Source organism: Zobellella sp. An-6 (assembly GCF_052487945.1).
Genome location: NZ_CP199259.1, coordinates 3,897,501 through 4,009,216 on the forward strand (window position 1 = coordinate 3,897,501; position 111,716 = coordinate 4,009,216).

Genomic DNA, 111,716 nt, shown 5'->3' on the forward strand with positions numbered 1-111,716 from the left:
GGCCCAGCAGCAGGGCGATCAGCGGCAGTATCACCACCGCCAGGCTGGCGAGACTGGCCAGGGTGGATTCGATACTAGTGAAACCGACCAGGCCCGAGGCCACGCCGCCGAAATAGGCCAGGCCAACCGCCAGTCCCCACAGCATAAGGGCAATGGCCAGCACCCAGCGGTTGCGGATGCCGTCCAGCCATTCCTTACGGGCAATAATCAGTAATACGGCCATCGGCGGCTCCGTAACAAATATGTTGGTACAACTCGGGCAGGTTGGGCTGCTGCCAGTGGAAGTCCCGCAAACCGGGCAGGCTGCAGATGGTTTGTGCCAGCAGTTTCTTCTGCTCCGGCTGGCCCTGCAGCGCCAGCTGCCCCGGCTCGGACTGGCACACCAAGGCCCGGCAAGACTCCGGCAGTTGTTGCTCCAGGTTGTCACCGTAGAGGGTGAGAGTGACCGGCAGCCGGGATTTGGCGCGCAGCTCAGCCAGGTTGCCGGAGGCCAGCAGCCGCCCTTGTCCCATCACGGCGATGCGATCCAGATAGGGCTCCACTCCCGCCAACACATGGGAACAGAGGATGATGGCGCAGCCCTGCCGACGCAACTCGTCGATTTGTTCGTAAAAATCCCGGGTTGCCAAGGGATCCAGCCCCACGGTCGGCTCATCCAGCAGCAGCACCCTGGGCTGGCCCAGCATGGCCTGGGCCAGCCCCAGCCGCTGGCGCATCCCCTTGGAGTAAGTCTTGACCCGGCGCCCGGCCGCCTCGGCAAGCCCCAACCGTTCGAGCAGCGTCATGCCCTGTTTCGGTGCCATGCCCTTGAGCCGCGCCAGGTAATCGATGACTTCGGCGCCGGTCAGCTGGTCATAGAAGCTGACATTTTCCTGCAAAAAACCAATATGCCGGCGCTGCTTACGAAAGGTGTCCCGGGCAGGATCCTGGCCCATCACCCGCACCTCCCCCTCATCGGGCCGCAGCAACCCCAGGATCAGCTTGATGCTGGTGGTCTTGCCGGCACCATTATGGCCGAGTAGCCCCAGCACCTCGCCGGATGACACCGCCAGCGATACCTGCCGCAGCGCTTTTTTGTCGGCAAACTGCTTACTGACTTGCCGTAAGCGGATAATGCTCATCGCTCCTCCTGTTATTCATCCCCTCGGGCAGCGCCATCAGCGGAAATGAATCCCGCACCCCCGGTCCTTTGAATACCGGAAACTGCTGTTGAACCCAGCGTAACAGGCTGACCACAGGGGCATTCATCAGCCAGCGGGCCGCCGGGTATTGCCACAGCACCCGGTCCATACCGTCATTCGGCTCGTGGGCAATATCACCCAGGCCGTCCTGATTCAGATCCCAGCCCTGGTAGTCGCTCCAGTAATTGCCGCGGCCATCCAGGGACCATTCCTGGGGCCGGTTAGAGACGTAGCGCACCTGGGTGCGGTTGCCGACCAGGGCATTGTCAAAAATGTTGTTCTGCTCGGAGCCGGCAGTCATGTGCAGCCCCAGATCACTATGGCCCAGCCAGTTGCCGCTGATTTCGTTGCCCACCGCATGGTAGGCGAACAGTGCCTTGCCTTCCGCTCCTCTCGGGTTGAGCAAGCGACTGTTAGCCTTTGCGCCGCTCACCCGATTGCCGCGGATAAGAGAATAAGTGATGTAATTCATCAGGATGCCGTAGTTTTCATCCTGCTCGGAGATATTGCCGATCACCGTCAGCTGCCGCGACTGCATCAGGGCATAGCCGGTGCGGGTCCGGTGGGTATGGTTGCCGCTGACCTCGTTATGGTTGGAGTACATATAGTGGATGCCGTAACGCAGCTCACTCAGCCGATTGCCGATCAGCCGGTTGCGGTTGCTGTAGTCGATATAGATGCCATCCCGGGTATGGCGGATCTGATTTCGACTGATCTCGCTGTCGCTGACGTTGAACAGATGAATGCCGTTGCCTCTGTCCTGGGAGCGCAGGTCGGCATCGCCGGTAATGTCGTTGTCGCGCAGTCTTAGGTGGCTGGCCCGATCGGCCCAGATACCGAAACCCGGCCCGTGCAGGCGCAGATGGGCGACTTCGGCACCATCGGCCTTTTCGCTGATAAAAACCCCCGCGTCCAGCGAGCCCAGGTCCTTGCCCCAGTTGCGGATTTCAAGATGGTAAACATGGATGCCGGGGGCATCCAGATAGAGGCCATGGCCATGGCCGCCGGCGTCGATCACCGCTCCCGGCTCCCCCCGCAGGATCAGGGGCCGCTCGATGCGCAACGTCGGGTAAATGCCGGAAGCCAGCACCACGGTTTCTCCCGCCGGCACCCCGGCCAATCCGGCCACGGAGGCCGGCGTCAGCCGGACCTCCGCCGCCAGTGGCCAGGCGAACAACAGCAGCAACAGCCATAGCCTGTTCATGCGACTCCTTATGCTGGTTCGACGAACATGCGGCCGACCATCTCCATATGCAGGGCATGGCAGAACCAATTGCAGTAATACCAGTGCACCCCGGGCTTGTCGGCAATGAAGGTGATGGAAGAGGTCTGTTGCGGACTGATCTCCATGCTGACCCCGTGGTTGACCATGCAGAAACCGTGGCTCACGTCCTCGATCATGTCCAGGTTGGTCACCACCACGGTCACCTCGTCGCCCTGCTTGACGGTGAATTCCTGAATGCCGTAGGTCGGCGCCACCGAGGTCATGTATACCCGCACCTTGTTGCCGTCGCGGATCACCTTGTTGTCCCGCTCAAGAGTCACACCGTCCTTGGCCGCCATGGCCACGGTATCGGCGAAGAACGCATCGTCACGCTGCCAGATCTTCTTGGGATTGAGCATGTTGCGCTTGATCAGGATACAGTCGTGGGGCTCGGCAAAGGTAGGGCCGTCGTGCACCAGCTTCATCTCCTCGCCGGAGATATCGATCAACTGATCGTTTTCCGCATGTAGTGGACCCACCGGCAGGAAGCGGTCCTTGGAGAACTTGCACAGTACCACCAGCCACTTGCCGTCCGCATCCCGGGCCTCGGTGTGGGAGGCATGGTTGTGACCGGGCTGATACTGTACATCCAGCTTCTGGCGGATATAGTTGACGTCTTCGCCGTTGTAGGCCTTCACTGCGTCCGCCAGGTTCCATTTCACCACCTGGCTGTCGATAAACAGGGTGGTATAGGCGTTGCCACGGCCGTCGAAGGTGGTGTGCAGCGGTCCCAGCCCCAGCTCGGGCTCGGCGGCGATCACCGCCCGGGGATCCTCGAATTTGTCCTCGAACAGATCGTCCAACTTGGCTATCTCGATCATCGACACGGTCGGCGACAGCTTGCCGTTGGCGATGAAGTACTTGCCGTCGGGTGAGGTGTTGAGGCCGTGGGGGTTTTTCGGCACCGGCACGTAGCGGGTCAGTTCGGAGCCCTTGCGGCCGTCCAGCACCGGCACCTTGGCATCGCCCAGGGTGGTGAAGTTGCCCGCCTTGATCGCCGCCTCGATACGGGGAATGTTGAACACCGTCACCCAGTCCCGTTCGTTGCGCATCATGCCGCCCAGATCGGTGGCGCCTTCCGAGTTGTAACAGGTGGAGGCAGCATATTTGCCGGTGTAACAGGCGTCGCAGTTGTCCAGGTTACCGTCGACAATGACCTGGAAGGCCACCTCCATGGTCTCGGCATCCACCGCGTTGAACATGGTGAATTTCTCGGCCGCATCCAGGTTTTTCAGGTTACTGCCGTCGTTCGGGTGGGGAATGATGAATTCGGCGTTGCAGAACACGTACTTGGTGTGGGGCACTTTTTGCAGGCGCAGCCCATGGATGGCCTGCACGTTGGGGACAGTGACCATCTTGTCGCATTTCATGATATCGAGGCGGATACGGGCTACCCGGCTGTTGGCCTTGTCGTTGATGAACAGGTACTTGCCGTCATATTTTCCATCCGTCATGGAGATATGGGGGTGATGGCAGTCACCGTTCAGGTACTTGCTGCTTTCGCCAAAGACCCGCTTGCTTTCGTTGGTCAGGCCCCAGCCGGTAGCCGAATCCACGTTGAACACCGGGATACGCATCAGCTCGCGCATGGAAGGCACGCCCAGTACCCGCACCTCGCCCTGATGACCGCCGCTCCAGAAACCGTAGTATTCGTCCAGCTCGCCGGGCGCTACATGTGCATTCTGCGCCGCCGCCGCGGCCAAGGCCGGTGACGACGCCAGGCTCAGGCCGCCGCCGGCCGCCGCCGTGGCCAGCAGGGCGGAAGATCCCCCCAGAAACAGGCGCCGGCTCAGTTTGACATGCTCGCTCAGCGCTTCATGTTGGTTATGCTTGCTCATTAGACTCTCCTTGTAGTCCTGTGGTATCCACGTTGGTGATCTTGATGCGAGCCGCTTCCCGCTCCAGCTCGCGCTGGCGGCGTTTCTTGGCCTTCATCACCAGGGGAGGACACTTGCGTTGGTTGTAGTAGGTGATCTGGCAGTCCAGGCAGTGGTGACACTCGTTGGCGTTGATACGCCCGTCCGGATGGATGGCCTGCACCTCGCACTCCTTGGCGCAAAGCTGACAGGGAGTGCCGCATTCCTGCCGACGCTTGAGCCAGTCGAACAGGCGCAGCCGGGCCGGTACGGCGAGTGCTGCACCCAGGGGGCAGATGTAGCGGCAGTAGGCCTTGCGCACGAACAGGGACAACACTACCCAGCCTAGGGCATAGGCTACATAGCCCCACTCGCGCATAAAGCGCAGCGTCATGGCAGTCTTGAACGGTTCCACTTCCGCCGCCTGCTCAGCCAGGGCCAGGGACTGCAACGACAGTCCGAACAGACCCAACAAAATCAGATACTTCAGTGCCCACATCCGCTCGTGAATGGCGAAAGGCACGGTGTACTGCCTGATCTTAAGCTTGCGGGCCGCCTCGTTGACCAGCTCCTGCAGGGCACCAAAAGGACAGAGCCAGCCGCAAAAAATCCCCCTGCCCCACAGCAACAGGGTCAGGGCCACGAAGCTCCACAGGATAAACATCATGGGATCGAGCAGGAAAGACGACCATTGGAAGCCGGTAAAAAGGGCGTGCAGGAAGGTGAACACATTCACCACCGACAGCTGGGCCAGGCTGTACCAGCCGATGAAGAAGAGCGTATAGCAGAGATAACCGATGCGGAGACGGTGCAGCAGGGTCGGATGCTGCACCAGCCAGTCCTGCAGGAACAGGATGATCACCAGCACGACCAGGCCCGCCCCCAGCACGGCAATCTGCACCGCCTTGTGCTGCCAGACGCTGACCCACAATGGCGCCTCGTCTTCTTCCCAGCCTGCTTGCGCGGTTTCCATCGGGAGCGGCAGATTCAGGTAGGCATCGGGCAGCTGGTAATCGGCGTAAAAACTGGCGAACTCGCTGTCCAGCGCCCCTATCTGGCGGCGCACCATCAGCTCGAATTGCCAGGGCCGGGTCAGGTCCAGGCTGTTCCCCCGGGCGATGAAAATGGCCAGCTCGCCGAATTCGGGCGTATCTTCGGCCAGCAGATCCGAGGGCGCCAGACGCTGGTAGTCCATGTCCCGGAAAGCGATCTCCTCTGCATCCTGCCACAATCGGATACGATCGAAGATGCCGCCGCGCACGAAGCCGTTGCCGCGGAAGCTGTAGTCGCTGTTGGCCACCACCAGCACCGGCTGATCGCCGGGCGCCAGGCTCGCCATCAGACGATCATACTGTTGCTGCCCCAGCAGGTTGATGCCGGCGTCCGCCATGCCCAGGGGTGCGAAATAAAGCTCCATGAACGCCTGCTTCGGATCGGCTGGCGGTGTACGCGAAGCCGCACGGGTACCGGCAAAGGCCTGCTCCACTTCCCCCTGAGTCAGGCGCAGCGAGCGGATCAACTGGCGTTCGTTCAGCATGGCCCAGCCGCGCGGCTGCCACTGGTTGTTCAGGGTGGCGGCGGCGTCCGCCGATTCGGAGGCGGTCGGCTCCTCGCCCTCGGCCAGGGCCGTCCGCGCCGCGCGCAGCGCCCGCATGATGGTCTGGTTGATCACCATGACGGTCACAGTGGCGCCGGTGACGCCATCCACCGAATGAATATCATCGCGCCGGGACAGGCCGACCTGTACCCGCTCACGGGCATCGATGCCCCGGTACTGGTCGACGAATTCGGTTAGCTTGATCTCGGGAATGCCGATCAGCAGTATCGGCTCGTGGTGCTCGACCACCAGACTGTGCTCCAGACGGCCGCTGCTGTCCATCGCCAGCAGTAGTTCCACCGGCTTGCCGGAATAGGCGGGGATATCGGCGAATTGCCGGGTCAGGAAGGCGTAGCGTGACTGCTGGTCGGCAGTGGAAATGTGCCAGCCGGCGAAGGGCTGGCCGATGGCGCTGATCTCGGCATCGGGATACCAGGCGGCCAGTTGCTGTGCGGGATCGGGGCCTTCGGCGGCCTGCACCAGGCCGGCGGCAAGGCACAACAGGAAAACCAGGCTCCGTAGTACTGACATGGGGTTGCCTATAACTTACATTTCAATTGCAAAATAATGATGCAAAAGGGCGTGTTCGTGCTTGATCCAGATCAGGTACAGTAGAGAGGTATAGCGGAGAAAGGGGATTCGGGCGGAAGTGAATGGAAAAGAAAAAGCCGGGCGAACCCGGCTTTTGGTTTTTTATTCTTCAGAAGCTGCTGCTTCTGTGGCCTCGACATCGCGACCTACCAGCTCGATATAAGCCATAGGGGCGTTGTCACCGGCGCGGAAACCGCACTTCAGGATACGGGTGTAGCCACCCGGGCGCTCCTGGTAGCGGGGTCCCAGTTCGTTGAACAGTTTGCCGACCACTTCGCTGTCGCGAGTACGGGCAAATGCCAGGCGACGGTTAGCAACGCTGTCGCTCTTGGCCAGTGTGATCAGAGGTTCAACCACACGACGCAGCTCTTTAGCCTTGGGCAGAGTCGTCTTGATAACTTCATGACGAACCAAGGAGCTGGCCATGTTACGGAACATCGCCTGACGATGGCTGCTGTTCCGGTTCAGTTGACGACCACTCTTACGATGGCGCATGACCTAATCCTTCCTAACTAAATCTGTAAAACCCGTGATCCGGTTTATTCATCAGCGATGCTGGCAGGCGGCCAGTTCTCCAGGCGCATGCCCAGAGACAAACCACGAGACGCCAACACGTCTTTAATCTCGGTGAGAGATTTTTTACCCAGGTTGGGAGTCTTGAGCAGCTCCACCTCGGTACGCTGTACCAGATCACCAATGTAATGGATCGCTTCTGCCTTCAGACAGTTCGCAGAGCGAACGGTCAGTTCCAGATCGTCGACAGGACGCAGCAGGATAGGATCGAACTCAGGCTTGTCTTCTTTCTCTTCCGGTTCGCTCACGTCACGCAGATCGACGAAGGCTTCCAGCTGCTCGGCCATGATGGTGGCCGCACGACGGATAGCTTCTTCCGGATCCAGGGTGCCGTTGGTCTCCATGTCGATAACCAGCTTGTCCAGATCGGTACGCTGTTCAACACGGGCCGCCTCAACATTGTAGGCGATACGAACCACGGGGCTGTAAGCCGCATCCAGCAGCAGGCGACCGATGGGACGCTCGTCGTCTTCGGTGTGGGCACGGGCGGCGGCGGGAATATAGCCGCGGCCGCGCTGCACCTTCAGACGCATGCTGATTTCGGCCTCGTCCCCTGTCAGATGACAGATAACGTGGTCTGGGTTAACGATCTCAACGTCATCACCATGGGTGATGTCGCCTGCAGTTACGGGACCTGCACCAGTTTTGGTCAGAGACAGGGTAACTTCGTCCTTGCCTTCCAGCTTGACAGCAACCTCTTTCAGGTTGAGCAGGATCTCCAGGATATCTTCCTGGACACCTTCCTTGCTGCTGTACTCATGCAACACACCGTCGAGTTCAACTTCGGTGATGGCACAGCCCGGCATGGAAGAAAGCAGAATACGACGCAGCGCATTACCCAAGGTATGACCAAAGCCACGCTCCAGCGGCTCGAGAGTCACTTTGGCATGAGTCGGGCTGATCTGTTCGATATCAACCAGACGCGGCTTAAGAAAATCTGTTACAGAACCCTGCATTGTGTCCTCTCTTAGAAGCTAGCTTTACTTGGAGTAAAGCTCGACGATCAGCTGTTCGTTAATCTCGGCAGACAGGTCGCTACGCTCAGGCAGACGCTTGTAAACGCCTTGCATGTTGGTAGCGTCGACTTCTACCCAGGTCGGCTTTTCACGTTGACCGGAAACCTCAAGAGCGGCTTTGATCCGGGCTTGTTTCTTAGCCTTCTCACGAATGCTGACTACGTCCTCGGGAGAAACTTGGAAGGAAGGAATGTTCACAACCTTACCGTTCACCAGGATGGCCTTGTGGCTAACCAGCTGACGGGACTCGGCGCGGGTAGCACCAAAACCCATACGGTAAACAACGTTGTCCAGACGACCTTCCAGCAGCTGCAGCAGGTTCTCACCAGTGTTGCCTTTCAGGCGGGCAGCTTCTTTATAGTAGTTGCGGAATTGCTTTTCCAGCACGCCGTAGATACGACGGACTTTCTGCTTTTCACGCAGCTGTACACCGTAGTCGGACAGGCGCGGCTTGCGGGCGCCATGTTGACCGGGTGCGGTATCAATTTTACATTTTGAATCGATCGCGCGAACGCCTGACTTCAGGAAGAGGTCAGTGCCCTCACGACGGCTCAGCTTGAGCTTGGGACCCAGATATCTTGCCATGTTCTTTCTCCAACTATCCTACAAGAAGGGTTATACGCGACGCTTCTTGGGAGGACGACAACCGTTGTGCGGGATGGGAGTCACATCGGTGATGTTGGTGATGCGGAAACCTGCCGCATTCAACGCACGGATGGATGACTCACGGCCCGGACCCGGACCTTTCACCATTACTTCCAGGTTCTTAACACCGTATTCCTTGGCAATCTCACCGGCGCGCTCGGCAGCTACCTGGGCCGCGAACGGGGTGGACTTACGGGAACCACGGAAACCTGAACCGCCGGCGGTTGCCCAAGACAGAGCATTACCCTGACGATCGGTAATAGTTACTATGGTGTTGTTGAAAGATGCATGAACGTGGGCAATGCCATCGCTCACCTGCTTTTTGATGCGCTTACGTGCACTACGAGCCGGAGTTTTAGCCATGATCTACCTTCCCGTTATTTCTTGATCGGTTTACGAGGACCTTTACGCGTACGAGCGTTGGTCTTGGTGCGCTGACCGCGAACGGGTAGGCTGCGACGATGACGCAGACCTCGGTAACAACCCAGGTCCATCAGACGCTTGATGTTCATGGAGATTTCGCGACGCAGGTCACCTTCCACGGTGAACTTCGCGACTTGCTCACGCAGAGATTCTACCTGAGCTTCATCCAATTCTTTGATTTTCACATCCTCAGCGATACCGGCTGCAGCACAAATGGCTTTAGAGCGGGTACGGCCGACGCCATAAATAGCAGTCAAAGCGATGACGGCATGTTTATGGTCAGGAATGTTAATGCCAGCGATACGGGCCACTATGCACTCCTACAAAATAACAAATAATAAGCCATTACAAAGCCCGTCTAGGATACGTAATGACTACACATACACCCAACAAAGGTGGCTGGCTACTTTAGCCAGCCTGCCTTTACTTTTCAAGTTAAACCGTAACTTTTTTAGCCTTGGCGCTGTTTGTGCTTAGGGTCTGAATTGCAGATCACCCGCACCACACCGTGGCGCTTGATGATCTTGCAGTTACGGCAGATTGCCTTAACGGAAGCACGGACTTTCATTGCTTAACTCCGTAAATAACCGAACCTTAACGGTTGTAGCCTTTCAGGTTCGCTTTTCTCAGGACATCGCCATACTGATGGGACATCATGTGGGTTTGCACCTGTGCCATGAAATCCATGATGACGACCACAATAATCAACAGCGAGGTACCACCAAAGTAGAACTGGACGTTCCAGGCTGTCATCAAAAACTGTGGAACCAAACAGACAAAGGTGATGTACAGGGCCCCGACCAGGGTCAGGCGAGTCATCACTTTGTCGATATAGCGCGCTGTCTGCTCACCCGGACGGATACCCGGGATGAAAGCACCACTCTTCTTCAGGTTATCCGCCGTTTCGCGCGGATTAAACACCAGCGCGGTGTAGAAGAAACAGAAGAAGATGATGGCAGCGGCATACAGCATTACATACAACGGTTGACCAGGTTGCAGCGTGAGCGACAGCTCCTGCAGCATGTTGGCGAACCATCCCTGCCCCTGACCGAACCAAGAAGCCACGGTACCCGGGAACAGGATGATGCTGGATGCAAAAATTGCCGGAATAACCCCCGCCATGTTCACTTTCAAGGGCAGGTGTGTACTCTGTGCCGCGAACACCTGGCGACCCTGTTGACGCTTGGCATAGTTCACCACAATGCGGCGCTGGCCACGTTCAACAAAGACCACGAAATAGGTTACCGCGAACACAATCACGGCCAGCAGCAACAGCAACAGAATGTGCAATTCCCCCTGACGCGCCTGCTCTGCCGTGGCACCGATGGCCGATGGCAGACCGGCAACAATACCCACGAAGATAATCAACGAGATACCATTGCCAATGCCTCGTTCGGTAATCTGCTCACCCAACCACATCAAAAACATGGTGCCGGTGACCAGACTCACCACCGCCGTGAAATAGAAACCGAAGCCCGGGTTGACCACGAGCCCTGGCATCATGTTCGGCAGACCGGTGGCGATACCGATGGCCTGGATGGTGCCCAGAACCAGCGTGCCATAACGGGTGTACTGACTGATCTTGCGACGACCGGATTCACCTTCCTTCTTGAGTTCAGCCAAGGGTTGGTAAACCACTGTCAGCAGCTGGATGATAATGGATGCCGAAATGTACGGCATTATCCCCAGCGCCAGTATGGACGCTCGTTCCAGGGCGCCACCACTGAACATGTTGAACATTTCAATGATGGTGCCCTGTTGTTGCTGGAACAAGTCGGCAAGTACGGCGGCGTCAATCCCAGGAATAGGCACATAGGAGCCGGCACGGAACACGATGATCGCGATCAGAACGAAAAGCAGACGGCTTTTCAGTTCACTCAGCCCGCCCTGTGCATTTTTAGCATCTAATCCTGGTTTTTTGGCCATAGTACTTATTATTCCTCGATTTTTCCGCCGGCGGCTTCGATGGCAGCACGGGCACCCTTGGTGACGCCCAGACCAACCACAGTCACTTGACGGTCAATAGTGCCAGACAGAACCACTTTGGCAAACTGGATGTTCTTGGTGATCACGCCAGCTTGCTTGAGGGTGTTCAGATCCACCACTTCGCCTTCAACTTTCGCCAGTTCGCTCAGGCGCACTTCGGCACTGACCAGGCCTTTGCGCGAAGTAAAACCAAACTTCGGCAGACGCTGTTTCAGCGGCATCTGACCGCCTTCGAAACCGTTACGAACCTTACCACCGGAACGGGACTTCTGACCCTTGTGGCCGCGGCCACCGGTTTTACCCAGGCCAGAACCGATACCACGACCCACGCGCTTGGCGGAAGGCTTGGAGCCGGCGGCAGGAGACAGAGTATTCAAACGCATGCGATTACTCCTCAACCTTAACCATGTAGTAAACCTGGTTGATCATACCGCGTACGCAAGCTGTGTCTTCCAGCTCGACGGTGTGACCAATGCGACGCAGACCCAGGCCACGCAGCGTTGCCTTGTGCTTAGGCAGACGGCCGATGGAGCTACGAGTCTGAGTTACTTTTACAGTCTTGTTAGCCATGGCGCATTACCCCAGTATTTCGTCAACGCGCAGACCACGCTTGGCAGCGACTTGCTCGGGTGACTTCATATGAGTCAGAGCGTCGATGGTAGCGCGAACTACGTTGTTCGGGTTGGTGGAACCGTAGGTCTTGGCCAGTACGTTGTGTACGCCGGCCACTTCCAGCACGGCGCGCATGGCACCACCGGCGATGATACCGGTACCTTCGGAAGCGGGCTGCATAAATACGTTGGAACCGGAGTGACGACCCTTCACCGGATGGAACAGGGTGCCGTTGTTCAGCTCAACTTTACGCATGTTACGACGAGCCTGTTCCATCGCCTTTTGAATGGCGGCAGGAACTTCACGGGCTTTACCGTAACCAAAACCAATACGACCGTTACCGTCACCTACCACCGTCAATGCGGTGAAGGAGAAGATACGACCACCCTTAACTACTTTTGATACACGGTTAACTGCAATCAGCTTTTCTTGCAGTTCACCGGCTTGAGCTTCGATTTTTGCCATTTTCGACTCCACCCTTAGAACTGAAGACCAGCTTCACGAGCAGCGGCAGCCAGAGCGGCGACGCGACCGTGATATTGGAAACCGGAACGGTCAAAAGCGACGATGGTCACGCCTTTTTCAAGTGCGCGCTCAGCGATGGCTTTACCGACGACTGCGGCGGCCTCAACATTACCGGTATATTTCACTTGTTCGCGAATTGACTTCTCCACGGTAGAGGCGGAAGCCAGTACGGCTGAACTGTTCGGTGCAATAACCTGTGCATAGATGTGGCGCGGAGTACGGTGAACCACCAGGCGAGTCGCACCCAGTTCCAGCATCTTTTTGCGTGCTTTAGTAGCACGACGGATACGAGCTGCTTTTTTGTCCATAGTGTTACCTTACTTCTTCTTGGCCTCTTTACTGCGAACCTGCTCGCCAAAGTAGCGAACACCTTTGCCCTTGTAGGGCTCGGGCTTGCGGTACGCACGAATATCGGCAGCAACCTGACCGATCAGCTGTTTGTCGGCAGACTTGAGAACGATCTCGGTCTGGGAAGGACATTCAGCGGTCACGCCGTCAGGCAGTGCATGCTCAACCGGGTGAGAGAAACCCAGAGACAGGGCAACGGCGTTGCCTTTCATCTGGGCGCGATAACCTACACCAACCAGCTGCAGCTTGCGTTCGAAGCCTTGGGTAACACCCACAACCATGTTGTTGACCAGAGCACGGGCGGTACCGGCCTGGGCGTTGGCACCGGCGGCATTGCCACGGGGTGCGAACTTCAACAGATTGTCTTCCTGGCTGATTTCAACAGCAGCATTGATGGTACGATTCAGAGTACCCTTGCCACCCTTGACGGTGATTTCCTGACCGTTCAACGTCACTTCTACGCCGGCAGGAATTTCGATAGGTGCCTTAGCAACGCGAGACATATCCTACTCCTTAAGCAACGTAGCAGATGATCTCACCACCCATACCGGCTTTACGCGCGGCACGGTCGGTCATCACACCCTTAGACGTGGAAACGATGGCAACACCCATACCTGCCATGACTTTCGGCAGCTCGTCACGCTTCTTGTAGATGCGCAGACCAGGGCGGCTGACGCGCTGGATCATTTCAACCACCGGCTGGCCCTGGAAGTACTTCAGGGTCACTTCCAGCTCGGCTTTGGTTTCACCAACGACATTAAAGTCAGCAATGTAACCTTCTTCTTTCAGGACTTTGGCGATAGCCACTTTGACCTTGGAAGAAGGCATGGTGACAGCAACTTTGTTGGCTGCCTGACCGTTGCGGATGCGGGTCAGCATATCCGCGATCGGATCTTGCATGCTCATTGTGTATTACTCCCGTGTTCGCTTACCAAGAAGCCTTCTTCAGGCCCGGAATTTCACCCTTCATCATCAGTTCGCGCACCTTGATGCGGCTCAGACCGAACTTCCGCAGGAAACCGTGCGGACGACCGGTGATGTTGCAGCGGTTACGCTGACGAGAGGGACTTGCGTCACGGGGCAGTTGCTGCAGTTTCAGCACCGCTTCCCAACGCGCTTCGTCAGAAGTTTTCACGTCAGAAATGATGTCTTTCAGTGCTTGACGCTTGGCTGCGTACTTGTCAGCCAGCTTTGCGCGCTTGACTTCGCGAGCTTTCATTGATTGTTTTGCCATAACCCTACACCTTACTTACGGAATGGGAAGTCAAAGGCAGCCAGCAGAGCACGACCTTCTTCGTCTGACTGGGCAGTGGTAGTGATGGTGATGTCCAGACCACGCACACGATCTACCTTGTCATAATCGATTTCAGGGAAAATGATTTGCTCGCGTACACCCATGGAGTAGTTACCACGGCCATCGAACGATTTCGGGTTCAGGCCACGGAAGTCACGGATCCGGGGGATAGAGATGCAAATCAAACGCTCCAGGAACTCCCACATGCGCTCGCCGCGCAGAGTTACTTTACAACCAATGGGGTAGCCTTCACGGATCTTGAAGCCAGCAACGGATTTACGAGCTTTGGTGATCAACGGCTTTTGACCGGAAATGGCCGCCAGATCGGCAGCGGCATTGTCCAGGATCTTTTTATCAGCCAGGGCTTCACCCACACCCATGTTCAGGGTGATTTTCTCAATCCGAGGGACTTGCATGATAGTCTTGTACCCGAACTGGCTAGTCAGTTCTTTTACTACATTTTCGTTGTAGTAATCATGCAGTTTCGCCATCGTATAAACTCCAATTACTTCACAAGTTCGCCGGTGGATTTGAAGAAACGGACTTTCTTGCCGTCTTCAATCCGGAAACCAACGCGATCAGCCTTGCCGGAGGCAGGGTTGAACAGCGCAACGTTAGACACGTCGATCGGTGCTTCCAGGTCGACGATACCGCCAGCCTGACCCAGTTGGGGCACGGGCTTCTGGTGTTTCTTGACCAGGTTGATACCTGCGACGATAACCTTACCTTCTTGAGTCAGGACCTTGGTGACGGTGCCACGCTTGCCCTTATCTTTGCCGGTAAGAATGATGACTTCGTCATCGCGACGGATTTTTGCTGCCATCGTTTGACTCCTTACAGTACTTCAGGTGCCAGTGAAACAATCTTCATGAACTTCTCAGAGCGAAGTTCACGAGTCACCGGTCCAAAAATACGAGTACCGATCGGCTGGTGATTGTTGTTCAAAATCACGGCCGCATTACGGTCGAAACGGATGACAGAGCCGTCCGGACGACGAACGCCTTTACGAGTGCGTACGACCACCGCGTTCATTACATCACCTTTTTTAACCTTACCGCGCGGAATCGCTTCCTTGACGGTAACTTTGATGATGTCGCCGATGCCGGCGTAACGGCGGTGCGAACCACCCAGGACCTTAATACACATTACGCTGCGCGCACCGGAATTGTCGGCCACGTCCAGCATACTTTGCATTTGGATCATGTTAGTGCTCCGCTAAAGTGACTACTTTAAAACCCTTTTCGGGATGTTGGCTGCCAAAGAAGGCGCGGCATTATATCACCATGAATCCGGAAAAGGTAGGGTAAAAAACAAACGGCCCATCGCTGGGCCGTTTGCGGGGTAAGTATACCAGAGATCGTCAGGCTTTCACCGGACGCTCAATGATTTTTACCAGGGTCCAAGACTTGGTCTTGGAGATCGGACGACACTCGCGGATGGTCACGACGTCGCCGGTCTTGCACTCGTTGTTCTCGTCATGAACGTGCAGCTTGGTAGTGCGCTTGATGTACTTCCCGTAGATCGGGTGCTTCACGAAGCGGTTGATAGCCACAGTGATGGACTTGTCCATCTTGTCGCTCACTACACGGCCCTGCAGAGTACGAATGTTTTGTTCGCTCATCTTAGGCACCTGCCTTTTGGTTCAGAACAGTCTTCACACGCGCGATGTCGCGACGTACCTTTTTGAGGTTGTGGGTCTGAGCCAGCTGACCGGTGCTTGCTTGCATGCGCAGGTTGAACTGCTCGCGCAGCAGGCCCAGCAGCTCCTGGTTCAGTTCTTCAACACTCTTTTCACGCAGATCTTGTGCTTTCATCACATCACCGTCCGAGTTACGAAAGTGGTCCTAACGGGCAGCTTGGCAGCCGCCAGTGCAAAGGCTTCGCGAGCCAGTGACTCAGGTACACCGTCCATCTCGTACAGGACACGACCCGGCTGGATCTGGGCAACCCAGTACTCCACGTTACCCTTACCTTTACCCATACGTACTTCGAGGGGCTTTTCGGTGATGGGCTTGTCCGGGAAAATACGGATCCAGATCTTGCCTTGACGTTTGACGTGACGAGTCATCGCACGACGGGCTGCTTCGATCTGACGAGCAGTGATACGTCCACGAGTAGTCGCCTTCAGACCAAAGGAACCAAAGGAAATCTGGTTGCCTGAGGTCGCCACACCGCGGTTACGGCCTTTGTGGACTTTACGGAATTTCGTACGTTTTGGTTGCAACATGTCCGAGTCTCCTTACTTACCGCGGCCTTTGCGCTTGGGCTTGGCCGGGGCTTGCGGCTCCTGGGCAACGGCCTGCAGGCCGCCCAGTACCTCACCCTTGAAGATCCAAACCTTTACGCCGATGATGCCGTAAGTGGTAGATGCTTCAGAAGTTGCGTAGTCGATGTCGGCACGCAGGGTGTGCAGAGGCACACGACCTTCACGGTACCATTCGGTACGCGCGATTTCAGCGCCGCCCAGACGACCGCTCACTTCCACCTTGATGCCTTTGGCGCCGATGCGCATGGCGTTTTGAACGGCGCGCTTCATGGCACGACGGAACATCACGCGGCGCTCCAGCTGGGAGGCGATAGAATCGGCTACCAGCTGACCATCCAGCTCAGGCTTACGCACTTCGGAAATGTTGATCTGAGCAGGCACACCAGCCAGGGTGGCTACGTGCTTGCGCAGTTTTTCCACGTCTTCGCCTTTCTTGCCGATCACGACGCCGGGACGAGCGGTGTGAATGGTCACACGGATGCTCTTCGCCGGACGCTCGATCACGATCCGAGAAACGGAGGCGTTTTTCAGTTCCTTGTTCAGGTACTGACGTACTTGAAAATCGCTGTGCAGGTTGTCAGCGAAGTCCTTGGTATTCGCAAACCAGGTCGAGTTAAAAGGCTTGGTGATCCCTAAGCGAATACCATTCGGGTGTACTTTCTGGCCCATTGCTTATCTCCTAGCCTCTTAGCGGTCGGACACAACCACAGTGATGTGGCTGGTACGCTTCATGATACGGTCCGCGCGGCCCTTGGCACGAGGACGAATACGCTTCATGGTGGGACCTTCGTCAACGAAGATCTTGGCCACTTTCAGCTCATCGATATCCGCACCTTCATTGTGCTCGGCATTGGCAATGGCAGATTCCAGAACTTTCTTCACCAGAACGGCAGCCTTTTTCGGGCTGAAAGCCAGGACATTCAGTGCCTTGTCTACGGACAGACCGCGAACTTGATCGGCTACCAGGCGCGCCTTCTGGGCAGAAGTACGAGCAAAGCGGTGTTTAGCTATAGCTTCCATCTGTTACCCCTTAACGCTTCTTGGCCTTCTTATCGGCGGCATGGCCACGATAAGTACGAGTCGGTGCAAATTCACCCAGCTTGTGACCGATCATTTCATCGGAAACGTAGACAGGTACGTGCTGACGACCATTATGGACAGCGATGGTCAAACCGATCATGTTCGGAATGATCATTGAACGACGGGACCAAGTTTTGATTGGCTTTTTATCCCCGCTTTCCACCGCTTTCTCTACCTTCTTCAGCAAGTGCAGGTCGATAAACGGACCTTTCTTGAGAGAACGTGGCATGGTGATACCTCTAAAAAACTATTACTTGTTACGGTGACGTACCACGAACTTGTCGGTACGCTTGTTTTTACGGGTCTTGGCGCCCTTGGTCGGTTTACCCCAAGGAGTAACCGGGTGACGGCCACCAGAGGTACGACCTTCACCACCACCGTGCGGGTGGTCTACCGGGTTCATCGCCACACCACGTACGGTCGGGCGAACACCACGCCAGCGCTGAGCACCGGCTTTACCCAATTGACGCAGCATGTGCTCGGCGTTGCCCACTTCACCCAGGGTGGCGCGGCACTCGGCCAGCACTTTACGTACTTCGCCGGAACGCAGACGCAGGGTGACGTAGTTACCTTCACGCGCCAGGATCTGGGCGTAGGTACCGGCGGAGCGAGCGATCTGCGCGCCTTTGCCAGGCTTCATCTCGATGGCGTGCACGGTGCTACCCACGGGGATGTTGCGCATCGGCAGGCAGTTACCGGCCTTGATCGGGGCAGCATCGCCGGACAGCAGCTGGTCGCCGGCCTGAACGCCTTTCGGGGCCAGGATGTAGCGACGCTCGCCGTCTGCGTACAGCACCAGGGCGATGTTGGCGGAGCGGTTCGGATCATATTCCAGACGCTCTACCTTGGCCGGGATACCGTCTTTGTTGCGCTTGAAGTCAACGATACGGTAGTGCTGCTTGTGACCACCACCGATGTGACGGGTGGTGATGCGGCCAGCGTTGTTACGACCACCGGTCTTGGACTTTTTGTCCAGCAGCGGGGCGAACGGCTTGCCTTTGTACAGATCCGGGTTGGTGATCTTGACCACATGACGGCGACCCGGAGAAGTAGGCTTACATTTTACGATTGCCATTACTGATTACTCCTCTCTTACTCGGCACCGCCGATGAAGTCGATGTCCTGACCTTCTTTCAGGGTCACGTAGGCTTTTTTCCAGTCGGAACGTTGGCCCATGCGGTTGCCGGTACGCTTGGTTTTACCCTTGACCAGCAGAGTGCGGACATCTTTGACTTCAACTTCGAACAGCTTCTCGACCGCGGCTTTTACTTCAGCCTTGGTAGCGTCCTTGGCGACCTTGAACACGATAGTGTTGGTCTTTTCGGCCACCATGGTGCTTTTTTCAGAGATATGCGGCGCCTTCAGAACTTTCAGAATACGCTCTTCACGGATCATGCCAGCATCTCCTCGATTTGCTTAACTGCGTCGGCAGTTACCAGTACCTTGTCGAACGCGATCAGAGAAACGGGGTCGATACCGGCCACGTCGCGCACGTCAACCTTGTACAGGTTGCGGGCGGCCAGGAACAGGTTCTCGTCCACTTCGGCAGTCACGATCAGAACGTCGTTCAGATCCCACTGCTTCAGCTTGGCAACCAGTTCTTTGGTTTTCGGGGCTTCAACACCGAACTTCTCAACCACGATCAGACGCTCTTGACGTACCAGCTCGGAGAGGATGCTCTTGATGGCACCACGGTACATCTTCTTGTTGACCTTCTGGCTGTGATCCTGCGGCTTGGCCGCGAAGGTCACACCACCGGAACGCCAAATCGGAGAGCGGATGGTACCGGCACGGGCCCGACCGGTGCCCTTTTGGCGCCACGGTTTTTTACCGCCGCCAGACACTTCGGAACGGGTCTTCTGAGCACGAGTACCTTGACGAGCGCCGGCTGCGTAGGCCACAACAACCTGGTGCACCAGCGCTTCGTTGAACTCACGCCCGAAGGTAGTTTCGGAAACTTCAAGAGCGCCTTGCGCGTCTTTCATTACCAATTCCATTACTATCTCCTCAGACGTTACGCTTTAACGGCAGGTTTAACGATGACGTTGCCGTTAGTCGCACCCGGGACTGCACCTTTGATGAGCAGCAGGTTGCGATCAACATCAACGCGGACCACTTCCAGGTTCTGAGTGGTTACCCGCTCATTACCCAGGTGACCGGCCATTTTCTTGCCTTTGAACACGCGGCCCGGAGTCTGGTTCTGACCGATAGAACCCGGAGCACGGTGAGACAAGGAGTTACCGTGGGTCATGTCCTGAGTGCGGAAGTTCCAGCGCTTAACGGCGCCAGCGAAACCCTTACCTTTGGAAGTACCGGTAACGTCTACTTTCTTGACATCGGTGAAGATGTCGACTTTCAGCTCGGCACCGACTTCGATGCTCTCGCCTTCGCCTGAACCCAGGCGGAATTCCCACAGACCGCGGCCCGCGTCAACACCGGCTTTGGCGAAGTGACCCGCCTCCGGCTTGGTGATGCGGTTAGCTTTCTTGGTGCCAGTGGTCACCTGAATGGCAGCATAGCCATCCTTTTCCAGTGTTTTCACCTGGGTAACACGGTTGGCATCTACTTCGATAACGGTGACCGGGATGGACACGCCGTCTTCGGTGAAGACACGGGTCATACCCAGCTTACGACCTACTAGACCGATTGCCATTGATAAAACCTCTTTCCGTTATTAGCCCAGGCTGATCTGGACGTCTACGCCAGCAGCCAGATCCAGTCGCATCAGAGCATCGACGGTTTTGTCAGTCGGCTCAACGATATCAACCAGACGCTTGTGAGTGCGAATTTCATACTGATCACGTGCATCTTTGTTCACGTGTGGAGAAATCAGTACGGTATAACGCTCTTTGCGCGTCGGCAGCGGGATAGGACCACGAACCTGGGCGCCAGTGCGCTTGGCAGTTTCTACGATCTCCGCGGTAGACTGGTCGATCAGGCGGTGATCGAACGCCTTCAGGCGGATACGAATTCTTTGGTTCTGCATTACCAGAGCTCCAATTGGGTAAAGAACATAAAATCAGCACCGCCTGCCCTTCCGTTCGAAAGAGGGGGTGTGATTTAACAACGGTGCCCACCATATCGGGGGCCTGTAAAGAGCCAGGAGCTACCTGACGTGAGCCTTATCGGCTCGCCTGGTAATAAACCAAGCGAGCGGCATTATACGGATCTGGCCGGCGGTTGCAAGCCGGCCGCGGACTTTTTAAGCAACTTTCGCCTTGCCGATCAGGCCGGATTTGCCCTTCAGCATGATCTCCAGCGCCACCTCATCGCAGGCGTGCTGGCGGGGGCAGAGATCGCAGTCCTTCATCACCTTCTCGGGCAGCAGGGTCTTGCTGGTGGTGGAAAAGCCAAGCTTCATAAAGAACTCCGGCACCCGGGTCAGCACGATGACCCGGTCGATGGCCATGTCCTCGGCTTTCTTGAGGATTTTTTCCACCAGCGCCCTGCCCTGGCCCTGGCCCTGGAAGCCGGGCTCCACGCCCAGGGAGCGGATCTCCGCCAGGCCGGTGTCGTACACATAGAGGGAGGCACAGCCGCTGATCTGGCCCTGGGTCTCGGCCACGGCGAACTCACCCACCGCCTGCACCAGCTCCTTGCGGGTACGGGGCAGGTTCTCGCCGATATTGGCCCAGTAGTTGACCATGCGCTCGATGGCGTCCAGATCGGTGAGGCGGGCGCTGCGCACATGGATACCGGAGGTATCACGCTGCGTCAGCCGGCGCTCGGCGCTGGTGAGGGCGAACTCCACCTGGGCCGGCGCGGCGCCGCCCAGGGCGCAGCGGCTGGCCAGGCTGGACTCCAGCGACAGCCGGGGATAGACGTCCTCCTCGATCACCGGGCTGAACTGCTTGAAGTCCTCCAGTGGCAGCTCTTCCATCGGCAGCTTCTTGCCGATGGCGTGCACCACTATGGCGCCGACGATATGGTGCGCCTCGCGGAAGGGAATGCCCTTGGACACCAGGTAGTCGGCCATCTCGGTGGCGTTGGAATAGCCGCCCTGGGCCGCTTCCCGGGTTTTCTCCTCGTTGACTTTGATGTCGTGCAGCACCATCTCGGCCATTTCCAGGCAGTCGTACCAGGTATCCAGGGCGTCGAACAGCCCTTCCTTGTCTTCCTGCATGTCCTTGTTGTAGGCCAAGGGCAGCGCCTTCAGGGTCATCATCATGCCCGCGTAGGCACCGAACACCCGCCCGCTCTTGCCGCGGATCAGCTCCAGGGCATCCGGGTTCTTCTTCTGGGGCATCAGCGAGGAGCCGGAGGTGACCCGGTCGGACAGCTCGAGGAAGCCGGACTCGCCGGAGTTGTAGAAAATCAGGTCCTCGGCGAAGCGCGACAGGTGCATCATGGAGTTGCAGGCGCAGTTCATCAGCTCCAGCACGTGATCCCGGTCGGACACCGAGTCCAGGCTGTTGCGGGTGGGCGAGGAGAAGCCGAGGGAGTGAGCCAGCTCGTGCCGGTCGATGGGGAAGCCGGTGCCGGCCAGGGCGCCGGAGCCCAGGGGGCAGGTGTCCATGCGCTTGTAAGCGTCCTGCAGCCGGGTGTAGTCCCGCTCCAGCATCTCCACGTAGGCCAGGCACCAGTGGGCAAAAGTGACCGGCTGGGCCCGCTGCAAATGGGTGTAGCCGGGCAGCACTGTGCCCTGCTGCTGGCGGGCCACCGCCACCAGTTGCTTTTGCATGGCATCCAGCTTGGTCAGCAGCGGCGGCACCTGCTGTTTGCACCACAGCTTGAGATCGGTGGCCACCTGGTCGTTGCGGCTACGGCCGGTGTGCAGCTTCTTGCCCAGGTCGCCGACCGCGGTGATCAGATGGCCTTCCACCCAGGAATGGATGTCTTCCGCGTCGGAGTGCAGGATCTGGTTGGGGTCCTCCATCACCTTGAGCTTGAGATCGTTGAGCGCCAGTTCAATCTTCTGCTGCTCCTCGTTGGTCAGCACCCCGGTCTTGGCCAGGGCCCGGGACCAGGCGATGGAGCCGACGATATCCTGCTCCGCCAGACGATAATCGAAACGCAAAGAATCATTGAACTGCTTGAACTTGGCATCTGCCGCCTGGCTGAAACGCCCACCCCAAAGTGCCATAACCTTTTTACTCCTTGACGACATTACTGAATTCGGTCCTGTGACGGTTGCACAGGTGATAGACCGGCGGGCCAAATCGGCTCGGCCCGGGCTGCATATGCAGAGTGCGGCCATTATATAAACACAGGGGGCGTTATGCCCCCTTTATCTTTTGCTGCCAGATATCCTGGCCACAAGCGGTAAACCGCTCGCCTGTCTCTTGGTCAGCAATCTTCGTTGACTGTTGATCGAAGCAGTTGTCGACCAAAGGGCTCTCCTCCCTATCGCTCCGCTGCCGCCTGCTGGCACTACCATCAGACGGCGTCGGGGCTGGAAAGAGGCAACTGGGATTGCCTCCGCCGACCGTCACATGCCAGGGATGGCATGTGTCGAGCGACACAGGGATGTGCTTGAAGCGTGTCGGCGGAGGTAGCCCAGTTGCCTCTTTATCTACGGTTACAGTCAAGCACCGGATCAGTGACCAAAGCGCCGGACTGTCGACCCGCCGCTCTCTATTTAAAAGGGGGCCTCAGCCCCCTTTGTCATCTTTTGTTTATTTCTGCTGGTTTTTCAGCGCCTTGATCCGGCTGGCCAGGGAGTACAGGCGGATAAAGCCTTCGGCATGGCTCTGATCGTACACCTCGTCCTCGCCGAAGGTGGCGAACTCTTCGGAGTACAGGCTGTTGGGCGAGCGCTTCTTGATGGCGGTAACCTGGCCCTTGTACATCTTCAGCACCACTTCACCGGACACGTCCTCGGCGATGGCTTCGGCAGAGGCCAGCAGCGCCTTGCACAGCGGAGTGAACCAGCGGCCGTCGTACACCAGGTGGGAGAACTCGGCACCCACCTTTTCGCGCCAGGCGCGGGTCGGCTTGTCCAGCACCAGCTCCTCGACGGCGCGCAGGGCGGCCATCATCACGGTGCCGCCGGGGGTTTCGTAGCAGCCGCGGGACTTCATGCCCACCAGGCGGTTCTCGACGATGTCGACCCGGCCCACGCCGTGTTTGGCGGCACGCTCGTTCAGGGTCACCAGCACCTGGTAGGGGCTCATGGCCTGGCCGTCGACGGCAACCACGCGGCCTTTTTCCACGGTCAGGGACACGGTCTCGGCCTTGTCCGGGGCCTGCTCGGGGGACACGGTCCAGGTCCATGCCTGCTCGGAGGGCTCGTTCCAGGTGCTCTCCAGCTCGCCACCCTCGGTGGAGATGTGCCAGGCGTTGGCGTCGCGGGAGTAGATCTTGGTGGCGCTGGCGGTGGTGGGGATCTTGCGCTCGGCCAGGTAGGCCAGCAGCTCTTCACGGCTGCGCATGGTCCAGATCCGCCAGGGGGCGATAATGGCCAGTTGGGGCGCCAGGGCGGCCACGGCGCCTTCAAAACGCACCTGGTCGTTGCCCTTGCCGGTACAGCCGTGGGAGATGGCATCGGCACCTTCGGCCAGGGCCACTTCCACCATCGCCTTGGCGATCACCGGGCGGGCCATGGAGGTGCCCAGCAGGTAGGTGCCTTCGTAGATGGCACCGGTGGTCAGGGTCGGGTAGACGTAGTCGTTGACGAATTCGTCTTTCAGGTCCGCGACGATGCACTTGGAGGCACCGGAGGCGATCGCTTTCTGCTCGACGCCTTCCAGGTCTTCGGCGCCCTGGCCCACATCGGCCACGAAGGCCACCACTTCACAGCCTTCGTAGTTCTCTTTCAGCCACGGAATGATGGCCGAAGTGTCCAGACCGCCGGAATAGGCCAGCACGATTTTTTTGAATTGGCTCATTAATGAATATCCCTGTTAATCAGTGTCAGCAGCACGGCATTCTGGACGTGCATGCGATTTTCAGCTTGGTCGAGGATCAGGGAGGCGGGGCCGTCCATCACCTCGGAAGTTATTTCCCACTCCCTGTGGGCGGGCTGGCAATGCAGCACCTGTTTGGCTCCGGTTTTGTCGAGCAGGGCCTGGTTGACCTGATACGGCATGAAGATCTCCTTCACCTGCTCCAGGGGGGTATTATCGCCCATGGAGACCCAGGTGTCCGTATAGATCACGTCCGCGCCCTCGATATCGTCGAGGCTGTCGGTCACCCGAATTTTGGCACCGCTGACCGCGGCCAGGGCCTCGGCCTCCTTCAGGATCTGGGCATCCACGTTGTGCCCGCGCGGGCACACGGCGGTGACGGTGGTGCCCAGGATGGCGCCGGTCAGCAACAGAGAGTTGGTGACGTTGTTGCCATCGCCCACATAGGCCAGGTGCACCTGGCTCAGGTCATCGTAATGCTCGGCGATGGTCATGTAGTCGGCCAGCGCCTGGCAGGGATGATACAGGTTGCACAGGGAGTTGATCACCGGCACGGTAGCATATTTTGTCATTTCCACCAGAGTCTGGTGGTCGAATACCCGGGCGACGATGGCATCGCACCAGCGCGACAGGTTGGCGGCGAAGTCCTGCACCGTTTCCCGCTTGCCCATGGCGCCGTTCTGGCTGTCCAGGTAGACCGCATGGCCACCCAGCTTGTTGATGCCGATGTCGAAGGTGACCCGGGTGCGCAGGGAGGGTTTTTCGAACAGGGTGACCACGCTCTTGCCCTTGAGGGCCTCGGCGTATTTGGCCGGATGGGCCTTGATCTCCATCGCCAAGGCAAGGAGCTGTTCGATCTGCTCCTTGCTATAGTCCGTCATACTCAATAAATGCTGCATAAGGCCTCCTTTAGTGGGAAATCCGGGTACCGTACTCGGATTCGCCCGCCAGCAGCGACAGCAGTTGCTCGGGGTAGCGCCAGCTGCCCACGGCCACCGGCTTGCCCAGGGTCTTGGTGGCCTTGAGTGCCGCCTTCACCTTGACCGCCATGCCGTCCTTGATGATGTCCTTTTCCATCAGCTCATTGGCGTCGGCCTCGGTCAGGTGGGCAATGCGCTGGCCCTTGCCGTCGAGGATGCCGCTCACGTCCGACAGCATCACCAGATCCGCGTCCAGGATCTCGGCGATGGCGGTGGCGGCCTGGTCCGCGTTCACGTTCATCAGCCTGCCGTCGAAGGTGATGCCGATGGAGCTGACGATGGGCAGGAAGCCGCCGGCCAGCAGGCTGTGCACCAGGGTGGCGTCACCGCCCTCGATCTGGCCGACGGCGCCCAGCTCGGGATCCAGCTGGCTGACCCGGCACAGGCCGCCGTCGGCCAGGCAAAGGCCGACCGAGGGGATCTCGTGGGCGATGGCCTGGGCCAGCAGCAGCTTGTTGGCGGTGCCGGCCAGGGCCCCGGCGATCACCGGGATCTGCTCGAAGGGGGTCACCCGCAGGCCGTTCTTCTTGGTGGACGTCAGGCCCATGGCCTTGAGCTGGTTGTCCACCAGCACGCCGCCGCCGTGCACCAGCAGCAGGGGCCGGCTCACCTCGTCCAGAAAGGTTTTCAGGGTGGTGAACAGGGCCGCCAGGGCCTTGTCGCTTTCCAGCAGGGTGCCGCCCAACTTGATCACCAGCGGTTGTTGATTTGCCATCTCTCGTTACTCCTTGATCAGACCCGCCACCGGCGAGAATCCCTGATGAATATTAATACACTGGATGGCCTGGCTGGCCGCTCCTTTCAGCAAATTGTCGATGGCCGACACCACGATCAGCTGGTTGCCGTCCCGCCCCCAGTGCAGATCGCAGAAGGGAGTGCCGGCCACGTCGTTGATCTGGGGCCACTGGCCGGCCAGGCGCACTATCTTCTGGCCGTCGTAGGCCTGGTGGTAGGCGGCGGCGATCTGCTCGTCGCTCACGCCGTCCTGCAACTGGACATAGACGGTGGCCAGGATGCCGCGGATAAAGTTGCCCAGGTGCGGCTGGAATACCACCTGCTTGCCCAGATGATGGCTGATCTCCGGCTGGTGACGGTGGTTGAACACCCCGTACGGCTTGAGGCTGACCTCACAGAAGCTGTTATTCATGCTGGCCTTGCGTCCGGCCCCGCTGACGCCGGACACGGCGCTGATGATGGGCCGGGTGCCCTCGGCGACAAGCCCCGCCTGCTGCAGCGGCTTGAGCGCGCTGAGCGAGGCGGTGGGGTAGCAACCGGGCACCGCTATCAGTTGGGCCGCCTTGATCGCCTCCTGGTTCCACTCCGCCAGACCGTAGGCGGCCTTGGCCAGCCAATCGCCGTACTGGTGGTGGAAGCCGTAAAACCGGTCGTAGAAGCCTTCACCGGGCACCCGGAAGGCGCCGGAGAGGTCAAATACAGGAAGGCCCTTGGCCAGGAAGCCGGGCGCCAGGTCGTGGCTGACCTCATGGGCGGTGGCCAGCAGCACCAGATCCGCCTCGGTGTGGATGCGACTGATGGCCTCGTCATCCAGGGGCAGCAGCGGCAGGTCGATGACACCGCGCCAGCGCGGATGCAGGCTGGTGAAGGGCTTGTGGGCATCCTGGCTGCCGCCGGAGACATAGAGTCCGGCCAGGGTCAGGTGAGGGTGGCCATGGATCAGACCGGCCAGTTCGGCTCCGGTATAACCGCTGGCACCAATGATTGCAGCTTTTAACATGGTCGCGTCCGTAAATATCGATTCAGCTTGGTATAGATATGCAGGCCTCAGCCTAGCGCGTTTTCGGGCCCTGTGTCACCCTAGAGAAAAAGTTCAGGCAGGCTGTCGTCGTCGCTGCAGTGAGGAGGGGAAATGCATGGCCATCTGTTACGCTGTGTACCCGGAAAATGACAAGTTCGCAGCCTAGCAATAAAAACATATTTATGCAATTGTGTTGAATTTAAATTAGATAAATTCCCGACGGAGATCCCATGAAATCGCTCAATTTGCTGGACCTGTACCGCAGTATCATCGCCCTGCCCTCCATCAGCAGCACGGATCCCAGCTGGGATCAGAGCAACGAGCAGGTGATTCGTCTGCTGGCGGACTGGTTCAGCCAGCTCGGCTTCGAGGTGGAAGTGACCCAGGTGCCCGACCTGCCCGGCAAGTTCAACCTGCTGGCCACCAAGGGGGAAGGCGACGGCGGCCTGCTGCTGGCCGGCCACACCGATACGGTGCCCTTCGACCCGGGCCGCTGGAACAAAGACCCCTTCAAGGTCACCGAGGAAGGCAACCGCCTCTACGGCCTGGGCACCATCGACATGAAGGGATTCTTTGCCTTTATAGTGGAAGCGCTCAAGGACCTGGATCTGAACAAACTCGACAAACCCATCCGCATCCTCGCCACCGCCGACGAGGAAACCACCATGGCCGGCGCCCGGGCCATCGCCAGCGCCATGGCCATCAAGCCCGACTACGCAGTGATCGGCGAGCCCACCGGCCTGGTGCCGGTGATGATGCACAAGGGCCATATGTCGGAAGCCATCCGTATCACCGGCAGGAGCGGCCACAGCTCGGATCCGGCCAACGGCCTCAACGCCATGGAGATCATGCACCAGGTGATGGGCCGCCTGCTCGACCTGCAGCGCCAGCTCAGGGAAAATTATGCCAATACCCACTTCAAGGTGCCCCAGCCCACCCTCAACCTGGGCCATATCCACGGCGGTGACAGCCCCAACCGAATCTGTGCCTGCTGCGAGCTGCACTTCGACATGAGGCCCATCCCCGGGGTCGGCCCCGACGAACTGATGGGGCTGCTGCACCATGCCCTGGAACCCATCAAGGAACAGTACCCCGGCGCGGTGGAGGTGAGCCACCTGCACGAGCCCATCCCCGCCTACGGCACCGATCCGGAGGCCGAACTGGTGAAGGCCGCCGCCGAGATCACCGGCCACCCGGCGGAAGCGGTGAACTACTGCACCGAAGCGCCCTTTATCCAGCAACTGGGCTGCCAGACCATAGTGCTGGGCCCCGGCCATATCGCCCAGGCCCACCAGCCCGACGAATACCTGGATCTGTCCTTCGTCACGCCCACCGTCCAGGTACTGCAACATTTAGTCGGACGCTTCTGTTTAAGTAAATAAATTACATAATTTATGGCCAATACCGAAGTGGGATTGACCGGAACCGGGAAAAATGGCTAGATAAGTGGCAGAAGCGTCATAATTTTGTAATAAATTAACAAAGAGGCAGATATGGATAATCATGCAGCACTCAGGGCCAACGTCGGTCTGCTGGGGCAGTTGTTGGGCGATACCATCAAGGCTCACCACGGCCAGGCCTTCCTCGACAAGATCGAGACCATCCGCCAGTTGGCCAAGTCGGCCCGGCAAGGCAACCAGGACGATCAGCAGCAGTTGCTGAGCACCCTGAAGAACCTGAGTGACGATGAGCTGCTGCCGGTGGCCCGCGCCTTCAACCAGTTTCTGAACCTGGCCAACGTGGCCGAGCAGTTCCATACCATTTCCCGGGAGTACCAGCGCAGCGCCGGCCCCAGCCCGATGCACCAGGTGTTCGAGCGGCTCAAGGGCGCCGACATCGACGACAACCGCATCAAGGAGGCGGTGGCCGCCCTGGACATCGAGCTGGTGCTCACCGCCCACCCCACCGAAGTGACCCGCCGTACCTTTATCCACAAGCACGTGCAGCTCAACGACTGCCTGGCCGCCCTGGAGCTGGACCTGCCCGAGCGGGAAAAAGCGGAGATCCTGACCCGGGTTGAACAGCTGATCGCCCAGGCCTGGCACAGCAACGAGATCCGCTCCCTGCGCCCCACCCCGGTGGACGAAGCCAAGTGGGGATTCGCGGTGATCGAGAACAGCCTCTGGCCCGCCCTGCCCCGCTTCATCCGCCAGCTTGACCAGCAACTGCATGACCATCTGGGCGTGCGCCTGCCGCTGGATGCCGCACCGGTGCGCTTCGCCTCCTGGATGGGTGGCGATCGGGACGGCAACCCCTTCGTCACCGCCAAGGTCACCCGGGAAGTGCTGCTGCTCGGCCGCTGGATGGCCAGCTCCCTGTTCCTCAACGACATCCAGGAGCTGGTGTCCGAGCTGTCCATGTCGGAAGCCAACCGCGAACTCTACATCCTGAGCGGCGAGAGCGACGAACCCTACCGGGCGGTGCTGCGCCGGCTGCGGGAAGATCTGCGCGAAACCCTGATGCACCTCAACGCCAGGGTACAGGGCCAGAAGACCGACGCCCGGGATCTGATCACCAGTACCGAGCAGCTGCGTGAACCCCTGGAGCTGTGCTACCGCTCCCTGCACGAGTGCGGCCTGGGGCTGATTGCCGACGGCCTGTTGCTGGACGTGATCCGCAAGGTCGCCTGCTTCGGCATCCACCTGCTCAAGCTCGACGTCCGCCAGGACGGCGATCGTCACACCCAGGCCCTGGCCGAGATCACCCGCTACCTGGGCCTGGGCGACTACGCCGAATGGAGCGAATCCGACAAGCAGGCCTTCCTGCTCAACGAACTCAATTCCCGCCGGCCGCTGCTGCCGCGTCAGTGGCAGCCCTCGGACGACACCAAGGAGGTGCTGGACACCTGCAGGGTCATCGCCGAACACCCCCGCGATGCCTTCGGCATCTACATCATCTCCATGGCCGGCGCCCCCTCCGACGTGCTGGCGGTGCAACTGCTGCTGAAGGAAGCCGGCGTCGACTTCCCGCTGCCGGTGGCGCCGCTGTTCGAAACCCTGGACGACCTCAACCGGGGTGCCGAGGTGATCGAGCAGCTGTACGCTTTGCCCTGGTACCGCGGTTACCTGCAGGGCCACCAGTACGTGATGATCGGTTACTCCGACTCGGCCAAGGACGCGGGCATGCTGGCCGCCGGCTGGGCCCAGTACAGCGCCATGGAGCAACTGGTGAACCTGAGCGCGAAAGAGCAGGTCAAGCTGACCCTGTTCCACGGCCGGGGCGGCAGCCTGGGCCGGGGCGGCGGTCCCGCCCGCCAGGCGATCCTGGCGCAGCCCCCCGGCTCCACCCTGGGCGGCCTGCGGGTCACCGAACAGGGCGAGATGATCCGCTTCAAGTTCGGCCTGCCCCAGGTGGCCATCGACAGCCTGGCGCTCTACGCCAGCGCCGTGCTCGAGGCCAACCTGCTGCCACCGCCGGAACCCGAACCCCAGTGGCGCGAGCTGATGGACACCATGGCCCGGGTGTCCTGCGATCATTACCGCTCGCTGATCCGCGGCGAGCCCGACTTCGTGCCCTATTTCCGCGCCGCCACCCCCGAGCTGGAGCTGGGCAAGCTGCCGCTGGGCTCGCGTCCGGCCAAGCGCAAGCCCAACGGCGGGGTGGAAAGCCTGCGCGCCATCCCCTGGATCTTCGCCTGGACCCAGAACCGGCTGATGCTGCCCGCCTGGCTGGGTGCCCACAAGGGGCTGGAGCGGGCCATCGCGGACGGCCACGAAAGCACCCTGGTGGCGATGAACAAACGCTGGCCCTTCTTCCGCGCCCGTCTGGACATGCTGGAGATGGTGTTCCTCAAGGCCGACCTGGGCCTGGCCGCCTACTACGACAGCGTGCTGGTGCCGGAAGCGCTCAAGCCCCTGGGCACGCGCCTGCGGGAAGAGCTGAAGGCGAGCATGGCTCTCATCCTGCAACTGAAGGAAGAGGCCGAACTGCTCTCCGACCAGCCCTGGATCAAGGAGTCCATCAAGCTGCGCAACCCCTACACGGATCCGCTCAACGTGCTGCAGGCCGAGCTGCTCAAGCGCTCCCGCCAGCAGGGCGAAATCCACCCGGTGCTGGACCAGGCGCTGATGGTCACCATCGCCGGCATCGCCGCCGGCATGCGCAATACCGGCTAATATAAAAGGGTAAGAGGGCGCAGCCCTTGAGCTGACACTTGTCAACCGAGCCCGGTCGTCGCAGACTGGGCTTTTTTTATGCACGGAAATCACGCTCATGACCCCCGCCATCCTGTTTCTGGAAAAACAGAAGGCCGCCTTCAGCCTGCATCAGTACGACTGCACCGCCCAGGACGACTTCGGCGCCCATGCCGCCGAACAGCTGCGGGTGCCCCCGGGCCAGGTGTTCAAGACCCTGCTCACCGAAGGCGAACAGGGCGCCGTGGTGGCCCTGGTACCCTCCTCCGGCAAGGTCAACCTCAAACGGCTGGCCAAGGCCGCCGGGGTGAAAAAGCTCGACATGATGCCGCCGGCCAAGGCGGAACGGCTCACCGGCTACAAGGTGGGCGGCATCAGCCCCTTCGCCCAGAAGAAACGACTGACCACGGTGCTGGACGCCTCGGCGGCGGACTACCCCTATGTGCTGGTGTCCGGCGGCAAGCGCGGCCTGTCGGTGGGCCTGGCCGCCGACGCCATCGCCACCCTGTTGCAGGCCCGGATGGCGGACATCGCCGAGCACGACTGAATCCGCCGCCGCGCTTGCCAGCGCCGAGGACAAATGATACAAGATTGTTAATTTTTGTTTCCGCGATCAGGGATCGATAACGTCTCCATGTTGAGAAATGCCAGAGGCCACTTCCTGGCCTTCTACTTCAAGCCGTTTTATTTGTCGGAGTGGTTCGACGAATAAGGCTTGCCCGCCTGGCATTCCGCAGCGTCCTGCTGCGCCTTTTCTTACATTCGGAGATCTATCATGCAAGCATCTGTTATTGCAGGCGCCGTCGTCGCCTCCTTGTTGTCCGCCCAGGTCGCCGCCAAGGAGTGGACGCACATCCGCTTCGGGGTGGAAGGCGCCTACCCGCCCTTTTCCTACACCCAGCCCGACGGCACCGTCGCCGGTTTCGACGTGGAGCTGGCCCATGCCATCTGCTCGCAGCTCAACGCCAGCTGCGAGCTGGTGGCCCAGGACTGGGACGGCATTATCCCGGCCCTGCTGGCCCGCAAGTACGACGCCATCATCGCCGCCATGTCCATCACCGCCGAACGGGAACGCAGCGTCAGCTTTACCGACAAGTACGCCAAGATCCCCAACCGCTTCGTGGTGGCCAAGGACGCCGCCCTGGATCTCAGCCCCGACGGCATGAAGGGCAAGCGCATCGGGGTCCAGCGGGCCTCCACCAACGACAAGTTCCTGTCCGACAGCTATGGCAGCGGCGTCACCATAGTGCGCTACGGCAGCGCCGACGAAGCCTACCTGGATCTGCGGGCCGGGCGGCTGGACGCGGTGCTGAACGACGCCTCCGCCACCCAGCAAGGTCTGCTCGACAAGGAGGGAGGAGATCGGTTCGAGTTCCGCGGCCCGGAGTTCACCGACGAGAAATGGTTCGGCCGGGGCATGGGCATCGCCGTGCGCAAGCAGGACAACGAGCTGCGCGAGCAACTCAACGGTGCCCTCCGGGCCCTGCGCGACAACGGCACCTACCAGCGGATCAACGCCAAGTATTTCGAGTACAGCATTTATGGCGACTAACCAACCCCAGGGGAGCCCGGCTCCCCTTACCCTGATCGACAACGCCCGCGTCTTCACCCCCGTCCCCGGCGAGCACAGCGCCCTGCTGCTGGCCGGCGGCCAGATCGTCTGGATGGGACGGGACGCGGGCGACATCCGCCTGCCCTGCCCGGTCGAACGGTTGGACGCCGCCGGCCGCTGGCTGATCCCCGGGCTGGTGGATCCCCTGGCCCATATCATCGGTGGTGGTGGCGAGGGCGGCTTCGGCTTTCGCACCCCCGAGCTGTATGCAGACGAAGCCATCCGTGCCGGGGTTACCACCCTGGTGGCGGCGCTGGGTACCGACAGCATCACCCGCAACCTGCCCCAATTGCTGGGCAAGGTGCGGGAGTTGCAGGCGGCCGGGCTGTCGGCCTATATGTACACCGGCTCCTACCACCTGCCCGCCAAGACCCTGAGCGGCTCGGTGGAACAGGATCTGATGCTGCTCCCGGACATCATCGGTGTGGGCGAAATCGCCATCAGCGATCACCGCTCCTCCATGCCCAGCCATCAGGCGCTGGCGGAAACCGTGGCCCAGGCCAGGGTGGGCGGCCTGCTGGCGGGCAAGCAGGGAGTGGCCCTGTTCCACCTGGGCGACGGCCGGGAAGGGTTGACGCCCCTGCGCCGGCTGGTCGAGCAGACCGACCTGCCCCGGCGCCAGCTCTACCCCACCCACTGCAACCGCAGCCGACCGTTGCTGCAGGAGGCCATCGCCTGGGGCCGGGACGGCGGCTACATCGACTTCACCGCCTCCACCCTGCCCCAGTTGCTGGACGACGGGGAACTGGACGCGGCAGAGGCACTGGCCCTCTGCCTGCGCCGGGGCGTGGCGCCGGATCGCATCAGCTTCAGCTCCGATGCCAACGCCAGCCTGCCCCGCTTCGATGCAGAAGGCCGCCTGCTCGGCCTGGAGGCCGGCCGCATCGACAGCATCTGGCAACAGGCGGTACTGGCCATGACCCGAGAGGGCTTATCGCCCGAGCAGGTGCTGCCGGTGGTGACCCGCAATCCCGCCGACATCCTCGGGCTGGGCCGCAAGGGCCGGCTGGCGGTGGGCCTGGACGCGGATCTGCTGCTGGTCGATCCCGACACCCTGAACATCACCGCCACCTTTGCCATGGGCCGCCGGCTGTGGCACAGGCCGGACCCGGATTGACGCAGAAGCCGGCTTGAATGGCTCCGCCATCGCCAAGCTGGGCTATGCTGTCAGGACATTGTCACCACAATGAGGAACAGAGCATGGGAATCCTGAGCTGGATTATCTTCGGCCTGATCGCCGGTTTCCTGGCCAAGTGGGTCATGCCCGGGCGGGACGGCGGCGGTATGATCATGACCATCATACTGGGCATCGCCGGCGCCTTCGTCGGCGGCTGGGTCGGCACCCAACTGGGCTTCGGCTCGGTCACCGGCTTCAACCTGGGCAGTCTCTTTACCGCCGTGATAGGAGCCCTTATCCTGCTGTTCGCCTATCGGCTGATCAAGAAACCCTAGAAGGAGGACCCATGTCTGCCACCCCCAAGGTCGGCGTCATCGCCGTGGTCTGGCGCCGGCAGCAGGTGCTGCTGGTCAAGCGCAAATACCCGCCCCACGCCGGCCACTGGGGCTTTCCCGGCGGCAAGCTGGAATGGGGCGAGACCATGGCCGCGGGTGCGGCGCGGGAACTGCGGGAAGAAACCGGGGTGGTGGCCGAAATGGAGGCGCCCTTCGCCTGCTTCGACGTGCTGGCCGAGGAAGCCGGCCGGCTCGCCCACCACTATGTGATGGTGGCGGTGCGCGGCCACTACCAGAGCGGCACGCCCGTCGCCGCCGACGACGCCCTGGCGGTGGATTGGTTCAGCCCGGACGCCCTGCCCTCGCCCCTGTGCCCGGATCTGGAGGAGATTGTCGAGCGCTCCGCGCCAGCCTGATCGCGGCCGCCGGATTATTGCCCCTCTGGCAGCCGGGCGCCCGCGCAGGGCAATCGCACCGCTGCTATCCTAAGAGATACCCAAGGGTCCATGGAGGCTGTTGTATGTCCGGGTTGTCAATTCTAGAGGGTGAGTGGGTCGTGGTGTGCGACGGCGCCAAGGCGCTGGTGCTGCAGAATGACGGCGATGCCAGATCGCCCAACCTCAAGACCATAGAGGTGTTCGAGCAGAAGGCCCAGCCGACGCGCGAACTCGGCACCGATGCCCCCGGCCGCAGCCATGCCGCGGGCCATGTCCGCACCACCTTCGCGCAGACCGACTGGCACGATCAGGCCGAGCAGGAATTCCTGACCCGTCTCGTCCGGCACCTGGACGACGCCCTCGGCGCCGACAAGACCCGGTCGGTGATCATGGTCGCCCCCCCGCGCGCCCTCGGCATGCTGCGTCCGGCCTATTCGGCGGCGCTGAAAGAGGCGATCCGGGCCGAGCTGGACAAGGACCTGGTCAAGATGCCGGTACACGAAATCGAAAAGCTGCTCCTGCGCCACTGAGCCTGTCCATATCCGAGGCCAGGCCAGAAGCACAAAAAATCCGATGACGAGGCGTCATCGGATTTTTTCTTTCAACGAGGGGGGTATCAGGCGATGCGGCCCAGGCAGGCGGCACCGGACCCTGCGCTCCCCTCAGCACTCGCCCAGCCGCTTACATCACGGCGTTGAGCACCAGCACGCCGACCAGGCCGGTGGCCCAGGCCAGGGTGGTGGGGATGGACCAGACGATGATCTGCTGCTTCACGTCCTTGATGCCCATCATCCGGTTGACCACCCAGAACAGGCTGTCGTTGAAGTAGCCGAAGAACAGGGAGCCCATGGTCGCCGCCTGGGCCGCCACCAGCATGTTCACGCCGGGGATATTGACCAGGATGGGCGCCGAGATGGAGGCCGCGGTCACCATGGCCACGGTGCCCGAGCCCTGGATCAGCCGCACCAGGGTGGAGACGATAAAGGGGATCAGCACCGGCGGCATCGGCAGGCCGGCGATCTGCTCGCCCAGCATGGTGCCGGCGCCGGATTCGCGCAGCACGGCGCCCAGGGCGCCACCGGCACCGGTCACCAGCAGTATGATACCGGCGCTCTGCAGGCCCTCTTCCAGGTGTTCCATGGTGTCGTGCTTGTTCATCTTGGGCACCAGGGTATACACCGCCAGCAACACCGAGATGGACAGGGCGATCACCGGGTGGCCCAGGTAGGTGAACAGCTGCACCACCGGGTTCTCGCTCAGGCCGTTCCAGCCGTCGATCTTGGCCAGGGTGCCGAACAGGGTGTTGACGAAGATCAGCAGGATCGGCGCCAGTATCGGCAGCAGCGACAGGAACAGGCTGGGCAGTTCCTTGCCGGCCTTGGAGGCCAGGTACTGATTGTAGGTTTCCTCCAGCTCGGGGCTGTCCTGCACCACGGGGGCGTGGAAGTCGGGGAACTTCTTGCCCAGCCACTGGGCGTAGAGCACGATGACTACCACGCAGGGCAGCGCCAGCACCAGGCCGGTGAGCAGCATGGCGCCCACGTCCACGCCGAACAGGCCGGCCACGCCCAGCGGGCCCGGGGTGGGTGGCACCGTGTGGTGGGTCACCACCAGGCCGCCGGCCAGGGCCACGCCCACTGTCAGCAGGTTGCGCTTGCCCTTCTGCGCCAGCGCCTTGGCGATGGGGTAAAGGATCACGAAGGCGGAGTCCACGAAGATGGGAATGGACACGATGTAGCCGGTGATGGCCATGGCCCACTCCTCCTTCTTCTTGCCCAGCCACTTGATAAAGCTGTAGGCGATCTGCTCGGCGGCGCCGGACACTTCCAGGATGCGGCCCATCATCACGCCGAGGCCGATGACGATACCGATGCTGCCGAGGGTGCCGCCGAAACCCTTGGTGATCACGCCCACGATGTCACCGGCGGCCATGCCGCCCAGGGCGCCGGCGATGCTGGCCGCCGCCAGCATGGCGATCAGCGCGTGTACCCGGGTCTTCACCACCAGGAAAATCAGTACCAGCACGGCGACGGCCAGGCCGATCACCGGGGCCATTGAGCTTGCTTCAGTCATTGCTTGGTTCCTTCCATATCATCGGCAATAAAACGACGGATCACGCTGTCGAAGTCGGCGTCCTGCACAAAGCCCAAGTCCCGGGCACGGGTGATGTTGAAGCGGCCGGGCCAGCTGGCCACGATGCGCGACACCGCCTCGTCTTCTTCATAACGGATGCGGGCGCACACCTGGTCGCCGGCCACCCGGCGCAGGGCGTCGATCATCTGCTGCACGGTGACGGTGATGCCCGGCAGGTTGACGGTGCGGCTGGCGCCGAAGGCCCCGGCGGGCACCTGGGCGGCGCGCACGAAGTTGTCCACCACGGTGGCCGGGGACGACAGCCACATGGGCAGGCTCAGGGCCACCGGACAGACGGTGGAATCGCCCTGCAGCGGCTCGCGGATGATGCCGCTGGCGAAGGACGAGGCCGCCTGGTTGGGCTTGCCCGGGCGCACGCTGATGGTGGGCAGGCGCAGCACCCGGCCGTCGACGAAGCCCTTGCGGGCGTAGTCGTTGACCATCAGCTCGCCCACCGCCTTTTCCATGCCGTAGGAAGACTGGGGGCAGACCGCGGTGTGGTCCTGGATCAGCTCCGGCAGTTCGCCGCCGAACACCGCCAGCGAGCTGGAGAACACGAAACGGCAGCCGGGCGCCTGGTGCCGGGCCGCCTCCAGCAGGTAGCGGGTGGCGTCGATGTTGACCCGCACGCCCAGGTCGAAATCGGCCTCGGCATGGCTGCTGACGATGGCCGCCAGGTGGTAGATCAGGCCGGTGTCCGGCGTCACCAGCGCCTGCACCGCGGCCTGGTCGCCCAGATCCGCCTGCACGCAGCGCACCCGCTCGTCCGCCAGCGGCGAGGTGGGGACGATGACGTCCGCCAGGGTCAGGCGGTCGAAGGCGATCTGCTGCTGTTGCAGCAAGGCCCTGGCCAGGCGCTGGCCGAGGAAGCCCGCACCACCGGTAATGATGATATTCATTTGATTCTCCTCGGTGCCCGAGGGCACCCGATAAGCTACAGAGGTTGGTTTGTAATAATCGTTTTCATGCCGAGCCTTGCCGCGCCACCAGCCGGACCTGCAGGCCCAGGCCGCGCAGCTGTTCCGCCGTCTCTTCCGCCAGGCCGCCGTCGCTGATGATGTCGGTCAGCGCCTGCAGTGGGCAGATGCGGAACATGCCGTACTTGCCGTATTTGCTGCTGTCGCTCACCAGGATCCGCCGCCGCGCCACCTTCAGCAGCGCCTGCTTGACCATCACCTTGTTCTCGGTGGGGGTCGACATGCCCCGCTCCAGATCCCAGGAGCTGGAGCTGATAAAGGCCAGGTCCAGGTTCAGGCTGGCGAGCAGGGCCGCCGCCGCCTGGCCCACGCAGGAGCGGTTGCGCACGTCCACCAGGCCGCCGGTGTGGAACAGGGTGAGCTGGGGGTACTGCATCAGGTAATGGGCGATGGTGAAGTCGTTGGTCACCACCGTCAGGTTGGCCTTGCGGGCGATGCCCCTGGCCACCTCGAAGGTGGTGGTGCCCGCGTCCAGGTAGATCACCTGGCCGTCCTCCACCAGCTCCGCCGCCGCCAGGCCGATGGCGACCTTGCTGTTATGGTGGATGCTGGCCTTTTCGCTGTAGGCCAGCTCCTGCTTGACCGCGTCGTTGAGTCTGACCCCACCGCTCACCGACACCACCTTGCCCTCGGCCTCCAGCTGCTGGATGTCGCGGCGCACCGTCATGTGGGATACGCCCAGCTCCTGGGCCAGCTCGTTGATCGGCACTATGTTGCGCTCGTGCACATAGCGGTAGATGTAGTCACGGCGCTCGGCGGGGATCATGGCTTACTCCTTGTCCGCCCAGGGGGCGAACCAGTCCAGGCCGGCTTCGGTGTTGCCACGCGGGCGGTATTCGCAGCCCAGGAAGCCGTCGTAGCCCTTGGCGTCCAGGTAGTCGAACAGCCAGGGGTAGTTGACCTCACCCTGATCCGGCTCGTGGCGCTCGGGCACCGAGGCTATCTGGATATGGCTGAACTTGCCCCACAGCCGGTCGATGGTGCGGGTGAGATCCCCTTCCATGATCTGGCAGTGGTAGAGATCGAGCTGGATCCTGACGTTGGGCCGGTCGATCGCTTCCAGCAGCGCCTCGGCCTGCACCTGGGTAGAGAGGAAGTAGCCGGGCATGTCGCGGCTGTTGATGGGTTCAATCAGCACCATGATCCCCTTTTGGGCCGCCTGGTCCGCCGCGTAGCGGATATTGGCCACATAGGTGGCCTGCTGCTGCTCGCGGCTCAGCCCGGGCTGGCACAGGCCGGCCATGGCGTGCAGCTGGGTGCAGCCCAGCTCCTCGGCGTAGGCCAGGGCGGTGGCCACGCCGGCGCGGAATTCCGCTTCCCGGCCGGGCAGCGAGGCCAGGCCGCGCTCGCCCGCCTCCCAGTCGCCGGGGGGCATGTTGAACAGCGCCTGGGTCAGGCCCCGGGCCTTGAGTTCGGCGGCGATGGCGTCCTTGTCCTCGGCGTAGGGGAACAGGTATTCCACCGCGCGGAAGCCGGCGGCGCGGGCGGCCTGGAAACGCGCCATAAAGGGCACTTCGGTAAACATCATCGACAGGTTGGCTGCAAATCGGGCCATGTTCCGCTCCTTACATCTTGCCTTTGAATACCTGCTCCAGCTCCGCCACCTGATCGTCGGTCAGGGTGCGCATGGGGCCGTTGCGCAGGATGAAATACAGCCGGGCGGTCTCTTCCAGCTCCTCGGCGTTGAACATCGCCTCGCGCAGGCTCTTGCCGCTGATCACCGGACCGTGATTGGCCAGCAGCACGGCGCCATGCCCGGCGGCCAGCTTGCCCAGCTCCTCGGCGATGCGCGGGCTGCCGGGGCGGAAATAGGGGATCAGCGGCAGCTTGCCCACCCGCATCACGTAATAGGGGGTGATGGGCGGCAGGCAGTTGGCCGGATCCAGCCCGTCCACGCAGGACAGGGCGGTCAGGTAGGGCGAGTGCAGGTGCACTATGCCGCCGGCCTGGGGCCGCTGCTGGTACATGGCGATGTGCATCAGCACTTCCTTGGAGGGCTTGTCGCCGTCCAGGTGGTTGCCGTCCAGGTCCACCTTGCTCAGGCGGTCCGGATCCAGGTCGCCGAAGCTGGTGTTGGTGGGGGTGGCCAGCAGGTTGCCGTCGGGCAGCACCAGACTGAGGTTGCCCGCCCCGCCGCTGCTGTAGCCGCGCTCGAACATGGATTTGGCGATCTTCACCATTTCCAGGCGCAGGGAAAATTCAGTCATGGAAAAACTCCTGGGCGTTGCTGAAGAAGTGCTCGTCGCCGAAGTTGCCCGATTTGAGCGCCAGCGACAGCGGCTTGTCGAGGGCCCGCACCCAGGGCACGCCCGGGGCGATCTGCGGACCGATATGGAAGCCGGTCACCGCCAGCGCCTGGGTGACGATGCCGGAGGTCTCGCCGCCGGCCACGATAAACTTGCCGAAACCCTCACCGGCCAGGCGGGCGGCCACGGCGGCGAACACCCCTTCCACCGCCTCGCTGGCCCGGGCCGCGCCGTACTGGGCCTGGATGCGGGCAAGCTCGGCCGCGGGCTGGGTGGCGTACAGCATGGGCGCCGGGGCGCTGTCCTGGGCCGCGACCCAGTCGGCCAGCTCGGCGGCGTAGGCGGCGGGTGCCTCGATGCAGCGGGCCACCTCCACCAGCCGGTGCGGCGCCTTCTGTTGGTAGGCCGCCACCTGGGCGTTGGTCATCTGGGAGCAGGAGCCGGACAGCACCACGGCGCGGCCGCCGGCCACCGGAGCACCCAGCTCCCGGGCCAGGGCGGCGCCCTGGCCGCCGGTGGCAACGCGGGCCAGGCCCGCGCCCAGGCCGGAGCCGCCGGTGACCAGTTTCAGCTCGCTCACCGCCTCGCCCAGCACCGGCAGATCGGCCATGGTCAGGGTATCCAGCACCGCGTAGTTCACACCGGCCGCCTTCAGCTCCTCGAGCCGGGCACGGACCGCCGCCGGGCCGGCCAGCACGGCGTGATAGTCCACCAGCCCCACCTGGCCCCGGGCCTGGGCGGCCATCAGCCGCCGCAGGTTGGCATCCCGCATGGGGGTCACCGGGTGATCCTTCATGCCGGACTCGTCGAGCGGCACCCCGTTCACGAACAGGTTGCCGTGGCAGACGGTGCGGCCGTTCACCGGCAGCGCCGGGCAGATCACGGTAAAGGTCTCGCCCAACGCCGCCAGCAGGGCGTCGGTCACCGGGCCGATATTGCCCTCGGCGGTGGAATCGAAGGTGGAGCAGTACTTGAAGAAGAAGCGGTCGCAACCCAGCTCTTTCAGCCGCGCCAGCGCCGCCAGGGAGTCGGCCACCGCCTGCTCCACCGCGCAGGAGCGGCTCTTCAGGGAGATGACCACGGCGTCCACGTCCGCCGGCACCTCGGCGGGGCCGTGGCCGATCAGCTGGGTCACGCGCCAGCCGTTTTCCACCATGAAGCCGGCGATATCGGTGGCGCCGGTAAAGTCGTCGGCGATAACACCCAGACGTTGCGTCATTTACTTGCCCTCCGGCAGACGGATGCCCTTGAAGGTTTTGACCACGGCGGCGTCGTCTTCACGGCCGTAGCCCTCGTTGCTGGCGGCCAGGAACATCTGGTGGGCGGCGGAGGCCAGCGGCAGCGGGAATTTCATCTGGTGGGCGGTGTCCAGCACTATGCCCAGATCCTTGACGAAGATGTCGACGCTGGAGCGAGGCGTATAGTCCCCGTCCAGGATGTGCGGCACCCGGTTCTCGAACATCCAGGAGTTGCCGGCGCTGTGGGTGACCACCTCGAACATCAGCTCCAGCGGGATCTCCGCCTTGGCAGCCATGGCCATGGCCTCGGCGGCGGCGGCGATGTGCACCCCGGCCAGCAGCTGGTGGATGGTCTTGACGGTGCTGCCCTGGCCGATGTCGGGCCCGACCACATAGAGTTTTTCGGCCACGGCGTCGAACAGCCCACGGGCCTGCTCGAACAGCTCGGGCTTGCCCGAGGCCATCACCGACAGCCGGCCGTCGGCGGCCTTGACGGCGCCGCCGGAGATGGGCGCGTCTATCATTTCCAGGCCCAGCTCGGCCAGGCGCCGGTGGATGGACTGGGTCTGGGTGGCGGCCAGGGTGCTGCACACGATCACCAGGCTGCCCGGGCGCAGCGCCTGGGCCAGGCCCTGCTCGCCGAACAGCACCGCCTCCACCTGGGCACCGTTCACCACCACCAGCACCAGGGCGTCGAGCCGGTCCGCATAGGGCAGCGCCGAGGGGCCGGTGCCGGCGGCGCCGGCCTCGGCCAGACGAGCGCAGGCCTCGGGGTTCAGGTCAAAACCATAGGTATCGAAGCCGGCGCGGATCAGGGACTGGGCCATGCCCATACCCATGGAGCCGAGGCCGACCAGGCCAATACGGGAAAGTGCGCTCATCTGTGTTACTCCCAAACTGTGAACTACTGTGATGAATACATTATCGATCACACTTAATCACAGTTAATGTCGGGATCTCACAAAACAGGCAAGCCCTAAAAAACATCAACTAATTGATATAAAAGATATTAATGGCACCCAACCCATAACAATTATTCACAAACAGATGTGAAAAATAATGTGAATTCGCTCTCACAACCCCCCTACCGGAACCGGGAAATCCTGTTCAACCCATTGAAAACACAAGATAACCTGGTGTTGTGAAAAGGTTGTTCAGGCCCCGCCCCGCAGCACAGCATCAAATTTTCAAATGTAATCCTAATGTTAATAATATTTTATCGATGCGCTGTTCCCCCTTAGGCTGGTTTCGAACAAGGAGGCCAGACCCTGACCGCCCCGAAACATACCGTCACCCAGAGGGACACAGACATGACAGTTGAAAAAACAGAAATCGATACGCTGGTGGTAGGCGCCGGTCAGGCCGGCGTGGCCATGAGCGAACACCTGACCAAACTCGGGGTGCCCCACCTGGTGCTGGAGCGCAACCGCATCGCCGAACGCTGGCGCACCGAGCGCTGGGACTCTCTGGTCGCCAACGGCCCGGCCTGGCACGATCGCTTTCCGGGCCTGGAGTTCGACGATCTCGACCCCGACGCCTTCGCTCCCAAGGAGCGCATCGCCGCCTACTTCGAGGCCTATGCCAGAAAGTTCAACGCCCCCATCCGCACCGGCGTGGCGGTGAAGAGCGTAACCCGCAATACCGACCGGCCGGGGTTCACCATTGAAACCTCAGAGGGCGTGATCCTGGCCAACCGCGTGGTGGCGGCCACTGGACCCTTCCAGCACCCGGCCATTCCGCCCATCGCCCCCCAGGGCGAGGCGCTGCACCAGATCCATTCTTCCGCCTATCGCAACCCGGACCAGCTGCCCGCCGGCGCCGTGCTCGTGGTGGGTGCCGGCTCCTCGGGAGTGCAGATCGCCGATGAGCTGCAGCGCGCCGGCAAGCAGGTCTACCTCTCGGTAGGTCCCCACGACCGGCCGCCCCGCGCCTACCGCAACCGGGACTTCTGCTGGTGGCTGGGCGTACTGGGCGAGTGGGACGCCGAAGCCATGAAGCCGGGCACCGAGCACGTCACCATAGCGGTGAGCGGCGCCCGGGGCGGCCACACCGTCGATTTCCGCAAGCTGGCCGCACAGGGCATCAACCTGGTAGGCCGCACCGGCACCTTTGCCAACGGAAAGGTCACCTTCGAGCAGGATCTGGCGGAAAACATTCGCAACGGCGACGCCAACTACCTGGCCCTGCTGGACGCGGCCGACGCCTACATCGCCCGCAACGGCCTGGCTCTGCCGGCCGAGCCCCAGGCCCGGAAACTGCTGCCGGATCCCGAGTGCATGACCAACCCGACCCTGGAGCTGGACCTGGTCGAGGCCGGTATCACCTCCATCATCTGGGCTACCGGCTTCTCGGTGGATTACGGCTGGCTCCGGGTCGACGCCTTCGACAACAACGGCAAACCCCGGCACAAGCGCGGCGTGTCGAGCGAACCCGGAGTCTATTTCGTGGGGCTGCCCTGGCTGTCCCGCCGTGGCTCCACCTTTATCTGGGGGGTGTGGCACGACGCCAAGCACATCGCCGACCACATCGCCACTCAGCGCAAGTATGCCGCCTACAAGGACGCCGACCAGCGTGACGCCGACAAGGTCAAGGACATTCGCGCTGCCAAAAAGGAAAGCATCGCCTGAAACTAACCCATTAACCCGGACCGGCACTGTGCCGGTCCCTGTTCGCTTACTCAATCAGTATTAACCGGAGCAACCCCATGCCTACTCACACTCGCATACGCATGTTCAACACCAAGGAAACCTACCCCAACCAGAGCTTGGACAACGACCTGTGCCAGGCAGTACGGGCGGGCAACACCGTCTATGTGCGCGGCCAGGTCGGCACCGACTTCGAAGGCAGGCTGGTCGGGCTGGGCGATCCCCGGGCCCAGGCGGAGCAGGCGATGAAGAACGTCAAGCAACTGCTGGAAGAAGCCGGCAGCGACATGAGCCATATCGTCAAGACCACCACCTACATCACGGATCCGCGCTTTCGCGAGCCGGTCTACCGGGAGGTGGGCAAGTGGCTGAAGGGCGTCTACCCCATCTCCACCGGCCTGGTGGTGGCGGGCCTGGCCCAGGCCGAATGGCTGATGGAAATCGATGTCATCGCCGTCATTCCCGACGAACAGGCATAAGGAGGACACCATGACCTTTTCCGTCGCCGGGCTCTGCCCCGACACCGGCATGATGGGCTGCGCCATCAGCTCCTCCAGCATCGCCGTGGCCAGCCGCTGCGCCTTCGTGCACAGCGGCGTGGGCGTGGCCCTGAGCCAGAATGTCACCAATCCGGTGCTGGGCCCCCTGGCACTGGAGCTGTTGCAGGAGGGAGTGGCGGTGGAGCAGATCCCCGCCGTGCTGGCCAAGGCCGACCCCCACCTTCAATGGCGCCAGCTCGGCGTGCTGGACCGCCAGGGCAACGGCGTCACCTTCAGCGGCGACCGGGCCCTGGGCCTGAATGCCACCGCCCGGGGCCGGCACTGCCTGGCCATGGGCAACCTGCTGGCCAACACCCGGGTGCCCCAGGCCATGGTGGACGCCTTCGAACTGAGCCGGGGCCACCTGGCTGAACGGCTGCTGCTGGCGCTGGAAGCCGGGCTGGAGGCCGGCGGCGAGCTGGGGCCAGTACATTCCGCCGGCCTGCTGATGAGCGCCGAGCCCAGCTGGCCGGTGGTGGATCTGCGGGTCGACTGGCATATCGCCCCCCTCCACGAACTGCGCCTGCTCTGGCGGCAATACCAGCCCCAGATGCAGGCCTACATCACCCGCGCCCAGGATCCGGCCAAGGCCGACTCCTTCGGCGTACCGGGGGATGAATAAGGGGTTGGCTGCTGCCCGCTAAGGGAGAACCGGCACCGCCCCGCCAATACGGGTGCCCATGCGGGCCCCGATTTACTTGAAAATGGATGTAATGGAGATGCAGATAATGGATTTGTTCAAGTCTTTCTCAACCCTCGCCAAAGCCGTTCCCCTCGCTTGTCTGGCCTTCGGTGCCCAAGCGGAAACTTGGAAGTACGCCATCGAAGTGTCCCAGGGAGATATTCAGGATCTCTATGCCCAGGAGTTCAAGAAACGCATCGAAGCCAAGACCGACGGGGAAGTGAAGGTCAATATCTTCTACGGCGGCACCCTGGGTACTTCGGCCGACGCCACCGAACTGGTGGCCGACGGCGCCCTGCAATTTGCCAATATCTCCCTCGGCCACCTGGGTTCCTTCGTGCCGGAAATACAGCTGTTTTCCATCCCCTTCATCCTGTCGGAGAACAACGAGGTCAACAAACAGCTGATGACCGACTCCACAACCGTCTATCAGGGCATGGAAAAAGGCTTCGCCAAGACCGGGCTGCGCCTGATGAGCATCTACTCCGAAGGCGAGGATGCCTGGGCCGCCAACCGTGCCGTGCGTACTCCGGAAGATCTGAACAACTTCAAGATGCGTATTCTGGTGTCCCCGCTGCAGGTAGAGGCATTCAAGGATCTGGGCTCCAGCCCTACCCCCCTGCCTTTCGGTGAAGTCTACGGCGCCCTGCAGCTGAAGATGATAGACGGGGTCGGCCAGCCCATCTCCTCGGTCTACCAGAGCAACTTCTTCGAGGTGACCGACTACCTGATCTCGGCCCGCCATCAGCTGTTCACCAGCGCCATCATCACCGGCGATGACTGGTTCGACGGTCTGCCGACCGAGCGCCAGCAGCTGATCCGCGACACCATGACGGAAGTCACCCACTACATGATGGACGAGGTACCCAGGCTGGAGCAGGAGTTCCTGGCCAAGATACTGCAGGAAAAGCCGGCCATGACCTATATCAGCCTTAACGAAGCCCAGCGTGACGCCTTCCGAGCCAGGGCCGATCAAACCCGGCAGAAGTTCGTACAGATGGTAGGTAGCCATGGGCAACAGGTGCTGGACGGCTTTCTCGCCGAGCGCGATCGCCTGGAGCAGCAACTGAACTGAGGTTTGGCCTTCTCTCCGCCGTCGCCCGGCAAAGGGCGGCGGCACCTACCGAGGATACCCCCCATGACACCTATGTTACACCGCGGACTGATCCTGGCCGACCGCTGGATCCACCGGCTGGAAGTGACCTGTCTGGCCGGTGGCATACTGCTGATGGCACTGAACACCATCATCAACGTATTCGGCCGCTACCTCTTTGCCCACAGCCTGTATTTTGCCGAAGAACTGAACCAGATCCTGATGGTGGTGATCACCTTCATGGGGTTGGGTTACGTCACCCGCCAGGGCCGCCATATCCGCATGTCCGCCCTCTACGACGTGCTGCCCGATCGCTACAAGAAAGGGCTGATGCTGCTGATTACCCTGAGCACTGCCCTCACCCTGTTCCTGCTCAGCTACTACGCCTATGCCTATATTGCTCAGATGGCCCGGCGCGGCATGATCACGGCCGCCCTGCAGATCCCCCTGTACTGGACCCTGCTGGTGGTGCCGCTCGGCTTCTTCATCGCCGGACTGCAATACAGCCTGGCCTTTATCCGCAACCTGCAAAGCCGCGACATTTTCCTGTCGTTCCATGCCTTGGACATCTACGACGAATCGCAACCCAAGGAGTCGCTCTGACGCGGCCGCCCACAGAAGGAAAAAACCATGACCACGGTAATGCTGAGTACCATGATAGTGCTGCTGTTGCTGGGCTTTCCCATGATGATGCCGCTGCTCATCGCCACCCTGGCGGCCTTTTTCCTGTTTTTCGAGATGCTCAATCCCACCATCATCATCCAGCAGATGGTGGGCGGGGTGAAACCCTCGGCGCTGGTCGCCGTGCCGATGTTCATTCTCTCGGCCGACATTATCACTCGCGGCCATTCCTCGGATCGCCTGCTCGACCTGGTGATGCGCTTCGTCGGCCACCTGCGTGGCGGCCTGGCAGTCACGGTAGCGACCACCTGTACCCTGTTCGGTGCGGTTTCCGGCTCCACCCAGGCGACAGTGGTGGCGGTGGGTGGCCCCATGCGGCCACGCATGCTCAAGGCCGGTTATAGCGATACCTTTACCATGGCATTGGCCATCAACGCCTCCGACATTGCCTTCCTGATCCCGCCCAGCATCGGCATGATCATCTACGGTGTGCTCACCGGCACCTCCATTTCCGAGCTGTTCATCGCCGGCATAGGGCCGGGGCTGCTGATCCTGGCGATGTTTTCCGGTTATGCGGTGTTCTACGCCTGGCGTCACCGCATACCGGTAGAACCCAGATCCAGCTGGCATGAACGCTGGCGGGCCATCCGCCGGGCGATCTGGCCCGCCGGCTTCCCGTTGATCATCGTCGGCGGCATCTACGGCGGCGTGTTCAGCCCCAGCGAGGCCGCCGCCATCTGTGTGCTCTACGCCATCCTGCTCGAGGTGGTTATCTTCCGGTCCATCAGGCTGAAGGAGCTGCCCGGCATCGCCCTGTCCACCGGCCTGGTCACCGCCGTGGTCTTCATCCTGATCGGGGCCGGAGCCGCTTTTTCCTGGGCCCTGTCCTACGCTGAGGTGCCCCAGACCATCATCAACGGCCTCAACCTGGCCGACGCCGAGCCCATGACGGTGTTGCTTTGCATCGCCGTCGCTTTCTTTATCGGCTGCATGTTCGTCGATCCCATAGTGGTGATGCTGATCCTGATCCCCATCTTCCTCCCCCTGATCCGCTCCTCCGGGCTCGATCCGGTACTGGTCGGCACCATGATTACCCTGCAGGTAGCCATCGGATCGGCCACGCCCCCCTTCGGCTGCGACATTTTCACCGCCATCGCCATTTTCCGGCGACCCTATATGGAGGTGATACGGGGTACTCCCCCCTTCATATTCATGCTGTTGCTGACCGCCGTGCTCTTGGCCCTGTTTCCGCAGATAGCCCTGTTCCTGCGTGATTTACTGGTCTCGTCCCGATAAGGAGAATGACATGAATACGCCCCATTCCTCCCCCTTCCGCCACCTGCTGGTAGCGGTGGACGGCTCACAGGCCGCTCTCCAGGCCCTGGATACCGCCGCCGAGTTGGCCCACGCTTTCCACAGCCGGCTTAGCCTGGTCAGCGTCTACCGACATTTTTCCTACACCAACCGGCGCTATACCCAGCTCAGGGTCGGCCCCATCGAGGCCGCCAGTCCGGTGGAGCTGAGCCTGAAGTCCCTGGCCGAGGAAGCTCTCCTGCAGGCCCAGACAAGCCTTACACAACGAGGCCTGAGAGCGGACTGCCATCTTCGCCGGGGAACGCCGGCTACCGTCATCCTCGAGCTGGCGGACCAGTTGTCGGTGGACGCCATCGTCCTGGGCAGCCATGCCGAGGGTGATCGCCTGTTCGGCAGCCTGGCCGACCGGGTCAGTGCCCAGGCTCACTGCAGCTGCATCAGGGTGCGCGGAGTCGGCTCAGGCACCTGAATAGCTTTTATTTATCCAAGGCACAGTATAAAAATACTTTTAATATACAAGGCCATTACATAATCTTCACCAAAGAGAAACAATCCGGCCTGCGGCAGGCAGCCCGGAGTGACCCGTGTTTATCAGGAGATCCCATGGCCAGCGCCCTTACCCTCGAGATTCTGCAGCGACTGATCGGCTTCGACACCACCAGCGCCAATTCCAACCTGGCGCTGCTGGAGTATGTGCGCGCTTACCTGAACGGTTACGGGGTGGCCAGCACCCTGGTGCATGACGAGGCCGGGCAGAAGGCCAACCTCTACGCCACCATAGGGCCGGCGGACCAGGCCGGCGTCATGCTTTCGGGCCATACCGACACGGTGCCGGTCACCGGCCAGCAGTGGCGCCATGATCCCTATCGGCTGACCCTGGAGGAGGGCCGCTGCTACGGCCGGGGCACCGCCGACATGAAGGGCTTTCTCGCCCTGGTGCTGGCCGCCGTGCCCGAGATGGTAAAGCAGCCCCTGCACACCCCCATCCACCTCGCCTTTTCCTACGACGAGGAGATCGGCTGCGTGGGGGTGCGCCGGCTGATCGACACCCTGGCCGGGCTGCCGCTCAAGCCGGCCCTGTGCATCATCGGCGAGCCCACCCAGATGAAGGTGGTCACCGCCCACAAGGGCAAGCTCGCCGCCCGGGTCGACGTCCGCGGCAAGGAATGCCATTCCGGCCTGGCGCCGTTCGGGGTCAACGCCATCAACTACGCCGCCCGCCTGATCCAGTGGCTGGAGCGCCTAGCCATCCAGAAGCGCAACCAGGGCCCCTTCGAGGAAAGTTACGAGATCCCCTACAGCACGGTACATACCGGTACTGTGGCAGGGGGCACCGCCCTCAACATAGTGCCCAACCACTGCCAGTTCCTGTTCGAGATCCGCAATATCGCCGCCGAGGATCCCCGCCGCCTGCTGGCGGAGTTCCGGGATTATGCCGACACCCTGACGGCGGAGATGCGCCGCACCGATCCGCACTGTGCCATCGACGTCGAGATCACCACCGAATACCCGGGGCTCAGCACCGCCAACAACGCCGAGGTGGTGGCCTTCGTCCAGCGCCTGGCCGGCACCGAGGGCACCCATACCATCGGCTTCGGCACCGAAGGGGGCCTGTTCAGCCGGGTGCTGGGAGTACCCACCCTGGTATGCGGCCCCGGCAGCATGGAGCAGGGCCACAAACCCGACGAGTTCATCGAGATCAGCCAGCTCGAGCAGGGCGAGCGCTTTATCGCCCGCCTGCTGGCACAACTGAGGGCGCCCGCCGGGCGTCCAGCTTAACCAGCGCAACCCGAAGGTTCCCGGCAAGCGGCGGCAGGAGCTAGCCGCCCGCCCCGGGAGCCGGCCATAGCAACGTTTAGGAGTGAATGGAATATGTCCGACAATGTCACCTACGCCGCGGCGCCCACCGCCGGCAACAGCAAGGCGAACACCGGCTTCGGCCGGGTACTGGGGCTCGGCTCCCTGCTGGCGGTCGCCATCGGCCTGGTGGTGTCCCAGGGGGTCATGGTGCTGATGCTGCAGGGCGCCGGCATCGCCGGCCTGGGCTTTATCATCCCCCTGGCCATCGGCTATGTGCTGGCCCTGACCTACGTCTATTCCTTTTCCGAGCTGTCGCTGATGATCCCTCGCGCCGGCAGCCTCAGCAGCTACACCGAGGTCGCCATCGGCCAGTTTCCGGCCATACTGGCGGTGTTCTCCGGCTACATAGTGGTGGCCATGTTCGCCCTGTCCGCCGAACTGCTGCTGCTCGACTTTATCATCGACAAGATCTACCCCGGCGTCTTTCCGCCCATGAGCGTGGGCATCGGCCTGCTCGCCGTCTTCACCGGCCTCAACCTGATGGGCATCGATCTGTTCGCCAAGCTGCAGTCGGTACTGGCCTTCGTCATGGTGCTGGCGCTGCTGGCGCTCGGCCTGTCCGCCATCGGTGGCGTGGCCAATCCCCATCCAGCGGGCATCGATCTCACCGCCGACTGGAACCCGCTGGGCGCCGGTGCCATCACCCTGGTCGCCCTGGCCATCTGGGGCTATGTGGGCGCCGAGTTCGTCTGTCCCCTGGTGGAGGAGTCCAAGGCTCCCGAGCGCAACATCCCCCGGGCCATGATCATCGGCGTCACCGTGATCTTCATCACCATCGCCATCTACTGCCTGGGTGCCCTCTTCTATATACCGGCGGATCAACTGGCCGCCTCGCCCCTGCCCCATTACGACTTCGCCAAGGCGGTGTTCGGCGAGGCCGGCCTGACCTTCCTGGCCATCGCCGCCATCACCGCCACCTGCAGCACGGTGAATACCTCCCTGGCGGCGATTCCGCGCATGCTCTACGGCATGGCCCAGAACGGCCAGGCCTTCCCCCAGTTCAAGCACCTGACCAGGGGCACCCGGACGCCCTGGGTGGCGGTGCTGTTCGTGGCGGCGGTCACAGGCCTGCCCATGCTGATCATGGGCGACGATCCGGACGCCATCGGCCTGCTGCTGATTTCCGCCGCCATCGCCTGGCTGCTGGCCTATATCATCACCCATGTCAACGTCATCGCCCTGCGCCGCCGCTACCCGGAGATGAAGCGGCCCTTCAGGACCCCCTTCTACCCCCTGCCCCAGATCATCGGCATCGGCGGCATGCTCTATGCGGTGTACTACGCCTCGCCCGCCCCCGAACTGAGCGGGCAGATCTTCGGCGCCGCCGGCGCGGTGCTGGGCATCGTCTCGGTGATAGGAGTGCTCTGGGTCAAGCTGGTGATGAAGAAGAAGCTGTTCGAGCCCGAACCCATCGAAAAGGTGCTGGATGCCAAGTAGGCGGGCGCGCCAGGATGAAGGCAGTCTGACAAACCTTCAGAGTTGACCAGACAGGCAACACCTATGCCAAAGCAGGCGGACAAAGGGAGCGGCTCCGCCGACCGTCACATGCCAGGGATGGCATGTGCGAACCTACATGGATGTACTTGCGGCGTGTCGGCGGAGTTGGCCCTTTGGCTGACCTATGCGGTCATGACAACGACCTTGTCATCAAACTGAAACGGCGACCTCGGTCGCCGTTTTTATCAGCGGAAGATAAAGCAGCCGGCACTCGGTATCAGTCCAGTCGTCCCGGGCCCATTTGAGGGCCGAAACTCACTGATTTGTCCCGAAAAGTGCCGAAGGGAACCTCTTTTGGGACTCTTTCCACTCCATCCCCCTTGCATAGTTTTTTCAAATACAAATAGTGAAAAAATAATATTTTAACAATGATTAAATGATCCGTAATCTCAAGGTTAGCGGTTTGTTAAGCCTTTGAGTCGAAGTGGCTCAGGGAGCGAGACGACAGGCCGGTGATGGTATTCAAGTACGAGCAAAGGAGCGATGTCGAAAATGTCCAAACCAACCAACATCAGCATGCAGGAAGTGTGGCAGCAGGACAGGGATCACTACATCCATCCCTGGACCGACTTCTCCACCTTCAAGGAAACCGGCTCCATGGTGCTGGCCGGCAGCGATAACGTGCACGTGTTCGACGGCGACGGCAACCGCTATCTGGACGGCATCGGCGGACTCTGGTGCGTCAACATCGGCTACGGCCGGGAAGAGATGGCCGAGGCCATCGCCGAGCAGGTACGGCAGATGCCCTACTATTCCTGCTTCGGCCACCACACCACTGTGCCCGCCGCCCGGCTGGCCGCCAAGCTGGCGGAGCTGGCCCCGGGCAACCTCAACCACGTGTTCTATGGCTGCGGCGGCTCCGTCGCCAACGACACCGCGGTGCGCATCATCCACTTCTACTTCAACCAGCTGGGCAAGAAGAGCAAGAAGAAGATCATCTCCCGCATCGACGGCTACCACGGCAGCACCTATATGGCGATGTCGATCACCGGGGTCAAGTTCGACCATATCGGCTTCGATATCGAGGAGCAGCTGGTGCACCATATCTCCTGCCCCAACCCCTATCGCCGCCCGGCCAGCCAGAGCCTGGAGGACTTCTGCAACGAGAAGGTGCAGGAGCTGGAAGACAAGATCCTGGAGCTGGGCCCGGACAATGTCGCCGCCTTCTTCGCCGAGCCCATCATGGGTGCCGGCGGGGTCATAGTGGCGCCCGAGGGCTACCACCGGAAGATCCTGGCCGTGTGCCGCAAATACGGCGTGCTCTACGTGTCCGACGAGGTGGTCACCGCCTTCGGTCGCCTGGGCCACATGTTCGCCTCCGAGGCCGAGTTCGGCATAGTGCCGGACATCATCACCTGCGCCAAGGGCCTGACCTCCGGTTACCTGCCTCTGGGGGCCACCATCCTCTCGGACGAGATCTACGAGGTGATAAGCAAACCCCAGGCGGACGGAGCCATCTTCACCCACGGCTTCACCTACTCGGGACACCCGGTCAGTTGTGCCGCCGGTCTGAAGAACATCGAGATCATGGAGCGGGAACAACTGTGCGCCCAGGTGCGCGACATGGGCGCCTATTTCGAAACCCAGTTGAAGACCCTGCTCGACCTGCCCATCGTCGGCGACGTACGCGGCCGCAAGTTCATGATGTGCATCGAAAACGTGGCCGACAAGGAGACCAAGGCCCTGATCGATCCCCAGGCCCGGGTCGGCAACCGCATCGCCGCCCACTGCCAGGCCCGCGGCCTGATAGTGCGCCCCCTGGCCCACATGAACGTGCTGTCGCCGCCCCTCACCCTGGCCAAGGAGCATATCGACTTCATGATCGCCACCCTGCGGGAGAGCATCGAAGTCACCGTCCAGGAACTGAAGGCGGAAGGCTTTCTGTAAGCCTACACAGGTTGATTGACAGCAGTTTGAACCCTTGATGGATTTGACCTTCAGGTCAAATCCATCTCAACTTCACGGAGCTGAATCATGTTGAGAGATACCGGGCTAGTTTACAGTGAAAAATATTTTTGGTACGACAGCCTCAACCAGGCATTTCCTCCTTTTTATATCGAGCCGGGCGCCAATCCAGACCGACCGGATATCAAAAGGCGCTTTTACAATCTTCTTTCCGCCTTGGGCGTTCTCGAGAAACTTACCACTATCAAACCACGCATGGCCACGACAGAAGAAATTCTGCGTGTGCATTCCCCGGCATATTTTGAAATCCTGAGCAGTCAGCGCAACTCACCAGCTGGCGTCGCCGGCCCCGGTGCAGTCTTTGCCGGAAATAGTTTCGACATCGCCCTGCTCTCTTCAGGCGGTGTCATAACCGCAGTAGATCAGGTAATGAACAAGTCCGTAGACAACGCCTTTGCCTTGGTCCGTCCGCCCGGTCATCACGCCGAAACCGACAGGGGAGCCGGTTTCTGTGTACTCAACAACGCCGCTCTGGCAGCCCGACACGCTCAGAGTTATCCCAATATAGAGCGGGTTGCCATTGTTGACTGGGACGTGCACCACGGCAATGGCGCCCAGCAAATCTTCTGGCGGGATCCAAGCGTGTTCACCCTGTCCATTCATCAGGATTATTACTTTCTGGAAGAGAATACCGGTACCATGGACTACCGGGGAGAAGGCAAAGGCAAGGGCTACAACCTCAATATTCCGTTACCGCCTGGCTCCGGCAATGCCGTATACCTAAACGTGCTCAATCGAGTAGTAATACCGGCGCTGGAAGCCTTCAGACCCGATTTCATCATTGTAGCCTGTGGGCTGGATGCTGGCTGCTATGACCCCCTTGGTCGCATGGCTGTCACTCCCAGCGGTTTCAGGACCATGAGTACGGCGATGGCGCAGTGCGCAGACCGACTGTGTGAAGGCCGCCTAGTGATGTGTCAGGAGGGCGGTTATGACCTAGCCTCCACTCCCTACATGGGGCTGAGCGTGCTGGAAGGCCTGTGTGGAGCCCAATACATAAGCGAAAATCCCTTCGAGGTGTTTGGCAGTACACTGGGCTACACCAATATTGTATTGCCCCATCAGGAAGAGGTCATTAAAAGGGCACAGCAACTAGCAGCAGAAATAAGACTATGAAAAGCATGGGCTGGGAGAATTGGCCTATCAAATGGTGAACATTTAATGAACGTTCGCCAACTCAATTTACGTTAAACATCAGGAACAAAAACAACTTATTACTTAGGCAACACGATAGTGGCTCTCAACACGATTCATTAAAAGCTTACACATTACATCAATACCGACAAGGACATGACTCAACAGGTACTTATTTTTTCACATCGAAGATAAAATATCGATATCATGAAACAAAGGAGTAGTTGAAAATGATAAAAGGGAATTATCTAGACAAGAAAATATTGGCCCCTTTTTCGGCCATTTATGGCGTTGGTCTCGCGCCTCTGCTGATATTACCATTTATCTTCACTTCCGTGATGAGCGAATTCGGAGTTGGTGAGTCCAAGGCCGGTAGCCTTATCACCTATTACATCACTACCATGTGCCTGTCTTCACTGGCTCTCGCACCAATAATCGGGCGAGCCCCCCGCCGCACTCTGGCCCTTGCTGGTACCCTTATCGCCATTGCCGGCAGCATCGCCGTAATGCTTGCCGACGGCTACGGACAGGGTGTTGCTTCCTTTGTGTTCGCCGGTATAGGCAGTGGCATTGCCCTGTCCTGCGGCAACGCCGTAGTGGCCGGCTACAGGGATCCAGATGACAGCATTAATAAAATAGTGTTGCTCGGTACTATTCTGATGGTGCTTCTGCTCAGTCTGGTACCGTCCGCCATCAGTTACTGGTCGCTGGCTGGCGCCATGGGTGTACTAGTGGTGGTGCATGCTCTGCTGATCCCCCTGATCCTGATGCTGCCCCAGCATCCTGAGCAGCATATGCAGCAAGAAGCCGAGGGCAACCGCTGCTCTGTGCTGTTCAAGCCGGTCTCCCTAGCCATTCTCGCCATGGTCTGCTTCTACTTTGTGCGTGACACCATGGTATGGGTATTCGCCGAACATATCGGTACCACACGCATCGGTATGGCTCCTGAGTCTCTCGGCTTTCTGTTCGGAATTCACGGCGCCACCTCCCTGCTAGGTCCCATAATTCTGCTGTGGGCCGGTAAATACCTGAGCCGAGGCACCCTACTGGTACTGGGCATAGTCACCACCGGTGTGATCACATACTCGGTGACGCAGACCGAGAGCTATCCGGCTTACACCATCATCGTCGTGCTCTGGTCAACTGCCCATTTCTTCACCTATAGCTGCATGATGGCGCTGGCCAGCGTGGCCGATACCAAGGGCCGCATCGCCGCTGCTGCTGGCTCAGCCGTGATGGCCGGCACCGCCGTGGCACCGACACTAGCAGGCTATGCTTTCGATCTGGGGGGCTACCCAACCCTAGGCTATTTCGTCACTGCCGCAGTCGCTCTGACCCTAATTTCATCCCTGTATGCCATTTACGCCACACGGGCAGCCAAACCTTCTAGGCTGGAAGCAACAATACCGCAATCCGAAGAACAGATACAAAAATCGTAAAAATAAACATAAAAAGGCTTACTCTCTCACTTGTCCACTCTGTTGTGTTTCAGCGGGGGTATACTCCCGCTTTTTTCTATTTCCGTCTCATCGAAGGTGGAAAGTCATCAATTCCATTGCATTATTTTTTCAAATCCAGATATATTTTTAGCACAGTCTAAATAATGGTTCGGGAAGGGCGCTTGCCGAGCCGTTTCCCTTTGCAGGAAGCAAGCCTATGCGTTTTACCCTCAAGCAACTGCGCTACTTCGTGGTGGCCGGCGAACACAGCAGCGTCACCCGGGCGGCGGAGGAGCTGCACGTCTCGCAGCCCTCCATTTCCTCCGCCATCCTGCACCTGGAGAGCGTCACCGGGCTGCAGCTGTTCGTGCGCCACCATGCCCAGGGGCTGTCGCTCACTCCCTCGGGCCGGCAGTTTATCGTCAAGGCCAAGCAGTTGCTGGGCCAGGCCGACGGCCTGGCCCACTACGCCAGCACCCTGGGGCAGGATGTGGCCGGCTCCCTGCGCATCGTCGGTTTTCCCACCTTCACCCCCATACTGGTGCCCGGTCTGGTCCGCCGTTTCAACGACATGTACCCGGCGGTGAATGTGCAGTGCGATGAAAAGCACCAGAAGGACATCATCCAGGGCCTGCACGACGGCCGCTACGAACTGGCCCTGACCTACGACCTGCAGATCCCCGCGGACATCGAGTTCGAGCCGCTGATGGAATTCCCGCCCTACGCGGTGATGAGCCAGGATCATCCCCTGGCGGAGCGCGGCGAGCTGGCGCTGGCGGAGCTGGCCGGGCACCCCATGGTGCTGCTCGACTGGCCCATGAGCCGGGAGTATTTCTTCTCCCTGTTCCTCAGCCAGGGGCTGGAGCCCGACTTCGCCTACCAGGCCAGGTCGATGGACATGGTACGTGGCCTGGTGGCCAACGGCTTCGGTTACTCCCTGTTCAACGTGCCCCTGGTCAACAACCTGGCGCTCGACGGCAAGCGCCTCGCCCACGTGCCGCTGACCGACAACCTGCGCCCCCTGCGCATGGGGGTGGCCCGGCTGGCCCAGTTCCGGCTGACACCGGCGGCGGAGGCCTTTATCGAGCAGTTGGGCAAACAGGCCCAGCAGCTGTCGAGCACCGTCTTCACCGACAGCCGCTTCTATCGCAGCCTGAAATGATCAGCATAGGTAAATCAAATCCAAAACAAAAAATTAAAATATTTTACAGATACAGGCTCGCTTCATAGGCTGGCAAGACAAGGCAGCCGCTGACTGGAGCGGATTCCGCCCTGGGATCGATACTGACAGGACGAGGAAACCCCGAGCAGGGGTGAATGGAGAGAAGGATGACTGTACGAGACAAAGCCTACTGGCAGCACAAGTGCGAACAACTCACCCTGGAAACCCGGGCCTTTATCGACGGCGGCTTTGCCGACGCCGCCAGCGGGGCAAGCTATGCCATGGTCAATCCGGCCACCGGCAGGCTGCTGGGGCAGGTGGCGGCCTGTGACGAGGCGGACGTCGACCGGGCCGTGGCCGCCGCCCGGCGCAGCTTCGACGCCGGAGCCTGGTCCCGGGCCGCGCCCCGGGAGCGCAAGGCGGTGCTGCTGAAGCTGGCCGCCCTGATCCGGGAACATGCGGAAGAGCTGGCCCTGCTGGAGTGCCTGAACGTGGGCAAGCCGATACAGGATGCGCTCAACATCGACATTCCCGGCTCGGCCGCCTGCTTCGAGTGGTACGCCGAGGCGGTGGACAAGCTCTACGGCGAGGTCGCCCCCACCGACGGCCACAGCGTCGCCACCATCACCCGCGAACCCATAGGGGTGGTGGCCGCCGTGGTGCCCTGGAACTTTCCCCTCGACATCGCCGCCTGGAAGCTGGCCCCGGCGCTGATCTGCGGCAACTCGGTAGTGCTCAAGCCCGCCGAGCAGTCGCCGCTCACCGCCCTGCGCCTGGCCGGGCTGGCGCGGGAAGCAGGCCTGCCCGACGGCGTGCTCAACGTGGTCACCGGCCTGGGCCAGGTGGTGGGCAAGGCCCTGGGCTTACACAACGACGTTGACTGCCTCGCCTTTACCGGCTCGACCCGGGTGGGCAAGCTGTTTATGGGCTACTCCGCCGAGTCCAACATGAAGCCGGTCTGGCCTGAGACCGGCGGCAAGAGTCCCAATATCATCTTTGCCGACTGCGATCTGGACGAGGCGGTGGCCCACGCCGCCCAGGGCATTTTCTTCAACCAGGGCGAAGTCTGCTCCGCCAACTCCCGCATCCTGGTGGACAACCGCATCAAGGCCCAGTTCGTGGAGCAGTTCCTAGCCCGGGCCCGCGCCCTCAAGGTGGGGGCCCCCCTGGATCCGGACACCCGGGTAGGGGCACTGATCGATCTGGCCCATGCCGGCCGGGTACGCCAATGCATCCGCCAGGCCCGGGAGGACGGCGCCGAGCTGCTGACCGGCGGCGAAGGCGCAGCGGAGACCGCCTATGTGCCGCCCACCGTGTTCGACAAGGTGGATCCGGAGGCGGCGCTGGCCCGGGACGAGGTGTTCGGCCCGGTGGCGGCCCTGTTCGGCTTCGACAGCGAGGAAGAGGCCATCGCCCTGGCCAACGACTCCATCTACGGCCTGGCGGCCTCGGTGTGGACCAACGATCTGAACCGGGCCCACCGGGTGGCGCGCCGGCTGCGGGCCGGCACCGTCTCGGTGAACACCATGGACGCCCTGGACTTCAGCACCCCCTTCGGCGGCTACAAGCAGTCGGGCTTCGGCCGGGATCTCTCCCTGCACGCCCTGGACAAGTTCACCCAGCTCAAGACCACCTGGATAAAGCTGCGCTAAGCGCGGCGTTCCTGCTCGGCAAGTTGCTGGTCAACCTTCGTATTACTCTGTAGTCACCCCCGCAAAGGGGGGAGTCCGGTGCAATCTTCCATGGATCTCCGCTTTCGCGGAGATGACCACAATTAAAAATGCGGAGGAAGGTCTTCATCAAGTTGAAGAGGCTCCCTTGCGGGAGCCTCCTTGGTTTACAGGGTGGCCAGCAGCAGCCACAGATCCGCCTGCATGGCGGCGGCAGTCACTTCCCGGCCGGCGCCGGGGCCCTGGATCACCAGGGGATTCTGGCGGTAGTGCTGGGTCTCGATGGCGAACACATTGTCGCCGGGCCGCAGGTGGGCGAAGGCGTGCTCACCGGATACCACTTCCAACCCCACGCTGGCCTCGCCGCTCTGGGCATCGAAGCGGGCCACGTGGCGCAGCACCCCGCCCTCTTCCCGGGCCTGGGCCAGGGCCTCGGCCAGGGGCTGGTCCAGTTCGTCCAGCCGGTCGATCACGCTGTCCTTGTCCAGCGTCGCCAAGGACTCGGGCACCAGGTTGCTGACCCTGACCCTGGCCGGATCCAGATCGAAGCCAGCCTCCCGCGCCAGTATCACCAGCTTGCGCTTCACGTCCTGGCCGTTCAGATCCTCCCGGGGATCCGGCTCGGTCAGGCCCTGCTGCCAGGCCTGCAGCACCAGCTCGGAAAAGGGCTGGCTGCCGTCGAAGTGCTGGAACAACCAGCTCAGGGTGCCGGAGAAAAGACCGCTGATGGCGCGGATCTGCTCGCCCGAGTGGCGCAGCTGGTGGATGGCGGTCTGCACCGGCAGGCCGGCGCCGACGGTGGCGTTGCTGAGAAACTGCACCCTGTGCTCGGCCAGGCCCTGCTTGAGCCGCAGGTAGAACGCCTGCTCCGCCGCTCCGCCGTGCTTGTTGGCGGCGATCAGGTGCACATGGCGCTGTACCAGCGCCGGATAATGCTGCACCAGCGCCTCGGAGGCGGTGAAGTCCAGGGCCACCAGGCTGTCGAAGCCGTGCTCCTCCAGATCTTCCAGCCAGTCGGGCCAGACGATGGATCTGGGCTGGAAGTCGTGCAGCACCTGCTCCACTTCCAGCCCCTGGCTGGCCAGCATGCCGCCGCGGGAGTCGAAGGCACCGTAGAGGCTGAGCTGCACGTTCAGCTCCTGCTCCAGCCGCGCCTTCTGCTCCCGGTACAGCCTGAGCCAGGCCTGGCCGATGTTGCCCCGGCCGAACAACACCAGGCCGACCCGCCTGGGCCGGCTGAACAGGCTCTGGTGCAGGCGCAGCAGCAGCGGATCCAGCACCACCCTGCGCACCACCCCCACCAGGCTCAGGCCGTTGCCGGCGGGCTGGATGAACTCCAGCGGCTGCTCGTTGAGGGCGTGGTAGAAATGCAGGCACTGCTCGGCCTGGGCGGTGACTCCCTTGCCCACCAGGGCCACCAGGGAGAAACCTTCCCGCAGCTGCAGCCCCTCGAAGCCGCCGGCGGGCTGGTGATCCCTGAGCAGGGAGAAGGCCTGCTCGGCCTGCTCCCGGGTATAGGCAATCTGCCACAGCTGGCGCTCGGGCCGGCGCTTGCAGGCCAGGGGCGCCAGTTCCCGCCGGGTCAGCCAGTCGGTGAGGGCGTCCACCGTTTCCTGGTAGCGGGCGGGAATGGTCATCTCCAGCAGCACGGCATCGTCCACCGCGGTGACGATGCGCGCGCCCTGGGCCCGCTGCGGCTGACGCAGTATGCGGGTATGGCCGTCGTCCGGGTGGTAGCTGCAGCGCAGCATCAGCTGCTGGCGGCTGGCGGCCACCGGGCCCAGGGTGCGGCTGTGCAGCACCGGCGAACCCAGCCGGGCCAGCTCGGCGGCTTCCGGCAGAGACAGCCGGGTCAGCAGTCGCGCCTCCTTCACCCGCCGCGGATCGGCGCTGAACACCCCAGGCACGTCGCTCCAGATGGTGGCGTGGCTGCTGTCGGCCAGGGACGCCAGCAGGGTGGCGCTGAAGTCGGAGCCGTTGCGCCCCAGCAGCCGGGTACGCCCCTCGGCGTCGGCGGCGATGAAGCCGGTCACCACCAGGATCCGGTCCTGGTGCTCGGCCAGGATGGCGCCCAGTCGGCGGCGGGATTCGGCTTCGTCCACCTGCACCGGCGAGCCGGACACCAGCAGGAAACGGCGGGCATCCAGGCTGGCCGCCGGCAGGCCCTGGCCGGCGAGCAGCCGGGCCAGCAGGCGGGAGGACCAGACCTCGCCGAACGACTGGATCAGGCTGCGCTGGTCATCCCCCAGGCGTTGGCTTTCCAGCACGGCGGCGATGGTCTGGATGTCGTCGTCCAGGGCCGCCAGCAGGGGCGCCGCGCCGGCCTCGTCCAGGGTGGTCTCGATCAGGTTGCGCTGAAAGCCGTGCAGGCCTTCCAGCGCCTCGGGCGCCGCGCTGTCACCGCTGGTGAACAGGCTGAGCAGCTCGATCAGTCGGTTGGTGGTCTTGCCCGGCGCCGACACCACGATGAGGGCGTCGGGCTGGGCCAGGTTGTGGATGATGCCGGCCACCCGGTGAAAACAGGCGGCGTCGGCCAGGCTGCTGCCGCCAAACTTGTGGACCGGGCGCCGCTGGCCGCCGGTGTCATTCTGGAGCATGGTCATTTACTTGGTTAACGCCTTGAATGCATTGTCTAAATCGTGAATGAGGTCGCGCACGTCCTCGATCCCCACCGACACCCGCAGCAGCTGGTTGCTGATGCCGGCGGCGGCGCGGGCTTCCTCGGTCATGGCCGCGTGGGTCATGGTCGCCGGGTGGGCGATCAGACTCTCCACCCCGCCCAGAGACTCGGCCAGGGAGAACAGCTGCAGCTGCTGCAGGAAGGCCTTCATGCCCGCCTCGTCCACGTCCAGCTCGAAGCTGAGCATGGCGCCGAAGCCGGACTGCTGGCGGGCGGCGACCTCGTGGCCGGGGTTGCCGGGCAGGCTGGGGTGATACACCGCCTTCACCTCGGGCCGGCCCTGCAGGTAGGCCACCAGGGCCGCGGCGTTCTCGCAGTGCTGGCGCATGCGCACGCCCAGGGTGCGCAGGCCGCGCAGGGTCAGGTAGCTGTCGAAGGGGGAGCCGGTCAGCCCCAGGCAGTTGGCCCACCAGCGCAGCTCCTCGGCCAGTTGGCCATCGGCGGCCACCACGGCCCCGCCCAGCACATCGGAATGGCCGTTGATGTACTTGGTGGTGGAGTGCACCACCAGATCCGCGCCCAGCGTCAGCGGCTGCTGCAGCGCCGGCGACAGGAAGGTGTTGTCCACCACCGAGAGGGCGCCGATGTCTTTCGCCGCGGCACAGAGGGCGGCGATGTCCACCACCCGCAGCAGCGGGTTGGACGGGGTTTCAATCCACAGTATCTTCGGCTTTTTGGCCAGGGCCTCGGCCAGGGCGGCGGAATCGTTCTGATCCACGTATTCCACCCGGAAGTTGCCCTTCCGCGCCAGGGCGTTGAACAGCCGGTGGCTGCCGCCGTAGCAGTCGTGGGGTGCCAGCAGCAGGTCGCCGGCCTGCAGCTGGGAGGTGATGATCAGGTTGATGGCGCCCATGCCGGTGGAGGTGACCGCCGCCCCCGCGCCGCCTTCCAGCTTGGTCAGGGCCTCGATCAGGGTCTGCCGGGTCGGGTTGCCGGAACGGGTGTAGTCGAACTGGCGCGGCTGGTTATAATCGGCAAACGAATAAGTGCTGGTGAGGTAGACCGGCGGTACCACGGCACCATGCTGGGTATCGGTGTCGATGCCGGTACGAACGGCGTAAGTCTGGGTCTGGTAGTCGGGCATGTCCTCTCCTTTGCACGCTGGCAGCCTGATGATCCGGAATTTCCAAGACGCGCACAGTAACCCAGCCGGAAAAAGCCGTCAAGCCTTCCGGACGTCCATAAGGCTTTGTGGTTGGATTGCCAATAAAAAATGTAGGGGTTACAATCCGTTCGGATTTTTAACCTCTTTTACGGGTGAATGATGAAGACTGAATGGAACGGCGACTATATCAGCCCTTACGCCGAGCACGGCAAGAAAAATGAACAGGTCAAGAAGATCACCGTTTCCATCCCGCTCAAGGTGCTGAAGATCCTCACCGACGAGCGCACCCGTCGCCAGGTCAACAACCTGCGCCACGCCACCAACAGCGAGCTGCTGTGCGAAGCCTTCCTGCACGCCTATACCGGCCAGCCCCTGCCCCAGGACGATGACCTGCGCAAGGACGTGCCCGACCAGATCCCCGCCCGGGCCCGGGAAATCATGGCCGAGCTGGGTATCGAAATCGAAGATTACGCCGTCGACGACGAATGAGCAGGCAGCGGCATCACCCCCTGCCGCCCGCCACCAGTATCTGCCTCCAGGGCAGCCCCTCGTCCCCCAGGGTGATGAAGTTGGGGTTGATCAGGCTGTCGCGCAGGTTATAGCTGAGCCGGTCCAGGTTCAGATCCAGGATCCTTCCCCCCGCCTCTTCCACTATGCACTGGGTCGCGCCCGTATCCCACTCGCCGGTGGGGCCGATGCGGATGTAGAGATCGGCCGCCCCTTCCGCCACCAGGCAGGACTTGAGCGAGCTCGAGCCCAGGGGCACCAGCCGGTAGTCGAGGCTGGTGCTCAGCCGGGAACGCACCCATTCCACGTCCTGCCGGCGGCTGATGGCGATGCACAGGCCGGTGAGCGGCGCCTGCCGGTCGTGATGGCGGGCGCGGATGCGCACCGTGTTGCCATCCGCCTCCTTGAAGGCACCATGTTGGTGCACCGCGTAGTACATCAGATCCTGCACCGGGGCATAGACCACCCCCAGCACCGGCCGGCCCTGTTCGACCAGCGCGATCATGGTGGAAAAGTCGCCGCTGCCGGCGATGAATTCCTGGGTGCCGTCAAGCGGATCCACCAGCCAGTAACGCGACCAGTCGCGGCGCTCGGCCAGCGGAATATCGCCCCCTTCCTCCGACAATACCGGAATGTCGGCCAGCCGGCGCAGGGCCTGGTCGAGGTAGGCATGCGCCGCCAGATCGGCGCTGGTGACCGGGCTGTCGTCCTCTTTGTGCTCAGCCTGGTAATGGCCGCTGTCGTACAGCGTCAGTATGCGGCGGCCCGCCTCACGGGCCGCCGCCTTGACGCCTGGCAACAAGGCAGTGATATCCATGGTTACTCCTCTTTATTGAGCCAGTCCTGCAGCAGGAACAGGCCGCAGATGCTGCGTGCCTCGCTGAAGTCGGGCCGGGCCATCAGTTCGCCCAGCCGGGCCAGCGGCCAGGGCACCACTTCCAGCGGCTCCGGCTCATCCCCCTCGCGCTGTTCGGGATACAAATCCCGTGCCAATAAGATATCCATGCGACTGCCAAAATAACCGGGCGCCAGGGTCACCTGCTTGAGGTGGCTCAGTTGCCGCGCCCCGTAGCCGATCTCCTCCATCAGTTCGCGGTTGCCCGCCTCCATGGCGTCTTCCCCCGGATCGATCAACCCCTTGGGAAAACCCAGCTCATAGCTGTGGGTGCCGGCGGAATACTCGCGGATCAACAACAGGGTCTCATCATCCAGCAGCGGCACCAGCATGACGGCGCCGCGACCGCTGCCGCGCATGCGCTCATAGACCCGCTCCACGCCGTTGCTGAACTTCAGATGGACCGATTCCACCTTGAACAGGCGGCTCTCCGCCACCAGTTCCGTATGCAGTATCTCTGGTTTCTGTTTGTCGTCCGCCATGCCTGTTCCGTCGTTATGTTCACCCACTATTCAGAGGTTATCGCAACTGGGGATAAACGTCTGCCCACAAGTTGCGGTAACCATGCTTTTGCCGCCCCTTTCTACTCCGGCGGTCGGGGCATCTGGTATAATCCGGCTTCGGTTTTCATGTGAGCGAGTGCAATGAACGGAGAAAAACTGTCCGTCCGGCTGGACAAGTGGTTGTGGGCCGCCCGCTTCTACAAGACCCGCAGCCTGGCCCGTGAGATGATCGATGGCGGCAAGGTGCACTACAACGGCCAGCGCACCAAGCCCAGCAAGGTGGTGGAAGTGGGCGCCGTTATCCGCCTGCGCCAGGGCCATGACGAGAAGGAAGTGGTGGTACTGGAGCTGTCCGAGCACCGGAGCAAGGCGGAGATCGCCCAGCGGTTGTACCGGGAAACCCCGGAAAGCCTCCGCCAGCGGGAACGAAACGCCGAGGCCCGCAAGCTCAACACCCAGTTCGCACCCAGCCCCGAGCGCCGGCCGGACAAGAAGGAAAGGCGCACCCTGCTTAAAATCAAACAAGGCGACTGAGCCAGCATACAGGATCCCTTATGACCAAGACCGATCAACTCCACCGTTATCTGTTCGACCACCACCAGGTGCGCGGCGAACTGGTGCAGCTGCAGCAGAGCTACCGCCAGATCCTGGCCGCCCAGGCCTACCCGGCCCCGGTGCAGCGCCTGCTGGGCGAACTGCTCACCGCCACCAGCCTGCTCACCGCCACCCTCAAGTTCGAAGGCCACATCACGGTGCAGCTGCAGGGCGACGGCCCGGTATCGCTTGCGGTGATCAACGGCGACCACCGGCAGCAGCTGCGCGGCGTGGCCCGCTGGGAAGGCCGGGTGCCCGACAGCGACCAGCTTGCCGACCTGGTCGGCAAGGGCTACCTGGCCATCACCATCACCCCCGACGAGGGCGAACGCTACCAGGGCATAGTGGAGCTGAGCGCCGACTCCCTCAGCAAGAGCCTGGAAAACTACTTCGCCCAGTCGGAGCAGCTGGCCACCCGCATCTGGCTGTTCACCGACCCCCGTGCCGGCCAGCAGCTCGCCGCCGGCCTGTTGCTGCAGGCCCTGCCCGCCGGCGACGCCGGACAGGAGAACGACTTCGCCCATCTCGAAACCCTCACCGACACCATCAAGGCGGAGGAGCTGCTGCACCTGGACGCCCACGAGGTGCTGTACCGGCTGTACAACCAGGAGGCGGTGCGGGTGTTCGATCCCCAGGACGTCAGCTTCCAGTGCACCTGCTCCCGGGAAAAATGCGAGCAGGCCTTGCTGCAGGTAGGCCGGGATGAAGCCTACGATATTGTGAAAGAACACGGCAAAATTGAAATGCACTGCGACTACTGCGGCCAGCACTATCGCTTCGATGGCGCTGATTTACAGACATTATTTAATAACCCGCCGACATTGCATTAACATTTCAAGATGGCAAAAAGGGGCATTTCGCCCCTTTTCGCTTAATTCGCCGCGCAAAATTGCAAATTTTGAAGCTGATCCCCTAAACTCCGCTTAATAACTGATATTCTCTTGTTCCAAAACAACACTAATAACAATGACTATCCAACCCCTCTGTACCCAGGAGATAACAATGACGTCCAAGGCGCAACAATTAGGCCTTTCCCAATACGGTATTACCGACGTAACCGAGATCCTTTACAACCCTTCCTACGACCAGTTGTTTGAAGAAGAAACCCGTGCAGATTTAGAAGGCTACGAAAAGGGCGTGGTTACCAATCTGGGCGCCGTTGCGGTGGACACCGGCATCTTTACCGGCCGCTCTCCGAAAGACAAATACATAGTGCGTGACGACGTCACCCGCGGCACCGTGTGGTGGGCCGATCAGGGCAAGAACGACAACAAGCCCATGAGCCCCGAAACCTGGGAGCAGCTCAAGGGCCTGGTCACCCGCCAGCTGTCCGGCAAACGGTTGTTCGTGGTGGACACCTTCTGCGGCGCCAACCCGGACACCCGCCTGTCCGTGCGCTTCGTCACCGAGGTGGCCTGGCAGGCCCACTTCGTGAAGAACATGTTCATCCGCCCCAGCGAGGAAGAGCTGCAAGGCTTCGAGCCCGACTTCGTGGTGATGAACGGCGCCAAGTGCACCAACCCCGACTGGCAAGCGCAGGGTCTGAACAGCGAAAACTTCGTGGCCTTCAACCTGACCGAGCGCATGCAGCTGATCGGCGGCACCTGGTACGGCGGCGAAATGAAGAAAGGCATGTTCTCCATGATGAACTACCTGCTGCCGCTCAAGGGCATCGCCTCCATGCACTGCTCCGCCAACGTGGGTCAGGACGGCGACGTGGCGATCTTCTTCGGCCTCTCCGGCACCGGCAAGACCACCCTGTCCACCGACCCCAACCGCCAGCTGATCGGTGACGACGAGCACGGCTGGGACGACGACGGCGTGTTCAACTTCGAGGGCGGCTGCTACGCCAAGACCATCAACCTGAGCCAGGAAAACGAGCCCGAGATCTACGCCGCCATCCGCCGCGACGCCCTGCTCGAGAACGTGACCGTGCTGGCCGACAACAGCGTCGATTTCAACGATGGCAGCAAAACCGAGAACACCCGGGTTTCCTACCCCATCCACCACATCGACAACATCGTCAAGCCGGTGTCCAAGGCCGGCCACGCCAAGAAGGTGATCTTCCTGACCGCCGACGCCTTCGGCGTGCTGCCGCCGGTGAGCAAGCTGACCCGTGACCAGGCCCAGTACCACTTCCTGTCCGGCTTCACCGCCAAGCTGGCCGGCACCGAGCGCGGCATCACCGAGCCCACCCCCACCTTCTCCAGCTGCTTCGGCGCGGCCTTCCTGAGCCTGCACCCGACCCAGTACGCCGAGGTGCTGGCCAAGCGCATGGACGCGGTGGGTGCCGAGGCCTACCTGGTGAACACCGGCTGGAACGGCACCGGCAAGCGGATCTCCATCAAGGCGACCCGTGCCATCATCAACGCCATCCTCGACGGCTCCATCGAGAACGCCGACTTCGTGACCCTGCCCTACTTCAACGTGGCCATCCCCACCGAGCTGCAGGGCGTGGAAGACGTCTCCATCCTGGATCCGCGCAACACCTACGCCGAGCCGGCCCACTGGGACGCCAAGGCCCTGGATCTGGCCCAGCGCTTCGTCAACAACTTCGAGAAGTTCACCGACACCGCCGAGGGCAAGGCCCTGGTGGCCGCCGGCCCGCAGCTGTAAGCGGAACCACGCGGCAAGTCATCAAGCCCCGGCCAGCGCCGGGGCTTCACGCTGCGGACAAAGCTGCGAATTTCTCTGTGGTCACTCCCGCGAAGGCGGGAGTCCAGTGCCGTATGTCGTGGATCTCCGCCTTCGCGGAGATGACGATGATGAAATGGCAGTGATAAAGGGAAAGCCCCGTCGACATAGCGGGTAATGAATTTTGTCACTCAAACTGAAGCCCCGGCCTGCGCCGGGGCTTTTTTGTGGCCGCACAAACGCAAAAAGAGCGCTCGGGGCGCTCTTTTAATGCCGGCATCGGCCGTGTCTTTGCTTCCGCTACACCCGGTGCTGGTGGCGCCGGTCCACACTACCCGCCCGATAAGGCCTGGTGTGCTCGGTGGGGCTGGCCGGGGGGATAAGCCCGGTTCGCGGCAGGGTCCGAGGGTGTCGGTCCGCCTGTCCCAGAAGATGGAACCATAGTAGCGCCAAAGCCGGGGTGAGTGGTTGCAAAGATAAAGTCATTTCCGCCCCTTAACGCAATAACTCTCCCCACCTATAATCCATTAAGAACAGTTATTGCCATAAGGACAGATTCTTGAGCAACCTCATCCAACTCGACCGCACCGACAGGCGCATCCTGGAGCTGATGCAGCGCCATGGCCGCATCAGCAACCTGGAGCTGGCCGAGCGGGTCGGCCTGTCGCCCTCGCCCTGCTCGCGCCGGGTCAAGGCACTGGAAGAAGCCGGCCTTATCCTCGATCACGTGACCCGGCTCAACGCCGCCAAACTGGGGCTGACCCTGCAGGCCTATATCCACATCTCCCTGGACCGGCACACCCCGGAGCGGTTCGAGGCCTTCGACGCGGCCATACTGGGCTTTCCCGAGGTGCTGGAGTGCGATCTGATCACCGGCACCGAGGCCGATTACCAGCTCAAGGTGATAGTGCGCGACATGGAGCACTACCAGCAGTTTTTGCTGGGCAAGCTGACCCGGCTGGAGGGAGTAACCGGGGTGCGCTCCAGCTTTGTGCTGCGGCGGATCAAGCAGGACACCGCCCTGCCCCTGGAGCACCTGGGCTGAACCGGAGGAGCACACCATGATGAGCTGCGATCAGCATGACTACCTCGAAATCGCCTGCCTGTACCGCTACCGGGTCCGGCTGACCCTGGCCTCGGGCGAGCGGCTGACGGGCATCGCCCTCGACACCCGCCGCGATGCACAGCGACAGGAGTGCCTGCTGCTGGGCACCGACGGGGCCGAGCAACTGGTGCGGCTGGCGGAACTGACCCGCATGGAGGCGCTTACCGACAACCCCCACTTCCGGTCGGTCGATTTCGACTGAAGGGCTCAGCCCCTGGCCGCCCCCTGCATGCGCAGCCGACCGCAGTCGTAATAGAGCAGGCCGTGCTGGCGGGCCATGGGCGCCAGCCGGCGGGCCATCTGCCGGCCCAGGCGCTGGCCGTTGCGGCTGGTGTAGTCGGCGTCGAACTGCATCGCCGGCGGCGCCGGCAGTTCCCTGGGCAGGGCGCGGGCCAGCGGCGGCGAGAGCACCTTGCACACCAGCTCGCTCACCACCCGGTTCACCGCCGAGCCCACACCGTAGCCCTGCCACTCCGGAAGCAGGTAGAGGCTGTTGAGGGTCATTTCCAGTGCCGGGGCCGGCCGCTCTTCGGGGATATCGGCGACGAAGGTCAGCACCCAGTTGCCCACCATCCGCGGTTGCTCGTGCTGGTGTTCCAGCAGCGCCACGTTGCAGCGATAGCGCATGCCGTAGTCGTGTATCTGCGGCGCCGCATCGGCGCGCTGGGGCCGGCTTTCGCCCCAGTACAGGGGCCGGGGGGCATAAATGTCCCGATGTTCGTCCAGCGCCCGGCGGCGAAAGTGCTCGAACAGCGGCCGGTGGCCGGGGTGATGCCAGTCCATCAGGTCGAGGGAGAGCCGGTCCAGCCATTCGGGCTGCAACCAGGGGTAGGCGGCGAACTCGTCGCGCAGCCGGGTATAGTCCAGCAGGTGATTGAGGGTCCAGTGTCCGCGCTTGAGATGGCTGGCTTCGCGCATGAAGTGCTTGCGGATCTGTTTGAACAGGGGATAACTGCGGGTGGCCACCCGCCGGCGTTCGGGGCAGACGGACATCAGGTAAACCACCCCTTTTCGCTGTATTCACCGGTACCGACGCACAGCAGCGGCCGGGCCGCCAGGCTGGGTCCGCCCTCGCGGGCGCAGTGGAGAGACTGCATGGGCTTTGCTTCCTTTTTCGACACAAAGCGAGCCATTGTAAGGCGGCGGCCGCGGATGTAAAGCCGCGGCGCGCGCCCGGCCGCCTCAGCCCCGGCTGACCTCAAAGCTGCCCACCAGCTGCTGCAGGCCGAAGGCGGTGCCCTTCACCTGTTCGGTGCTGCGCTGCAGCTCGCCGAAGGACGCATTCATTTCCTCGGTGAGCCCGGCGATCAGCGCCGTGGCCTGGCGGTTCTGCTCGCGGGTCTCGGCCATGTCCCGGATGGCGGTGAACATCTGCTCCACCTTCTGCTGCAGCCGCTGCTCCGCCTCGCCGCCCTGGTCCACCAGGCGCAGGCCCTGATCCACCTCGGCCACGCCGTTTTCCATCATGGCCACCGCCGCCCGGGTTTCCCCCTGCATACCTTCCACCTTGTGGCGGATGTCCTCCGCCGCCACCGCGGTGCGGGCCGCCAGGGCGCGCACCTCGTCGGCCACCACCGAAAAGCCCCGGCCGAACTCCCCGGCCCGGGCCGCTTCGATGGCGGCGTTGAGCGCCAGCAGCTCGGTCTGCTTGGTGATGTCGCTGATGGCGGAAACGATGTCGTCGATCTCCGTCGCCCGGCCGTCCAGGCTCCGCACCACCGCCGCCGAGCTGGACACCACCTCGCGGATGCGCTGGTTGCCGTCCCGGGCCGACAGCAGTTGCTGCTGGGTCCGCACCACCACCTGATCCATGGCCTGCTTCATCTCGCCGGCGGTGGCGCTGGCCAGATCCAGTTGCTGCTGCTGGCTGGCCAGGGCCGCCAGCATCTGCTCGATGGCGGAGGACAGGGTGCGGGAGTGGTCCTGGGTTTGCCGGTTGACCCGGAACAGCCCCTGGTTGCTCTGCTCCAGCCGCTCCGCCATGGCGATCACCGAGCCCATCATGCCGTCCAGGTTGTCGATAAAGCTGTTCATCCACATGCCCAGCTCGCCGGTTTCGTCCCGCCCCAGGCGCGACTTGTCCAGCCGCTGGCGCAGGTTGCCCTCGCCTTCGGCCAGGGTGCGCACCACCCCCGTCATCTCGTTCAGCCGGCGCGACAACCGCCTGGGCTCCAGCCGGGTAAAGCACCAGCCGGACAGCAGCAGCATCAGCAGGTTGCCCAGCAGCAAGGGGGCGAGCGCCAGCTCCAGCCCGGCCGCCGCCAGGTTGAAGGCCGGCACCGGCAGCACGCAGGCCTGGTAGCCGGCCTGCAGCTGCCAGCCCAGGGGGCGGCGGCTGAACACCTCGGCCAGATCCGCCTCGCACATCATGCCGAAACGATCCGGCGAGCCGGGCAGGGAGAAGGTGACGCCCTTGCCCACCACCGGGATATGGCGGTAGTCCGCATAGCCCGGGTAGCGCACAAAGCAGTTGTGGCCGCGTTCTATGGTGCTCTTTACGCCCGGATGCAGCTCGCCGGTGGCCGGATCGGTGAAGCGCAGCTCCAGCTCGGTATGGTGGCGGATGCGGATCTGGCCCCAGGGAGTGTTGATGCCCTCCTTCAGGTTTTCGCCGCCGCCGAAGGTGCTGTCCTCGAAGCGGGAGCGGGACAGGGCGGTGCCGGGGGCGATGCGCGAGTCGAAACGGGATTCGACCATAAACAGGTAGTTGTCGCCCGAATCGGGGTAGATGTGTCCCGCTTCGCGCTGGATCAGGTCACTCATCACGTCGTTCGGCACCCGGGCGCACAGCAGGCCGCGCAGCTCGTCCTTCACCCGCACCGGAAAGTAGAACATCAGGGTCATGGCGTCGTGAAAGCGCGAGCTGGAAGGGCCGAGCCGCAGGGTGACCGGATCCGCGTAGGGGCCGTGCAGAAAGGGCCTGGCCCCGGCTTCGGCCAGTACCTTGGCGTCGGTGTCGACCTGCCCCTCCCGTCCGGCCTGGCTGGAGGCCAGCACCCGCCCTTCGGCCGACAGCATGAACAACTCGGAGCAGTCGCCGTTTTCCCGGCACTGATCCCGCAGCAGGGCGCCGTTGGCGGCCGGCTGCCGCCAGTCCAGCCGCGGGCCCAGGGTTTCGAGAAAGTACCACTGCTGGCCTGCCCAGCGCTGGAGCAGGCTGACCCGGGTGGCGGCAAAGCCGTCGAACACCTGCTCCAGGCCGGCGATGCTGCGCCGGTTGAGCCAGCAGGCCCGCTTCATCCTGAGGCGCAGGGCCAGGCTCATGCGGGGGCCGCGACCGGCCATATGGGGGGAAACAAACTGACCGCTCATGGCTGCCGATTCCATGCAAACTCCTTGTTTTTAGTGCTTTTTCAACACCTTCAGCAAGAAGCGTTCCATGGCGTGGAAAAGACGGAGCTGCCCCGGTCGGACCATTTCCAAGCATTAAAGTTACCACCTTGGTGGTATTCGTGGTGCTTTATCCGGCGGCGCCACCACCGCCGCCCGGCAGCGCACCATAACAGAACACCAAAATAGTGCGCATGCACCCGTTTGGTTCGGTTCAGTCGGCAAAATCCATCGACAGGAACAGCCGCCGGTAGCCGGTGGGCACCGGCGGCGAACGGTGCCACAGGCCCCGGCCTTCTTCCCCTTCCCAGCCGTCGCCCTTCATCAGCGCCACCTCGCCCACCGCCAGTTGCTGCCACTGCTCCGGCTCCCGACCCCCTTGCGCCAGCAGCTGGTTGCGCTGCTCCTGGTTGAGCCAGTGGGTGCCCGGGCCGGAATAGGTGCACACCAGCCGGCAGGGCAGCCGGTCCACGTGGAAACGCGGGCACATGGCGGTTTGCAGGCTGGCCAGGCGCACGCCCACCCGGGGCAGATCGAACAGGCAGGCGAACATCTCCGCCAGTTGCTGCACGTCGGCGGCCAGGGCCTCCCGGCCGGGCAGATCCGGCAACTGCCCGGCCAGCTCCCCCGCTACCGCCTCGGCCGGCACCAGCTCGTGCACGCTGACCCGGCTGCCCGCCTGCAGCAGCCGCTGCACATAGTCGGCCACCCCGGCCGGCAGGGGCCGCTGCCACACCGCCAGGTTGCAGTCGGGCTCATAGATCCGGGTGAGGGTGGCGGGATCGCCGCCCTGCACACTGACGGGGGCGAAACAGGACGACAGCTGATCGGTAATGCTCATGACCGGGGCTCCTTGCTGATACAGGGGATAAACAAACTGTGTTATGTTATAACAACTGATTCATCATAAGCCATGGCAAGCAAGCGGAGCAAACACAATGTCCAGCCCTTCCCCCCTCCCCGTGACCGTGCTGTCCGGTTTTCTCGGCGCCGGCAAGACCACGGTGCTGAACCATATCCTCAACAACCGCCAGGGCCTGCGGGTGGCGGTGATCGTCAACGACATGAGCGAGGTGAACATCGACGCCGCCACCGTGCAGCAGCAGGTGAGCCTGCACCGGGGCGAGGACCGGCTGGTGGAAATGAGCAACGGCTGCATCTGCTGCACCCTGCGCGAGGATCTGCTGCTGGAGGTGCGCCGGCTGGCCGGCGAGGGCCGCTTCGACTGCCTGGTGATCGAATCCACCGGCATCTCGGAGCCGATGCCGGTGGCCGAAACCTTTACCTTCGAGGGCGAGGACGGCAGCCGCCTGCACGACATCGCCCGGCTCGACACCCTGGTGACGGTGGTGGACGCGGTCAACTTCCTGGCCGACTTCCAGGCCGCCCAGGCCCTGGCTGAGCGGGGCGAGAGCCTGGGCGAAGACGACGAGCGCAGCGTGACCGACCTGCTGATCGAGCAGGTGGAATTCTGCGACCTGCTGCTGGTGAGCAAGACCGACCTGGTGAGCCCGGCGCAACTGGCGGAGCTGACCGCCATCCTCGCCCGGCTCAACCCCGAAGCCGAGATCCTGCCCATCCGCCAGGGCCGGGTGAACCTGGACAAGGTGCTGGCCACCGGCCGCTTCGACTTCGAGCGCGCCGCCCGCGCCCCCGGCTGGCTGCAGGAGCTGCGCGGCGAGCACCGCCCGGAGACCGAGGAATACGGCATAGGCAGCTTCGTCTATCGCGCCCGCCGCCCCTTCCACCCCCAACGTTTCTTCGACTGTCTGCACCGGCCCCGGGACGAAGGAAGGCTGCTGCGCTCCAAGGGCTTTTTCTGGCTGGCCAGCCGCCCGGATTTTGCCGGCCAGTGGAACCAGGCCGGCGGCATCGCCTACCACGGCGGCGCCGGCCTGTTCTGGCAGGCGGTGCCCGAGGAAGACTGGCCCGAAGACGAAGAAAGCCGGGAGCATATCCTGGCCAGCTGGGCCGAGCCCTACGGCGATCGCCGCCAGGAGCTGGTGTTTATCGGCCAGGGCCTGGACCAGGCCGGGCTGTGCCGCGAGCTGGACGCCTGCCTGCTGACCGACGAGGAACTGCACCAGGGCCCCGCCGCCTGGCAACAACTGCCCGACCCCTTCCCGGCCTGGGAATAAAGGCGGCCCGGCAGCCCGGGCACGCCACTCCCGGGAGCGACCATCATTCCCGGGAACTGCCGCCACCCCCGAGCAGTTCCGCCTCTCCCGCCTACTTCCGTCTCTCCCGCGAAGGCGGGAGTCCAGGGGACGATAGCTCAGGCCTGAGCCACCTGATGGGCCCCCGCCTTCGCGGGGGCGACCACCCCGGATATTAGGATCAGTTATTTAATAACGGTCCGGTAAAAAAACTGAAATAAAGCTCACCCCATCACTCACTCCCATTATTCAAGTGGAAGCGAGACATGAGGCCCATGCCTACAAAATAGGTATGGACTATTTTGGAGCCCTTCGATAATCTTTTGCTTGCGCACGGGAAGAGTAATCGACGGAACGACAAGCATTCGAAACGGATACAAACAGGATGTAAACCGCACCCGCCTTTACTCATACACTCAAATTGATGTGCAAATCGGCTTCAGCAGCGGCCTGCCTTGACCTTTGGTTAAGGGCAGGAACACAAAGCCATATAACGACACACTCTCATTGGAATAACAAAAATGAAAGCAAAACCCTTATTGCTGGTAACCCTTGTCTCCTCGCTGGCGACGGGGTGTGCTTCCGGGTTAAACTCCATGCAAAAGCGGGAATATCAGGCCTTTAAGCAAAATAACGTCCTGGTAGAAGAGAAAAACCCAACCACCGGCGCCGTGCTGGGTATCCTTCCCGGCGGTGGCTCATTCTATGCCCGTGAACCCGGCCTGGGCATTGTCAACCTGCTGCTTTGGCCTGTATCTGTGTTGTGGGATCCTGTCAGCGGCTATGAAGGCGCCATGGAAATCAACTATGACATCACCAAGCAGAAACTCCAGAAAGATAAGGATCAGGAAGTTTCAAGGCTTGATGACAGGTTAGCCACTGGCCAAATCGATAATACCGAATACGTTCTTGCCAAGAGGCAGATAGAGCAAAAATATAGCTTTGAATAATCACACGGCATAAAATCCCATATTCAAACAGGTGCTGAATACAGACCATAGAGGTAGCGTCTTGTATCAGCACCTTGGCGATGCCACAACGCCGCTTTTCATCTCCGTCCATATGAATGCGCTACCGCACTCTTACCGATACCGGCCATAACAGATAAAAGTCGCCCTCTTTTATCACGCTACCGCCAAACTGCGGACACAGCCCCTATCTCACCCAGCAAAAAAATGCCCATCTCACAAGGAAGGACCAAGGCCGGCTCTGCCATACCGATACCTCCGCCAACTGAGCAGCCGGGGGCTTCCCTCTTCCGCTACGCTGGGACACAATAGCCGGCACCTTTCAGGCCACGGAACACCCGCCCATGAAAACCAACCTGATCACCCGTGCCGGCTGGCACAAGCTGGACGACGAGCTCAAGCACCTGTGGAAGGTGGAGCGGCCGGCGGTGACCCAGGCGGTGTCGGAAGCCGCCGCCCTGGGCGACCGCAGCGAAAACGCCGAATACATCTACGGCAAGAAGCGGCTGCGGGAAATCGACCGCCGCGTGCGCTACCTGATGAAGCGGCTGGAGGCGGTGAAGATCGTCGACCACGACCCGCGCCAGAACGGCAAGGTGTTTTTCGGCGCCTGGGTCGAGCTGGAAAACGAAGAAGGCGAAACGGTGCGCTACCGCATCGTCGGCCCCGACGAGATCGACACCAAAAACAACCACATCACCATCGACTCGCCCATGGCCCGGGCGCTGATCGGCAAGCAGGTGGACGACGAGGTGCGGGTAAACACCCCCTCGGGCGTCCGGGAGTGGTACATCAACCACATTCGATACAGCCCCTTCGAAGACTGATGGCCGCCCCGGCTCGACAGATAAATAACTGCTCCGAATGGTAGGCCACTACCGACAGCGACCGGGTTCCGCTAAGCAGAACCCGGTCGATGTTGCACTACCAGGATCAGTGAGTTATCGCCGCAACGCCCTTGCCCCGAAATGCAAAACCCCCGGCCATCGGCCGGGGGTGTCACCAGTCAGGCGGTGAACCGCTGAAAACAACCGGGCATCAGCCCGACACCGGTTTCCGGTATCCAAGCGGCTCGACCGCTTCCTCGCCTTGCTCCGCTGTTTCCACGGCCGGTACCCGGGCCCGATGATGGGCGATGCACTGCGGCCTCAGTTCGGCGGCAAAATCCTGGTATGCCCAGCGCAGCAGTGACACGGCCATGATGAACAGCACCGGTATCATCGGCAGCGCAACGAGCACCGTTGACGACTGCACCGCCTGCAAACCGCCCACCGACAGCAGGCCAATGCCAACCACCGCCAGCAGCAGGGTCCACAGGATACGGTTCCAGCGCGCCGGCTCCTGATACCCGGTGATGTCCTTGGTACAAATGGCCGCCAGCATGTAGGCCGAAGAGTCGACCGTCATCGCCAGGAACACAAAGCACAGCAGCGTAAAAATCGGCAGCACCAGCGCGGAGTTGGGCAGCGTCTGCAACACGGCCACCACCGTCGCCGGAATGCCTTCTTCGGCGAGAATGGCCTGCAGATTGAGCGTGCCGTTGGCGTCGATATCGATGGCGTAGCCACCCCAGATGGCAAAAAAGGCCCAGCATCCGACGCTTCCCCAGGTCACCCCGTGCAGTATCAGTTCCCGGATGGTCCGGCCACGCGATATCCGAGCCACAAACAGCCCCATCATGGGCGCATAGGCAATCCACCATGCCCAGTAGAACATGGTCCAGCCTTCGGGAAATCCGCCCTGCTCAATGGGATCGGTCCAGAAGTTCATACGGAAAAAATTATCCATGAACAGCCCGAGGCTGTTGGTCCAGAGCTTGAGCAAAAAGACGGTAGAGCCGGCCACCAGCACAAAGCCGAGCAACGCCAGGGCCAACACAGCATTGATATTGGAAAGGGCCTGTATCCCCTTGTTCAGGCCGTTGTAAACGCTCCAGGAGATCATCAGGATCCAGGCGGCCAGGATAAACATCTGCAACCCGAAAGAGTCCTCAAAGCCAAACATGGTCTGAAACAGCTTGGAGACCAATGGCACAGAAAGCCCCAGTGAGGTGCCGACACCGCCCACTATCGAAAATATCACGGTGACGTCGATGATCTTTCCGATGATACCGTCGACCCGATCGCCCAGCACGCCACGGCAGGCTTCACTCAGGCGCAGTACATTGACCCTGCGCACATAGAGCGCATAGCCTATCGGCAGCGCGGGCATCAGGTACAGGGCCCAGGGCACGATTCCCCAGTGAAACATCGGGTACATGGCGGCCCACTCAACCGCGGCAGGGGTACCCGACTGCACCCCGAGCGGAGGGGTCGTCATAAAGTAAAGCGGTTCAATAAAGGCCCAGTTACAAATGGATATGCCGATCCCGGCGCAAAAAAGCATCGCTATCCAGGACACCGTATTGAACTCGGGCTTATCTTCCGCCGCGCCCAGCTTGATTTTTCCCACCGGGCCGAAGGCGAGCCAGCACATGAAAAAGAAACTGCCGACCACGGACAGCAGATAAAGCCAGCCGAACTCGCCCGTCACCCAGTTCAGCATCGCCGCTACTATTTCCTTGCCTGCAACAGGGTTGATCACAAGGGGGACACTGGCGGCCAGAATGAGAATGGCGGCGGGCCAGAGAATGGCGGGATCGACCGCCATTTTATTATGTTGATGTTTGTTCATATGACATACCTATCAAATTATTCCCTGATGATATTGCCGGGCCAACCACCACGGCCAAGGGCCCGGCAACCTTCCCTCTCGGTTCAGAAAATCAAAAACCGCTGGTTTTAAAACACACCACCTTGGTCTCGGTCATTTCCTGAATAGAGAATTTCACGCCTTCCCTGCCAATACCCGAGTGTTTGACGCCACCGAAGGGCATGGCATCGATACGGTAATCCGAACTGTCATTAATCATCACCCCGCCAACCTCGAGGCGACGAATGGCAGAGAAGGCCTTGTTGATATCCTGGGTAAATACGCCGGCATGCAGCCCGAAGTTGACCCCATTGGCTTTGTCGATGGCCTCATCCAGGCTGTCGAACGGCTCAACCATGACCACGGGGCCGAAGATCTCCTCCCGGGCCAGGCGACAGTTGTCCGGCACCTTCTCGAGTATGGTCGGAAGGTAGAAGGCCCCGTTGCGCTCGCCGCCGCAGAGCAGGCGGGCGCCGTTGGCAAGGGCTTCGTTAACCCAGCTTTCCACCCGCTCGGCCTCGGACAGGCTGATCATGGGGCCGACATCGGTTTCTTCGCTCTGCTTGCTGCCGACCCGCAGGCTGCGGGTCCTGTCCACCAGGGTGTTGAGGAATTCGCCGTAGCGGGCGCGGTGCACATAAACACGCTGCACACCGAGGCAGTTCTGCCCGGCGGCCCAGAAGGCGCCGGAAACGATCGCCTCGACTGCAGGCCCGAGCTCCGCATCGTCGAGCACCAGCGCCGGAGAGCTGGCGCCCAGCTCCATGCTCATTTTCTTCAGCCCGGCTTTCTGCATCAGTGCCTTGCCGGAGCTCAGCCCGCCGGTAAATGAAATCATGCGCACATCGTCATGGGTGATCAGGTGATCCCCCATGTCTTCCGGAAAGCCGGGCAGCACCGACAGCACGCCGTCGGGCAAGCCCGCCTGGGCAAAGGCTTCGGCCAGCAGCAGGGCGCTCAGGGGAGTTGCCGGCGCCGGCTTCACGATAATGGCGTTACCACTGGCCACCGCGGGGCCTATCTTGTGCGCGACCAGGTTGAGCGGATCGTTAAAGGGCGTGATCGCCACGATGAGCCCCACCGGAAAGCGATAGTAATAACCGACGCGCCCCTCGCTGCCCGGCATTTGATCGAATGCAATGGTCTCGCCGTTGATGCGCCGCGCTTCTTCGGCGGAAAGCCTTAAGGTCTGTATGCAGCGGTTCACTTCCTTGGTGGCTTCCCGCCGGGTTTTACATCCCTCCGACACGATGGCGTCGATATAAACATGGCGGTTGTTTTCAACAACGTCCGCCGCGCCGTGCAATATTCTCATTCGCTCGTGCACCGGCATTGCCGCCGCCACTTCCGCGCCGGCCTTGCCGTTGCGGATGGCCGCAAGCACATGGGATTCCCGGGCGGAAGCAATTCTGGTAATCAGGCTGTTTTTCTCGGCATTGAACAGGTCGTAGGTGTTATCCACGCCGACCCATTGCCCGGACAAAAACAGTTTTCCTTCCATAGACTCTACAGATATTGACGTCATGGTCATTTTCCAATCACAAAGCGGGTAATGCCATTAAAAAGAGAATGGGTCTTTTAATGGTTCAGATTTGATGGCGATGAATATTGATAAGATCGATCAGGATGGAATATCCCGTTTCTGTTTTTCCGGCACCGGGCCCGATCAGGGTGATGGGGCCGGCCAGGTCGCATTCATAGGTGATGGCATTCAGCGCCCCGCCAACGCCGGCCAGCGGATCGCTGAGCGGAATGGCAACCGGCCCCACACTGGCCTGGACACTGCCGCCCTCGCGCCGGCACCTGGCCAGCAGCTTCCAGATTTTGCCTTCGCGTGACGCCCGGGCAATATCCTCCGGTGAAATATCACGGATACCCCGGCAGGGAATGTCTTCCCGCTTGAGGGGGATGCCCATTACCACATTGGCGAGGATGGCCGTTTTGTACTGGGCGTCGTACCCTTCCACATCATTGGTCGGGTCCGCCTCGGCATAGCCTTTTGCCTGGGCCTCGGCCAGGGCTGCGTCGTAGCCGACCCCTTCGGCCATGCGGGTCAGCATAAAGTTGGTGGTGCCGTTCAAAATGCCCCTGACTTCGCTGATGTCATTGCCGGACAGCGCGACCAGCGGCATACGCAAGGCCGGCGTTCCGCTCATTACCGTGCCTTCAAAGCCCCAGCGCACGCCGTGCGCCTCCGCCATCCGCGCGAGGCTTTCATAGGCGAGCGATACCGGCCCCTTGTTGCTCATCACGACATTTTTCTTGCATTCAAACGCCAGGCGGCAATGGTCGATGGCCGGCTGGCCCGTTTTTCCATCCGTATAGGTCAGCTCGACCACGGTGTCGGCATTGCTCTCCCTGATAGTGTCGAAGCTGTCCCAACCACGGATCAGGCCCGGCTCGTCGGGGTAGCTGTCGAGGGAGCCGGTGGTGCGAACGGCCTTCAGCAGCTCGGGAATATTGAGCCCGTGCGGGTGATAGAGAGAGCCCTTCATCAGGTCCGATACCGCGACGATGCGGGCGTCGAACCCCAGCCCTTCGCGCAGCGAGGCGGCCTTGTCATGCAGTATCTCGGCGAGCCCTTGCCCAACGACACCGAAGCCCAGTATTGCAACGTTATGCGCCATAAATCGTCCTTGCTTTATTGAGAGTGGAACAGGGTCACATGGCTGCGACTGGCGCCAACCATGCGACATATTGAATATCCTTAAAGGGATTGCCGCAGCTGGTCGAACGCCTGCTTCAGATCCGCCAGCAGGTCGTCGGTGTCTTCAATCCCCACCGAGATGCGCACCAGGCCTTCGGAGATGCCCAGGGCCAGCCGCTCCTCCAGCGTGTTTTCCACATGGCTGGTGGTTCTTGCCGGGCCGTATATGGTTTCCACCGCGCCGAGGTTGCCGGCCCGGTTGGCATAGACCAGTTTTGGCAGGAGTATCCTGACCGCGTCCATGCCGTGCCTGAGGACAAAACTGACGATGCCGCCGTATCCCTTCATCTGGCGTGCGGCGATGTCATGACCCGGGTGCTCCGGCAACCCCGGATAGTTGACCTGCTCGACCAGCGGCTCGCCTTGCAGATAACGCGCCAGGGCCATGGCACTGGCTTCCTGCTGGCGCACCCGCAGCTTGAGCGTTTTCATGCCGCGGATGATCAGGTAGGCGGAGAAGGCGTCGAGGGAGGAGCCGTTGATTTCCCGGTAGTGCGCCACCCGCTGCATGAGCTCGCCGGAGCCGCACACCACGCCGCCCATCACATCCGCATGGCCGCTCAGGAACTTGGTGGCGCTGTGCAGCACGATATCCACCCCCAGCGCCAGGGGATTCTGATTGAGTGGCGTGGCGAAGGTGTTGTCGATGATCACCAGGGCGCCGGCCGCCTTGCCGGCACGGGCCAGCCGCTCGATATCCAGGATCTTCAGGGTGGGGTTGGTCGGCGTTTCCAGGTAGAGCACCGCACAGCCTTCGGCGATTTCGCGTTCCAGCAGGGCCATGTCTTCCGTGGGGCAGAGCCGCACCTCCACCCCCATGCCCGGGAGAAACTCGTCGAAAATCTTGTTGGTGCCGCCGTAGGTGTCCTTGACGGACACCACCCGGTCACCGGGGCGCAGGAAGGTGTACAGCGTGCTGCTGATCGCGGCCATTCCGGTTGCAAAGGCAACGGCATTGTCGGCGCCTTCGAGCACGCAGATTTTTTCTTCCAGGGCGCGCACCGTGGGGTTGCTCATGCGGCTGTAGATATGCCCCGGCTTCTCACCCATGGCGACGTCATACCACTCGTCGATATCGTCATACTGAAAGGCGGCGCTGAGCATGATGGGCACCTGGGTGGCGTTATGGGCAAGCGCGGCTTTTTCTCCGGCCCACACCACCTTGGTACCCGCGCCGGCGTTTTTGTAATCGGCATTGTTCATGGATGCTGTTCCTTTTTACTATTGAATCATTACCCTGCAACGGGGCTCCCGCGCCGTCGGCAGAGGCCGTTGCATTAGCAAACCGCTGGCAACCGGCCAGGGTCACCGCTGTCGTCCACCCTCGGTTCGGGGGCGGAATTGATACCCTGTCGGTATAACCGGCACCAGAAACATGCATTTATGTCCCGTTTTCATTGGCATCTGTTTCTTTCAGCCGGTTTCCTGTAGCCTTGCTGCCAAGGATGACCGAAACGAAATAAATCCGAAAACGAATAAAAAACGGCCTTAGGGGTCGTTTTACTAATGGGTTACCCCGGCGGCAGCCCTGCCGTTTACGGATGACAACAAGCCCTCACTGGAAGAGTGTTGAGATGCAAGCGGAATGGCACTTATGAAAAACAAGGCACTGCCCCCCCTGAACTGGCTGCGCTCCTTTGAAGCGGCGGCCAGGCTGCTCAGCTTTACCCAGGCGGCCAACGAGCTGCATATGACGCAGGGCGCCATCAGCCAGCAGATCAAAAGCCTGGAAGCGCAGCTGAACACCCCGCTGTTCAAACGGCAGGCCCGCAGCATAGAGCTGACGGAAGAAGGCCTGGCCTATCTGCCGATTGTGCACGGCGCCATCCAGAAGCTGATGATCGCCACCAACGAGATCTTTGGTGAAGGGCACCGCAAGCAGGTCAAGATCCGGGGCAGCATGGCGTTTTTCAGCTACTGGCTGAATGCGCGCCGGCTGACCTCCTTTCAGGCGGAGCACCCGGACATCAACCTGCAACTGAACACGGATATCTGGCTGCGGCAGGAGGAGATGGCGGGAGACCTGGAAATCCGCTGGGGCAAGGGACAGTGGACGGGCGTGAATGTCGAAAGGCTCAGCCGGGATACCCTCTTTCCGGTCTGCTCTCCGGCGCTGCTGGCCAGGCAGCCGCTGCGGCAGGTGGACGACCTGCGTCATCATGAACTGCTGCATGTGATGGGCTACGAGGAAGGCTGGGGAGAATGGCTGCAGTTTGCCGAGGCGACGCGCGTCAACCCCTCCGAAGGCATGCAGTTCGACACCTACGCCTGCGTGCTGCACCTGGTGGAATCCGGCTTTGGCGTGGCCCTGGGCAGGCTGTCGCTGGTGGAAGACCAGCTGAGGGATGGCACCCTGATAGCCCCCTTCGGCCAGCGGCTGCCCAGCAGCGAGGACTTCTACCTGGTGTACCCGCAGGAAGGCTTTTCCAACCCTTATGCCAGGCGCTTCGCCGACTGGCTGCTCAGGAACACCAGCGGCCGCTCATTGCCGCCCTAGCCCGCGGACAGCGGGCGTCCGATGCGGCCGGGCCGGACCAGCCCAGCGGATGCCGAAACCCCGAACATGGTTTTAATGACCCGCCATCGCTTGTAGAGTACGGCACATGTTTCCGGGAACCTCTGGAAAGTGCCGGCTTGTCGTTGTCGACTCAAGCGATGGCCAGGTGGACGACGAGGTGCGGGTGAACACCCCCTCGGGCGTCAGGGAGTGGTACATCAACCACATTAGATACAGCCCCTTCGAAGACTGAATTATGACCAATATCAACCAATTACTGGCGCAGGAACTGGGCGTGGCCCAGGCCCAGGTCAACGCCGCCGTGGCCCTGCTGGACGAAGGCGCCACCGTGCCCTTTATTGCCCGTTACCGCAAGGAAGTGACCGGCGGCCTGGACGACACCCAGCTGCGCAACCTGGACAGCCGCCTCGGCTACCTGCGCGAGCTGGAAGACAGGCGCGCCGTTATCCTCAAGTCCGTCGACGAACAGGGCAAGCTCACCGAGGCGCTTAAGGCCGAGCTGCTGGCCGCCGACACCAAGACCCGGCTGGAAGATCTCTACCTGCCCTACAAGCCCAAGCGCCGCACCAAGGGGCAAATTGCCATCGAGGCCGGGCTGGAACCCCTGGCCGACGCCCTGTTCCAGGACCCGGGCCAGGATCCGCAGCGGCTGGCCGAGGGTTATATCAAGGCCGATGCCGGGGTAGCCGATGCCAAGGCGGCGCTGGACGGCGCCAAATACATACTGATGGAGCGCTTCGCCGAGCAGGCGGATCTGCTGGAGGCGGTGCGCCGCCATATGTGGCAGCACGCCCTGCTGCAGGCGCGGGTGATCGCCGGCCAGGAGCAAGGCGGCGCCAAGTTCAAGGACTACTTCGAGCACCAGGAGCCCATAAGCCGGGTACCCTCCCACCGGCTGCTGGCCATGCTGCGCGGCCGCAACGAAGGGGTACTGAGCTTAAGCCTGGTGGTAGAAACCGAGGCCGACAGCCACCCCTGCGAGGGCATTATTGCCCGCTTTGTGGGCTGGCAGAACCAGGGCCGCGCCGCCGACCAATGGCTTGCCGGGGTGATCAGCTGGACCTGGCGGGTGAAGCTCTCGCTGCAGATGGAAACCGAGCTGCTGGGCCAGGCCCGGGAGCAGGCGGAGGAAGAAGCCATACGGGTGTTTGCCCTCAACCTCAAGGATCTGCTGATGGCCGCCCCCGCCGGCGCCCGGGTAACCATGGGCCTGGATCCGGGCATCCGCACCGGGGTCAAGGTGGTGGTGGTGGACGGCACCGGCAAGCTGCTGGAGCAGGCCACCGTCTATCCCTTTGAGCCGCACAAGAAGGTGGAGCAGAGCCTGCGCACCCTGGGCGAGCTGTGCCGCCGCCACCAGGTGAGCCTGGTGAGCATTGGCAACGGCACCGCCTCCCGCGAGACCGAGCGGCTGGTGGAGCAGCTGATGAAGCAGGCGCCCGAGCTCAAGCTGCAGAAGGTGGTGGTGAGCGAGGCCGGCGCCTCGGTCTATTCCGCCTCGGAGCTGGCCGCCAACGAGTTTCCGGATCTGGACGTGTCCCTGCGCGGCGCGGTGAGCATCGCCCGCCGGCTGCAGGATCCCCTGGCCGAGCTGGTGAAGATCGATCCCAAGAGCATCGGCGTGGGCCAGTACCAGCACGATGTGTCCCAGACCCAGCTGGCGCGCAAGCTGGAAGCGGTGGTGGAAGACTGCGTGAACGCCGTGGGGGTGGACGTGAACATGGCCTCGGCGCCGCTGCTGGCGCGGGTGTCGGGCCTGACCCCGGCCCTGGCCCAGAACATAGTGGCCTTTCGCGACGAGCAGGGCGCCTTTGCCGAGCGCAAGCAGCTGCTGAAGGTGCCGCGCCTGGGGCCCAAGGCCTTCGAGCAGTGCGCCGGCTTCTTGCGCATCCGCGAGGGCAAGAACCCGCTCGACGCCTCCGCCGTGCACCCCGAGGCCTACCCGGTGGTGGAGCGCATCCTGGCCAGGCTGCAACAGCCGGTGAACGGCCTTATCGGCAACAGCGGCCTGCTCAAGACCCTGGACGCCCGCGACTACACCGACGAGCACTTCGGCCTGCCCACGGTGCAGGACATATTGAAGGAGCTGGACAAGCCGGGCCGGGATCCGCGCCCCGAGTTCAAGACCGCCCGCTTTATGGACGGGGTGGAAAAGCCCGCCGACCTGATCCCCGACATGGTGCTCGAAGGGGTGGTGACCAACGTTACCAACTTCGGCGCCTTTGTCGACATTGGCGTGCACCAGGACGGCCTGGTGCATATCTCGGCCCTGACCGACCGCTTTATCAAGGATCCGCGGGAGGTGGTAAAGGCCGGCGATATCGTCAAGGTGAAGGTGCTGGAGGTGGACCTGCAGCGCAACCGCATCGCCCTGACCATGCGCCTGGAGCAGAGCGCCGCCGACCAGGCCGCAGGCAAGCCGCGCCGGGATGAACGCAACCAGGGCAACCGGGGAACCGGCGGCAACAAGAGCCAGAGCGGCAACCGCCCCGCCCGCCGCGAGCAGCCCGCTCCCCAGGGCGCCATGGGCGCCGCCCTGGCCGCCGCCCTGCAGAAGAAAAAGTAATAAAAAGGCCCGGGGCAACCCGGGCCATTACAGCATATCGCCCCGGCAGGCCTCTTTCAGATGTCTCCCCCGCGAAGGCGGGGGTCCAGGCCCAGTCCAGCACCCGGCAGGCTTCTTCAGACGTCTCCCCCGCGAAGGCGGGGGTCCATAAACCGGGGCACAGTCCCAACGGCCACATACTTCAACCCACACGTAAACCGGTCATTTATCAACCAATCATCACCCCAAACCAACAAAAAACGCACCACCGGCTAGACCCTATTCACACCTGCCGCTAAGCTGCTTTCTACAGCATGTGGGGCGCTGCAACCCAAGGGCGGTAGCGTACTTTTCTTAGATTATTAAAAATAAGAAACATAAGTTACAAAAATTAATTTTTCACGGAAGAACTAGAAATGAAGAAATTAACATCAGAACAAAGAATTTTGGATGTAAAAAGGAGTCTACGTTTACGACTTAAAAAAAAGTTGACTAATAAGCCTGCCATCATAGAAAATCAGAGAAATGAATGGCGCGCAGTAAATGATTGGATAGATAAAGAAATAAGTAATGGGCTAGAAGTAGAGACGCGCCATCAGGACAAAAAAGGTATAATTATCAACCTCCCAGAAAGGCTAGATTTCTACAAGAATTACGATCGAACAGTGCAATACATGACAGCAATAAGGAAACTTGTTGGAGTCATAAATAAATACAAGTCACTATCGATACCAAAAAAAGCCTATAAGATAAAAAGAGTTAACTTCGATAATGTTAGAGAAATATCGACATCAGCAGCTCTTGTACTTACTGCTGAAATGTCAAGATGGGATAGCTCTATAAGAAAAAGGCTTCGACCAGAGGTTGATGGTTGGGACAAAAAAATATATTCACAACTTACACAACTTGGATTTTTTGATTTATTTGAGAACAAACCAAGCAAAATGCCACCAGCAGAGAATCAGCACCAAACCAACCCCTCTCTTAACTTTGTAAAATACATAAAGGGAGTATGTGGAGACGCATCAAAAACAAGAGCACTAAAGGATAGAGTGCAAGAAATAATTGGAGAAGAAGTTAAAAAGTGGACTTTTCTAAGAAGCGGGCTAGATGAAGCAATAACAAACGTATCTCACCATGCATATCCTCAAAACCATCCTAAAAAAGATAAAAACTGGTATTTAACCGGCTCTTATGACAAAGAAAGAAAAGAAATGAAAATTGCTTTCTTTGATCAAGGTGCTGGAATACCTAACACTTTACAGTCTTCTGAAATATGGGAAAAGGTTTTGAGCTTTCTTTCACGAATGGGACTAAGCAAAGCAGAGAACAAATTACATTCAACACTCCTTAAAGCTGCAGTAGAAGTAGAAAGGACAAGAACTGGAGAATCTGACAGAGGAAAAGGCCTACAGGACTTACTTGAATTTATAAAACAAAGAGGTAATGGGTATTTATCTATATTAAGCTATAATGGCCTATATAAGTTCTCTACAAAAGACGGAAGGGAAACAATAAAGTCAGAGAGTTTCGATAGACCTATTTGCGGTACACTTATAATATGGTGCGTCACCTTAAACGGTAATTAATATGAAAAGAGAATTTTCAATAGGAAAGCATTTCTCAAAGGATCCAATTGGCAGGTATTATACCGATGGCGATGGTAGCGGTGAGGAGTTTCGAGAAGATCATTTAAAGATGATTCTATTAAGACTAGGTGATAATGACACCTTGGAAATCCACCTTGATGATGGTGTTGAAGGATATGGATCTTCTTTTCTTGTGGAAGGTTTTGCTCGCCTGGTTACTTATGGTTACTTCACTAGCGATGAGTTACTCAAAAAGCTCTCTTTTACTTATTCTGATAATGATTTTAAATTTTATGAACAAAAAATCAGAGAATACATATCAGAAGCAAAATACAACAGCAAAAAATACGTGAGCACAAAGAGCGCCGCTAAAAATAGTGGGGTATACAAAGAAAGCATATCCACTGACTATATAGAGAAGTTCTAATGTCTGAGAATGTATCAAGCACTAGTAACATCACTTTCCCTCCGCATATCAACTTTAATATCAAAGGAGGTCCATCACCATTATCGCGAGGACAAGAAGAGTTTAACTGGGAGCTTAAAAATAACACTACGAGCTCAGAGGAAGCCGACATAAACAATATTGTTGAGCTTCCATCCGGCCTGACAGAACACATAGAAAAAGCAGTAGATGCAATATCAACCATACCAGATGGTTCATACTCATTGGCAGTAATAAGTGGAATCACGGCCGCAATGTCTGCTTTTTTGTTCAATCACTTCAATTGGAAGTATATAAAAAAAGTAAACCGCCTTGCTCACTTTTCAAACATATGCATAAAAATGTTAACCAACTTTGAAGAAGCATCATTAAGCTACTGGCTCACAGACAAGAATAACTCCAACCAAAAGGAAATGGAAAAACTAGAAATCCACATAAACTCAACATTCAAAATGTTATCAGGAAACATAGATGAATTTTGCTCATCTCTCAATAAAAAACACAAAAGTGATGAGAAGAAGATAAAAAACATACGTAGCGAAATATTCGACATCGCCACAGGTGGCGACTTCCAAAGCGCCACAAGAGACAATTCAAAGCCAGTTGCAATAAAAATAACATCTCTATGTTGTCAAGCAAAATCAACACTATACAAACACTCTCAGATAGTTTAACCCTCATCAAACAATAGCAAGTCATCATCTGAAATCTTCATTCTTTTACTCTTGATAAATCAAACAGCAGTCAAAAACAAAAAACATCAGTCCAGAACCACGCTCTGGATCTCACCCGCTTTAACGGACACACCTCGATAACGTAGCAGGGCAAGATCATGAAAAAGCCTTATGGGACAAGGCTTTCAGCGGGTTAAAAATTTAAACACTAACAGCCATGTTGTACAGCGGAGCGCACACTTTTTGAAGAAAAATCTCGATGGGGAAGGATCGCTTTGACGATCAATATCAGCTGTGATCATATGCTGTCTTTTCAACGACAGATGATCGCCATGAACGGACTCGGCCTCTTGCAGCACCTCTCCATCATCAGTGACCCACGCCAGCAATGGAAGGTGGAGCACAAGCTCTCGGACATCCTCTTTCTCACCATCGTGGCCGTCATTGGCGGCGCCGAAGGGTGGGAGGAAATCGAGGATTTCGGTGTCGATCACCTCGACTGGCTGCGCCAGTATGGCGACTTCGAGAACGAGGTGCCGGTGCACGATACCCTCGCCCGGGTGATGGGCATGCTCTCGGCCACGCAGCTGCATAAAGCGCTTTGCCGCCTGGATGAAAGACTGCCATGAGGCCACCGCAGGCGAAGTGATTGCCCTCGACGGCAAAACCCTGCGGCGCAGTTACGACAAGGGGCGCCGACAGGGCGCCATCCACCTGATTGGCGGCGTTCAGCGCCACCAATCAGGTGGTGCTGGGCCAGGTAAAAACCGATGCCAAATCCAGTGAGATCACCGCCATTCCGGAACTGCTGGAGTTGCTGAGCATTCGTGGTTGCCTGGTGACCCTCGATGCCATGGGCTGCCAGCGGGCCATCGCCCAGAATTACCGTCTTTTGGCAGTCCGCCGGTACGCCCCGGCCAACCGAACAAGTGGGTATCGAGCAAAGTACAGTATAGATGCCACCTCCGTGCACTTCTCCAGGACGCTATGCGCACGCTGCAGCTGGCCGCGACCGCGGCCAGCCTGCGCGCGATGATCGCCGACCCTGGCCAGGCCGATGCCTATGCCCGGGTGTTGAACGAGATCCGCAGTCTGGTCTGAGCGCAGGCGCAACGCGCTTGTCTGTTATCGTTCGCCGTCATCATGCGACCCAAATACCTCCAGTGCGCTGTTCAGTGCGTTGATCGCTGCCGGCAGACCGCCGTAAAGCGCCATCTGCCAGATCACTTCGGCGATCTCCCGCCGGCTCAGTCCCGCCTTTAGGCCCGCCGCAATATTGATCTGCAGTTGCGGTCGCGTCTGGCCGCCCTGCGCGGTCAGTGCGGCAATCGTCGCCAGGTAGCGGTCGCGAAGAGACAGCCCCGGACGTGCATACTGTTGCCCGTAGACGAAATCGACGGTGCTTTGCGCCATGCCGGGCAGCAGGTGCCCATAGCGGGCTTCGAGCGTCGCTTCCATGCCGGGATTGAACTGCTCGGACAGGGCGCGGCCGGTCTCCAGCGTGTCGTGATTTTTCACCGCAGTGCGCCTCCTATGGTGTAGCCGCCATCCACATTCACTTCCTGACCGGTGACGAAGGCCGCATCGTCCGATAGCAGCCAGGCGACGGTGCCGGAAATGTCCTGCGGCGTGCCGTTACGGCCGAGCGGCGAGTGTGATGCCAGCCGTGCCGCAAGCTCGGGGGCCAGGGCCTTCTCCGCCATCGGCGTCAGGATGATGCCCGGATTGATCGCGTTGACGCGGATGTTGCGGGGGCCCAACTCCACGGCCAGGGTACGCATCATCGGCAGCAGTGCGCCTTTCGTGGCCGCGTATGCCCCGGTTCCCGGCATAACGCCAACCGCGGTCCAGGATGCATTGATCAAGATGGCGCCGCCATCGAGCAGCGGCAGGCAGTGGCGCAGGGTCTGGAAAGTGCCGACGAGGTTCGTCTGCAGCAGCTGCGCGAACGCCGATGCATCGGTTTCCGCGAGCGGCGCAAAGTCGCCGAGCGCGCCGGCATTGGCGAAAATGCCATCGAGGCGACCGTACCCGGCTTCGATCCGTTCGACCATCGACTCTACCGAGGCCCGGTCGCCGATGTCGCAGGCGATCGGCAACGCCTGTCCCCCCGCGGCCTCGAGCTCGGCCGCAAGGGTTTCGAGCGGCTCAGTTCGCCGCCCGACCAGTACCAGGCGGGCGCCTTCCCGGGCCAGGCGTTGCGCCGCCGCTTTCCCGATGCCGGTGCCGGCCCCGGTTATCAGTATGACCTTGTTATTGAACCGCAAATCACGCATTGCAAACCTCCTGCTGATGTCTTGTTGCGGCTCATTGTAATTTCATTCATCTGGTTGATAATTGGCGTTATCGTTTAATTACTTTAAAGAAACACTTTGAAATGGATCTGTTTCGTTCCATGCAGGCCTTCGTGGCGACGGTACAGTCAGGGTCAATGAGTGCGGCGGCGAACGAGCTCGGTCTCTCCTCCGCCATGGTGGGCCAGCATATCGCTGCGTTGGAAAAACGGCTGGGGCTGCGCCTGCTCAATCGAACCACGCGCAGCCAGAGCCTGACCGACTTCGGCGCAAGCTATTTCCAGCAGTGCCGGGATATTCTCGAGCGTGTCGCGGCGACGGAAGAGGGGGCGCAGGCGCTACAGGCCAAGCCCCGTGGCCGCCTGCGCATCACCGCCCCGGTGACGTTTGGCACGGAGATCCTGGCGCCCGCGCTCGGCGCCTATCGGCAACTCGCGCCCGACGTGACCCTGGAAGTCAGTTTGACGGATAGAAACGTCGACCTGGTCGAGGAGGGGGTCGATATCGCCTTCAGGATCGGCTCGCTGAGCGACAACCGGATGATCGCCCGCCCGCTGGCGCCCTATCGCATGATGGTCTGTGCCTCGCCGAACTACCTCGCCGCCAGGGGTGTGCCGCGGCACCCGTCCGAACTCGCCGCCCATGATGCCATCGCCTTCACGCAAACCCGCGGGACCTGGAAATTCGACAGGGGCGACGAGCGGCTGGAGGTCGTCCCGTCCCCCGTGCTGACGATCAATAGCGGTCAGGCGATGCGCAAAGCGGCCTGTGCCGGGCTGGGGGTGATCATGCAGCCCGCGATGATGCTCGAGCGCGATGTTGCGTCCGGCGCCCTGGTACAGCTGCTGCCGGAATGGCGTTTGCCAGAACGGCCGATGTCGCTGCTCTATTATCGCGACCGGCAGATGACGCCGCGTTTGCGCAGTTTTATTGCCTTTGCGACCGAGGCATTTTCGGATTCTGCCAAGGGGGATGCGCCTTAGCGTTGCAAGGAGAGGTGCAACAAGGCGGGGAGCATATTGAGGAAAGGCGGCCAATGCCGTTTGCAGGTTTGCCCGCTGCCAGACACGTTCGAACCGATCATGGCTCAACACCGAGGCAAATCATTGCCGGGCGGCATTCGTGTATTCAAGCCTGACAGGGCTCCTCCCGCCTCTCCCCCCCCCACAGATGTCACGAATCTGTTCCCGCAGCCAGCGGTGTGCTTCATCACCGTCCATGCGCGGGTGCCAGAGCATCGACACGCTGATTTCCGGCGCCGGAAAGGGTAACGCAAAGCTGAACAGGCCGGCGGCAAGCCGCGCCGGGATGAGCGCAACCAGGGCAACCGGGGAAGCGGCGGCAACAAGAGCCAACCCGGCAACCGCCCGCCCCGCCGCGAGCAGCCCACCCCCCAGGGCGCCATGGGCGCCGCATTGGCCGCCGCTCTGCAGAAGAAAAAGTAACAAAAAGGCCCGGGGCACCCCGGGCCATTACGGCATATCGCCCCCGTGAAGGCGGGGGTCCATAAACCGGGGCACAGTTCAGCGCATCGCGATGCCGGTTACCCAAGCGGTGTCCACCTTATCATCCTTGGGGGGCTTCACCGCGCCATCCCTGGCGCGGAGGGTCTGCTTATTAACCCGGCGGCAGTTTCGATCAGTCCTCAGCCCAGTAACCACGCGGTTTTCAGGGCTGTGGTGGCAGATGTAAACTGCCACCATGTTAATAGCAGCACCTGCTCACTGTCTTGATTGATCTACTATTCGGAACAGCTATTTAGGCTATGAATCTCCGATACAGTACGAAAAACCACTTACTGACATAGTTCTCAGGTTTTAATAAAATATTCGCTCGGATTTTGAGCGAGTGAGACATGATGAAACCGACGGGAGCGGCTAAGGAATATCGTCGAGTGCTGGCGGTGCAATGGGCCGATGAGGGCGTTAAACAATCGGTTATCGCCGAACGACTTGGGGTGACCCAAGGCTGTGTCAGCCAGTGGGTCAAGCGGGCCCATCAAGGTGGAAAAGAGGCGCTGAAAACCAAACCTTTTCCTGGCCATCCACCCAAACTGCCAGACGCCGCTGTCCCGCTGATCCTGAAAGCATTGGAAGAGTTGGGCCCAGAAGGCTTTGGCTATGAAGATCAGCGCTGGACGACACAGCGGATCGCCGATGCCATTGCTACTCTGACAAAGATCCAGTACAGCCAGTCACACATGAGCAAGTTGCTGCGACGCTGGGGATGGTCCTGGCAGAAACCCAAACGCCGTGACATTCGGCGTGATGAGACCGCCATTACCCATTGGCAGCAGCAGATCTGGCCGGCGTTAAAAAAAACAGGCGAAGGAACAGGATGAAACCTTGGTATTCATTGATGAGTCCAGCTTTCACCTGTGCTCGCATCATGCCAAGACCTTCGCGCCGGTAGGACAGACGCCGGTTGTAAAAGGCAAGCGAGGGCAAACACCTCGCTTTATGGTCACGGGCGCCGTTTCTCCCGAAGGACGAACGTATTTTAGCTGGACGACCGAGCATGTGACCGGTGAGACCGTGGTCGAGTTTTTGAAGAAACTGCTTCGTTACTGGCCTGGTAAGCTACGGGTCATCTGGGATAACGCTCCCGTGCATAGAAGCAAGGCCGTTAAATCCTGGTTATCGATGCCTGAGGTTCAGCAGCGTTTGTCGCTGGAAGCGTTGCCACCGTACGCCCCGGAGCTGAACCCGGCAGAAGCGCTATGGAGTTGGCTCAAACGGCAACGTGCGAACCTGGCCTTCAAAGACGGCTTGGCCTTACGGCAATGGTTGGAGCAGAAAACGAAGTGGCTAAAACGGCAGTGCCGTTTTGTAACGAAATTGATGAAGGCTTCGCCAATATATTAATCAGTAATAATTAGGTCAGTAACAGCAATGTGTGTCCGTTTTATCGAGTGAACATCAACTGCGGTGCCGAACGAAGCCTGCAGCTGCACCGTTGCTCGGCCGCTATAACGCTATGGTTTCTCCATCACTAGGCACCAGTAAACGCTCTTTGAGGTTATACTTGCTTCTTAAAGCTATCAATTGCTGACGAGTAACTGGGCAGTGATCCAGTGCCTCAAGATGATTGGCAATAATCATACCGGTGCTGATAGCGCTGACTGCCAAGACGTCCTCCAGTCCCATAATAATTTCGTCGCCAAGGTCGAAGCGAGCACCGCCGGCTGGCAGCAAGCAAATATCCGGTTGTTGCGTGTGAATGAAGTCCTTGATTTGATTTGTCAAAATAGTATCCCCCGCAAGGTAGAGTGAAGGCTCGTCTGGGAATTTCAGTAAATAACCGTGTCCGTGGGCCATGAAAGTACCAATGAGGCCGGTGCCATGGGTGCAGGGAACCGGTGTTAACTGGCCATTGAGGAAGGGTTGGTGACCTAGCTCAAGGGGCTGCACCATGAGGCCTTTCTTGCGCAAAAAGTCTGCATCCGTTGGCATGCTGAAGACCGGTATGTTGCGTTCCCTGAGCCATTTGCTTCCGACCCTGTCAAGGTGATCAAAATGACCTTTTTGGCAGTGGGTAATGAGGGCATGGGTGACCGTTGAGAGCAGAGCATCGCTGTTATCCGGCAAATCAACCAGCGGGTTGCGTCGTCGAGTGCGGGTGGCATATTTCAGGGCTGGAATAGTCCCTTTTCCTGCCAGCATGGGGTCTACCAGAATGCGATATTCCCCCGTGCTAATGAGTATGGTTGCGTTACGCAACTGAGTGATTTTCATAACCGTCTCCTTTGAACGAGACAGCATTGTGTTGATTTTAGCTTGTCGCTACTATGGCGTTAATTGACATAATTAGTGCAAATAACGCCACTGGTGTTGATGGAAAAGATATGAAGATTGGCTTAGTAGTGTACCCCGACTGTTTACCTGCAGGCCTGTTGGCATTCTCGGATTTACTGCTCGCGGCTAACTTACGTGTTGGGCGTCGAGCTTTCTCTTTTTGTTGGCTGAGCGAGGACGGTGGCCAAGTAGCGATTACCAATGGTTTAACATTACAAACAGAAGAGATTGCGGATGCCAATATTGACGCGATACTCATACCCGGGGCTTGGCGGGATCGGGAAACTGCTATTAGCGACGCTGATCAGGGCTTAATTAATGCACTCAAAAGCATGCCTCAGAGCACCAGATTTTGGGGGTATTGTACGGGGGTTATTTTGCTGGCCTGCACCGGACGCCTGGACAACACGCCTGCGACAACTACCTGGTGGTTGCGTGAACTGAGCGGCGAGAAGTTTCCAGCGGTACAATGGCGGCCTCATGAAACCATAGTGTATTCCAAAACCTATGCCACGGCTTCCGGAGTAAACGGTTACTTACCATTAGCATTGGCTGTGATTGCCGCAGAGTGTGGCGCACCTGTGGTGGAAGACATTCGGCGGCATATGGTACTGCCTCGCCCCGAGGGACGGCAAACACCCTTGCAGGATGTGTCAATATTGATTCAACGCGGGGGCTGGTTACGCAGCCTGATTCAACATATTGAAGCGACGCCCGCGACTGAGCTTGATACCGCAAGGTTAGCTACTGCTATGAATACTTCGCCGCGAACTCTGCAACGCCGGGCGCTTGAAAAAAGTGGCTATTCATGCGGAAAGTTGATGCGTTTGGTAAAAATGAATCAAGTCGGAGAGCAGTTGATCAGTACCGAGCGCTCGGTCGCGATGATTGCTCATGAGTTGGGGTTTACTGACGAAGCTAGCTTAAGACGGTCATTTCGACAAGTCTCTGGCATGACACTGGGGCAATATCGTAAAGGGTTGTGAGGCCCGGCCATCCCCTCATATGAGCTAGAGCTGGTGCGGCCTGGCGGGTAGACTACCCGCTTTTGAACCAAACACAGCGACGTCACCATCCATGATCACCAGCGCTTCCATCTCCGAATACCTCAACGACATCTTCGACCAGGGTATGCATACCAAGCGTATCCTCTCATTGGCCAATGCCAGTATCCGTCCATAAAAACGCCTCATCACCTTGGTGGCGGCCTGCAATCGCGACCAGAATAGAGAAGATCGTTTAAACAGGCGGCCCAAGCGGCCGGTGACGCCGACACCGAGCGGGGTCGGATGACCCTCCCCGGCCGACACCCAACGGTAAAGGAGGCGTGCGATGATCGGCCCCACCCCCTATTCGAGGATCCCCACCCCATGACCACCCTTACCCTTAAAAACCGTGCCGCCTGGTCCTGGGCGCTGTACGACTGGGCCAACTCCACCTTCGCCACCACGGTGCTGGCCGGCTTTTTCCCGGTGCTGTTCAAGCAGTACTGGGCCGGGGAGATGGCGGCTGCCCAAAGCACCTTCTGGCTGGGGCTGTTCAGCTCGGCGGCCAGCCTCCTGGTGATGCTGATGTCCCCCTGGCTGGGGGCGGTGGCCGACCGGCAGGGCGCCAAAAAGCGCCTGCTGCTGCTGTTCACCCTGATCGGGGTGCTGCCCACCCTGGGGCTGTTCTGGGCCGGCGAGGGTCAGTGGCTGCTGGCGGCGCTGCTGTTCGCCGCCGCCAGCGTCGGCTTTTTCGGCGGCCTCACCTTCTACGACGCCCTGCTGGTGGACGTGGCCGCCCCGGCAGAGAGCGACCGGGTCTCGGCCTGGGGCTATGCCCTGGGCTACCTGGGCGGCGGCCTGCTGTTCGCGCTCAACGTGGTGATGGCCACCAAACCGGAATGGTTCGGCCTGGCCTCGGCCACCCAGGCGGTGAAGGTCTCCTTCGTGATGGTGGCGGCCTGGTGGACGCTGTTCGCCCTGCCGCTGTTCTTCTGGGTGAAGGAGCGGCCCGCCAGCGACGGCACCGACACCAGCTTCGCCGCCCTGCTGGCCATACTGCGCCGGGCGATCAAGACCCCCGGGGTGCTGACCTTCCTCATCGCCTACTGGCTCTATATCGACGGGGTACACACCATCATCCGCATGGCGGTGGACTTCGGCATGGCCCTGGGCTTTGCCAGCAACAGCCTGATCGTCGCCCTGCTGCTGGTGCAGTTTGTCGCCTTTCCCGCCGCCGTGGCCTTCGGCTACCTGGGCGAGCGCATCGGCACCCGGCTGGCCATCTACCTGGGGCTGCTGGTCTATGCGCTGGTCACCGCCGGCGGCTACGCCATGCAGACCGAGGGCCAGTTCTTCCTGCTGGCCGGGGCCATCGGCCTGGTGCAGGGCGGGGTGCAGGCGCTGTCCCGCTCCTTTTATTCCCGGCTGATCCCCGCCGATCAGGCCGGCGCCTATTTCGGCCTGTTCAACATGATCGGCAAGTTCGCGGCGGTGCTGGGCCCCCTGCTGGTGGGGGTGGTGGCGCTGGTCACCGGCAGCAACCGGCTGTCCATCCTCAGCCTGCTGGTGCTGTTCGTGCTCGGCGCCGCGTTGCTGGCCCGGGTGCGCGAGCCCGGCCGCTGAGCGGCCGGCTCAGTCGAGCCGCTTGCGGAAGCGGGCGATCGCCAGGGTCATCATCAGCGCAATAAAGCCGAGCAGCGCCAGCACCTCCGGCCACAGCTCGGCCAGCCCCGCCCCGCGCAGCATAATGCCGCGGATCAGCCGCAAAAAGTGGGTCAGCGGCAGGGCTTCGGCAATCCACTGGGCCGGCCGGGGCATGCCGTCGAACGGAAACATAAAGCCGGACAGCAGGATCGACGGCAGGAAGATGAAAAAGGTCATCTGCATGGCCTGGAACTGCGACTGGGCGCGGGTGGAAATCAGCAGGCCCATGCTCAGGTTGGCCAGGATCAGCAGCGTGCTGGCCCAGTATACGTCCAGCACGCTGCCGCGGATGGGCACCGCGAACAGCAGCAGGCCGAGCAGCAGCACCAGGCTGGTCTGCACCAGGCCGATCAGCCCGTAGGGCAGCACCTTGCCGATCATCAGCTCGGCGCGGCCGAGCGGGGTGGCGATCAGCAGCTCCATGTTGCCGCGCTCCCGCTCGCGCACTATGCCCACGGCGGTGAACATCACCATGGTCATGGTCAGGATGATGCCGATAAGCCCGGGCACTATGTTGATGGCGGACACCCGCTGCGGGTTGTAAAAACTCACCACGCCGATGGGCGCCGCGGGCAGAGGCACCGACGACGAAGGCGTCCCCTCGGCCCGCCGGGCCAGCGGCAGCTGCGCCAGCTGCAGCGCCGCGCTCTGCACCACGGTGTCGCTGCCGTCCACCAGCACCTGCACCGCCTCTTCCCCCCGGGCCAGGCGTCGCTCAAAGTCGGCCGGGATCGCCACCCCCACGCGGATCTCGCCCCGGCGCAGCAGCCGCATCAGCTCCCCGGCGCCGTTCGCCTCGGCCACCGGCGCTATCACCCCGGTGGCAATCATGTCCATCGCCAGCTGGCGCGACTGGCTGGTCCGCGCCTCGTCGGCGATGGCCGCCGGCAGGTGGCGCAGGTTCAGGTTGATGGCGTAGCCGAACAGGATCAGCTGCAGCAGGGGAATGCCGACGATCATCGCCAGGGTGATGCGGTCGCGGCGGATCTGGCGCAGTTCCTTCAGCACCACCGCCCACAGCCGGCGCCCGTTCACGGCGCCGCCCCGCCCGCCGGGCCGCCGTCGCGGCGGGTCACCGCCACAAAAACGTCTTCCAGGTTCGGCCGGGTCGGCCGCACCTGGGCCGCCAGCCCCGTCAGCGCCTGCCCGATACGGGCCGCCTCCCCGCTCCCCTGCTCCCGCACCAGCACCCGCAGGCTGTTGCCGATCTGGGCCGCGCTCAGCACCCCCGGCAGCGCCAGCAGCCGCTGCTTCGCCTGCCGCGGCTGCGCGCAGCGCACCTCCAGGGTGCGGCCGCTCAGGGCGCCGGTCAGCGCCGCCGGGCTGTCGTCCGCCACCAGCCGGCCGCGATCCAGGATCGCCAGCCGGTGGCAGCGCTCCGCCTCGTCCATGTAGTGGGTCGACACCAGTATGGTGGTGCCCCCGTCCGCCAGCTCGAACAGCGTCTCCCAGAAATCCCGCCGCGACTCCGGATCCACCGCGCTGGTGGGCTCGTCCAGGAACAGCAGCTCCGGCCGGTGGATCACCGCCCCCGCCAGCGCCAGCCGCTGTTTCTGGCCGCCGCTCAGGGCGCCCGCCAGCTGCCCGGCCCGGTCGGAAAAACGATATTCCCGCAGCAGTTCGTCCACCCGCCGGGCGCCGGCTCGCCGGGGCAGGCCCTGGATGGCGGCGAGAAACTCCAGGTTCTCGCGCACGGTGAGATCGGCAAACAGGGAAAAATGCTGGGTCATGTAGCCGATGCGCCGGCGCAGCGCCTCGGCCTGTTCGGGAATGCGCAGCCCCAGTACCTCGATCCGGCCGGCGGAAGGGGTCAGCAGGCCGCACAGCATGCGGATGCTGGTGGACTTGCCGGAGCCGTTGGGGCCGAGAAAGCCGTACACCTGCCCCCGCGCCACCCCGAGGTCCATTCCGTCCACCGCGCGCAGGCCGCCGAAGTCTTTGCTCATCCCGCTGGCGCGGATGGCCAGGGCGTCATCGGGCATCGGCGGCCTCCTCGAAGATCACGCTCAGGGGCAGGCCGGCGGGCAGCCCGGCGGCGTCCTCGCCCAGCTGGATCTCCGCCAGGTAGCTGAGCCGCGCCGCGTCCTCGCCGGTCAGCGCGTAATAGGGCGTGAAGCCGGGCTCGCCGCGGATCATGCGCACCCGCCCGTACAACACCGCCGCCACCCCCTGCACCACCACCCGGGCGGCGTCCCCCACTCCTATGCCCGGGCGCAGGGGTGCGGGCACATACACCCGGGCATAGGGGCTGTCGCCCACCAGCAGGGTCGCCAGCGGGCCGCCCACCGGCGCCTCGTCGCCCGCCTCGAAGGGCAGGCTGTCCACCCATCCTGCCCGGGGCGCCCGCAGGGTCAGTTTCTGCAGCTGCAGCAACAGCGCCTCGGCCTCGCCCCGCGCCTGGGCCAGGGCCGCCTCCGCCTGGGCCAGCTGCTCGGGGCGGGTGCCCCGCTGCAACTCCAGCAGGGCCGCCTGGGCCGCCTCCGCCCGGGCCCCGGCGCTTTCCGCCGCCGCCCTGGCGGCGTCGCTGTCGGCGCGGGACACATGGCCGTTCTGCTCCAGGGCGCGCAGGCGTCGATACTGGGCCTCGGTTTCCCGCTCCTCGGCGCGGGCGGCGGCCAGGCCGGCCCGGGCCACCGCTATGGTTTCCGGCCTGGGGCCGGCGCGCAGCTCCGCCAGCAGCTGCCGCCGCCGCTGCATCTCGGCCTCGGCGGCGGCCCAGCGGGCCCGGGCCAGGCCGTCGTCCAGCTGCACCAGGATCTGCCCCGGCATCACCCGCTCGCCTTCCCGCACCGCCAGCCGGGTGACGGGCTCCGCCGCCGGGGCCGGCAGGGTGATGCGATCCCATTCCAGGGTGCCGAGCACCCGGTCCGGCTCGGGCCCGCAGCCGGCCAGCAGCAATACCGCCGCCAGCAGCAGGGCCCTCATGGTTTCAGCTCCAGTCCCCGCAGCAACAGCGCCCGGGTGTGTTGCTGCAGATCCCGCCGGGTCACGTCGTCCGCCCCCAGCATCTGGCGCCACACCGGGGCCCCGGCCGCGGGAAACAGGGTCAGGCCGATCAGCGACACCAGCAGCAGGCGGGGATCCAGCGCCGGGTTGAGCCGGCCGTCCCGCTGCGCACGGGCGAAGCGCTCGGTCAGGGTGGTGGCGAAGGCCTGCCCCACCTGCTCGATCAGCACCTCGCGCAGGGCACCGCCCTCGCACAGCACCTCGCGCACCCACAGCGCCGGCCACCAGGGGTGCTCGGCAATGGCGTCGTCCAGGGCGTCGGTAAAGGCGATGATAAAATCATCCATGCCTTCCCCGGCATCCTGCAGTTGCTGCTGGATGCCCCGCAGCAGCGGCAGCACCCGTTCCTCGATCACCGCCCGCTGCAACTGGTCGCGGCCGCCGAAGTAGTAGTGCAGCAACGCCGGGGTCACCCTCGCCTCGCCGGCGATGGCCTTGAGCGAGGTGGCGGCGACCCCTTCCCGGCAATAACAGGCCAGGGCCGCATCGATCAGCGCGGGGCGCTGCTCGGCGGCGTCGCGGCCGGGCCGGCCGGGGTGGCGTTTTTTATCCGTGGTTCGGCGTGTCATCGGTTCGTCTCTGTGGGGGCCTGCAATAAATTTAATTAAATACTTAATTAATTACAAGGTCACCGTCTTGCGGCTTGCGCGGCCAGGGCCAGCCCGCAAACCGCCCGGCGGGATCCCGCCTCCCTTCGTGGCGGCCGACGCGGCGGCTGCCAAGGCGGCCCAAAATCCCCCGCCATGGCATATAGTGAGAGCAGGTCCGTCATCATGAGGAAGAGAACATGACTCCCCTGCAGGATCGCGCCGCCGGCGCCGTCATGGGCGCCTTTATCGGCGAAGCCCTGGGCGTGGGCCCGCACTGGTATTACGATCTCGACCAGCTGCGCCGGGACCACGGCGACTGGATCGACGGCTACACCACGCCCAGGCCCGGCCGCTACCACGAGGGGCTGCAGGCCGGGGAACTCTCCCAGGCGGGCCTGCTGCTCAAGCTGACCCTGGCCTCCCTGGTGGACTGCGGCGACTACGACGAGGCCGACTTCTGCTGGCGGCTGGACCAGGACTTCTTTCCCCTGCTCGACGGCACGCCCCACGCCGGCCCCGGCGGCTACACCAGCCAGTCGATACGCGATACCTGGCACAAGCGAGTGGAAGAAGGCCACCCCTGGGGCCGCTGCGGCGGCTACGCCGACACCACCGAGGCGATAGAGCGCACCCTGGCCATCGCCGTGCGCCACGCCCGCTCGCCGCGCCGGCTGGCCGAGGCGGTGGCCGCCAATACGGTACTCACCCAGATAGACAACAACCTGGTGGCGATGACGGTGGCCTTCGGTGCCGTCACCGGCCTGCTGGTGCAGGGACACCGGCTGGACCCGGCCCTCTCCGGCAAGCTGATGGCGCTGGTCAGGGCCGACGAGCTGCCCTTTCATGCCGTCACCGGCGAGCAGCTGCAACCGCCGCCGCCCCATGCCCCCGAGCCGCCCCGGGCCGGCCGCTTCGCCTCGCCGGACGCCCTGCTCACCCCCTCCTGCGTGGCCAGGGCAGCCGAGGATCCCGCCATCCGCATCGAGCCGGCCTGGAAGGTCTCGCTGGTGTACGGCATGCCCTGCGCCATCTACCACCTGCTGCCCGCCACCTACTACCTGGCCGCCCGCTTCCACGACGACTTCGAGGCCGCCGTGCTGCACGCCATCAACGGCGGCGGCCAGAACCAGGCCCGCGCCATGCTCACCGGCACCCTGGTGGGCGCCCAGGTGGGGCTGTCCGGCATTCCCCAGCGCTTTATCGACGGGCTGGCCGAGGCCGACGAATTGCTGGCGCTGTCCCGGCAACTGGCGGAGCAACTGGCAGCGGAGTCGCCCTGACGCCCCATGACGGCGCCTGGCTCAGGTACGGGGCAGGCGCCCCCGCTGTGCGTTGCCACCACCCCGCCGGGTCATGGCCAGGCCGTCGCCACGAGATCCCCGCCGTCACCCCTGCAATACCCGCCGTCACTCCCGCGAAGGCGGGGGGCCATCAAACCCAGCCAGGAGCAAAACCTGTGCTGGCCGCTTCTGGATGCCCGCCTTCGCGGGCATGACGGGAGTGGGTATCACTACCGCGAAGGCGGGAGCCCATCAAACCCAGCCAGGAGCAAGACCTGTGCCGCCCTGGATGCCCGCCTTCGCGGGCATGACTCCGTTTGGTCCTCACACCGAAAAGCGGGCGTAGATGGGATTATGGTCGGAGACCATGTCGGTATCGATGGCGGTGGCCGAGTGCAGCCTCAGATCCCGGTAGAAGATAAAGTCCAGCGGCTGGCGGAAGTAGTGTTTGATATGGTGCGGGTCTTCCATCACCGCCTGCCGCAGGCCGGTGGCCCGGCAGAACTCGGCCAGGTAGTGGCGGCGCTGCCGGCTCCAGACGTTGAAGTCGCCGGCCACGATCAGCGGCCCCCGGTGGAGCAACAGCTCCCGCTTGAGCTGATCCATCTCAAGGTGGAACAGGCCGTGGTGCACGAAGTTGATGGCGTGGATATTGGCCACCAGCAGCTGCTCGCCCCCGGCCAGGGGATGGCGGGTGAGGATCAGGCTCTTGTGGGTGGCGAAGCGCAGCTCCCGGGTGCGGCTGAGCAGGGCGGTCACTTCGTCGAAGGCGCACTGGCCGGCGGTGAGCACCCCGAACAGGTGCGCCGGGGTCTGGATATTGGGCGACACCGCATAGGACCAGCCCTCCAGCTGCCACCGGCCGTGCAGCGCCAGCTTGGCCTCCTGCAGCAGCAGCAGGCTGGTGGGAAAGCGCTGCATCAGCCGCGCCAGGCACAGGCGGAAATCGGGGTTCAGGGTCAGCTTCTGGGCGTTCCAGCACAGCACCCCCAGGCCGTCACGGGGCAGCGGCTGGTGCTGGTGGGCAAGTTGATGGGGCATGATACGGGGGCGAAGCATAGGGGTCTGTCCTGGAGCAGCCAAAATCCGATCTACAGCTTAGCATCACCGGCCTCCCCACCGTCACGCCCCTCTGCCGCGCCATCACGGCCGGGAAAGCGCGCGCCGGGCTTATTCGGCCAGGTTGTGATACAGCTCTTCTTCCTGGGCAAAGTGCAGGCGCAGTATGGTGTCGAGGGCGTACAGGGCACGCTGCAGCTCGGGCAGGGCGGGCGACGCCAGCTCCGGTGCCTCGAGCGCCGCGGTCAGGCGCTCCAGCCCCTGCACCGCCTTGTAGATTTCCCGGTGAGTGTGGCTCATGGTCGCCATGGGATCGTCGCCCCCGATCAGGCGGGCGACCTGTGGATACAGCTCGGCATCGTCGTGCCGTTCGTGGGGCAGAATCTCCTGGCGCAGGGCCGCGAGCAGCCGCTGCAGGCCGGCCAGCAACTGTTCCGCTGGCAGCTCCGCCGCCCGCTCGGCCAGCCGGGTGATCTGCTCCAGCACCGGGAGCATGGCGGCGTGCTCTTCCCGCAGCTGCCGGACCTGGGCCTCCGACAGGCGCGCCTTCAAGGGCTGGCGCTCCAGCCCCAGCACGCGCAGGGCGTTGAGGATAGCCGCGACGTCTATCCCTTCCTGCAACAGGGCGCCGGCCAGGGGCGGCAGGTAGCCCAGCGCCGCGACCACCATGGCGGCCATGGACAGCCCCAGCCCCAGGGTCACGCTTTGCAGTGCGATGGCCCTGGCCCGCTGCGCAATGCGCAGGGCAAAGGCCAGCCGGTCCAGCCGGTCCACCAGCAGCACCACCTGTGCCGCCTCGGCGGCGGCCGCCGCACCGCGCGCGCCCATGGCGATCCCCACGTCGGCCGCCGCCAGGGCCGGGGCATCGTTGACCCCATCGCCCACCATCAGGGTCACGCCATGTTCACAGGAGGCGGCAATGGCGGCCAGTTTCGCCGAGGGGGTCTGCTCGGCCAGCACCTCGTCCACCCCCAGCACGCCGCCAATGGTTTCCGCCACCTCGCGCCGGTCCCCGGTCAGCATGACGCTGCGCCGGATACCGGCCAGCCGCAGCAGCCGCAGGGCCCGCGGGGTGTCGAGCCGGATCTCGTCCGCCATCTGCAGGGCCCCGGCCAGGCGGCCGTCGACCGCGACATAGACAGCGCCGCTCCCCTCATGGCCGCCGCGCCTTGCCAGCCGTTCCACCCAGGGCGGGTAAGGCTCCGGGCCGGCGGCATAATCGAGACTGCCCACCCGCACCCGGCGGCCGTCGATCATGCCGCAGATACCGCTGCCGGCCTGTTCGCTCACCGCCGAGGGCAGCGACAGCTCGAGGTTCCGCTCCCGGGCCGCCTGCACCACGGCCCGGGCCACCGCATGGTCGGACATCTGATCCAGCGACGCGGCGAGCCGGAGCACCGCCTCGCCGTCGGCCCCCGGCGCGCCGGCCACCGCCACCAGGCGGGCGCGTCCGCCGGTCAGGGTGCCGGTCTTGTCGAAGAACAGGGTCTCGGCCCGCGCCAGCTTCTCGATGGCGCCGCCGTGCTTGATCAGCACGCCGTGGCTGGCACAGCGTGACATGGCACTCACTATCGCCACCGGCACCGCCAGGATCAGGGGGCAGGGAGTGGCCACCACCACCACCGCCAGCGCCCGCACGGGATCGCCGGACCAGGCCCAGGCCGCTCCCGCCAGCGCCAGTGCCAGGGGCACGAACAGCAGCGCATAGCGATCGGCCAGGCGCATGGCCGGCGCCCTCGACTCGCGGGCGGACTGCACCAGCCGGACGATGGCGCTCAGCGCGCTGTCCTCGGCGGCATGCGTCGCCAGCATGTCGAAGGGCGCGCCGGCATTGACGCAGCCGCTTTGCAGGCGCTGGCCCGCCCCGCAATCCACGGGCAAGGACTCGCCGGTCAGGGTGGCGGCGTCCAGCACCGCCTGCTCCGACAGCAGGCTGCCATCCACCGGCACCGTCTCCCCGGTGCGCACCAGCAGGCGGTCGCCCGGTTCGACCGAGGCCAGCGCCACCTGTTCTATGGCCTGGCCCTGGTAGCGGTTGGCGTGGCGCGGCACCTTTGCAAGCAGTGCCGACATCTCGCGCCCCGCCCGCCGTTCGGCGTAGTCCTCGAGCGTACGGCCGCTGCCCAGCATCAGAGCGATGACCCCGGCCGTCAGGTATTCCCCCAGGGCGAGGGCGCCGCCGATGGAAAACAGGGCGAGCAGATCGACCCCCGCCTGCCTGCGCGCCATGGCCCGCACTATGTCGACGAGGGTCAGCAGGAATACGCCGGCCGAGGCCCCCAGCCACAGCCCGCGCGCCGGCGCCGGCAGGCCGCCGAGCCAGAGCAGGCCGCCGCCCAGCAGGGCGGCGGCGGTGGCCCCCGTCAGCAGCAGGTTGACGTAATAGCGGTGAACCATGGCGGCACCATGAAAAAGCGGCATACCCCAAGCTTAGCCCGCCGCGGGGTGACCGGAGCTAGTCCCCCCGCGACCGCACCCGGGCGCCGTCCTCCAGCCCGGGGGCGGGATAGAGCACCAGCCGCTGCCCCGCCTCCAGCCCGGCCAGTATCTGCGCCTCGACGCCGTTGTCATGCCCCACCCGCACCGGGGTCAGTCGCGCCCGCCGGCCTTCCACCACCAGCACCGCCCAGCGCTCGCCGTCCCGGAACAGGGCGCTGGACGGGGCGATCAGCGCCGTCTCCTCTTCCCACACCACTATCCGCGCCTCCACCCGGTAGCCGTGGCCCAGGCTGCGGCGCCCGGCCGGCTCGCCGGCGAAGCGGATGACGGCGTTCACCCGCTGCTCCTCCACCCCCAGGGCGGAAAACTTGGTGAAACCCCGGGGCTCGACCCGCTCCACCACCCCGGCCAGGGGCGCCGGGCCGCCCCAGTGATCGATGATCACCCGCATGCCGGGCACCACCCGCACCGCGTCGGTCGACAGCAGCTCCACCACCACCTCCAGATCCCCCTCCGGGTCGCCCAGCTCCATGATGGGGGTGCCGGCGGCCAGCACCGTCTCGCTCTTTTGCAGCAGTTGCAGCACCCGGCCGGACACCGGCGCGATCAGCGCCAGGGGCTGCTGGTCCGTCCCCTCGCCCGCCTCGGCCTCCAGCAACTGCGCCCGGGCCTGGGCCAGCTCCGCCTCGCGCAGCCGCAGCGCCGCCCCGGCGCTGTCCAGGGTCGCGCGCGCCACCCGGGCGGCGCGGCGGGCCGCGTCCAGCCCGGCGGCGGTCACGGCGCCCTGCTCATGCAGGCGGGTGCCGCGGACCAGTTCGGCCTCGGCCAGCGCCAGCTCCGCCCTCGCCCGCTCCCGTTCGGCACGCGCCACGCCCAGGGCGGCCTCCGCCGCCGCCACCCCGGCCAGCGCCTGCTCGCGGCGCCGGCGATCCAGCAGCCCGGGCGCCGCCGGCAACAACCGCGCCAGCAGGGTCTCGCCGGCGACGACCTCGTCGCCGGCTTCCAGCGCCACCCGCAGCAGGCGGCCGTCGACCGGGGCCGCCACCACATAGGGCTGGCGCACCCGGGTGCGTCCCTCCTCGTCGATGGTCATCACCATGGGGCCGAGCCGCACCGGGCCGGTGTCCACCGGCGTGGGCCCGGGCCAGAAGGCGTAGACCAGCAGCAATGCCAGCACCAGGGCGGTGCCAAGGGTGAGCCAGCGACGGGACTGGGGTCGAGCCATGGATTACTCCCGGGTCTTGAGGGCGGATACCAGATCCAGCCGGTTGATGTCGCGCCGCACCAGGGCGCCGGACAACACCGCCGCCGCCAGCACCGCCAGGGCCGCCACGCCGTGGCCGGCGGGCTCGAAGGCCACCGGCACCTGGTACAGATCGGTGCTGAAGCCCGCCGCCACCGCCAGGGAAAAGCCGTAGCCCAACAGGCTGCCCAGGGGCAGCGCCAGCAGGATCAGCAGCCCCAGCTCGCCGAGCAGCACAAAGCTCACCTCGGCACGGGTCAGCCCCAGCACCCGCAGGCTGGCCAGGTCCCGCGCCCGCTCGGAGAAGGCGATGCGCGCGCTGTTGTAGACGATGCCGAAGGTGATCACGGCGGCGATGGCCGCCATCACATAGCGGGTGGCGCCGGCGCCGCTGTCCATCACCCGGCGGAAGGCATCCCGCCGCTCCGTGCGCAGGCTCACCCCCGCCACCACCGGCATCTCCTTCCACTCCCGGTAGAGCCGCTCGCCGGCGGCGGCGTCGATGCGCAGGTGGGCGCCGGACGCCCGCGGTCCCTCCTTCAGCAACCGGTTGAGCCCGCCGAGTTCGATAAAGGCCGGCGCCCCCAGCAGGGTGTCGGCCAGCCCCACCACCGGGATCTCCAGCACCGGCCGGCGCCCCTCGCGCACCGCCACCCGGAGCCGGTCGCCCGGGACCAGGGCCAGGGTCTCGGCCAGGGCGCGGGAGAGGATGACGCCGTCGGCGCGCAGGGGCAGGGGCTGCTGCCGGCGATCCAGGGCCCGGTACAGGCGCGGCTCGGCCACCAGGGCGGTGAGGGCGCCGCGATAGCGGTGCCGGCCATGACTGAACAGGGCCGGCACGGTGCGGAAGGGCTCCAGCTCCAGCACTCCCGGCATCCGGGCCAGGGCATAGAGGCCCTGCTCGCCCAGGGGCTCGACAAAGTTCAGGGTGACGTCGCCCCGCTCGAGCACGCTGAAGTTCAGCTCCAGGCTGCGATCGAAGGCGGTCATCACGCTCAGCATGGCCACCGACAGCGCCATGCCCGCCGCCATGCCCAGCACCGCCAGGGCGGCGCGGCCGGGCTGACGCCACAGGCCGCGCAGTACCATGCGGCTGGGCTGGTCCAGCCAGCGCTTAAGGCGCGGGCCGAAGCGCAGGCTCCGGCTGAAATCCGGCGGCACGGGCGGGCGCATGGCCTCGGCGGGCGCCAGCGCAAACACCCGGTACAGCACCAGGGCCGCCCCGGCCACGGCGGCCAGCAGGCTCACCCCCAGGCCGAGCAGCAGGGCGGACGGCGCCACCTCGAACTGCAGGAACGGAAACTTGTAGTACCGCTGGTAGAGGCCGCTCAGGCCGCGCCCGGCCAGCACACCCAGGGCGCCGCCGGCCAGGGCGCCGGCCAGGGCGATCACCAGCACGAACTTGAGGTAGTGCAGGCCCACTTCCCCGTCGCCGTGGCCGAAGGCCTTGAGCAGGCCTATCTGGTCGCGCTCGGCCTGCACCATGCGCGACAGCACCATGTACAGCAGGAAGCCGGCCACCGCCAGGAACACCGGCGGCACCGTGCGGCCGGACACCCTGAGCCCCGCTATCTCCTCGACGATAAAGCGGTTGGACAGGTGCTCGTCCAGGCCGTAGGCCCCCAGGGCGCCGTAGGGGGCCAGCAGCCGGTCGAGCCGGTCCTGCAGCGCCCGCGGCTCGGCGCCCCGGGCCAGGCCGACCAGCACCTCGTTCACCGCCCCCTCCAGATCCAGGGCCGCCGCCAGCGCCGCCTCGTTCATCCAGAGCACCGCAAAACGGGCGTCATCCGGCACCATTTCGCCCGGTGCCGTGGTGTACAGGAACTCCGGTGCCTGGGCCAGCCCCACTATGGCCAGGGCGCGGCGGGCGCCGTTGAGGGTGGCCGGCAGCCGATCGCCGGGCGCCAGGCCATGGGCCCTGGCGAAACCTTCCAGCAGCAGCACCTCGTCCCGCCGGCCGGGATCGGGCCGCCGCCCCGCCACCAGGTGCACCTCGTTCAGCCGCGCCGTCCGCCACGCCGGCAGCGACACCGCCTGGGCCCGCACCGGCACCGCCAGCCCCGGCAGGCTGAGCAGGGCGCCGCCGTTGATGCGCCCCTCCACCGCCGCCACCCCGGGCAGCCGGGCCACCCGCGCCAGCACGGCCCGGGGTGCCCGCTTCACCGGCGCGAACAGCTCCGCCAGCCGGTAGCGCTGGTAATAGTCCTGCCGGGTCTGCTCCAGGGAGTCGACCAGGCCGTCCATCATCACCTGCAGCATCACCCCCATGGCGATCACCAGGCCGATGGCCAGGGCCTGGCCCCGGACCCGCCACAGATCCCGGCCCAGCTTGCGATCGAGCGCTTTCATCCCGGTGGCCTCACCATGCGATCTCCTCGGCGCCGCAGGGGTGGGGGTTGGTCTCCACCGCCCGGATGGCGCCGTCGGCGAAGTGGATCACCCGGTGGGCCATGGCGGCGGTGGCGGCGGCGTGGGTCACGATCAGCACCGTGGTGCCGAGCTCGCGGTTCACCTGCTGCAACACCCGCAGCACGGCGCGGCCGGTCTGGCTGTCGAGGGCGCCGGTGGGCTCGTCGCAGAACAGCACCGTCGGCCGCTTGGCGACGGCGCGGGCGATGGCCACCCGCTGCTGCTCGCCGCCGGAGAGCTGGGCGGGAAAGTGATCGGCCCGCGCCGCCAGCCCCACCATGGCCAGGGCCTCGCCCGCGTCCAGCGGCTGCTCGGCGATGTCGGTGACCAGCTCGATGTTTTCCCGGGCGGTCAGGCTGGGCATCAGGTTGTAGAGCTGGAACACAAAGCCCACATGGCGCCGCCGGTAGCGGGTGAGGCGGGCCTCGTCCATGGCGGTCAGCTCCCGCTCGAAGAACCAGATCCGGCCGCCGCTGGGGGCATCGAGCCCGCCGAGCAGGTTCAGCAGGGTGGACTTGCCGCTGCCGGACGGGCCCAGCAACACCACCAGTTCCCCCGCGGGCAGGGCCAGATCCACCCCGCGCAGGGCGTGCACCGCCGAGGGCCCGCGGCCATAGACCTTGGTCAGGCCCTGGGTGCGGTAGGCCGGCGGGCGGGGATCCGGAGATGGGGGCATGTTGCGGCTCTCGCATAAAAAGCTCCATTGAACAAGAGCCTAAGCGCTGTTGCTCCCCTTCGCCATGATCCGGACGGGCAGCGGGTCCGGAAAACCGGCGCCCGCCGCGGCCGCCGGGCACGAGTCCCGGGGGCACGCTAGGCTTGTAGGAGAGATAGCTCCCGTACTGCCCCGGCAGCCCAGCCGAAGGTATTTGCCATGACCGAACCGCATGCCCTGATCGCCGTCGAAATGGGGATAGATACCCACCAGGAGCCGGTGGTGTTCCTGCGGGCCGACTGCGAGGTGTGCCGCGCCGAAGGCTTCAACGCCAACACCCGCCTGCAGGTAAGCCTGGGCGAGCGCGCCATCATCGCCACCCTCAACGTGGTCACCGAGGTGGTGTTGCCGCCCGGCCGGGTGGGTTTCTCGCGCATCGCCTGGCAACGCCTGGGACTGGCGGGCGGCGAGGCGGTGACCCTGAGCCACGCCCCGGTGCTGCATTCCATGAGCGCGGTACGCAAGAAGATCTACGGCCATGCCCTCTCGGACCGGGAAATCGACGACATCATCCAGGACATCAGCGCCCACCGCTATTCCGACATGCAGATCGCCAGCTTCGTCACCGCCTGCGTCGACCGGCTCGATACCGGGGAAATCATCGCCCTCACCCGGGCCATGGTGGCCAGCGGCAAGCGCCTGAGCTGGCCGGACAAGCCGCTGGTGCTCGACAAGCACTGCATCGGCGGCGTGCCCGGCAACCGCACCACCCCCATAGTGGTGGCCATCGCCAGCGCCGCCGGGCTGACGATGCCCAAGACCTCGTCCCGCGCCATCACCTCCCCCTCGGGCACCGCCGACACCATGGAGGTGCTGACCAATGTGCACCTCGGCCTGGATCAGATCCAGGCCACGGTAGCCCGGGTGAACGCCTGCCTGGCCTGGGGCGGGGCCGTCAACCTGAGCCCGGCGGACGACATGCTGATCCGCATCGAACACACCCTGGACGTGGACGGCGAGGGCCAGATGGTGGCCTCGGTGCTGTCCAAGAAGCTGGCCGCCGGCTCCACCCACGTGCTGATCGACATTCCGGTGGGCCCCACCGCCAAGGTGCGCAGCCAGCCCCAGGCCCGGCACCTGGCGCACCTGTTCGACACCGTGGGCAAGGCGCTGGGGCTCAGGGTGCGCTGCCTGACCACCAGGGGGGAAGAAGCCGTCGGCTACGGCATAGGCCCGGCCCAGGAGGCGCTGGACATCCTCGCCGTGCTCAACAACGCGCCCCAGGCGCCCGCCGATCTGCGTGAACGGGCCCTGTTCCTCACCGGCCACCTGCTCAACATGGCCAGCGGGGAAGAGCTGGCCGCCGCCATCGCCCGGGCCCGGGAACTGCTCGCCTCCGGCAAGGCCTGGGTCCAGTTCCAGCGCATCTGTGCCGCCCAGGGCGGGCTCAAGGCCATTCCCCCGGCGGCCTGCCGGCTGGAGTTCGGGGCCGGCCACAGCGGCACCCTGCTGGCCATGGACAACCGCCGCCTGGCCCGCCTGGCCAAGCTGGCCGGGGCGCCCATCTCGCCGGCCGCCGGCCTGCGCCTGCACGCCAAGCTGGGCCAGGCCCTGGCCCGGGGCCAGCCGCTGTTCACCCTCTACGCCGACAGCCAGGGCGAGCTGGACTACGCCGCCGACTACTACGCCGACAACCAGGATCTGTTTATGATCGGGGAAACGCCATGACACCGCTGCTGTTCGCGCTGGAAGACGGGCATCCGCTGCTGGCGCCGCTCTGCCAGGGGCTGGGTGCCGAGCCGGGCCGGCTGGAGCGGCGCCGCTTTCCGGACGGCGAAAGCTACCTGCGCCTGCCGGGCGAGGTGGCCGGCCGCCCCTGCCTGGTGCTGGCGGATCTGTCCCGCCCGGACGACAAGTTCCTGCC

112 protein-coding genes and 1 pseudogene (2 of these 113 cut by a window edge) are annotated in these 111,716 nt (G+C 62.4%); 45 read left to right on the plus strand and 68 right to left on the minus strand.

Translation table 11 applies throughout. The features are described from left to right. From ACT7DK_RS18235 to argC, 38 genes are all read right to left on the minus strand, one after another. On the minus strand, positions 1 to 223 hold the start of the coding sequence (locus ACT7DK_RS18235; RefSeq protein ID WP_445401658.1) for an ABC transporter permease. It extends 614 nt beyond the left edge of the window; 223 of the gene's 837 nt are visible here — the first part of the coding sequence; its start codon is at positions 221 to 223; its stop codon lies beyond the left edge, outside the window. Next, positions 195 to 1,121, minus strand: a complete 927-nt coding sequence (locus ACT7DK_RS18240) for an ABC transporter ATP-binding protein (RefSeq protein ID WP_445401660.1) — start codon at positions 1,119 to 1,121, stop codon at positions 195 to 197. Before ACT7DK_RS18240 ends, ACT7DK_RS18235 begins: the two co-directional genes overlap by 29 nt. Continuing rightward, the gene (locus ACT7DK_RS18245; RefSeq protein WP_445401662.1) at positions 1,090 to 2,385 is read right to left on the minus strand and encodes a nitrous oxide reductase family maturation protein NosD; all 1,296 of its coding nucleotides are present in this window, start codon (positions 2,383 to 2,385) and stop codon (positions 1,090 to 1,092) included. The genes ACT7DK_RS18240 and ACT7DK_RS18245 overlap by 32 nt, the downstream gene beginning before the upstream one ends. 8 nt (positions 2,386 to 2,393) lie before the next feature. Then, positions 2,394 to 4,283 carry a TAT-dependent nitrous-oxide reductase gene (nosZ, locus tag ACT7DK_RS18250; protein ID WP_445401664.1) on the minus strand — a complete coding sequence of 630 codons (1,890 nt, stop codon included), beginning with the start codon at positions 4,281 to 4,283 and terminating at the stop codon, positions 2,394 to 2,396. Continuing rightward, complete coding sequence (locus ACT7DK_RS18255) at positions 4,270 to 6,429, minus strand: 4Fe-4S binding protein (protein ID WP_445401666.1); 2,160 nt, start codon at positions 6,427 to 6,429, stop codon at positions 4,270 to 4,272. The genes nosZ and ACT7DK_RS18255 overlap by 14 nt, the downstream gene beginning before the upstream one ends. Before the next feature lie 162 nt (positions 6,430 to 6,591). Then, on the minus strand, positions 6,592 to 6,984 hold the full coding sequence (rplQ, locus tag ACT7DK_RS18260; protein WP_106453810.1) for a 50S ribosomal protein L17: 393 nt from the start codon (positions 6,982 to 6,984) through the stop codon (positions 6,592 to 6,594). 44 nt (positions 6,985 to 7,028) lie between these two features. Then, positions 7,029 to 8,018: a DNA-directed RNA polymerase subunit alpha gene (locus ACT7DK_RS18265; RefSeq protein ID WP_445401669.1), complete on the minus strand. Its 990-nt coding sequence runs from the start codon at positions 8,016 to 8,018 to the stop codon at positions 7,029 to 7,031. 24 nt (positions 8,019 to 8,042) lie between these two features. Continuing rightward, positions 8,043 to 8,663, minus strand: coding sequence for a 30S ribosomal protein S4 (gene rpsD / locus ACT7DK_RS18270; protein ID WP_202084958.1), 621 nt, complete (start codon positions 8,661 to 8,663; stop codon positions 8,043 to 8,045). A 30-nt stretch (positions 8,664 to 8,693) separates the two neighbouring features. Next, positions 8,694 to 9,086 carry a 30S ribosomal protein S11 gene (gene rpsK / locus ACT7DK_RS18275; RefSeq protein ID WP_094039369.1) on the minus strand — a complete coding sequence of 131 codons (393 nt, stop codon included), beginning with the start codon at positions 9,084 to 9,086 and terminating at the stop codon, positions 8,694 to 8,696. 14 nt (positions 9,087 to 9,100) lie between these two features. Then, positions 9,101 to 9,457 carry a 30S ribosomal protein S13 gene (gene rpsM, locus ACT7DK_RS18280; protein ID WP_445401672.1) on the minus strand — a complete coding sequence of 119 codons (357 nt, stop codon included), beginning with the start codon at positions 9,455 to 9,457 and terminating at the stop codon, positions 9,101 to 9,103. 140 nt (positions 9,458 to 9,597) lie between these two features. Continuing rightward, on the minus strand, positions 9,598 to 9,714 hold the full coding sequence (gene rpmJ / locus ACT7DK_RS18285; RefSeq protein WP_445401674.1) for a 50S ribosomal protein L36: 117 nt from the start codon (positions 9,712 to 9,714) through the stop codon (positions 9,598 to 9,600). A 26-nt stretch (positions 9,715 to 9,740) separates the two neighbouring features. Beyond that, positions 9,741 to 11,072 (minus strand): preprotein translocase subunit SecY, encoded by a 1,332-nt coding sequence (gene secY, locus ACT7DK_RS18290; protein WP_445401676.1) that lies wholly within the window; start codon positions 11,070 to 11,072, stop codon positions 9,741 to 9,743. An 8-nt stretch (positions 11,073 to 11,080) separates the two neighbouring features. Then, a complete protein-coding gene (rplO, locus tag ACT7DK_RS18295; protein WP_094039366.1) occupies positions 11,081 to 11,515 on the minus strand; it encodes a 50S ribosomal protein L15 in 435 nt (144 codons plus the stop codon). 4 nt (positions 11,516 to 11,519) lie between these two features. Further along, positions 11,520 to 11,702 (minus strand): 50S ribosomal protein L30, encoded by a 183-nt coding sequence (gene rpmD, locus ACT7DK_RS18300; RefSeq protein ID WP_014290666.1) that lies wholly within the window; start codon positions 11,700 to 11,702, stop codon positions 11,520 to 11,522. Between the two features lie 6 nt (positions 11,703 to 11,708). Continuing rightward, complete coding sequence (gene rpsE / locus ACT7DK_RS18305; protein ID WP_445401679.1) at positions 11,709 to 12,209, minus strand: 30S ribosomal protein S5; 501 nt, start codon at positions 12,207 to 12,209, stop codon at positions 11,709 to 11,711. Positions 12,210 to 12,223: 14 nt separating this feature from the next. Next, positions 12,224 to 12,577 carry a 50S ribosomal protein L18 gene (gene rplR, locus ACT7DK_RS18310; protein ID WP_094039364.1) on the minus strand — a complete coding sequence of 118 codons (354 nt, stop codon included), beginning with the start codon at positions 12,575 to 12,577 and terminating at the stop codon, positions 12,224 to 12,226. Between the two features lie 9 nt (positions 12,578 to 12,586). Next, positions 12,587 to 13,120: a 50S ribosomal protein L6 gene (gene rplF / locus ACT7DK_RS18315; protein WP_445401681.1), complete on the minus strand. Its 534-nt coding sequence runs from the start codon at positions 13,118 to 13,120 to the stop codon at positions 12,587 to 12,589. Between the two features lie 10 nt (positions 13,121 to 13,130). Beyond that, positions 13,131 to 13,523, minus strand: a complete 393-nt coding sequence (gene rpsH, locus ACT7DK_RS18320) for a 30S ribosomal protein S8 (RefSeq protein ID WP_445401683.1) — start codon at positions 13,521 to 13,523, stop codon at positions 13,131 to 13,133. A 22-nt stretch (positions 13,524 to 13,545) separates the two neighbouring features. Further along, complete coding sequence (gene rpsN / locus ACT7DK_RS18325) at positions 13,546 to 13,851, minus strand: 30S ribosomal protein S14 (protein ID WP_445401685.1); 306 nt, start codon at positions 13,849 to 13,851, stop codon at positions 13,546 to 13,548. An 11-nt stretch (positions 13,852 to 13,862) separates the two neighbouring features. Continuing rightward, positions 13,863 to 14,402 carry a 50S ribosomal protein L5 gene (rplE, locus tag ACT7DK_RS18330; protein WP_094039360.1) on the minus strand — a complete coding sequence of 180 codons (540 nt, stop codon included), beginning with the start codon at positions 14,400 to 14,402 and terminating at the stop codon, positions 13,863 to 13,865. 14 nt (positions 14,403 to 14,416) lie between these two features. Continuing rightward, positions 14,417 to 14,734, minus strand: a complete 318-nt coding sequence (gene rplX / locus ACT7DK_RS18335) for a 50S ribosomal protein L24 (protein ID WP_445401688.1) — start codon at positions 14,732 to 14,734, stop codon at positions 14,417 to 14,419. Between the two features lie 11 nt (positions 14,735 to 14,745). Beyond that, the gene (rplN, locus tag ACT7DK_RS18340) at positions 14,746 to 15,114 is read right to left on the minus strand and encodes a 50S ribosomal protein L14 (protein ID WP_014290674.1); all 369 of its coding nucleotides are present in this window, start codon (positions 15,112 to 15,114) and stop codon (positions 14,746 to 14,748) included. A gap of 157 nt (positions 15,115 to 15,271) precedes the next feature. Further along, positions 15,272 to 15,532 carry a 30S ribosomal protein S17 gene (rpsQ, locus tag ACT7DK_RS18345; RefSeq protein ID WP_094039358.1) on the minus strand — a complete coding sequence of 87 codons (261 nt, stop codon included), beginning with the start codon at positions 15,530 to 15,532 and terminating at the stop codon, positions 15,272 to 15,274. A gap of 1 nt (position 15,533) precedes the next feature. Further along, positions 15,534 to 15,725, minus strand: a complete 192-nt coding sequence (gene rpmC / locus ACT7DK_RS18350) for a 50S ribosomal protein L29 (protein ID WP_094039357.1) — start codon at positions 15,723 to 15,725, stop codon at positions 15,534 to 15,536. Beyond that, positions 15,725 to 16,138, minus strand: a complete 414-nt coding sequence (rplP, locus tag ACT7DK_RS18355; RefSeq protein WP_094039356.1) for a 50S ribosomal protein L16 — start codon at positions 16,136 to 16,138, stop codon at positions 15,725 to 15,727. Before rplP ends, rpmC begins: the two co-directional genes overlap by 1 nt. Before the next feature lie 12 nt (positions 16,139 to 16,150). After that, positions 16,151 to 16,846, minus strand: a complete 696-nt coding sequence (gene rpsC / locus ACT7DK_RS18360) for a 30S ribosomal protein S3 (RefSeq protein ID WP_096780101.1) — start codon at positions 16,844 to 16,846, stop codon at positions 16,151 to 16,153. A gap of 18 nt (positions 16,847 to 16,864) precedes the next feature. Beyond that, a complete protein-coding gene (gene rplV, locus ACT7DK_RS18365; protein WP_094039354.1) occupies positions 16,865 to 17,197 on the minus strand; it encodes a 50S ribosomal protein L22 in 333 nt (110 codons plus the stop codon). A gap of 10 nt (positions 17,198 to 17,207) precedes the next feature. Continuing rightward, positions 17,208 to 17,486 (minus strand): 30S ribosomal protein S19, encoded by a 279-nt coding sequence (gene rpsS / locus ACT7DK_RS18370; protein ID WP_008486816.1) that lies wholly within the window; start codon positions 17,484 to 17,486, stop codon positions 17,208 to 17,210. 21 nt (positions 17,487 to 17,507) lie between these two features. Further along, complete coding sequence (rplB, locus tag ACT7DK_RS18375; protein WP_094039353.1) at positions 17,508 to 18,332, minus strand: 50S ribosomal protein L2; 825 nt, start codon at positions 18,330 to 18,332, stop codon at positions 17,508 to 17,510. A gap of 17 nt (positions 18,333 to 18,349) precedes the next feature. Then, positions 18,350 to 18,652: a 50S ribosomal protein L23 gene (gene rplW, locus ACT7DK_RS18380; protein WP_071473729.1), complete on the minus strand. Its 303-nt coding sequence runs from the start codon at positions 18,650 to 18,652 to the stop codon at positions 18,350 to 18,352. Further along, positions 18,649 to 19,254: a 50S ribosomal protein L4 gene (gene rplD, locus ACT7DK_RS18385; protein WP_094039352.1), complete on the minus strand. Its 606-nt coding sequence runs from the start codon at positions 19,252 to 19,254 to the stop codon at positions 18,649 to 18,651. Before rplD ends, rplW begins: the two co-directional genes overlap by 4 nt. A 17-nt stretch (positions 19,255 to 19,271) precedes the next feature. Continuing rightward, positions 19,272 to 19,910, minus strand: coding sequence for a 50S ribosomal protein L3 (gene rplC, locus ACT7DK_RS18390; RefSeq protein WP_445401693.1), 639 nt, complete (start codon positions 19,908 to 19,910; stop codon positions 19,272 to 19,274). 21 nt (positions 19,911 to 19,931) lie between these two features. Further along, positions 19,932 to 20,243 carry a 30S ribosomal protein S10 gene (gene rpsJ / locus ACT7DK_RS18395; protein WP_013343788.1) on the minus strand — a complete coding sequence of 104 codons (312 nt, stop codon included), beginning with the start codon at positions 20,241 to 20,243 and terminating at the stop codon, positions 19,932 to 19,934. A 216-nt stretch (positions 20,244 to 20,459) separates the two neighbouring features. After that, positions 20,460 to 22,340 carry an argininosuccinate lyase gene (gene argH, locus ACT7DK_RS18400; RefSeq protein WP_445401696.1) on the minus strand — a complete coding sequence of 627 codons (1,881 nt, stop codon included), beginning with the start codon at positions 22,338 to 22,340 and terminating at the stop codon, positions 20,460 to 20,462. A gap of 532 nt (positions 22,341 to 22,872) precedes the next feature. Beyond that, a complete protein-coding gene (locus ACT7DK_RS18405) occupies positions 22,873 to 24,084 on the minus strand; it encodes an argininosuccinate synthase (protein WP_094039349.1) in 1,212 nt (403 codons plus the stop codon). After that, positions 24,084 to 25,001, minus strand: coding sequence for an ornithine carbamoyltransferase (locus tag ACT7DK_RS18410; RefSeq protein WP_445401698.1), 918 nt, complete (start codon positions 24,999 to 25,001; stop codon positions 24,084 to 24,086). The genes ACT7DK_RS18405 and ACT7DK_RS18410 overlap by 1 nt, the downstream gene beginning before the upstream one ends. A gap of 10 nt (positions 25,002 to 25,011) precedes the next feature. Continuing rightward, entirely contained in the window at positions 25,012 to 25,797 is a 786-nt protein-coding gene (gene argB, locus ACT7DK_RS18415; protein WP_445401700.1) for an acetylglutamate kinase, read from the minus strand. A 6-nt stretch (positions 25,798 to 25,803) separates the two neighbouring features. Continuing rightward, complete coding sequence (gene argC / locus ACT7DK_RS18420; protein WP_445401702.1) at positions 25,804 to 26,817, minus strand: N-acetyl-gamma-glutamyl-phosphate reductase; 1,014 nt, start codon at positions 26,815 to 26,817, stop codon at positions 25,804 to 25,806. 251 nt (positions 26,818 to 27,068) lie between these two features. Here argC and argE (ACT7DK_RS18425) point away from each other — a divergent pair, with 251 nt between their 5' ends. The 8 genes from argE (ACT7DK_RS18425) to ACT7DK_RS18460 all read left to right on the plus strand — a co-directional run bounded on the left by argE (ACT7DK_RS18425) (position 27,069) and on the right by ACT7DK_RS18460 (position 35,002). Further along, entirely contained in the window at positions 27,069 to 28,220 is a 1,152-nt protein-coding gene (argE, locus tag ACT7DK_RS18425; RefSeq protein ID WP_445401704.1) for an acetylornithine deacetylase, read from the plus strand. Positions 28,221 to 28,331: 111 nt separating this feature from the next. Beyond that, complete coding sequence (ppc, locus tag ACT7DK_RS18430) at positions 28,332 to 30,953, plus strand: phosphoenolpyruvate carboxylase (protein WP_445401706.1); 2,622 nt, start codon at positions 28,332 to 28,334, stop codon at positions 30,951 to 30,953. 97 nt (positions 30,954 to 31,050) lie between these two features. Further along, positions 31,051 to 31,518 (plus strand): Cys-tRNA(Pro) deacylase, encoded by a 468-nt coding sequence (ybaK, locus tag ACT7DK_RS18435; RefSeq protein ID WP_445401708.1) that lies wholly within the window; start codon positions 31,051 to 31,053, stop codon positions 31,516 to 31,518. A gap of 228 nt (positions 31,519 to 31,746) precedes the next feature. After that, complete coding sequence (locus ACT7DK_RS18440) at positions 31,747 to 32,523, plus strand: ABC transporter substrate-binding protein (protein ID WP_445401710.1); 777 nt, start codon at positions 31,747 to 31,749, stop codon at positions 32,521 to 32,523. After that, on the plus strand, positions 32,513 to 33,700 hold the full coding sequence (gene iadA, locus ACT7DK_RS18445; protein WP_445401712.1) for a beta-aspartyl-peptidase: 1,188 nt from the start codon (positions 32,513 to 32,515) through the stop codon (positions 33,698 to 33,700). Before ACT7DK_RS18440 ends, iadA begins: the two co-directional genes overlap by 11 nt. Before the next feature lie 83 nt (positions 33,701 to 33,783). Further along, complete coding sequence (locus tag ACT7DK_RS18450) at positions 33,784 to 34,035, plus strand: GlsB/YeaQ/YmgE family stress response membrane protein (RefSeq protein ID WP_445401714.1); 252 nt, start codon at positions 33,784 to 33,786, stop codon at positions 34,033 to 34,035. 11 nt (positions 34,036 to 34,046) lie between these two features. Continuing rightward, positions 34,047 to 34,451 (plus strand): NUDIX hydrolase, encoded by a 405-nt coding sequence (locus tag ACT7DK_RS18455; RefSeq protein WP_445401716.1) that lies wholly within the window; start codon positions 34,047 to 34,049, stop codon positions 34,449 to 34,451. Between the two features lie 104 nt (positions 34,452 to 34,555). Beyond that, positions 34,556 to 35,002 (plus strand): baeRF12 domain-containing protein, encoded by a 447-nt coding sequence (locus ACT7DK_RS18460; RefSeq protein ID WP_445401718.1) that lies wholly within the window; start codon positions 34,556 to 34,558, stop codon positions 35,000 to 35,002. A 151-nt stretch (positions 35,003 to 35,153) separates the two neighbouring features. Here the strand turns inward: ACT7DK_RS18460 and ACT7DK_RS18465 are convergent, their stop codons facing one another. The 7 genes from ACT7DK_RS18465 to ltnD form a co-directional block, all read right to left on the minus strand. Further along, a complete protein-coding gene (locus ACT7DK_RS18465) occupies positions 35,154 to 36,545 on the minus strand; it encodes a GntP family permease (RefSeq protein WP_445401720.1) in 1,392 nt (463 codons plus the stop codon). Beyond that, positions 36,542 to 37,504 (minus strand): D-erythronate dehydrogenase, encoded by a 963-nt coding sequence (denD, locus tag ACT7DK_RS18470; RefSeq protein WP_445401722.1) that lies wholly within the window; start codon positions 37,502 to 37,504, stop codon positions 36,542 to 36,544. The genes ACT7DK_RS18465 and denD overlap by 4 nt, the downstream gene beginning before the upstream one ends. 64 nt (positions 37,505 to 37,568) lie before the next feature. After that, positions 37,569 to 38,348 (minus strand): DeoR/GlpR family DNA-binding transcription regulator, encoded by a 780-nt coding sequence (locus ACT7DK_RS18475; protein ID WP_445401724.1) that lies wholly within the window; start codon positions 38,346 to 38,348, stop codon positions 37,569 to 37,571. A 3-nt stretch (positions 38,349 to 38,351) separates the two neighbouring features. After that, positions 38,352 to 39,137 (minus strand): 2-oxo-tetronate isomerase, encoded by a 786-nt coding sequence (gene otnI / locus ACT7DK_RS18480; protein ID WP_445401726.1) that lies wholly within the window; start codon positions 39,135 to 39,137, stop codon positions 38,352 to 38,354. Positions 39,138 to 39,147: 10 nt separating this feature from the next. Beyond that, positions 39,148 to 39,789: a 3-oxo-tetronate 4-phosphate decarboxylase gene (otnC, locus tag ACT7DK_RS18485; protein WP_445401728.1), complete on the minus strand. Its 642-nt coding sequence runs from the start codon at positions 39,787 to 39,789 to the stop codon at positions 39,148 to 39,150. Continuing rightward, a complete protein-coding gene (gene otnK / locus ACT7DK_RS18490; RefSeq protein ID WP_445401730.1) occupies positions 39,782 to 41,047 on the minus strand; it encodes a 3-oxo-tetronate kinase in 1,266 nt (421 codons plus the stop codon). Before otnK ends, otnC begins: the two co-directional genes overlap by 8 nt. Continuing rightward, the gene (ltnD, locus tag ACT7DK_RS18495) at positions 41,048 to 41,947 is read right to left on the minus strand and encodes an L-threonate dehydrogenase (RefSeq protein ID WP_445401732.1); all 900 of its coding nucleotides are present in this window, start codon (positions 41,945 to 41,947) and stop codon (positions 41,048 to 41,050) included. Between the two features lie 429 nt (positions 41,948 to 42,376). Here ltnD and ACT7DK_RS18500 point away from each other — a divergent pair, with 429 nt between their 5' ends. The 14 genes from ACT7DK_RS18500 (at position 42,377) to ACT7DK_RS18565 (ending at position 58,669) form a co-directional block, all read left to right on the plus strand. Next, on the plus strand, positions 42,377 to 43,693 hold the full coding sequence (locus tag ACT7DK_RS18500) for a flavin-containing monooxygenase (RefSeq protein ID WP_445401734.1): 1,317 nt from the start codon (positions 42,377 to 42,379) through the stop codon (positions 43,691 to 43,693). 77 nt (positions 43,694 to 43,770) lie between these two features. Further along, a complete protein-coding gene (locus ACT7DK_RS18505) occupies positions 43,771 to 44,190 on the plus strand; it encodes a RidA family protein (RefSeq protein WP_445401736.1) in 420 nt (139 codons plus the stop codon). A gap of 10 nt (positions 44,191 to 44,200) precedes the next feature. Further along, entirely contained in the window at positions 44,201 to 44,872 is a 672-nt protein-coding gene (locus ACT7DK_RS18510; protein ID WP_445401738.1) for a DUF1028 domain-containing protein, read from the plus strand. A gap of 106 nt (positions 44,873 to 44,978) precedes the next feature. Continuing rightward, positions 44,979 to 46,007 (plus strand): TRAP transporter substrate-binding protein DctP, encoded by a 1,029-nt coding sequence (dctP, locus tag ACT7DK_RS18515; RefSeq protein WP_445401740.1) that lies wholly within the window; start codon positions 44,979 to 44,981, stop codon positions 46,005 to 46,007. A 63-nt stretch (positions 46,008 to 46,070) separates the two neighbouring features. Beyond that, positions 46,071 to 46,628 carry a TRAP transporter small permease gene (locus ACT7DK_RS18520; protein ID WP_445401742.1) on the plus strand — a complete coding sequence of 186 codons (558 nt, stop codon included), beginning with the start codon at positions 46,071 to 46,073 and terminating at the stop codon, positions 46,626 to 46,628. Between the two features lie 27 nt (positions 46,629 to 46,655). Beyond that, complete coding sequence (locus ACT7DK_RS18525; RefSeq protein WP_094039406.1) at positions 46,656 to 47,942, plus strand: TRAP transporter large permease; 1,287 nt, start codon at positions 46,656 to 46,658, stop codon at positions 47,940 to 47,942. 10 nt (positions 47,943 to 47,952) lie between these two features. Further along, complete coding sequence (locus ACT7DK_RS18530) at positions 47,953 to 48,429, plus strand: universal stress protein (protein ID WP_445401745.1); 477 nt, start codon at positions 47,953 to 47,955, stop codon at positions 48,427 to 48,429. A gap of 134 nt (positions 48,430 to 48,563) precedes the next feature. Continuing rightward, entirely contained in the window at positions 48,564 to 49,739 is a 1,176-nt protein-coding gene (gene argE, locus ACT7DK_RS18535) for an acetylornithine deacetylase (RefSeq protein WP_445401747.1), read from the plus strand. A 93-nt stretch (positions 49,740 to 49,832) separates the two neighbouring features. Continuing rightward, positions 49,833 to 51,257, plus strand: a complete 1,425-nt coding sequence (locus ACT7DK_RS18540) for an APC family permease (RefSeq protein ID WP_445401749.1) — start codon at positions 49,833 to 49,835, stop codon at positions 51,255 to 51,257. 552 nt (positions 51,258 to 51,809) lie between these two features. After that, positions 51,810 to 53,204: an aminotransferase gene (locus ACT7DK_RS18545; protein WP_445401751.1), complete on the plus strand. Its 1,395-nt coding sequence runs from the start codon at positions 51,810 to 51,812 to the stop codon at positions 53,202 to 53,204. An 87-nt stretch (positions 53,205 to 53,291) separates the two neighbouring features. Beyond that, positions 53,292 to 54,398, plus strand: a complete 1,107-nt coding sequence (locus ACT7DK_RS18550; RefSeq protein WP_445401753.1) for a class II histone deacetylase — start codon at positions 53,292 to 53,294, stop codon at positions 54,396 to 54,398. Positions 54,399 to 54,646: 248 nt separating this feature from the next. Continuing rightward, positions 54,647 to 55,855 (plus strand): MFS transporter, encoded by a 1,209-nt coding sequence (locus tag ACT7DK_RS18555; protein WP_445402406.1) that lies wholly within the window; start codon positions 54,647 to 54,649, stop codon positions 55,853 to 55,855. Between the two features lie 217 nt (positions 55,856 to 56,072). Further along, the gene (locus tag ACT7DK_RS18560) at positions 56,073 to 57,017 is read left to right on the plus strand and encodes a LysR family transcriptional regulator (protein WP_445401755.1); all 945 of its coding nucleotides are present in this window, start codon (positions 56,073 to 56,075) and stop codon (positions 57,015 to 57,017) included. A 167-nt stretch (positions 57,018 to 57,184) separates the two neighbouring features. Then, positions 57,185 to 58,669 carry an aldehyde dehydrogenase gene (locus ACT7DK_RS18565; RefSeq protein ID WP_445401757.1) on the plus strand — a complete coding sequence of 495 codons (1,485 nt, stop codon included), beginning with the start codon at positions 57,185 to 57,187 and terminating at the stop codon, positions 58,667 to 58,669. Positions 58,670 to 58,854: 185 nt separating this feature from the next. Here ACT7DK_RS18565 and metL read toward each other — a convergent pair whose 3' ends face one another. Together metL and metB are read right to left on the minus strand one after the other, a co-directional pair. Further along, positions 58,855 to 61,284, minus strand: coding sequence for a bifunctional aspartate kinase/homoserine dehydrogenase II (gene metL, locus ACT7DK_RS18570; protein ID WP_445401759.1), 2,430 nt, complete (start codon positions 61,282 to 61,284; stop codon positions 58,855 to 58,857). Positions 61,285 to 61,290: 6 nt separating this feature from the next. Beyond that, entirely contained in the window at positions 61,291 to 62,451 is a 1,161-nt protein-coding gene (metB, locus tag ACT7DK_RS18575; RefSeq protein WP_445401761.1) for a cystathionine gamma-synthase, read from the minus strand. A gap of 180 nt (positions 62,452 to 62,631) precedes the next feature. On the opposite strand from metB, the gene metJ reads away from it, so the two are divergent. Then, entirely contained in the window at positions 62,632 to 62,961 is a 330-nt protein-coding gene (metJ, locus tag ACT7DK_RS18580) for a met regulon transcriptional regulator MetJ (protein WP_445402408.1), read from the plus strand. Between the two features lie 13 nt (positions 62,962 to 62,974). Here metJ and cysQ read toward each other — a convergent pair whose 3' ends face one another. Then, on the minus strand, positions 62,975 to 63,796 hold the full coding sequence (gene cysQ, locus ACT7DK_RS18585) for a 3'(2'),5'-bisphosphate nucleotidase CysQ (protein ID WP_445401763.1): 822 nt from the start codon (positions 63,794 to 63,796) through the stop codon (positions 62,975 to 62,977). Between the two features lie 2 nt (positions 63,797 to 63,798). Next, the gene (nudE, locus tag ACT7DK_RS18590; RefSeq protein WP_445401765.1) at positions 63,799 to 64,356 is read right to left on the minus strand and encodes an ADP compounds hydrolase NudE; all 558 of its coding nucleotides are present in this window, start codon (positions 64,354 to 64,356) and stop codon (positions 63,799 to 63,801) included. A gap of 162 nt (positions 64,357 to 64,518) precedes the next feature. Between nudE and hslR the strand changes: the two genes are divergently transcribed. The 5 genes from hslR to ACT7DK_RS18615 all read left to right on the plus strand — a co-directional run bounded on the left by hslR (position 64,519) and on the right by ACT7DK_RS18615 (position 68,912). Beyond that, the gene (gene hslR, locus ACT7DK_RS18595) at positions 64,519 to 64,911 is read left to right on the plus strand and encodes a ribosome-associated heat shock protein Hsp15 (RefSeq protein WP_445401767.1); all 393 of its coding nucleotides are present in this window, start codon (positions 64,519 to 64,521) and stop codon (positions 64,909 to 64,911) included. Positions 64,912 to 64,931: 20 nt separating this feature from the next. Next, on the plus strand, positions 64,932 to 65,801 hold the full coding sequence (hslO, locus tag ACT7DK_RS18600) for an Hsp33 family molecular chaperone HslO (protein ID WP_445401769.1): 870 nt from the start codon (positions 64,932 to 64,934) through the stop codon (positions 65,799 to 65,801). A 172-nt stretch (positions 65,802 to 65,973) separates the two neighbouring features. Further along, positions 65,974 to 67,587: a phosphoenolpyruvate carboxykinase (ATP) gene (pckA, locus tag ACT7DK_RS18605; RefSeq protein WP_445401771.1), complete on the plus strand. Its 1,614-nt coding sequence runs from the start codon at positions 65,974 to 65,976 to the stop codon at positions 67,585 to 67,587. A 577-nt stretch (positions 67,588 to 68,164) separates the two neighbouring features. Next, on the plus strand, positions 68,165 to 68,650 hold the full coding sequence (locus ACT7DK_RS18610) for an Lrp/AsnC family transcriptional regulator (protein ID WP_445401773.1): 486 nt from the start codon (positions 68,165 to 68,167) through the stop codon (positions 68,648 to 68,650). 16 nt (positions 68,651 to 68,666) lie between these two features. Next, positions 68,667 to 68,912, plus strand: coding sequence for a Rho-binding antiterminator (locus ACT7DK_RS18615; RefSeq protein ID WP_445401775.1), 246 nt, complete (start codon positions 68,667 to 68,669; stop codon positions 68,910 to 68,912). 5 nt (positions 68,913 to 68,917) lie between these two features. On the opposite strand, the gene ACT7DK_RS18620 is transcribed toward ACT7DK_RS18615, so the two are convergent. The 3 genes from ACT7DK_RS18620 to ACT7DK_RS18630 form a co-directional block, all read right to left on the minus strand. Then, positions 68,918 to 69,703 carry a hypothetical protein gene (locus tag ACT7DK_RS18620; protein WP_445401777.1) on the minus strand — a complete coding sequence of 262 codons (786 nt, stop codon included), beginning with the start codon at positions 69,701 to 69,703 and terminating at the stop codon, positions 68,918 to 68,920. A 189-nt stretch (positions 69,704 to 69,892) separates the two neighbouring features. After that, on the minus strand, positions 69,893 to 72,037 hold the full coding sequence (locus ACT7DK_RS18625) for a methyl-accepting chemotaxis protein (RefSeq protein WP_445401779.1): 2,145 nt from the start codon (positions 72,035 to 72,037) through the stop codon (positions 69,893 to 69,895). A gap of 217 nt (positions 72,038 to 72,254) precedes the next feature. After that, a complete protein-coding gene (locus ACT7DK_RS18630) occupies positions 72,255 to 72,881 on the minus strand; it encodes a DUF1826 domain-containing protein (RefSeq protein ID WP_445401781.1) in 627 nt (208 codons plus the stop codon). A gap of 97 nt (positions 72,882 to 72,978) precedes the next feature. Between ACT7DK_RS18630 and zigA the strand changes: the two genes are divergently transcribed. From zigA to greB, 3 genes are all read left to right on the plus strand, one after another. Then, the gene (gene zigA / locus ACT7DK_RS18635; protein ID WP_445401783.1) at positions 72,979 to 74,178 is read left to right on the plus strand and encodes a zinc metallochaperone GTPase ZigA; all 1,200 of its coding nucleotides are present in this window, start codon (positions 72,979 to 72,981) and stop codon (positions 74,176 to 74,178) included. 539 nt (positions 74,179 to 74,717) lie between these two features. Beyond that, the gene (locus tag ACT7DK_RS18640; protein ID WP_445401785.1) at positions 74,718 to 75,146 is read left to right on the plus strand and encodes a hypothetical protein; all 429 of its coding nucleotides are present in this window, start codon (positions 74,718 to 74,720) and stop codon (positions 75,144 to 75,146) included. Between the two features lie 362 nt (positions 75,147 to 75,508). After that, the gene (gene greB / locus ACT7DK_RS18645; RefSeq protein WP_106730254.1) at positions 75,509 to 75,991 is read left to right on the plus strand and encodes a transcription elongation factor GreB; all 483 of its coding nucleotides are present in this window, start codon (positions 75,509 to 75,511) and stop codon (positions 75,989 to 75,991) included. Between the two features lie 211 nt (positions 75,992 to 76,202). Here greB and ACT7DK_RS18650 read toward each other — a convergent pair whose 3' ends face one another. The 4 genes from ACT7DK_RS18650 to ACT7DK_RS18665 all read right to left on the minus strand — a co-directional run bounded on the left by ACT7DK_RS18650 (position 76,203) and on the right by ACT7DK_RS18665 (position 81,765). Further along, positions 76,203 to 77,837: a BCCT family transporter gene (locus tag ACT7DK_RS18650; RefSeq protein ID WP_445401787.1), complete on the minus strand. Its 1,635-nt coding sequence runs from the start codon at positions 77,835 to 77,837 to the stop codon at positions 76,203 to 76,205. Between the two features lie 91 nt (positions 77,838 to 77,928). Continuing rightward, positions 77,929 to 79,338 (minus strand): aldehyde dehydrogenase family protein, encoded by a 1,410-nt coding sequence (locus ACT7DK_RS18655; RefSeq protein ID WP_445401789.1) that lies wholly within the window; start codon positions 79,336 to 79,338, stop codon positions 77,929 to 77,931. A 103-nt stretch (positions 79,339 to 79,441) separates the two neighbouring features. Next, complete coding sequence (locus ACT7DK_RS18660) at positions 79,442 to 80,482, minus strand: homoserine dehydrogenase (RefSeq protein WP_445401791.1); 1,041 nt, start codon at positions 80,480 to 80,482, stop codon at positions 79,442 to 79,444. Between the two features lie 80 nt (positions 80,483 to 80,562). Next, positions 80,563 to 81,765 carry a cystathionine gamma-synthase family protein gene (locus tag ACT7DK_RS18665; protein ID WP_445401793.1) on the minus strand — a complete coding sequence of 401 codons (1,203 nt, stop codon included), beginning with the start codon at positions 81,763 to 81,765 and terminating at the stop codon, positions 80,563 to 80,565. 391 nt (positions 81,766 to 82,156) lie between these two features. Here ACT7DK_RS18665 and ACT7DK_RS18670 point away from each other — a divergent pair, with 391 nt between their 5' ends. From ACT7DK_RS18670 to ACT7DK_RS18695, 6 genes and pseudogenes are all read left to right on the plus strand, one after another. Then, on the plus strand, positions 82,157 to 83,059 hold the full coding sequence (locus tag ACT7DK_RS18670) for a LysR substrate-binding domain-containing protein (protein WP_096780118.1): 903 nt from the start codon (positions 82,157 to 82,159) through the stop codon (positions 83,057 to 83,059). Between the two features lie 256 nt (positions 83,060 to 83,315). Then, entirely contained in the window at positions 83,316 to 85,646 is a 2,331-nt protein-coding gene (locus tag ACT7DK_RS18675) for a Tex family protein (protein WP_445401795.1), read from the plus strand. A gap of 395 nt (positions 85,647 to 86,041) precedes the next feature. Continuing rightward, positions 86,042 to 87,214, plus strand: coding sequence for a hypothetical protein (locus ACT7DK_RS18680; protein ID WP_445401797.1), 1,173 nt, complete (start codon positions 86,042 to 86,044; stop codon positions 87,212 to 87,214). 1 nt (position 87,215) lies between these two features. Next, the gene (locus tag ACT7DK_RS18685) at positions 87,216 to 87,641 is read left to right on the plus strand and encodes an STAS-like domain-containing protein (RefSeq protein ID WP_445401799.1); all 426 of its coding nucleotides are present in this window, start codon (positions 87,216 to 87,218) and stop codon (positions 87,639 to 87,641) included. Beyond that, positions 87,641 to 88,333: a hypothetical protein gene (locus tag ACT7DK_RS18690; protein WP_445401801.1), complete on the plus strand. Its 693-nt coding sequence runs from the start codon at positions 87,641 to 87,643 to the stop codon at positions 88,331 to 88,333. The genes ACT7DK_RS18685 and ACT7DK_RS18690 overlap by 1 nt, the downstream gene beginning before the upstream one ends. A 332-nt stretch (positions 88,334 to 88,665) precedes the next feature. Then, positions 88,666 to 89,213, plus strand: a pseudogene (locus tag ACT7DK_RS18695) (ISAs1 family transposase); the annotation flags it as partial. Between the two features lie 245 nt (positions 89,214 to 89,458). On the opposite strand, the gene ACT7DK_RS18700 reads toward ACT7DK_RS18695, so the two are convergent. Further along, positions 89,459 to 89,851, minus strand: a complete 393-nt coding sequence (locus ACT7DK_RS18700) for a carboxymuconolactone decarboxylase family protein (protein WP_445401803.1) — start codon at positions 89,849 to 89,851, stop codon at positions 89,459 to 89,461. Continuing rightward, entirely contained in the window at positions 89,848 to 90,609 is a 762-nt protein-coding gene (locus ACT7DK_RS18705; RefSeq protein ID WP_445401805.1) for an SDR family NAD(P)-dependent oxidoreductase, read from the minus strand. The genes ACT7DK_RS18700 and ACT7DK_RS18705 overlap by 4 nt, the downstream gene beginning before the upstream one ends. 101 nt (positions 90,610 to 90,710) lie before the next feature. Between ACT7DK_RS18705 and ACT7DK_RS18710 the strand changes: the two genes are divergently transcribed. The 3 genes from ACT7DK_RS18710 to ACT7DK_RS18720 all read left to right on the plus strand — a co-directional run bounded on the left by ACT7DK_RS18710 (position 90,711) and on the right by ACT7DK_RS18720 (position 93,491). Beyond that, complete coding sequence (locus ACT7DK_RS18710; RefSeq protein WP_445401808.1) at positions 90,711 to 91,610, plus strand: LysR family transcriptional regulator; 900 nt, start codon at positions 90,711 to 90,713, stop codon at positions 91,608 to 91,610. An 872-nt stretch (positions 91,611 to 92,482) separates the two neighbouring features. After that, on the plus strand, positions 92,483 to 92,968 hold the full coding sequence (locus ACT7DK_RS18715) for an IS630 family transposase (RefSeq protein ID WP_445395152.1): 486 nt from the start codon (positions 92,483 to 92,485) through the stop codon (positions 92,966 to 92,968). 4 nt (positions 92,969 to 92,972) lie between these two features. Continuing rightward, positions 92,973 to 93,491, plus strand: coding sequence for an IS630 family transposase (locus ACT7DK_RS18720; RefSeq protein ID WP_445395154.1), 519 nt, complete (start codon positions 92,973 to 92,975; stop codon positions 93,489 to 93,491). Between the two features lie 102 nt (positions 93,492 to 93,593). Here the strand turns inward: ACT7DK_RS18720 and ACT7DK_RS18725 are convergent, their stop codons facing one another. Continuing rightward, positions 93,594 to 94,361 (minus strand): MBL fold metallo-hydrolase, encoded by a 768-nt coding sequence (locus ACT7DK_RS18725; protein ID WP_445401810.1) that lies wholly within the window; start codon positions 94,359 to 94,361, stop codon positions 93,594 to 93,596. Positions 94,362 to 94,414: 53 nt separating this feature from the next. Here ACT7DK_RS18725 and ACT7DK_RS18730 point away from each other — a divergent pair, with 53 nt between their 5' ends. Then, the gene (locus tag ACT7DK_RS18730) at positions 94,415 to 95,407 is read left to right on the plus strand and encodes a GlxA family transcriptional regulator (protein WP_445401812.1); all 993 of its coding nucleotides are present in this window, start codon (positions 94,415 to 94,417) and stop codon (positions 95,405 to 95,407) included. Positions 95,408 to 95,791: 384 nt separating this feature from the next. Then, complete coding sequence (locus tag ACT7DK_RS18735; protein ID WP_445401814.1) at positions 95,792 to 97,030, plus strand: MFS transporter; 1,239 nt, start codon at positions 95,792 to 95,794, stop codon at positions 97,028 to 97,030. Between the two features lie 9 nt (positions 97,031 to 97,039). Here the strand turns inward: ACT7DK_RS18735 and ACT7DK_RS18740 are convergent, their stop codons facing one another. Genes ACT7DK_RS18740 through ACT7DK_RS18755 form a run of 4 tightly spaced genes read right to left on the minus strand, consistent with a single transcriptional unit; the run spans position 97,040 to position 100,686 of the window. Beyond that, positions 97,040 to 98,146 (minus strand): ABC transporter permease, encoded by a 1,107-nt coding sequence (locus ACT7DK_RS18740; RefSeq protein WP_445401816.1) that lies wholly within the window; start codon positions 98,144 to 98,146, stop codon positions 97,040 to 97,042. Further along, positions 98,143 to 99,093, minus strand: a complete 951-nt coding sequence (locus ACT7DK_RS18745) for an ATP-binding cassette domain-containing protein (protein WP_445401818.1) — start codon at positions 99,091 to 99,093, stop codon at positions 98,143 to 98,145. Before ACT7DK_RS18745 ends, ACT7DK_RS18740 begins: the two co-directional genes overlap by 4 nt. Beyond that, a complete protein-coding gene (locus ACT7DK_RS18750) occupies positions 99,083 to 100,036 on the minus strand; it encodes an HlyD family efflux transporter periplasmic adaptor subunit (RefSeq protein WP_445401820.1) in 954 nt (317 codons plus the stop codon). Before ACT7DK_RS18750 ends, ACT7DK_RS18745 begins: the two co-directional genes overlap by 11 nt. Further along, a complete protein-coding gene (locus ACT7DK_RS18755; RefSeq protein WP_445401822.1) occupies positions 100,033 to 100,686 on the minus strand; it encodes a TetR/AcrR family transcriptional regulator in 654 nt (217 codons plus the stop codon). The genes ACT7DK_RS18750 and ACT7DK_RS18755 overlap by 4 nt, the downstream gene beginning before the upstream one ends. A 218-nt stretch (positions 100,687 to 100,904) precedes the next feature. Here ACT7DK_RS18755 and ACT7DK_RS18760 point away from each other — a divergent pair, with 218 nt between their 5' ends. Continuing rightward, positions 100,905 to 101,987 carry an ADP-ribosylglycohydrolase family protein gene (locus ACT7DK_RS18760; protein WP_445401824.1) on the plus strand — a complete coding sequence of 361 codons (1,083 nt, stop codon included), beginning with the start codon at positions 100,905 to 100,907 and terminating at the stop codon, positions 101,985 to 101,987. Between the two features lie 324 nt (positions 101,988 to 102,311). Here the strand turns inward: ACT7DK_RS18760 and ACT7DK_RS18765 are convergent, their stop codons facing one another. The 5 genes from ACT7DK_RS18765 to ACT7DK_RS18785 form a co-directional block, all read right to left on the minus strand. Continuing rightward, entirely contained in the window at positions 102,312 to 103,046 is a 735-nt protein-coding gene (locus ACT7DK_RS18765) for an endonuclease/exonuclease/phosphatase family protein (protein WP_445401826.1), read from the minus strand. Between the two features lie 111 nt (positions 103,047 to 103,157). Then, positions 103,158 to 105,443 (minus strand): heavy metal translocating P-type ATPase, encoded by a 2,286-nt coding sequence (locus ACT7DK_RS18770; protein WP_445401828.1) that lies wholly within the window; start codon positions 105,441 to 105,443, stop codon positions 103,158 to 103,160. A gap of 58 nt (positions 105,444 to 105,501) precedes the next feature. Beyond that, positions 105,502 to 106,710 (minus strand): efflux RND transporter periplasmic adaptor subunit, encoded by a 1,209-nt coding sequence (locus ACT7DK_RS18775; RefSeq protein WP_445401830.1) that lies wholly within the window; start codon positions 106,708 to 106,710, stop codon positions 105,502 to 105,504. Between the two features lie 3 nt (positions 106,711 to 106,713). Further along, positions 106,714 to 109,077 (minus strand): FtsX-like permease family protein, encoded by a 2,364-nt coding sequence (locus ACT7DK_RS18780; protein ID WP_445401832.1) that lies wholly within the window; start codon positions 109,075 to 109,077, stop codon positions 106,714 to 106,716. A 10-nt stretch (positions 109,078 to 109,087) separates the two neighbouring features. After that, positions 109,088 to 109,813 carry an ABC transporter ATP-binding protein gene (locus tag ACT7DK_RS18785; protein ID WP_445401834.1) on the minus strand — a complete coding sequence of 242 codons (726 nt, stop codon included), beginning with the start codon at positions 109,811 to 109,813 and terminating at the stop codon, positions 109,088 to 109,090. Positions 109,814 to 110,011: 198 nt separating this feature from the next. Between ACT7DK_RS18785 and ACT7DK_RS18790 the strand changes: the two genes are divergently transcribed. Both ACT7DK_RS18790 and ACT7DK_RS18795 read left to right on the plus strand, forming a co-directional pair. Continuing rightward, the gene (locus ACT7DK_RS18790) at positions 110,012 to 111,520 is read left to right on the plus strand and encodes a thymidine phosphorylase family protein (RefSeq protein WP_445401836.1); all 1,509 of its coding nucleotides are present in this window, start codon (positions 110,012 to 110,014) and stop codon (positions 111,518 to 111,520) included. Continuing rightward, positions 111,517 to 111,716, plus strand: partial view of a ribose-phosphate diphosphokinase gene (locus ACT7DK_RS18795; protein ID WP_445401838.1) — the 5' portion only. The gene runs 691 nt beyond the window's last position; the window shows 200 of its 891 coding nt (coding positions 1–200); the start codon lies at positions 111,517 to 111,519; its stop codon lies off the right edge, out of view. The genes ACT7DK_RS18790 and ACT7DK_RS18795 overlap by 4 nt, the downstream gene beginning before the upstream one ends.

Excerpts from the sequence above, each read along its gene's own strand:
- ACT7DK_RS18540 (WP_445401749.1), top strand. The coding sequence starts at position 49,833 with ATGTCCGACAATGTCACCTACGCCGCGGCGCCCACCGCCGGCAACAGC.
- rpsH (WP_445401683.1), bottom strand. The coding sequence starts at position 13,523 with ATGAGCATGCAAGATCCGATCGCGGATATGCTGACCCGCATCCGCAAC.
- rplV (WP_094039354.1), bottom strand. The coding sequence starts at position 17,197 with ATGGAAGCTATAGCTAAACACCGCTTTGCTCGTACTTCTGCCCAGAAG.
- argB (WP_445401700.1), bottom strand. The coding sequence starts at position 25,797 with ATGGCAAATCAACAACCGCTGGTGATCAAGTTGGGCGGCACCCTGCTG.
- argE (WP_445401747.1), top strand. The coding sequence starts at position 48,564 with ATGGCCAGCGCCCTTACCCTCGAGATTCTGCAGCGACTGATCGGCTTC.
- ACT7DK_RS18705 (WP_445401805.1), bottom strand. The coding sequence starts at position 90,609 with ATGCGTGATTTGCGGTTCAATAACAAGGTCATACTGATAACCGGGGCC.
- rpsC (WP_096780101.1), bottom strand. The coding sequence starts at position 16,846 with ATGGGCCAGAAAGTACACCCGAATGGTATTCGCTTAGGGATCACCAAG.
- rpsD (WP_202084958.1), bottom strand. The coding sequence starts at position 8,663 with ATGGCAAGATATCTGGGTCCCAAGCTCAAGCTGAGCCGTCGTGAGGGC.
- rplD (WP_094039352.1), bottom strand. The coding sequence starts at position 19,254 with ATGGAATTGGTAATGAAAGACGCGCAAGGCGCTCTTGAAGTTTCCGAA.
- rpsJ (WP_013343788.1), bottom strand. The coding sequence starts at position 20,243 with ATGCAGAACCAAAGAATTCGTATCCGCCTGAAGGCGTTCGATCACCGC.
- rplR (WP_094039364.1), bottom strand. The coding sequence starts at position 12,577 with ATGGACAAAAAAGCAGCTCGTATCCGTCGTGCTACTAAAGCACGCAAA.
- ACT7DK_RS18650 (WP_445401787.1), bottom strand. The coding sequence starts at position 77,837 with ATGAACAAACATCAACATAATAAAATGGCGGTCGATCCCGCCATTCTC.
- rplO (WP_094039366.1), bottom strand. The coding sequence starts at position 11,515 with ATGCGTTTGAATACTCTGTCTCCTGCCGCCGGCTCCAAGCCTTCCGCC.
- argE (WP_445401704.1), top strand. The coding sequence starts at position 27,069 with ATGAAATCGCTCAATTTGCTGGACCTGTACCGCAGTATCATCGCCCTG.
- nosZ (WP_445401664.1), bottom strand. The coding sequence starts at position 4,283 with ATGAGCAAGCATAACCAACATGAAGCGCTGAGCGAGCATGTCAAACTG.
- dctP (WP_445401740.1), top strand. The coding sequence starts at position 44,979 with ATGGATTTGTTCAAGTCTTTCTCAACCCTCGCCAAAGCCGTTCCCCTC.
- ACT7DK_RS18460 (WP_445401718.1), top strand. The coding sequence starts at position 34,556 with ATGTCCGGGTTGTCAATTCTAGAGGGTGAGTGGGTCGTGGTGTGCGAC.
- ACT7DK_RS18455 (WP_445401716.1), top strand. The coding sequence starts at position 34,047 with ATGTCTGCCACCCCCAAGGTCGGCGTCATCGCCGTGGTCTGGCGCCGG.
- ACT7DK_RS18630 (WP_445401781.1), bottom strand. The coding sequence starts at position 72,881 with ATGAGCATTACCGATCAGCTGTCGTCCTGTTTCGCCCCCGTCAGTGTG.
- ACT7DK_RS18465 (WP_445401720.1), bottom strand. The coding sequence starts at position 36,545 with ATGACTGAAGCAAGCTCAATGGCCCCGGTGATCGGCCTGGCCGTCGCC.
- ACT7DK_RS18685 (WP_445401799.1), top strand. The coding sequence starts at position 87,216 with ATGAAAAGAGAATTTTCAATAGGAAAGCATTTCTCAAAGGATCCAATT.
- ACT7DK_RS18265 (WP_445401669.1), bottom strand. The coding sequence starts at position 8,018 with ATGCAGGGTTCTGTAACAGATTTTCTTAAGCCGCGTCTGGTTGATATC.
- ACT7DK_RS18660 (WP_445401791.1), bottom strand. The coding sequence starts at position 80,482 with ATGGCGCATAACGTTGCAATACTGGGCTTCGGTGTCGTTGGGCAAGGG.
- ACT7DK_RS18450 (WP_445401714.1), top strand. The coding sequence starts at position 33,784 with ATGGGAATCCTGAGCTGGATTATCTTCGGCCTGATCGCCGGTTTCCTG.
- rplB (WP_094039353.1), bottom strand. The coding sequence starts at position 18,332 with ATGGCAATCGTAAAATGTAAGCCTACTTCTCCGGGTCGCCGTCATGTG.
- ACT7DK_RS18745 (WP_445401818.1), bottom strand. The coding sequence starts at position 99,093 with ATGCCCGATGACGCCCTGGCCATCCGCGCCAGCGGGATGAGCAAAGAC.
- ACT7DK_RS18690 (WP_445401801.1), top strand. The coding sequence starts at position 87,641 with ATGTCTGAGAATGTATCAAGCACTAGTAACATCACTTTCCCTCCGCAT.
- ACT7DK_RS18410 (WP_445401698.1), bottom strand. The coding sequence starts at position 25,001 with ATGCAGCATTTATTGAGTATGACGGACTATAGCAAGGAGCAGATCGAA.
- nudE (WP_445401765.1), bottom strand. The coding sequence starts at position 64,356 with ATGGCGGACGACAAACAGAAACCAGAGATACTGCATACGGAACTGGTG.
- rplF (WP_445401681.1), bottom strand. The coding sequence starts at position 13,120 with ATGTCTCGCGTTGCTAAGGCACCTATCGAAATTCCTGCCGGCGTAGAA.
- metL (WP_445401759.1), bottom strand. The coding sequence starts at position 61,284 with ATGCTCCAGAATGACACCGGCGGCCAGCGGCGCCCGGTCCACAAGTTT.
- rpsQ (WP_094039358.1), bottom strand. The coding sequence starts at position 15,532 with ATGAGCGAACAAAACATTCGTACTCTGCAGGGCCGTGTAGTGAGCGAC.
- otnC (WP_445401728.1), bottom strand. The coding sequence starts at position 39,789 with ATGACTGAATTTTCCCTGCGCCTGGAAATGGTGAAGATCGCCAAATCC.
- ACT7DK_RS18665 (WP_445401793.1), bottom strand. The coding sequence starts at position 81,765 with ATGAACAATGCCGATTACAAAAACGCCGGCGCGGGTACCAAGGTGGTG.
- ltnD (WP_445401732.1), bottom strand. The coding sequence starts at position 41,947 with ATGAGCGCACTTTCCCGTATTGGCCTGGTCGGCCTCGGCTCCATGGGT.
- cysQ (WP_445401763.1), bottom strand. The coding sequence starts at position 63,796 with ATGGATATCACTGCCTTGTTGCCAGGCGTCAAGGCGGCGGCCCGTGAG.
- otnK (WP_445401730.1), bottom strand. The coding sequence starts at position 41,047 with ATGACGCAACGTCTGGGTGTTATCGCCGACGACTTTACCGGCGCCACC.
- greB (WP_106730254.1), top strand. The coding sequence starts at position 75,509 with ATGAAAACCAACCTGATCACCCGTGCCGGCTGGCACAAGCTGGACGAC.
- ACT7DK_RS18770 (WP_445401828.1), bottom strand. The coding sequence starts at position 105,443 with ATGGTTCACCGCTATTACGTCAACCTGCTGCTGACGGGGGCCACCGCC.
- ACT7DK_RS18240 (WP_445401660.1), bottom strand. The coding sequence starts at position 1,121 with ATGAGCATTATCCGCTTACGGCAAGTCAGTAAGCAGTTTGCCGACAAA.
- rplW (WP_071473729.1), bottom strand. The coding sequence starts at position 18,652 with ATGATCCGTGAAGAGCGTATTCTGAAAGTTCTGAAGGCGCCGCATATC.
- ybaK (WP_445401708.1), top strand. The coding sequence starts at position 31,051 with ATGACCCCCGCCATCCTGTTTCTGGAAAAACAGAAGGCCGCCTTCAGC.
- rpmC (WP_094039357.1), bottom strand. The coding sequence starts at position 15,725 with ATGAAAGCACAAGATCTGCGTGAAAAGAGTGTTGAAGAACTGAACCAG.
- ACT7DK_RS18545 (WP_445401751.1), top strand. The coding sequence starts at position 51,810 with ATGTCCAAACCAACCAACATCAGCATGCAGGAAGTGTGGCAGCAGGAC.
- ACT7DK_RS18500 (WP_445401734.1), top strand. The coding sequence starts at position 42,377 with ATGACAGTTGAAAAAACAGAAATCGATACGCTGGTGGTAGGCGCCGGT.
- ACT7DK_RS18640 (WP_445401785.1), top strand. The coding sequence starts at position 74,718 with ATGAAAGCAAAACCCTTATTGCTGGTAACCCTTGTCTCCTCGCTGGCG.
- iadA (WP_445401712.1), top strand. The coding sequence starts at position 32,513 with ATGGCGACTAACCAACCCCAGGGGAGCCCGGCTCCCCTTACCCTGATC.
- ACT7DK_RS18750 (WP_445401820.1), bottom strand. The coding sequence starts at position 100,036 with ATGAGGGCCCTGCTGCTGGCGGCGGTATTGCTGCTGGCCGGCTGCGGG.
- argH (WP_445401696.1), bottom strand. The coding sequence starts at position 22,340 with ATGGCACTTTGGGGTGGGCGTTTCAGCCAGGCGGCAGATGCCAAGTTC.
- ACT7DK_RS18520 (WP_445401742.1), top strand. The coding sequence starts at position 46,071 with ATGACACCTATGTTACACCGCGGACTGATCCTGGCCGACCGCTGGATC.
- secY (WP_445401676.1), bottom strand. The coding sequence starts at position 11,072 with ATGGCCAAAAAACCAGGATTAGATGCTAAAAATGCACAGGGCGGGCTG.
- ACT7DK_RS18625 (WP_445401779.1), bottom strand. The coding sequence starts at position 72,037 with ATGGAATCGGCAGCCATGAGCGGTCAGTTTGTTTCCCCCCATATGGCC.
- rpsS (WP_008486816.1), bottom strand. The coding sequence starts at position 17,486 with ATGCCACGTTCTCTCAAGAAAGGTCCGTTTATCGACCTGCACTTGCTG.
- ACT7DK_RS18790 (WP_445401836.1), top strand. The coding sequence starts at position 110,012 with ATGACCGAACCGCATGCCCTGATCGCCGTCGAAATGGGGATAGATACC.
- ACT7DK_RS18775 (WP_445401830.1), bottom strand. The coding sequence starts at position 106,710 with ATGGCTCGACCCCAGTCCCGTCGCTGGCTCACCCTTGGCACCGCCCTG.
- ACT7DK_RS18735 (WP_445401814.1), top strand. The coding sequence starts at position 95,792 with ATGACCACCCTTACCCTTAAAAACCGTGCCGCCTGGTCCTGGGCGCTG.
- metB (WP_445401761.1), bottom strand. The coding sequence starts at position 62,451 with ATGCCCGACTACCAGACCCAGACTTACGCCGTTCGTACCGGCATCGAC.
- ACT7DK_RS18555 (WP_445402406.1), top strand. The coding sequence starts at position 54,647 with ATGATAAAAGGGAATTATCTAGACAAGAAAATATTGGCCCCTTTTTCG.
- ACT7DK_RS18730 (WP_445401812.1), top strand. The coding sequence starts at position 94,415 with ATGGCGTTAATTGACATAATTAGTGCAAATAACGCCACTGGTGTTGAT.
- ACT7DK_RS18475 (WP_445401724.1), bottom strand. The coding sequence starts at position 38,348 with ATGATCCCCGCCGAGCGCCGTGACTACATCTACCGCTATGTGCACGAG.
- ACT7DK_RS18530 (WP_445401745.1), top strand. The coding sequence starts at position 47,953 with ATGAATACGCCCCATTCCTCCCCCTTCCGCCACCTGCTGGTAGCGGTG.
- ACT7DK_RS18765 (WP_445401826.1), bottom strand. The coding sequence starts at position 103,046 with ATGCTTCGCCCCCGTATCATGCCCCATCAACTTGCCCACCAGCACCAG.
- rplQ (WP_106453810.1), bottom strand. The coding sequence starts at position 6,984 with ATGCGCCATCGTAAGAGTGGTCGTCAACTGAACCGGAACAGCAGCCAT.
- ACT7DK_RS18760 (WP_445401824.1), top strand. The coding sequence starts at position 100,905 with ATGACTCCCCTGCAGGATCGCGCCGCCGGCGCCGTCATGGGCGCCTTT.
- rplE (WP_094039360.1), bottom strand. The coding sequence starts at position 14,402 with ATGGCGAAACTGCATGATTACTACAACGAAAATGTAGTAAAAGAACTG.
- ACT7DK_RS18505 (WP_445401736.1), top strand. The coding sequence starts at position 43,771 with ATGCCTACTCACACTCGCATACGCATGTTCAACACCAAGGAAACCTAC.
- rpmJ (WP_445401674.1), bottom strand. The coding sequence starts at position 9,714 with ATGAAAGTCCGTGCTTCCGTTAAGGCAATCTGCCGTAACTGCAAGATC.
- ACT7DK_RS18550 (WP_445401753.1), top strand. The coding sequence starts at position 53,292 with ATGTTGAGAGATACCGGGCTAGTTTACAGTGAAAAATATTTTTGGTAC.
- rplP (WP_094039356.1), bottom strand. The coding sequence starts at position 16,138 with ATGTTGCAACCAAAACGTACGAAATTCCGTAAAGTCCACAAAGGCCGT.
- rpmD (WP_014290666.1), bottom strand. The coding sequence starts at position 11,702 with ATGGCTAACAAGACTGTAAAAGTAACTCAGACTCGTAGCTCCATCGGC.
- rpsE (WP_445401679.1), bottom strand. The coding sequence starts at position 12,209 with ATGGCAAAAATCGAAGCTCAAGCCGGTGAACTGCAAGAAAAGCTGATT.
- rpsN (WP_445401685.1), bottom strand. The coding sequence starts at position 13,851 with ATGGCAAAACAATCAATGAAAGCTCGCGAAGTCAAGCGCGCAAAGCTG.
- ACT7DK_RS18525 (WP_094039406.1), top strand. The coding sequence starts at position 46,656 with ATGACCACGGTAATGCTGAGTACCATGATAGTGCTGCTGTTGCTGGGC.
- denD (WP_445401722.1), bottom strand. The coding sequence starts at position 37,504 with ATGAATATCATCATTACCGGTGGTGCGGGCTTCCTCGGCCAGCGCCTG.
- ACT7DK_RS18680 (WP_445401797.1), top strand. The coding sequence starts at position 86,042 with ATGAAGAAATTAACATCAGAACAAAGAATTTTGGATGTAAAAAGGAGT.
- ACT7DK_RS18710 (WP_445401808.1), top strand. The coding sequence starts at position 90,711 with ATGGATCTGTTTCGTTCCATGCAGGCCTTCGTGGCGACGGTACAGTCA.
- ACT7DK_RS18620 (WP_445401777.1), bottom strand. The coding sequence starts at position 69,703 with ATGTCCGTCTGCCCCGAACGCCGGCGGGTGGCCACCCGCAGTTATCCC.
- ACT7DK_RS18670 (WP_096780118.1), top strand. The coding sequence starts at position 82,157 with ATGAAAAACAAGGCACTGCCCCCCCTGAACTGGCTGCGCTCCTTTGAA.
- ACT7DK_RS18440 (WP_445401710.1), top strand. The coding sequence starts at position 31,747 with ATGCAAGCATCTGTTATTGCAGGCGCCGTCGTCGCCTCCTTGTTGTCC.
- ACT7DK_RS18565 (WP_445401757.1), top strand. The coding sequence starts at position 57,185 with ATGACTGTACGAGACAAAGCCTACTGGCAGCACAAGTGCGAACAACTC.
- rplC (WP_445401693.1), bottom strand. The coding sequence starts at position 19,910 with ATGGCAATCGGTCTAGTAGGTCGTAAGCTGGGTATGACCCGTGTCTTC.
- pckA (WP_445401771.1), top strand. The coding sequence starts at position 65,974 with ATGACGTCCAAGGCGCAACAATTAGGCCTTTCCCAATACGGTATTACC.
- argC (WP_445401702.1), bottom strand. The coding sequence starts at position 26,817 with ATGTTAAAAGCTGCAATCATTGGTGCCAGCGGTTATACCGGAGCCGAA.
- ACT7DK_RS18615 (WP_445401775.1), top strand. The coding sequence starts at position 68,667 with ATGATGAGCTGCGATCAGCATGACTACCTCGAAATCGCCTGCCTGTAC.
- otnI (WP_445401726.1), bottom strand. The coding sequence starts at position 39,137 with ATGGCCCGATTTGCAGCCAACCTGTCGATGATGTTTACCGAAGTGCCC.
- ACT7DK_RS18255 (WP_445401666.1), bottom strand. The coding sequence starts at position 6,429 with ATGTCAGTACTACGGAGCCTGGTTTTCCTGTTGTGCCTTGCCGCCGGC.
- hslR (WP_445401767.1), top strand. The coding sequence starts at position 64,519 with ATGAACGGAGAAAAACTGTCCGTCCGGCTGGACAAGTGGTTGTGGGCC.
- zigA (WP_445401783.1), top strand. The coding sequence starts at position 72,979 with ATGTCCAGCCCTTCCCCCCTCCCCGTGACCGTGCTGTCCGGTTTTCTC.
- ACT7DK_RS18405 (WP_094039349.1), bottom strand. The coding sequence starts at position 24,084 with ATGAGCCAATTCAAAAAAATCGTGCTGGCCTATTCCGGCGGTCTGGAC.
- rplX (WP_445401688.1), bottom strand. The coding sequence starts at position 14,734 with ATGGCAGCAAAAATCCGTCGCGATGACGAAGTCATCATTCTTACCGGC.
- ACT7DK_RS18560 (WP_445401755.1), top strand. The coding sequence starts at position 56,073 with ATGCGTTTTACCCTCAAGCAACTGCGCTACTTCGTGGTGGCCGGCGAA.
- metJ (WP_445402408.1), top strand. The coding sequence starts at position 62,632 with ATGAAGACTGAATGGAACGGCGACTATATCAGCCCTTACGCCGAGCAC.
- ACT7DK_RS18510 (WP_445401738.1), top strand. The coding sequence starts at position 44,201 with ATGACCTTTTCCGTCGCCGGGCTCTGCCCCGACACCGGCATGATGGGC.
- ACT7DK_RS18755 (WP_445401822.1), bottom strand. The coding sequence starts at position 100,686 with ATGACACGCCGAACCACGGATAAAAAACGCCACCCCGGCCGGCCCGGC.
- ACT7DK_RS18245 (WP_445401662.1), bottom strand. The coding sequence starts at position 2,385 with ATGAACAGGCTATGGCTGTTGCTGCTGTTGTTCGCCTGGCCACTGGCG.
- ACT7DK_RS18785 (WP_445401834.1), bottom strand. The coding sequence starts at position 109,813 with ATGCCCCCATCTCCGGATCCCCGCCCGCCGGCCTACCGCACCCAGGGC.
- ACT7DK_RS18780 (WP_445401832.1), bottom strand. The coding sequence starts at position 109,077 with ATGAAAGCGCTCGATCGCAAGCTGGGCCGGGATCTGTGGCGGGTCCGG.
- ACT7DK_RS18715 (WP_445395152.1), top strand. The coding sequence starts at position 92,483 with ATGATGAAACCGACGGGAGCGGCTAAGGAATATCGTCGAGTGCTGGCG.
- hslO (WP_445401769.1), top strand. The coding sequence starts at position 64,932 with ATGACCAAGACCGATCAACTCCACCGTTATCTGTTCGACCACCACCAG.
- rplN (WP_014290674.1), bottom strand. The coding sequence starts at position 15,114 with ATGATCCAAATGCAAAGTATGCTGGACGTGGCCGACAATTCCGGTGCG.
- ACT7DK_RS18675 (WP_445401795.1), top strand. The coding sequence starts at position 83,316 with ATGACCAATATCAACCAATTACTGGCGCAGGAACTGGGCGTGGCCCAG.
- ACT7DK_RS18725 (WP_445401810.1), bottom strand. The coding sequence starts at position 94,361 with ATGAAAATCACTCAGTTGCGTAACGCAACCATACTCATTAGCACGGGG.
- rpsK (WP_094039369.1), bottom strand. The coding sequence starts at position 9,086 with ATGGCTAAAACTCCGGCTCGTAGTGCACGTAAGCGCATCAAAAAGCAG.
- ppc (WP_445401706.1), top strand. The coding sequence starts at position 28,332 with ATGGATAATCATGCAGCACTCAGGGCCAACGTCGGTCTGCTGGGGCAG.